The organism is Bacillus sp. RK1064, from assembly GCF_051488405.1.
Classification (GTDB): domain Bacteria; phylum Bacillota; class Bacilli; order Bacillales; family Bacillaceae; genus Bacillus.
Genome location: NZ_JBPSCZ010000001.1, coordinates 3,388,235 through 3,503,577, shown reverse-complemented (window position 1 = coordinate 3,503,577; position 115,343 = coordinate 3,388,235). Strand labels below are relative to the sequence as shown.

Sequence of the window (115,343 nt, the reverse complement as noted above, 5' to 3'; positions counted from 1 at the left end):
AATGTTTCTTTTCTATTCTCTGACTGAACCGTGACACCCGTCAAGACTTGATGTGTCTTTCCTGATAATAATTGAAGCATGAAAGCCGCTTCTTTCTTATCTTTTGGTTTCCCAAGACATTTGCCGTCAATTGCAACAATTGTATCTGCACCAATGATCACAGCTTTAGGATTTAATCTTTGAATATCATTTGCTTTTTGTTCTGCCAACCATTGGACGTTCTCAGCAGGAGAAAGGTTTCGATTTATTTCTTCTTTTAAATGACTTGCTTGAATATCATAAGAAAACCCTGCTAGATCAAGCAATTCTTTTCTTCTAGGTGATTGAGATGCGAGAATCAATTGGTTCATGTTTGTTCATCCTTTCAGGGTTTAGCCTAAGAAGTAAGATACCCATTCATCCTAGCAAATGTACATCTTACCGACAATCTACGAAAATTCATTTTTCATGTACCTTCATCATTATGTTGGATGTAAAAGAAAAAAACTAGTCATTTTTTGACTAGTTTCGTTTCTAAAAAAATGATTTTACGTATTTAATTGATCAAGCAGTGCCTGCTGAGATTTCCAGCCGTTTTCAGCAGTTGGGTCATTTAATAGCTGCACAGCTTTTAGCAAACTGCTTTTAGCCGATGCGTCCGCTGTTTTGGCACTTTCAAGCTCAGAAATCAGCTGCGTGACTTCCTTTTGATCCACTTCATCGCCGGCAATCACTTTAGAGGATAATACAGATGCCTTTTCTATTAAACTAGTCAGCTCATCCGGTACTTGAAATGAGAGCTCCTTTCCTCCCCACGCCTCAAAGTGCTGATCGATCAGCTTCTTCCCTACAGCGCTTGTCATTCCCTGCTCTGTCGCAAGCCCAGCAATGACATAATATCCATCATCCATTGAGACCTTTTTCCCCGCATATCCTGCATCTTTTAAGTTTCCAACTAAGTCATCTGCTCCTTTTTCAGAGGAAAATTTCCCAGCCTGTACAACAAAGGTTGACAAACTGCCAGAGGCACTTTTTTCATCGTTGTTCTCTTTTGATTCATCCGTAGTATCTGCTTTCGGCGCATCCCCGCCGGCTTTCATCGATGATTGATTTCCAGATCCAGATGCTGAGACACTGATATCTCCACCTGATGGACTTGGTGTACCATCTTGACTTAAACTAAGCGCAAACACCCCAAGGCCTGTCCCAAGCACCACCGCAAACACAATCGTTGTCATCACTCTCTTGAAGGGGCCGCGGTTTTTACCAAACTTCTGATCAAAGGAGCCTTTTTTCTTTTGATAAGGCGTGACGACCTTTGGATCAGAATGATAAATATGATCAGCTGCATCATCCCATTGGAAATCTTCTTCTTTCGGTTTAGACGAATCTTCCTGAGAAGCCGCTGTCTCCTGTTCCGACTGCCTCTTTTCCTCCCAATTCGAAAACGTCACTTGATCTTCTTGCTGTTTTGGCGGCTGATGATCATCTTCATGCAGTATTTCTTCCTTGCCATTAATATTGACCTTGAGCCCTTGTTTTTTTGCCTGCCTCTTTTTCACTGTCATTCCCCGCTTTCTGACATGTTTGTAAGAAAGACCTTTCTGTCCAATGAATCAGCGCGAATTTAACCCGTCCTTCTTTCTGTTTCACACTTTAACATAGCAGTAAAAAAAAAGAACAAGACTTTTGTCGGCAGGGAAAAAAAGTGTTCGCCAATTTTTTCACCCCTTCGACTAGCCAAATAGAAACAAGACAGGAGCACCAAAGAGATACAGCCAAAAAGAAAAAGCGATCGCAGGAACAAAGGGGAATGGCTCGTCTAATTGAAAGGAAAAGACCTTCGCATAGACCATTCCAGCGATACATGAGAGAAAAAGCATGAGAAGGAACGGCTTGAATCCAAAGCAAAACGCAAGCAAACTGAACAGCTTCATATCAGCTCCGCCCATGCTATTTGGCTTAAAATAATCTAGACTAGAAAACAAAAGAATGCAAAAAATCAGAGAAGCCGCTCCTTCCCACCAGATAAGAAGCGGTTCCAGCGTGCGGTATATGACGAAAAGAGGGAAAAAGAAGAGAAACAGCTCGTTTGGCACCTTCATATAGAGAAGATCACTCACGACAGCAATCACGAATAAACTACAAAGAATCACAAGGAAAAGACCTTCAAACGAAAAACCAGCGATTCTATAAATGAACAAAAAAAGACCGCCTGACAGCAGCTCAACCATTGGATATAACCTAGACAACCGAGTGCCGCAATGTTTACAGGCCCCCCTCAAGAAAGCATACGAAACTATCGGGATCATCTCGTATAGAGAAAGCGGCTGTTTACAGGCTATGCAGTGAGAGCGAGGGAAGAGAATAGACCGCTTCACCGGCAGCCTTTCGCCAACGAGATGAAAGAACGAACCCATCGTGATGCCTGCAATAAACAGAAAAATCTCAATCATATATGGTGCTCCTTCCGGGAATAAGATAGACCGGATTTTACCATGACCCTATCCACTAAAGCATCTAGTGAAAATATGATTTTCCCCCTTTACTACATATAAAAAGAAAAAGACGCAGGAGGCATCAAAGCCATTTGCGTCTTTTCGTTACCCGATCATACGATTTCGTATATCTGAAATAAAATAAAGAGAGCCTGTCACAAGGATCACCGCTGAAGGATCATCACTCTTTTTCTGAATCCATTCAAGCGCTGCACGAGGGTCATCATCATATGATTTTGCCTCTAACTGACTGCACGCATAAAGTTTCTCAGCTGATTCAGCTCTTGGAAAGTCAAACGAAACAAAATGAATAGATGAACTAACAGCTTCAAGCTTTTGAATCATTTGCTTGTACGGCTTATCTTTTAAAGCACTAAAACAGACATGCACTTGTTTACTAGAAAAATGGGCTTGTACGGTTTCAATTAAACGGTCGATTCCTTCTTCATTATGAGCGCCGTCTAAATAAACTGGTGGATGATCTTTGACCTTTTCAAATCTTCCAGCCCACACTGCCTGCCGAATGCCTTCATACATCTGCTCTTCTGTCACGCTGATATAGCCTTCTTGCTCCAGCCATTCAATGAGTAGAACGGCAAGAGAAGCATTTTGCCGTTGATGCGTTCCGATCAACCCTGTTTCAAGCTGCGGATACTGCCTTTTTGATGTGTGTAACGTAAACCGTTCGCCTGTTTCAGTTGGCTGCTGATGACTGAAGGTACAAGTATGCTGTAATGAGATGCATTCCGCATTCTTTTCTTTTGCGATGTTTTGAATGACCGCAAGTGCTTCCGGTTGATGAACAGCAGTGATCATCGGGATACCCTCTTTGATAATGCCCGCTTTTTCAGATGCAATCTGTTCAAGTTTGTCACCTAAAATTGCCATATGATCATGACCAATTGACGTAATCGCTGTTAAAATAGGTACGGCAACATTTGTTGAATCAAGTCTTCCGCCAAGCCCTGTCTCTAATAGGACAAAGTCTACTTGGTGCACATCGGCAAAATAAGCAAATGCACATGCGGTAATGATTTCAAATTCTGTTGCTGCTCCAAGCTCTGTTTGATCTAATTCATCAACAAAAGGCTTGACCTTATTCACCAAACTCAGCCATTCTTCATCCTGTATAGGCGCTCCGTTCACGCTGATTCGTTCATTGAACGTTAAAATAAACGGAGAGGTGAAGGTTCCGACCGAATAGCCTGCAGCCTGTAAAACGGAACGAGTAAACGCAATGGTTGAACCTTTTCCATTTGTACCAGCAACATGCACCGCTTTTATGCGTTGTTCCGGATGGCCTAGTCTGTTCATCAGCCACTTCATTCTTTCAAGACCTGGTTTTACACCAAAGGCAAGTCTACTGTGAATCCACTCAATGGCTTCATGATAGGTTGTAAACAATGTCATCTCTCATTTCATCCGAAATTTTCAAAAAAGACGACTCCATTTTGTTAGGAGCCGTCTTTTCAACCTTATGCTTTCAGCTCTTCAATCCGCTTTTGAACAGCTTCGCGTTTTGCGACATAGTCACGTTCTTTCGCACGCTCTTCTTCTACGACACTTTCAGGTGCTTTTTTCATAAAGCCTTCGTTGCCAAGCTTTTTCTGGACGCGTTCTACTTCTTTTGTCAGCTTATCAAGCTCTTTTTGCAGACGAGCAATTTCCTCATCTAAGTTAATTAAGCCTTCAAGCGGCAGAATGAGCTCTGCTCCAGAAATAACAGCCGTCATCGCTTTATCACTAGCTGGGACATCTGTGCCAATTTCAAGAACACTTGGGTTCGTGAAGCGCTCAATATATGAACGATTCTTCTCTAAACGTTCTTGTACATCAGATGTGGATGCTTTGATGTAAAGTTCGACTTGTTTGCTCATTGGTGTGTTTACTTCACTGCGGATGTTACGAACAGAGCGAATGAGTTCAACAAGCAGTTTCATATCAGCAGAAGCTTGATCATTTGAAAGCTCCGGCTTCACCTCAGGCCAAGCTGCTACAGTAATGGACTCACCTTCATGCGGAAGATGCTGCCAGATTTCTTCTGTTAAGAACGGCATAAACGGATGAAGAAGTCTCATCGTTTGATCTAATACGTACGCAAGGATCGAACGAGTTGTTTTCTTCGCTGCTTCATCTTCACCATAAAGTGGAAGCTTCGCCATCTCAATGTACCAATCACAGAAATCATCCCAAATGAAGTTGTATAAATGTCTGCCCACTTCACCGAATTCATACTTGTCAGCTAGCTGTGTGACACTTTCAATCGTTTCATTTAAGCGGGTTAAAATCCATTGGTCAGCGACTGATTTTTCTCCAGTCAAATCAAGTTCATCATACGTTAAGCCATCCATGTTCATTAAAGCAAAACGCGATGCGTTCCAAATTTTGTTCGCAAAGTTCCAAGTAGATTCAACCTTTTCAAAGCTAAAGCGAAGATCCTGACCTGGTGAGCTTCCAGTCGCTAAGAAATATCTTAATGAATCAGCACCGTATTGATCAATGACCTCCATTGGATCAATTCCGTTGCCGAGCGACTTACTCATTTTACGTCCTTGTTCGTCACGGATCAGCCCATGAATCAGAACGTCTTTGAACGGTTTTTCCCCTGTAAATTCAAGGCCTTGGAAGATCATGCGAGAGACCCAGAAGAAAATGATGTCATAGCCTGTGACCAGCAGGTTTGTTGGATAGTAGCGCTTGAAGTCTTCACTGTCTGCATCCGGCCAGCCCATTGTAGAGAAAGGCCAAAGCGCTGAACTAAACCATGTATCAAGCACATCGTTATCCTGTTCCCAGTTCTCCAGATCTTCTGGCGCTTCCAGTCCAACATATACTTCTTTCGTTTCTTTATGATACCAAGCCGGAATGCGGTGTCCCCACCATAGCTGACGAGAAATACACCAGTCACGGATATTTTCCATCCAGTGTAAATACGTCTTTTCAAAGCGGTCTGGAACAAATTGAACTTGGTCGTCCCCATTTTGAAGGTTGATGGCTTCGTCTGCCAGCGGCTGCATTTTTACAAACCATTGAGTAGATAAATAAGGCTCAACGACAGCTCCGCTTCGCTCACTATGACCAACTGAATGCATGTGGTCCTCAATTTTGAACAAAATACCCTCTTCTTGTAAATCTTTCACAAGCTGTTTACGGCATTCGAAGCGGTCCATTCCTTTGTATTGCAATGCATTTGCATTCATTGTGCCATCTTCATTCATGACAAGAATACGCTCTAGCTCATGGCGGTTTCCAAGCTCAAAGTCATTCGGGTCATGGGCAGGTGTAATTTTCACAGCTCCTGAACCAAACTCCATATCGACATAGTCATCACCAACGATTGGAATCTCTCGGCCTGTAATTGGTAAGACCACTGTTTTTCCAATCAAATGCTGATAGCGTTCGTCATCAGGGTGCACGGCAACGGCTGTATCCCCAAGCATGGTTTCAGGTCTTGTCGTCGCAATTTCAATTGAACCCGTGCCATCTGAAAGCGGGTACCTCAAGTGATAAAACGCACCTTGAACATCTTTATAAATGACTTCAATATCAGAAAGTGCCGTTTTCGTCGCTGGATCCCAGTTAATGATGTACTCTCCGCGATAGATAAGTCCTTTTTCATACAATTGGACAAACACTTGGCGTACCGCTTTATTTAGACCTTCATCTAATGTAAAACGTTCACGTGAATAATCAAGACCAAGTCCCATTTTCGCCCACTGGCTGCGAATAAAGTCCGCATATTCTTCTTTCCATTTCCACGTTTCTTCCACAAATTTCTCCCGGCCAAGGTCATAACGGCTCACGCCTTCTTCGCGAAGCTTTGCCTCTACCTTTGCTTGGGTAGCAATACCGGCATGGTCCATTCCTGGAAGCCATAGAACATCATAGCCCTGCATCCGTTTCATACGTGTCACGATGTCTTGAAGTGTAGAATCCCACGCATGCCCAAGGTGCAGTTTTCCTGTCACGTTTGGTGGAGGAATGACGACTGTATATGGATCTTTCGTTTTGTCATTTTGTGCTTCGAAGAATTTCCCTTCAAGCCAGTACGTATAGCGGTCTTTTTCAATCGCATTTGGATCGTACTTTGTTGGCATTTCTTGATTATTTGTTCCCATTTGTGTAACCTCCACATTTTTTCGGCTGATGAAACATAAAAAAAGCCTTTCCATCCTTATAAAAGGACGAAAAAGCTTTTTCGCGGTACCACCTTTTTTCATGGAACACATAGACGTGTCCCATACACTCTAAAGGATAACGGGGTTCTCCCGAATTTCTCTACTTGTTCATTCAAGAAATTAAGCTCACAGGCGACCTTCCAAACAAGTACATCCTAGGAAACCTTTCAGCTCATGGTCCCCCTCTCTTTAGGGTCTTGCTCGTACTCTTCCTGATCCACGCTTACGATATATCACGTTCATCAGCACATACTCATCTTTTATTTATATTACTAAATGCCTTTTGTTTTCGTCAATCATCTTTTCCGCTTTTCTTCTTCTTTATACAAATTGGGCAGGCACCCTTTGCCCTATTACCCATATGATAATAACAAAATGAAGAAGGAGGGCGTTTGCTTTGAAGAAAATCAATCCTTACACACTTCCCCCCTGGCTGAGACAAATTCGGGCAGTGGCCTCCCAAGTCGTTCTCCCGATTGCGATATTTCAAGGGTTTCGTACGATCATTTTCCCCACGACATTTGACGTCCTCATCCTAGGTATTTTGATTTTTCTCGCCTGCGCCTTTCACCTTGATTGGTTTTAAACTCGCGCTTATGTAACGGCCAATATGAACACAAAATAACCTCGTCATTCCGCTGATGACGAGGCACTTTGTTCTTCTTCAAGCCGTCTAGCCTGCTCAATCTCATGAATCTTCATGACGATCGGCTCTGAATTTTTCATCTGCCAATACGCTCTTAACAGCCGCTGACAGCTTTCCATTTCATCCTGTCCGCCTGCTTCATAGGCTTTTACTGTATCAAACAGACCTTGCGGATAAGCAAGGTAACTAAGAAACAAATGCAGCTCTTCCTCCCGAAGAGGATTTCCTTTTTGGTACGTATAAAACAAGGAAGTGCATTCAGGACAAGACGTGGGATAGGTTTTGAATGTCCGAAAGTAAAAGGTCAGAAGGTCATAAATGGGGGCGGCTTTTTTAGACCGCTCAAAATTGGTGAAATGTCCTGTGCCCACATCATTATACAAAAAGTGATGAATCGACAGCTGCCCATGATTTAACACAACACGTGTTGTCTCTTGATCTTTCATTTCTTCATGCCAATCTTCTAATCGTTCAAGCGCAAATTCGCTGGCAGACATCGCCTCTGAAAAATACATCGCAGCAGCCAGTTCAAATGGCGGCATATACCAAGTCTGCTCTGCCCGCTCTATGAATCGTTCATACATGTCTTTCTCTGTTTCCCATTTGGTCTTAATTTGTGTGTAGTGCGCTTCTATCTCTTGCTCTGTGATATCCATCATCACTTCAGTCCGCTTATGAAGTCTTGCAATCTCTTGAAATAAATATTCATGTTTATCGTCCTGCTCTTCTCTCTTTTCATTCGTCAGCCACGGCATGAGATAGTATGCGTACTGGCTTTCTCGATGACTTGAGAAAAAAGAACCGCTCTTCGTCCGATAAATCGGCACAAAAGAGCGATAGCCCTTTGATTCTAGTTCAAGCATTTGCTCTGTAAACTGCATATGTCGACTGGCTTTTACTCGCTTTAGGGCAAATACGCCCTGCTTTGTATATACTTTGACGACAGCAGGACTGACAGGTTCAATGTATTCCGCCTCAAGCCCGTATTCGTATAGGATAGACTGGATTTCATCCACGTTCACTCACCACATTTTCTCGGTCGGTCATCGCTTGTTATGCATTGCTTTTTTGATATTCAGGAATATAAAGAATCTGCCCTTCTTCAAGCTCCGCATCAACCGATAATGAGTTTGTGCGAAGGAGCTGCTGCACATTCAACTGATATCGCTCACAAATAAGATCGACCGTATCTTCTTGCTGAACTATACATATTTTCATGCGAGAAAAATCTTCCTCCTCCTGCTTAGCAAATAGCTTTGTTAAATAAAGAGAGTTCTCACTGCCAGACGTTTCTCTCTCGTCATATTCAGGCTCCTCTTCTTCTTGAGCTGACTCATATACTTTTGGTGCTTCTCGTTCATATAACCGTCCGAGCTGGTTTGTATCATCCTGTTCCTGTTCCTCTTGCTCCTCTTCTACGTGGTAAGTGGGTGATTCAAATATTGGATACGGCTGAACCGTTTCTTCCAGCTCTTCGGCTGCTTCCGGATCTTTTCTCACTTCCACCTCAAAGAACGTATCTTCCCGCTTCTCTTCTTCTAAGAGCTTAGGCGGTTCAAAAAATGGTGGTTCTTGCACCTGATCTTCAGGTAAGGAGCGATAACCAAGCGCCACTTCTTCTTGGCTCTCCGTTTCCTCCAGTTCTTCCGATTCTTCCGGTTCTTCGGTTTCTCCCTCTTCTTCCCTACTCACCAGCTCTATCTCAATTTCTTCTTCCTGTTCTTCTTGCTGTTCTTCTTTCTCGGCGCGTGTGTCATGCTGTAATACAGCCTGTTCCTCATATTCTTGGCTCTCCGTTTCCTCCAGTTCTTCCGATTCTTCCAGTTCTTCGGTTTCTCCCTCTTCTTCCCTACTCACCAGCTCTATCTCAATTTCTTCTTCCCGTTCTTCTTCCTGTTCTTCTTGCTCGGCGCGTGTATCATGCTGTAATACAGCCTGTTCCTCATAGACCTCACGTTCATTGCCTTGCAGCTCTTCTTGTTCCTCATGCTCTGGCTGCAGCTGATAATCGTAGGTCACATCGCCATATTCTTCTTCAGGACGATGGACAAATTCATACGGCTCCACTACAGGCGCTTGAGGCATTTTCTCGTCTAATAGACCCTCAATCGCCAGATCAGCTTGAATGGTGAGCAAACGATTTTCTGTCAGCTGGTAATCAAACGCATCAATAAACACAAACACATCATTTAAATGACTAATTTTGTTCTTAGGGATGGTGATATCGACCGGGAATTGATGCAGAAGCTCCGCTGTTCCGTCTTCTCTTACCTTCACCTCATCAGCTTCCCTGTATGATGCATAGGAACTCAATTCACCCAATAGCTCCTCTTGATTTATGTTGTATTCTCCTGTTAGCTCAAGTGAACCTCTAATCGAAACATAATCATTCACTTCTTGAACGAGAATGTCAGGATCGAGAGAAATTGACAGCAGCTCACTGACTTCCTGTCCGCTTTTGAAATAAATGGATTCTTCTACCGAAAACTGTAATCGATTGTTTTGAGACAAGTCGGTGTCCTCCTTTCATCTAATCCTTCAAAATAAAATTAGATGTCAATACAGATGTATGTGAGAGGCAGTGAAAATATGATTGGTTTTCAGCAACACAAAAAAGCCGATATGTCCCCATACCGGCTTTCGTTTATCGACGCAGTTTTTGAAATACCTTTTCCACTGTCTCAATCGTATATTCGATTTCTTCATCTGTATGAGCTGTTGACAGGAACAGTCCTTCGAATTGAGAAGGAGGAAGGAAGATGCCGTGATCCGCCATTTCCTTGTAAAATTCAGCGAATAAAGCGAGATCAGCGGTTTTTGCTTTGTCATAATTGACCACTTCTTCATTTGTAAAGAAGAATCCAATCATCGAACCCGCACGGTTAAACGTTAATGGAATTCCGTGTACTTTCGCCGCTTTTGAAATGCCTTCTTCAAGCCGGTCTCCTTTTCGTCTAAACTCTTCATAAGACTCAGGTGTCAGCTGTTTTAAGGTTTCTAACCCTGCTGTCATCGCAAGAGGGTTACCAGATAACGTTCCTGCTTGATAAATTGGACCGCTTGGTGCAATTTGTCTCATAATATCCGCTCTTCCGCCATAAGCACCGACTGGGAGACCGCCTCCGATCACTTTACCAAGGCACGTCAGATCAGGTGTGATGCCAAAATAGCCTTGCGCGCAGTGATAATCCACACGGAAGCCAGTCATGACCTCATCAAAAATGAGTAAAGCTCCGTATTGCTCCGTGATGTCTCTCAGCCCTTGTAAGAAACCTTCTTGCGGAGGAACAACTCCCATATTTCCTGCAACCGGCTCGACAATGACACCTGCAATATCGTCTCCAAACTCCTGAAAAGCAACTTGAATGCTCTCTAAATCATTGTACGGCACTGTGATCGTGTTGCTTGCAGTCCCTTCAGGTACACCTGGGCTATCTGGAAGCCCTAGCGTTGCGACACCTGAACCCGCTTTAATGAGCAAAGAATCGCCGTGGCCATGATAGCAGCCTTCAAATTTCACAATTTTATTTCTGCCTGTAAAGCCGCGAGCTAGACGAAGTGCACTCATGGTCGCCTCTGTACCAGAGCTGACCATACGAATGACTTCGATGGAAGGAACTCGCTCTGATACAAGCTTAGCTAATTCATTTTCAACTAACGTGGAAGCACCAAAGCTTGTCCCCTGTTCCGCAACTCGTTGAATACTTTCAACCACACGGTCATTCGTATGCCCTAAAATTAACGGTCCCCATGATAAGACATAATCGATGTATTCATTTCCATCAATATCATATATCTTGGCGCCTTTGCCTCGTTCCATAAAAATCGGGTCTGTGTTAACTGATTTAAATGCACGCACAGGGCTGTTGACACCACCAGGCATTAAATGCTGTGCTTCTTCAAATGCTTGCTTTGATTTTTCATAGCTACGTCCCATTTCAACGTCCTCCTGTCTATCCGTTCTTTATTCTGAGAGCCATTTGGCTGCATCTTTTGCATGATACGTAATGATGAGCTCTGCTCCTGCACGTTTCATGCTTGTCAGCATTTCAAGAACAAGCTCTTTTTCAGAAATCCAGCCATTTTGAGCAGCGGCTTTGACCATTGCATATTCTCCGCTCACATTGTAAGCAACAACAGGGAGTGTAAATTCATTTTTGACATCACGCATAATATCTAAATAAGAAAGGGATGGTTTGACAATGAGGAAATCAGCCCCCTCTTCTACATCAGACTGCGCTTCTCTGAGTGCCTCTAAACGGTTTGCAGGGTCCATTTGGTATGTTTTACGATCTCCAAACTGCGGTGTGCTATGCGCCGCGTCACGAAACGGGCCGTAAAAAGCACTTGCATATTTCACAGCATATGACATGACAGGTACATGAATAAAGCCAGCTTCATCAAGTGCCTCACGAATGGCCACAACAAATCCATCCATCATATTGGAAGGAGCAATGATATCTGCACCTGCGCGCGCTTGGCTAACAGCTGTTTTCGCTAAAAGCTGAAGAGATTCATCATTTAAAATTTCACCATCTTCAACGATGCCGCAATGTCCATGATCTGTATATTGGCATAAGCAAGTGTCTGCAATGACCACAAGTTCTGGGAAATGCTTTTTGATCTCAAGCGTCGCTCTTTGAACAATGCCATGGTCGTGATACGCCTCACTGCCCACATGGTCTTTATGATCTGGAACACCAAATACAATAATTGATTTGATGCCTAGGTCGACAAGTTCTTGGACTTCTTCTTTTACAAGGTCCACTGAAATGTGATAAACACCCGGCATTGAAGGGACTTCTTTTCGGACATTTTCTCCCTCTACAAAAAAGATCGGATAAATGAAATCAGATGGTCTTAAAAAGGTTTCTCTGACTAATTCTCTCATTCCTGCGCTTGTCCGCAGTCTGCGGTGTCTGTTAAATTTCATCATTGGTTCAACTTCCTTTCAGATAAACGGCACATCAATTCAAGCATTCCGTCTATCGTATAAGTATCTGGGGTTTCAGAAGAAATCCCGTATTGAAGCAGTGCCTCTTTTGTCAGAGGACCGATCGTCACAAAACAGGTGCCAGAAGCAGCCAGCTTCGCTGCATCTGCCTCCATGGCATGCATAAATGAATGGACAGTGGATGAGCTCGTAAATGTAATAAAATCAAATGATTGCTTCGTCATCGCCGTTTTGAGTGCGGCAATACCTTCCTCATCCTTGACAGTTTCATATAAAATCCATTCCTTTACTTCTATGCCAAGCGGAATGAGGGTTTTCTTCACGACATCTCGAGACAGGTGTCCTTTTGCTACAAACACACGCTCTCCTGGACGCACATGGTCAAGTAACGCATCTGCGAGCTCTTCCGCTATGAATCGTTCTGGTACCACATCCACCTTCAAGCCGTGCTGCTCAAGATAGGCAGAGGTTTTCTCACCTACAGCAGCCACTTTCAAATGCGATAAACTCTTATGTAAATGATGGTCCTTTATGTAGCTCAGAAAAAAAGACGCACCATTCACACTCGTGAAAACAAGCCATTGGCTATTTTCTAAGTCCTTTAAAAAGGCCTGCGCTTTTTCTTTTGTGAGCGTAGGCTCAAACCTAATAAGAGAGGTTAAAACAGCATGGCCGTTCAGCTCTTCAATCTTTTGCTGAAACACACCCGCTTGACGTTCATTTCGAGTGACAAGCACCGTCTGTCCGTGAAGCGATTTGCCTTTGGTCATTGGGAGGACAGATCCTTTTTCACCTTGTCGATTAAATCCTTTGCTCCCTTATCAGCCATCTGCTTCGCACATGCTGTCCCAATTGCCTCAGGGTCAGTGCCTGATACAGTTTCTCGAATAATCGTGTGTCCGTCAGCAGATGCCACAAGACCCGTCAGTTCAATTTCATCACGCTCATTCATCGTTGCATAGCCAGCGATCGGCACCTGACAGCTGCCATCCATTTGTTTGAGGAAGGCTCTTTCAGCGAGAACCGTTTTCTTCGTATATTCATTCGTAAATTGAGCGAGGAGCTGCAATAGCTCTTCATCATCCCCGCGGCACTCAATCGACAAAGCGCCTTGGCCAACGGCGGGCAGGCAAGTCTCAGGAGATAAAAATTCCGACACAACCTCTTTGCTCCATCCCATTCTGGACAGACCGGCAGCCGCTAGAATAATGGCATCATATTCTTCATTTTTCAGCTTTTCCAATCTTGTATCAATGTTTCCTCGAATCCATTTAATTTCAAGGTCTGGTCTTTCCTGAAGAAGCTGGGCACTGCGCCGTAAGCTGCTTGTTCCCACAACAGCACCCTTCGGCAGTTCATGAAGACGCAGATGATCCTTCGAAATAAGAGCGTCCCTTACATCTTCACGCTCAGGAATACAGCCAATGACTAAACCTTCAGGAAGAGCAGCCGGCATATCCTTCATACTGTGAACCGCCATATCGATGTCATGATTCAGCATCGCCTGTTCAATTTCTTTGACAAACAGTCCTTTTCCGCCAACCTTTGATAAGGTCACATCTAAAATTTGATCACCCTTTGTCACAATCTCTTTTATTTCAAAAGAATAAGAAGGGTTTAGTTCAGACAGCTTTTGAATAACCCATTTTGTTTGTGTAATTGCAAGCTTACTTCTTCTAGAACCTACTTTAATTGTACGCAATACGTCTTCCTCCCGACAATGCCCTTTAGACTCATCACTATTTATTGAAACCAATGAAAGGTTGATAAGCTACCAAGCAGAAAATAATTGATCATCAGCACAATGAATGAACCGACATTCCACAGTGCCACGATTTTGCCCTGCATATTTCTCACCAATCTGATATATAAGTAAAAGCCGTATAAAAACAGCATAATAAACGAACCAAGCACCTTTGCATCTGTCCAGTACAACGTATCATACGAAATATATGCCCAAATGATGCCAAGAATCAAACTAAGCAAGAGCATTGGCACACCAATAATGTTTAATACGTACGCCATATGATCAAGCTTCGATAAATCTTCAATTCTCAGAAGCCATTTTCCCCATTTTTTCTTTTTCAGCAAACGATATTGAAAGAGATAGAGAAGGGAGAAAGCAAATGAAAGTGAAAAAGCACCGTATGATAAAATCGCCATCGTAATATGAATCACAAGCAGTTCACTCGTCAGCTTCCCCGTTAGTTCTGCTGAGTGGAGATCAGATGGTGTAAAGGTGTGAATCGCCATCATGGAAAAACCGATGACATTTGTAAAAAAGACAATAAATTCAACACGCAATACTTTTGTGAGAACAAGTGAAAGTGTCACAAGCACCCACGTATAAAAATATAAACCCTCTGCTACATTCAACACAGGGAATCGGTCTGTTTCCATCATAATATAGAACATGTAGACTGTTTGCAGCAGCCAGACAATAGAAAGCAACCAGAAAGCCATTTTTCCAGCCTTCCGGTTGTGTTGAAGAAAATCTATGAAATAGAACAAGACACTTAGAGCATAGATCAAGGTCGTCGCTTCGCCTAGTCTCGCTACAATGGATTCCATCATCGCTTAATCACTCACTGGCAACTGTAGCAAAGCCTTGTGCCATATTTGGTTTGAACAGCTGAAATGACCCTTGCTCCACCTGTACAGGCTCCACCTTTTGCTCTTCATCTTCAACCTGTAAATCAAAGATTTCTTTGAAGAGTAAAAGTTTTTCCTCTGCATTCGGCTCCGCGGCAATTTCTTTTGCCTTTAAGATAGGATCTTTCAGCATTTGATTAATAATGCTTTTCGTATGTTTATTTAATAGCTTCATTTCACGGTGTGTGAGGTTCGGAAGCTTTCGTTCAATACTCTGCATCGTATCCGCTTGAATCGTCAGCGCCTTTTCTCTAAGTGCAGAAATGACAGGAACCACACCAAGCGTATTCAGCCATTGCTTAAATTCCACAATTTCTGCTTCAATGAGGAGCTCAACCTGCTCAGCCACCGCACGACGCTCTTTTAAGTTGGCTGCCACGATGCCCTCAAGGTCATCAATGTCATACAAAAAAGCACCTTCTACTTCAGAAATGGCTGGATCTAAATCACGGGGTACAGCAATATCCACCATAAATAGAGGTCTGCCCTTCCGCTTTTTATTCGCACTTTCGACCATTTCCTTTGTAATGACAAATTGTTTCGCACCAGTGGAGCTAATTAAAATGTCCGCTTCGGATAATGTTTTTTCCAATTGGTTTAAGCTTTTAGGCTCTCCTGAAAAACGACCCGCCAATTCTTTTGCTTTCTCATACGTTCGATTGATGACCGTTACTTGACCAATCCCTTGACCTTGAAGGTTTTGAGCCGCTAGTTCGCCCATTTTACCCGCACCAAGAATCAGGACATGTTTATCAGAAAGACGTCCAAAGATTTTTTTCGCAAGCTCGACAGCTGCATAGCTGACAGACACGGCATTAGACGCAATGTCTGTTTCCGCATGAGAGCGTTTTGCAACGGTGACCGCCTGTTTAAATAAATAATTGAAAACGGTACCAATGGTCTTCTCCTCTTGAGCTACTTTAAAGCTAGAGCGCACTTGACCAAGTATTTGTGTTTCGCCAATCACCATGGAATCAAGTCCACAGGCCACACGGAATAAATGCTCAACCGCTCCATCATTTTCATAGAACTTCAAATAAGGAGAGACATCTTCTTTTTCTAAACCGAACCAATCGGCTAAAAATCTTTTTATATAAAACCGTCCAGTATGAAGCTGATCTACCACTGCGTAGATCTCTGTTCGATTACATGTTGAGATGACGATATTCTCTAGAATGCTTTTTTCTTCTTTAAGCTTGGACATCGCTGTTCCGAGCTCGCTCGGTTCAAAGCTCAGCTGTTCCCGTATCTCAACAGGGGCTGTTTTATAATCTAAACCCACAACAAGAATATGCATAACTTCAGCTTGCACCCCCAACGCCCTGTCTAATTTATAATAATTACAATATAGAATTTATTATTTATAATGATTATAACATATATTCATTTTTAACTGGATGAAAATTGTGAACAGATTTCAAAAATGTTGTGATATAGTAGAAAAATGTTCGACACTAATTATGCCATATCATCACTTCAAGCAATTTACCAGATTTGGCGCGTGCGGACAAATGATCTGCTTAAAAGAAGGTGACATCTTTGAAGAAAAAATCCATTTTGCTGCCGCTCACTTTGCTGGCTGTAGCGCTATATGCCATTCTCTCAGGAGGTCAATTTGACATTTGGAAGGATCAAGAGAAATGGTATACACTCATACTGCTTTTTGGCCTCGCTTTCTTATATCAAGGAAAGAAGGAGCAAGAAAGCGCTCATGTGTTTATCGGTATGCTTATGACGGGCCTTTCGCTACACTTTATTCTTCAACCAAAATTAGACCACTGGCCAGACACATTTACAATGATCGTATTCATCGTTGGACTTGCACTCTTTATGAAATCATCTCAGAAAAAAGAATATCGTATTGAAAGTGTTGTTCTCATTGCACTCGATCTGTTCCTTTATTTCTTTCAGCAAATTACAAAACAGCTAAGTTCCCTTTCGATCCCTACTTCCGGTTTTGAATTGTACTGGCCTTATGTACTGATTGCTGTCAGTCTCCTCTTATTATTTTTAAAAAGGAAATAACTTATACAATAAAAAGGCATCTGTCCATGACAGATGCCTTTTCTTTTAGCTGTTAATCTTCGCAAGGATGGCATTCCAGGCTTCGTCTTTTCCCTTTTTCGTTTCAGAAGAGAACAGGACTAGTTCATCTGATGGGTCAATGTCGAGTGTCTGTTTGACGACTTTCGCATGTTTTTCCCATTTGCCTTTTGGAATTTTGTCCGCCTTTGTTGCGATGACGATTACGGGAACTCCGTAATATTTCAGAAATTCATACATGTTCACATCATCTACTGATGGCTTATGACGCAGGTCCACAATTTGGACGACTGCTTTTAATTCTTCACGCATTGTAATATACGTTTCGATCATTCTACCCCAGGCTTCGCGCTCTGTCTTTGATACTTTAGCAAAGCCGTAGCCTGGAACGTCCACAAAATGGAGCATATCATTGATGATGTAGAAATTAAGCGTTTGAGTCTTACCTGGTTTAGAAGACGTACGCGCTAAATTTTTACGATTAATCAATGAGTTGATGAACGAGGACTTCCCAACATTTGATCGTCCAGCAAGAGCGATTTCAGGCAGTCCCCCGCTCGGGTACTGCTCTGGTTTTACCGCACTAATGACGATATCTGATTTTGTTACTTTCATCTTCCCTCTCCTACCAACGCTTTCTCAAGCACCTCATCTAAATGTGAGACCGGAATAAAGGTTAGTCCTTCTCTCACACTTTCAGGAATATCATCAATATCCTTCTCATTGTCCTTTGGAAGAATAATGGTTTTCAGTCCTGCGCGATGTGCGCCTAATGCTTTTTCTTTTAGTCCGCCAATTGGAAGCACTCTTCCTCTTAACGTAATCTCTCCTGTCATACCAACCTCTTTTGACACAGGTCGTCCTGTGAGTGCTGATACAAGAGCCGTCGCAATGGTGATACCAGCTGATGGCCCGTCCTTTGGAACCGCACCCTCTGGAACATGGATATGAATATCATGCTTTTCATTAAAATTAGGATCAATGTTCAGTTCATCTGCTTTCGAACGAATATAACTGAATGCCGCCTGTGCAGATTCTCTCATGACATCACCAAGCTTACCTGTTAACAAGAGCTTGCCTTTACCGGGAGAAAGTGATACCTCAATCGACAAGGTGTCTCCGCCAACAGTGGTATACGCAAGTCCTGTGACAACCCCCACTTGGTCTGTCGTTTCAGCCTGGCCATAACGGTAAAGTCTTTTTCCGAGAAATTCAGATAAATTCTTTTCCGTCACCGTGATGCGTTTGCGGTCTCCAGCCACAATCGCTCTTGCCGCTTTACGGCATATTGCCGCAAGCTGACGCTCTAATCCACGAACACCCGCTTCTCTTGTGTAATAGCGAATCGTATCATAAATCGCTGCTTCACGAAGCTGCAAGTTCCCTTTCTTTAATCCGTGCTCCTTTAGCTGCTTCGGCAGAAGGTGATCTTTCACAATTTCTGCTTTTTCAACCTCTGTATACCCTGCAATCGTGATAATCTCCATTCTATCACGAAGTGGACCTGGAATGGTTGCTAAATTGTTGGCAGTGGCAATAAATAGCACCTGAGACAAATCAAATGTTTCTTCAATATAGTGATCGCTAAAGTTATGATTTTGCTCTGGGTCTAAGACTTCGAGCATCGCTGAAGATGGATCACCTCTAAAATCAGAGGACATCTTATCGATTTCATCTAAAAGGAACACCGGATTCATCGTTCCTGCCTTGCTCATTCCGCGAATGATACGGCCTGGCATCGCACCTACATACGTTCTTCTATGTCCACGAATCTCAGACTCATCGCGCACACCGCCAAGGGAGATCCGGATAAACTTTCGGTCAAGTGATTTGGCAATGGATTTGGCAAGTGACGTTTTCCCTACCCCAGGAGGTCCTGCTAAGCAAAGAATCGGTCCTTTTAATGAATTGGTCAGCTTCTGTACAGCAAGATATTCAAGCACTCGTTCTTTGACCTTTTCCAGCCCGTGATGCTCATCATCTAAAATTTCACTTGCAAGCTTTAAATCTAGACGATCTTCTGTATAGATGCCCCATGGAAGATTGATCAGCCAATCAATATAATTTCGAATCACAGAGCTCTCAGCAGAGCTTGAAGGAATTTTTTCATAACGATTCAATTCTTTGAGCGCCGTTTCACGAACAGAATCCGGCATGCTCGACTCTTCGATTTTAGACATTAAAGAACTGACTTCGCCAGTTTTTCCTTCTTTGTCTCCAAGCTCCTTTTGAATGGCTTTCATTTGTTCACGCAAATAATATTCTTTTTGCGTTCGTTCCATTGAACGTTTCACGCGCTGCCCGATTTTCTTTTCAATCTCGAGTACTTCTTTTTCATTGTGAATTAAGCTGATGACCCGGTTCAGCCGTTTTTTGACATCCACTGTTTCCAGTACTTCTTGTTTGTCCTTTAATTTGAGCGGCAGGTGAGAAGCGACGATATCTGCCATTCTCCCTGGTTCCTCAATATCCGTCACTGTTGCATATGTTTCAGCTGAGATTTTTTTTGAAATTTTTATGTATTGATCAAAGTGATCTAACAATGTGCGCATGAGTGCTTCTGCTTCTGCGTCCTTTAATTCTTCTTCTGCCAATTCTTTTATGTCGACGGACGTATAGTCCTCCAGCTCTACGTATGATTCGATCTGCGCTCGATTTAAGCCTTCAACGAGTACACGAATCGTTCCATTTGGCAGCTTCAGCATTTGTTTAATTTTTGTGTAGGTGCCGACTTTGAAAATTTCCTCTTCACCTGGTTCATCTATTGAAATTTCCCGCTGTGTTGCTAGAAAAATCATATGATCGTTCATCATCGCCTGTTCTAATGCTTGAACAGACTTCTCGCGTCCAACGTCCAAATGCAAGACCATTGTTGGATAAACAAGTAAACCTCGCAATGGAAGGAGCGGAACATTCTTTTTGATTTCATCTGCCATGTTGATTGACACCTCCGTCACTAGTATGAATCATTATAATATACCTGTTTCAGTCTTGTACAATGTAAAAGACTTGAGAAATGTTGATCTTACCGTAGTATACCCTTTCTTTTTATCATGAAAAAGAAAAAAAGATCTATTTCACTAAAAAATCCCCATATGTGATGGGGATTAAACAGATTTTCTTTTCATTTCGTCTTCTAGTCCATCTTTCTTCTCGTCTGGCGGGCTGACCAAACACTGATCCAGCACTTCTTGGAAGTGCTTCACAGGCACAATGGTGACCCCTTCAATCTCTTTTAAGATCGACTGCTGGTTGTCATAAGGAATAATGACGGTTGTGGCACCAGCTTGTTTCGCTGCCTTAATCTTCGGTATCACACCGCCGATCGGCTTCACCTGACCCTGCAATCCGATTTCACCCGTCATGGCTGTCAGATGATCGATCGGGATTTGATGTATGGCTGAGAAGATCGCGGTCGCCATGGCAATCCCAGCAGACGGTCCATCAATAGGGGCACCGCCTGGAAAATTAATATGGATGTCATATTCATTTGTCCGAATGCCTAAATTTCGAAGCACCGTTAATACATTTTCAACTGACCCTTTGGCCATACTTTTTCGTCTAATGGATTTCGACTGATTGCCAATGCTTTCTTCTTCTGCAATGCCTGTAATGTTGATACTGCCTTTTTCAAGCGCCTTACAAATGTTCACTTCAATCTCAAGCAGGGCGCCGCTGTTTGGTCCATAAACGGCCAGTCCATTGACTACCCCCACTTTTGGCTTTTCTGGTACTTTTTGTTCATATCTTGGTGTCAGCTGGCTTGAATGAATGACCCATTCTACATCTTCGATCGTGATGTCTTTTCGGTTTTCCGTGACAGCCATACCAGCGGCAATCTGCACCATGTTGACCGCTTCACGTCCATTTTTCACATAGGATGTTAAAAGGTTCAGCCCTTCATCACTTAATTCCTTTTGAATTTTTTGGACAGCCTTGGCAGCGACGATTTTCAGTTCATGCTGGTCAAGGTCCTTAAAGAAAATTTCGAGACACCTTGACCGGATCGCTGGTGGAATTTCGTCAGGTGTTCTAGTCGTGGCACCAATCAATCGAAAATCAGCCGGAAGCCCATTTTGGAAAATATCATGAATGTGATTTGGGATTTGGGTATTTTCTTCACTGTAGTAGGCACTGTCTAAAAAGACTTTCCGATCTTCAAGCACTTTGAGCATTTTGTTCATTTGGATCGGATGCAGCTCGCCAATTTCATCGATAAACAGAACCCCGCCATGCGCATGTGTGACGGCTCCTTGTTTTGGCTGCGGAATGCCTGCCTGTCCCATTGCTCCAGCCCCTTGGTAAATCGGGTCATGCACAGAACCAATGAGCGGGTCTGCGATGCCTCGTTCATCGAATCTCGCAGTTGTCGCATCGAGCTCTACAAAGACCGCATCTTTTTTAAACGGAGAATCAGCGTGATGCTTCGCTTCTTCCATCACAAGACGGGCAGCGGCTGTTTTACCGACTCCCGGTGGTCCGTAGACAATGACATGCTGAGGGTTCGGCCCGCATAGTGCCGCTTTTAGTGCACGAATGCCGTCTTCCTGCCCTACAATATCTTGAAACCCCTTTGGCCGGACTCTCTCTGATAAAGGTTCACTCAGCTTGATTGACCGCATCTTTCTGAGTGCTTCCATTTCTTTCTTTGACTCTTTGTCTATCGTCACCTTTTGTGTTCGCTGATTTCGCAGTAAGTTCCAAAAGTACAGCCCGATGACGATACCAAAGAACAGCTGTATGAATAATACGATTCCTGTCCAGCTCAATCGGTGCTCCCTCCTTCATCTATCGTATGTATTGGTTTCTGTCTGCTAGTATTTCCTAGAGCTGGACGGAATAAACACAACTTCCACGATAAATAAAAAACTCCTGAATCAAAAAGATTCAGGAGTGAGACTACTCTTATGCAGATGTTTTCGTATCTTTATTGACGACTGTGCCGTCCTTTAACACAAGACGCGGCGACTCGCCATCAGCAACCGTTGCACCAGTGATCACACATTTTTCAATATCATCACGTGATGGAAGGTCAAACATCACATCAAGCATGATGCCTTCAATGATTGAACGTAGACCACGAGCCCCTGTTTTACGCTCAATTGCTTTTTTCGCAATTTCGCTAAGAGCATCTTCTTCAAACTCAAGCTCTACATCATCAAGCTCAAGCATTTTTGTATACTGCTTAACGAGCGCATTTTTAGGCTTCGTCAAGATCTCTACAAGTGCTTTTTCATCTAACGGCTCTAGGCTTGCAATAACCGGTAGACGGCCGATGAATTCCGGGATTAAACCGAAGCGAAGCAAGTCTTCTGGGAGTACTTTTGATAGAAGAACTTCTTTTTCAAGATCTTCGATTTTATTTTCCGCACCGAATCCAATGACTTTTTGACCTAAGCGGCGTTTGATGATTTGCTCAATGCCGTCAAAGGCTCCACCACAAATAAAGAGGATATTTGTTGTATCAATTTGAATGAATTCTTGATGAGGATGCTTACGTCCACCTTGAGGCGGTACACTAGCGACAGTTCCTTCAAGAATTTTCAATAGTGCTTGCTGAACACCTTCCCCAGATACATCACGAGTGATAGAAGGGTTTTCTGATTTTCTTGCTACTTTATCGATTTCATCGATGTAGATAATGCCTTTTTCCGCTTTTTCTACATCATAATCGGCTGCTTGGATCAGCTTTAGTAAAATATTCTCTACGTCTTCACCAACATAACCTGCTTCAGTTAAAGATGTTGCATCTGCAATCGCAAATGGCACATTTAAAATACGAGCAAGCGTTTGAGCAAGTAAAGTTTTACCGCTTCCTGTTGGCCCAATCATAGAGATATTACTTTTCGAAAGCTCAACATCATCAATCTTGCTGTTGGAATTGATCCGTTTGTAGTGGTTATACACCGCTACAGCTAAGGATTTCTTCGCATTTTCTTGTCCGATGACATATTCATCAAGAATCTCCCGAATTTCATGAGGCTTCGGAACATCCTTGAATTCAACTTCTTCCTCAGTGCCGAGCTCTTCTTCAACTATTTCCGTGCAAAGCTCGATACATTCATCACATATATATACGCCAGGTCCTGCGACCAGTTTACGCACTTGATCTTGCGTTTTTCCGCAAAACGAGCATTTTAATTGACCTTTTTCCTCGTTGAATTTAAACATTCTTTCACCCCTTATTCTTCTTCACTTGCCTGTAGCTAACAGTCAGCTACCTTTCTGGGTCCAGTATGTATGCATTTTACCATACTTTCCTAAAAGACGGTAATGATGTGTTTCTAACACTGCACATTGAGATATGTATAACAGAAAGATGCGACTTACACTATCGTTTCCAAAAGAAGCGATGATAAGTCAAAAATTGTACAAAACAAGGCACGAGTCACTCGCGCCCTGTTTTATTATTATGCACCATATTAACGGTTTTCTACAAGAAAATCAATTGCTTTGCGAACTTTTAGATCTTCTTTCATTGCGTCAGTAGATCCGATCGCTTGTTTGATATTTTCAATTGGCATGTTGTATGCTTCAGCCATTTTTGAAAGTTCTTCTTCTACTTCTTCATCAGACACTTGTAAGTTTTCTGCAGCAGCAATTGCTTCAAGTGTTAGGTTAGATTTCACGCGTTTAGCAGCATCTTCTTTCATTTGCTCTTTCAGCGCATTTTCATCTTGTCCTGAGAATTGGAAGTAAAGCTCAAGGTTCATTCCTTGCATTTGAAGGCGTTGTTCGAATTCTTTCATCATACGGTCTAGCTCTGTGTCAACCATCGCTTGTGGGATGTCAACTTCCGCATTTTCAGAAGCTTTCTCCACTAGCTCTTCACGAAGTTTACCTTCTGCTTCGTTTTCTTTCGCTTCTTCAAGACGTTTCTTTGTTTTTTCAGTTAGTTCAGCAAGAGTTTCTACTTCTTCATCAGCATCTTTCGCGAACTCATCGTCAAGTGCTGGAAGTTCTTTTGCTTTGATTTCGTGAATTTTCACTTTGAATACAGCTGGTTTACCTGCAAGGTCTTCAGCATGATATTCTTCTGGGAAAGTGACTTCTACGTCTTTTTCAGCGCCTGCTTCAAGACCAACTAACTGCTCTTCGAAACCAGGGATGAATGAACCTGAACCTACTTCAAGAGAGTAGTTCTCAGCTTTTCCGCCTTCGAATGCTTCTCCATCAACGAATCCTTCGAAATCAAGAACAACTGTATCGCCGTTTTCGATTGCGCCTTCTTCTTTGACAACAAGCTCAGCTTGACGGTTTTGCATGCCTTTTAACTCTTCTTGTACATCTTCATCAGTGACAGTTGCGTCGTCTTTTTCTACGTTAAGACCTTTGTAGTCACCAAGTTTCACTTCAGGCTTCACTGTTACTTTTGCAGTGAAGATTAAGCTTTCGCCTTTTTCGATTTTCTCAACATCGATTTCAGGGCGGTCAACTGGCTCGATACCAGCTTCATCGATTGCTTTTGGATATTCAACTGGAAGAAGAATATCTAATGCATCTTGATAAAGAGATTCTACACCAAAACGCTGTTCGAAAAGACCACGTGGTACTTTCCCTTTACGGAATCCAGGGATCGATACTTGCTTGACAACCTTCTTAAACGCATCATCAAGTGCTTTGTTAAATGTTTCAGCATCAACTTCTACAGTTAGGACGCCTTCGTTACCTTCTTGTTTTTCCCATTTTACTGACATGTGTGTTTCCCTCCAAAAATCTATTCAGATTGTGCGTTGTTACATTCTAAAGCATCATAAAGACTTCGTCCAATCAAAAACCACGCACGCCGCTCAAGAAGCGGTATTATGTATACAACATTTGACTTGATTATACATATCGTCTTTCAACCGTTGGAATCTACAACTGCACGATATATGCACAAATACAACCATTATATTATAACATAACAAGTCCGTCTTTCAACTAAATCGACAAATTACAAATAAGAAATTTCTTCAATATCTTTCAGCATTGTGCAAGCTTCTCTCAGCTCTCGTTCATTAAATTCATACAATAGATGCAATTCTTCGAGGTCAATCTCAATCCCGTGCATTTCATAGCCGACTTTATGAAGTGCTGCTGCCCAAAGATTCGGATCTGTGTATTTAGGAAGAAATGGATAAAGCACAAATAAGTGCCGGCGCCATAACTCTTCCACGCCTTGGTAAAGGGTTGGGTTCTCATTGCCGAGTGTGTCATCGAGCTTACGAAGGACTTGCTGAAGCAGCGGCATCTGCTCTGGCTTAACAGCCTCAGAAGGAACAAGCGTTAAAGAATCACCGAATTTCGTCACATGAACCGGCTTTGCCACATCATGATCTGACAGAAGCTGCAGGATTAATGATTTGACCAAAGGGTTTCCATCAGGCTTTTGTAAGATCGTATTTAATAGACCCATGTGTGGTGTGATGTTCCGGTCTTTCAACGAATGGATGAACTGCACCTGCTCTTCTGGCCGCTCAAGCATATCATCTATATTGATTTCACCGGCGCCATCCTCATCTTCATCTAAAATCTTTTCAGGTGATTCGATCATTTTTCTGCTAAATTCGAGCAGCTTGTAAAAATGCTCCGCGCTTTCTGCTGGAAGGTGATTTTCCTCAAGTACTGCCTCAATTGTCTGCTTCACTTCTTCATATTCTTTCAGCTGAATTAAGATCGTCATATACACTTGAAGCACGGTGAAGTAATGACCATATCCCTCATGCAACATCTTTTCACAAACACGCTTTGCATCCTGCAGCTCGCCCAGCTCCAGAAAACAAATCGCCATGCCGAGGTGAATATCGGATTCTTCATCGTCATCATAAGATTTTGCTTCTGAAAACAAGTGAAGCGCCTCTTGATACTGTTTATCTTTTAATGCTGCCATTCCTTTTTCAATCAGTCTTTCTTTCAGACCAGGAAACAAAATGACATTATCTTTCTTCTTGTCATGTTTCATGCTTACGTTCCTTTCGGGCGCATATTTTTTATCAGTTTACCAACGAAGGTTAGTAAACACAAGTAACGAGAGGTTTTCATGCAAAAAAGAAGCCGTCACACCTCGGGCGGACGGCTTCTTGTAGTTTACGCACGCAGCCAGTTGCTGCGCTTTTCTTCAAATGCTTGAATGTCATCTTCTAGTAGTAAAGTTAATGAAATCTCATCATAGCCATTCAGGAGCATTTCTCTCCAGTGAGGATCCACATCAAAAGGAGTGATATTCCCTTCGTGATCTTCTATTTGCTGTTTTTCAAGATCAACCGTCATCTCATACCCTTTGTTCTCATATGACGCAGCGAATGTTTTCCACACATCATAATCAAGACGAATCGGAAGCATCCCATTTTTAAAGCAGTTTTGGTGAAAAATATCTGCGAATGATGGTGCGATGACAATTTTGAAACCATAATCATCAAGTGCCCAAGGGGCATGTTCCCTTGATGATCCGCAGCCAAAGTTTTCTCCTGCGATCAAAATGGATGCTCCTTCATAAATCGGCTGATTCAGTTCGAAATCAGGGTTTGGGCTGCCATCGGCTAAATACCGCCAGTCGAAAAAGGCAAACCGGCCATATCCTGTTCGTTCAATTCTTTTCAAAAATTGCTTCGGAATAATTTGATCTGTATCTACGTTGATACGGTTAAGCACAGCGGCTTTCCCTTTGTGTGTGACTAAAGGCTCCATCTATGACAACTCCTTACACGACTGTTTTCTCTTGATTAAACTTCCTGACATCGACAAATCGGCCATGTATTGCAGCCATTGCAGCCATTGCCGGGCTGACAAGATGCGTTCTCGCACCTTTTCCTTGACGTCCCTCAAAGTTACGGTTTGATGTGGATGCGCAGCGTTCGCCTTCTGGTACCACATCGTTATTCATGCTAAGACACATACTGCAGCCAGATTCTCTCCATTCAAATCCTGCTTCAAGGAAGATTTCATGAAGACCTTCTTCTTCTGCTTGCAATTTGACGCTTTGAGAGCCAGGCACGACAATCGCTCTGACATGATCAGCTACCTTTTGTCCTTCTATCATAGAAGCTGCTTGGCGTAAATCAGTCATTCTTGAGTTTGTACATGAGCCGATAAACACATGCTCAATCGTAATATCTTCAATACGCTGATGCGGATGAACACCCATGTATTCGTACGCACGAATCGCTTCTTTTTGATCATCCTCTTGTGCAAAATCCTCAGGCCCTGGGATCGACGCATCTACAGGCAGCACCATTCCTGGGTTAATTCCCCATGTGACCATTGGTGAAATCTCATTCCCATCTAAAACAATCGTTTTATCATAGGTTGCACCTGGATCTGTTTTAAGTTCTTCCCATTCTTTAATCGCTGCTTCGAAGTCTTCTCCCTGCGGTGCATATTTGCGGCCGCGGCAATATTCAAAGGTGACTTCATCAGGTGCAATCAATCCTGCTCTTGCACCTGCTTCAATCGACATATTACAAACCGTCATGCGTTCATCCATCGTCATGTTTCTGAATACTTCCCCAGTGTATTCAATCACATAACCTGATCCGAACTTCACGCCATGCGCACCAATGACTGCTAAAATGACATCTTTGGCCGTTACCCCTTTTTGCAGCTTTCCGTCTACTCTAATTTCTAATGTTTTCGGACGCTGCTGCCAAAGCGTTTGTGTGGAAAGTACATGTTCAACCTCACTTGTACCGATTCCAAAAGCAAGTGCACCAAACGCGCCATGAGTTGATGTATGACTATCTCCGCAAACGATTGTTTTCCCTGGAAGTGTCAACCCAAGCTCCGGTCCAACAACATGGACGATCCCTTGGTCTACACTGTGAAGGTCAGCTAGACGGACGCCAAATTCAGCACAGTTGCGCTCTAGAGCACTCACTTGTTTTTTAGCAATCTCATCTTTGATCACAAATCGATTCACAGTCGGGATGTTGTGATCCATGGTCGCAAACGTGTTTTGAGGTCTTCTCACCTTGCGCCCTTTTTGTCTTAATCCTTCAAATGCTTGAGGTGATGTCACTTCATGCACCAAATGCAGATCAATATATAAAAGGTCTGGTTTCCCCTCGCCGCTTTTGACAACGTGCTGATCCCATATTTTTTCGATGATTGTTCGAGGCATAACCCTTTTCCTCCCTCTACCTAATTCCACAAGATTCTATTTATACAATTGTTTTCACGCGCTGCTTGAGTGCGTCTACAACTGCATGAGTGATTTCTTCAGTTGTTTGATACGTTCCCTCTTTTGCCGATAAGTCCTTTGTTCGTTTGCCAGAGGCAAGAACAGCTTCCACAGCTTCTTCTATTGCAGCCCCTTCTTCTTCTAATGCAAAGGATGTTCTAAGCAAGCTAGCTGCCGACAAAATGGTTGCTAGAGGGTTTGCGACGTTTTGCCCCGCAATATCGGGTGCTGAACCATGAATCGGCTCATATAAATGGAGGCCAGTGCTTGATAGACTGGCAGATGGCAGCATACCGAGTGACCCAGTAATCATTGAAGCCTCGTCACTTAAAATGTCACCAAACATATTCTCTGTCACAATGACATCAAATTGAGCAGGCTTATAAATCAGCTGCATGGCGGCATTATCAACGAGCATGTGCTCATATTCGACGTCTGGATATTGAGAAGCCACTTCTTCTACCGCATCCCGCCATAGTTTACTAGAAGCAAGAACATTCGCTTTATCCACAGACGTTACTTTTTTCCGTCTCGTTAAGGCCATGTCGAATGCTTCTTTTAATACACGGACAATCTCTTCCTTTGTATAAAGAAGCGTATCAACCGCAGCTTCTTTTCCTTCTTCATCCGTGTAACGCTCGCTTGGTTCACCAAAATAGAGACCGCCTGTTAATTCACGAACGATGACAAAATCGACTCCGCTAATGTGATCCTGTTTTAACGGTGACGCCTCGCTTAAGCTATCGAACACTTTGACAGGACGGATGTTTGCAAATAAGTCCAGTTGTTTACGAATAGCGAGCAAGCCTTTTTCCGGACGAAGCTCTGGCGGGTTTTGATCCCATTTTGGTCCGCCGACTGCTCCTAATAAAATCGCATCAGCGCTCTTGCATACATCAACCGTTTCTTTTGGGAGCGGATTGTTTTTTTCATCTATTGCGATACCGCCAATGAGCGCCGTTTCGAATTCGAATTCGTGTTGAAATTGAGCCGCTGTCTCTTTGAGGACAGCGACCGCTGATGTCACAACTTCCGGTCCGATTCCATCGCCGGGCAAAAGTGCAATTTTCTTTTTCATGAGAACCTACCTCCTTTCCTATGAAATCGCGTGATGTTTCTCAATTTCAATGAGATTTGATTTAAAGATTAAATGCCTGTTTACTGCATTGACGTAGGCTTTCGCCGATGCTTCCAGCACATCTTGCGCCACACCGCGTCCAGCTGTTTCTTTTCCTTCTATTGAAACAGTGACATATACTTCCGCTAGTGCATCTCTGCCTTTTCCATTCGATTGAATACGGTAGTCTAGCAAATGAATTCTTTCCTCCATACAGCGCTCCAGCGTGTTGTACACAGCTTCTACACTACCTGCGCCTGTAGCTGCTTCTTGAATGACTTCCTGCGTTTCTTGATTTTTCAGAGAGACCGTTGCTGTTGGCATTTGTTCTGTCCCATAGTGCACTTGAAGACTTTCAAATTCGTAGCCAATTTTTCGATCTGCTACTTTTTCTTCTAATATAATAGAAATTAAATCATCATCAGTGATTTCTTTTTTCTTCTCCGTCAAGTTCTTGAAGGTTTCGAAGAACTTATTGATTTCTTCTTCCGTTAGTTTAAATCCTAGCGTTTTCATACGATCTTTAAACGCATGTCTTCCGGAGTGTTTCCCAAGAACTAGTACATCTGTTGTCACACCGACAAGCTCTGGAGAAATGATTTCATAGGTTGTTTTTTCTTTGAGGAAACCATCTTGGTGAATACCTGATTCATGTGCAAAAGCGTTGTTGCCAACGACTGCTTTATTGCGCGGTACAATCATTCCTGAGTATTTGCTCACTACATCACTTGTACGCTTAATTTCATTCAATTGAATCGTTGATTCGACCTGGTAGAAGTCTTTTCGAATATGAAGAGCGACTGCAATTTCTTCTAAAGCGGCATTTCCTGCACGTTCTCCAATTCCATTAACAGCCGTTTCAATTTGATTTGCTCCATTTTCAATGGCAGCAAGTGAGTTTGCTACAGCCATTCCTAGATCATCATGACAGTGAGCAGACAAGTTGACGCGGTCGATATTTGGAACGTGTTCCTTCATATATTTAAAGATATTGCCGTACTCTTTTGGCGCTAAGTATCCAACTGTATCTGGCAAGTTAATGACACTTGCCCCAGCGTCAATGACCTTCTCTACAATTTCTGCTAAGAAAGCTAGATCTGTACGACACGCATCTTCTGCGGACCACTGGACAACCGGAAAACGTTCTTTCGCGTATTTCACCATTGAGACAGCCTGTTCTACGACTTCTTCACGTGTTTTCTTTAGTTTATGCTTCAGATGAATATCAGAAGTAGCGATAAAGATATGAATTCTTGGTTCCACTCCATCTTTTAACGCTTCCCATGCAGCATCGATGTCACCTTTCACACATCGTGCAAGACCAGCAACTGAACAGTTTTTGATCGTTCTAGCAATTTCTTGTACGCCTAAGAAATCCCCTCGGGATGAAGCGGGAAAACCCGCTTCAATGATATTAACCCCAAGGCGCTCAAGCTGCTTTGCAATGATTAGCTTTTCTTGTGCATTTAAGTTCACTCCTGGTGATTGCTCTCCATCTCGAAGTGTTGTGTCAAAAAAATTAATTTTCCGCACCGACGCTCACCGCTTCCTTTTTCTTTCCTTGTTTGACGAAAGGCATCATTTCACGAAGCTTTCTTCCGACGATTTCAATTTGGTGCTCATTTTCATTTGCATTGATCGCATTGAAACGTGGACGATTCACTTGGTTTTCAACAATCCATTCTTTTGCAAATGTTCCGTTTTGGATATCAGTCAAGACGGCTTTCATAGATTCTTTTACGTTTGCATCCACAACACGCGGTCCTGATACGAAGTCACCCCATTGTGCTGTATCAGAGATTGAATATCTCATGCCTTCTAATCCTTCTTCATACATAAGGTCAACAATTAATTTCAGTTCATGCAGACACTCGAAGTATGCAAGCTCTGGCTGATAACCAGCTTCTGTTAACGTTTCGAAACCTGCTTTCACTAGTGAAGTAAGACCCCCGCAAAGGACCGCTTGCTCACCGAATAGATCCGTTTCCGTTTCTTCTTTAAATGTTGTTTCAAGGACGCCTGCTCTTGCTCCGCCGATTGCTTTTGCATAAGCAAGTGCTTTGTCTTTCGCTTGGCCAGATACATCTTGATAGATGGCAAATAGGGCAGGTACACCAGCGCCTTGCTCATATGTTCTTCTCACAAGATGTCCTGGACCTTTTGGAGCCACAAGATACACATCTACGTCACTTGGAGGAACAATTTGATGAAAGTGAACGTTGAATCCGTGTGCGAAAACAAGTGAGTTGCCTGCTTCTAATTGATCTTTGATTTCTTCGTCATATACTTTCTTTTGCTGCTCATCTGGTAGTAGTACCATGACGACATCTGCTTGTGCTGCCGCTTCTTTTACTGTGAATACTTGATGGCCGTCTTCTTGTGCTTTTGTATAAGATCCGCCTTTTCTCACGCCGACGATCACATCTACGCCGCTTTCTTTTAAGTTCAATGCATGTGCATGACCTTGTGATCCATACCCAATGATAGCAACCTTTTGACCATTTAATACGTTTTCTTGAATATCACCGTTATAATATACTTTTACCATTTGACTCTCTCCTTTTGTTTAGACAATTGAAATTGTTTTATTTGATTGCGGCTTTTGCTGATTATCTCTCGCAAAGGCCGTGGTGCCAGTTCTGGCGACTTCTTTAATGCCGTATGGCTTAAGTAATTCAATGAGTGCTTCAATTTTTGAAGACTCACCTGTCACCTGAATGACGACACTCTCTCTGCTTACATCTACAATAGAAGCTCTAAACGGTTCAATGACCCCTGTGATCTCCATTCTAGATGCCGGTGCAGAAACGACTTTTATCAAAGCCAGCTCTCGCTGAACGATTGATTGGTTTGTAATGTCTGTTACTTTGAGAACATCAATTTGCTTGTTCAGCTGTTTTGTCAGCTGTTCGATGTCTTTCTCTTGGTCTACATGGACGACGAACGTGATGCGTGATACATCTTGAATCTCAGAATGGCCGACCGTAATGCTTTCAATGTTGTAGTGTCTTTTGGTAAAAAGGCCAGTGATTCGGTTCAGTACGCCTGATCGATTTAATACAGTCAACACAATAATTCTTTTCAAGGTTTCACCCCCACCATCTCATGAAGTCCTTTCCCCGGTGCGACCATCGGGAATACTTTTTCATCTCTCGCTACATTGACATCGATGAAAACAGGCTCTCTAGAGGTTAACGCTTCTTCAAGCTTTTCTTTCGCCTCTTCGTCTGATGAGATTCTGATTCCTTTAATGCCATAAGCTTCAGATAATTTAACGAAGTCTGGCTGCTCTGAAAATTTAGAATATGAGTAGCGTTCTTCGTAGAAAATTTCTTGCCATTGTCTTACCATTCCAAGGCTGTGATTATTCAGAACAATCACTTTCACTGGAAGGTTCAGCTCACGGATAACGGCAAGTTCTTGCAAGGTCATTTGGAAACCTCCGTCTCCTAAAATCGCCACAACCGTTGCCTCTTGATCAGCCAGCTGAGCGCCAATGGCTGCCGGTAAACCGAAGCCCATCGTACCAAGGCCGCCAGATGTGACCCACTTATCTGCATTTTCAAATGGATAGAACTGCGCTGCCCACATTTGATGCTGTCCGACATCAGTTGCCACAATGGCTTCACCTTTTGTGAATTGATGAATGTATTCAATCAGCTTTTGAGGCTTAAAGCCCTCTGCTTCGTTTTCAACGTACCAGAGTGGATATTCTGCCTTCCACTCATCTAATTGGTTTTTCCATTCATTTGATTCCCCTTGCTTCCCGTCTTGCTTGATCAGCTCTTCAAGGACTAGCTTACTGTCTCCAACAACCGGGATATGGGTATGAATGTTCTTGCCAATTTCCGCTGGATCGATATCAATATGTGCTACCTTCGCATGTTTCGCAAAGTGATTGAGGTTGCCAGTTACCCTGTCATCAAATCTTGCACCGATTGAAATGAGCAGATCACATTGGTGAAGGGCCATATTCGCCGCATATGTGCCATGCATACCAGCCATCCCTAGAAATAGAGGATGCTTTGCTGGGAATCCGCCAAGTCCAAGCAGTGTATGAGCGACTGGGATTTGCTGCTGCTCTACATACTGCCTTAATTCTTCAGATGCTTTGCCATGAAGAACGCCAGCTCCTGCTAGAATGACTGGTTTCTTCGCTCTGCTTACAGCTTCTACTAATTTGCGAATTTGCAAATAGTTCGGCTCGACTTTTGGCTGATAACCAGGTAAATCAATTGGCTGATCGTATTCAAACGTTCCTTCAATGCCTGCCACATCTTTTGGAATATCAATCAAGACTGGACCAGGTCTGCCTGTTGTTGCGATGTGGAACGCCTCTTTAATGACACCCGGTAATTCCTCTGGATTTCTTACTTGGTAGCTGTGCTTTGTGATGGGCATTGTGATGCCGAGCACGTCTGCTTCCTGGAAAGCGTCTGATCCAATGACTGAGGTTGCCACCTGTCCTGTGAAGACAACAAGAGGAAGTGAATCAATCATTGCATCTGCAATTCCTGTGACAAGGTTTGTCGCTCCAGGTCCTGATGTTGCAATGACAACACCCGGTTTGCCAGATACTCTTGCGTATCCTTCTGCTGCGTGAATCGCTCCCTGCTCATGCCTTGGCAGGACATGAAATAAACCAGAATCATAAATTTTATCGTAGATCGGTAAAACCGCTCCGCCTGGATATCCGAAAATGACTTCTACTTTTTCTCTTTTGAGTGCTTCAATTAACATGAGTGCACCGTTCATCGTTTGTGGTGCTTTAGATGTTTCCGTCTCCACTTGTACATTTGTCCCCATTTGATTTCCTCCTCTTTGTCTTGCTTCAGTCAAGTCTTTTCACCCTTTTCTATTCAAGATCGAGATTTTAGACCATATAAAAAAGCCTTCTCACCCCACAATGACACTACTTTTCACTAGGTCAAAGGGGCGAAAAAGCTTTGTTTTTCGCGGTACCACCCTTGTTCACGGCAAAATCTGCTGCCGTCTCATGGACATCTTTCATCCATTTTGGTAACGAGTGAGCAATGTCACTCGGTCTGCCCTACTATCATTTCAAGCAGACACTCAGAGGTGAGTTCACTTTAGAAAGTAACACCGGTTTCCAGCTACCACCGGCTCTCTGTAGATACTGACTCTAAAGCTACTAGTCCTCTTCAACGTTTATCGATATCTATTTAGCTTGCGTGAATGTTTTCATCTGTAAATACGACTTTTTCTCCTTCTTCAACCACTCGCTTGCGGAATTGTTCAAGAAGTTTGTTTGTGTGGACCCCAGGTTTCCCTTCACCGATTGTACGGCCGTCAACCTTTACAACAGCGATCACTTCGGCTGCGGTTCCTGTCAGAAAAACTTCTTCTGCTGTATACACATCGTGCCTTGTGAATGGTTCTTCTTTCACTTCGTAGCCTAAGTCTTCTGCAATCTCCATGATGGCATTTCTTGTGATGCCTTCAAGAGCGCCGATATAACCTGGCGGTGTATAAAGCTTACCTTTTTTATAAATAAACACATTGTCTGCAGAACCTTCTGCCACGTACCCTTGATCATTCAGCATCAGCGCTTCACTCACACCGGCCATATGGGCTTCGATTCGGACAAGGATGTTATTCAAATAATTTAATGATTTCACTTTTGGGCTCAGTACATCGGGACGATTTCGTCTCGTCGGTACCGTTACAATATCAATACCCGTTTCATATAGGTGCTTTGGAAAGATGGCCAGCGGCTCTACAATGATCACTGTGTTGGCTCTCCCGCAGTTGTTTGGATCTAAGCCAAGATCACCAGCTCCTCTTGAGACAACAAGACGAATATAGGCATCCTTTAGGCCGTTCCTTTCAACTGTATGAATCATTTTTTCCGTGAGTTCCTCAAGTGAATATGGAATGTTCAGCATAATGGATCTGGCGGAATCATACAGGCGGTCTAAATGTTCTTTCATTCGAAAGATATTTCCGTTATACACGCGTATCCCTTCGAACACACCGTCACCATATAAGAAGCCATGATCATAAACTGAAATTTTCGCATCCTCTTTTTTCACGAGTTCATCGTTTAAAAAGATCCACTGTTCCTTTTGGTCTTCCATTATCAGTGCGCACCCTCTCTTTCAAACAAAAAGTAGTTGAATTTTCAGACACTTTTTATTGAAGCCTCTCACGCTTGCTCTGCGTGTTTGTTTAGCTTTTGTTGAACCCATCTTACGCCGCTTTCCATACAGTGTCAACAGCATTTTTAAAATTATTAGACAATTTAGACTAATCAAAATTAAATGTATACGCTTACACCTTTGCTAGACAAGGAATGAAAAAAACTTAAAATTTTTTGTATTTTTTCTTCAATTGATTTACTTTACCTGAACGCTTTTCTTTTGAGAAAACGTTTGTCATATTTTTTCACATCGTTTTTAATGAATACTGGTAGATTTCAACGCTTTTGATTTTCTTTCGGCATGCCTTTCTAAAGCGTTTTCCTATGAATTTATGATAGAATGAGAGCATCTTATAGAAGGAGGGCAATACATGGCTAACATCAGAGGTTATATCGGAACATATACAAAGGGAGACAGTAAAGGCATTTATACTTTTACATTAAATACGGACAAGCAGCAGATCGAACAAGTAAAAGTAGCTGCTGAACTTGAAAATCCTACATATTTAACCGTCTCAGATTCTCAAAAATTTGTGTATTCTGTTGTGAAAAAAGGATCACAGGGCGGCGTGGCTGCGTATCAAATTGATGCAGAAACCGGCACACTTCGTTTCATCAACCAAGAGCTTGCCGATGGCGCTTCTCCTTGCCACGTCAGCGTGGACAATCAAACAAAAACAGCTTTTACAGCAAACTATCATAAAGGAACAGCAGAGATGTATGAAATCGATGCTGAAAATGGCTCAGTCATCCGCACGCTGTCACAGGCGCAGCATGAAGGAACTGGACCAAACGAAGACCGCCAGGAAAAACCGCACACTCACTTTATGGGTCTGACACCAGATGAACAATTTGCAGTGGCTGTTGACCTTGGGACAGATGGCATTTATACGTATAAGAAAGAGGGCGACAAACTCGAGCTCGCTCATACATTTGAAACAAAACCAGGCACCGGTCCTCGCCATATCACATTCCATCCAACGAAACCTGTGGCATATGTGATGACAGAGCTAAGCTCAGAGGTGATTGTGCTTCGTTACTTTGAAGATGGTCATTTCGAAGAGATCCAAACGATCGCAACCATTCCAAGCGACTTTACAGAGAACAATCAAGGCAGTGCCATTCACGTGTCTTCAGACGGCCAATTTGTTTATGCAGGAAATCGCGGTCATGACAGCATTGCGATTTTTAAAGCAGACGCCGACGGCCAATTAAGTCTTGTCGAGATTGCTTCATCTGAAGGAAACTGGCCTAGGGACTTTGTGCTTGATCCAACTGAAGAATTCCTCGTCGGTTCAAACCAAGAATCTAGCAACCTAGTGTTATACAAACGCGACAAAGAAACAGGACGACTCACTGTCTTACAATCAGACATCGCCGTTCCTCATCCAGTTTGCGTGAAATTTTTAGGATAAAGAAAAAAGCCTCCGTTTTGGAGGCTTCAGCTTGTTGACAAAGGGCTAAAATGAACTTTTTTAGCCCTTTGTCTTCTTTTCAGCGTGCAGACGGCGTCCAGCCATCTTCAAGCTTTTGATCAATAAGAGACGTATCGGTTTTTTCACCGAACCATTTTGACAGCCTGTCCTTCGCTTTTCCTTTCACATCATCATCAATGTACATCGCTACTTGGAGCAGAGCAAATGTGATCGCTCCTAAATCATCTGTGTAGCCGACACCAATCAATGTATCAGGGATGAGGTCAATAGGAAGGATAAAGTATCCGAGTGCCCCAATAATAAGGGTTTTTGCTTTGACAGGCACTTCGGGTTTTTGCAATGTATAGTAAAGTAATAGCACAGCATAGACAAGAGAGACACCAGCCTTTTGTGCCGTCTTTTTTAACTTTTCCCAAAAGGCATGATCATTAAAATGCTTCTTCGAACGCTTTAATAGTTCTTTTTTCTCAGAACGGTTCATCATATCGCCTCCATCTACAGCATAGCCCTTTTCCCTTCGTTATACAAGATATCCGCCGATTCGACAAACAAAAAGCAGCAGAAAGCTGCTGCATTCTACTGCTCTTTGTAAAACTTTTCGATCGCCTTATCGATGTAGACCCATCCTTTATAAGACACATGAATTGTATCTTTAAAGAAGTAAGGATCGTATTCATGTTTAGTCAAATCTGCGACTTCATACCCGTTATCTCGAATTTGACGATTGATTTTCTCATAATACTCTGTACGCCCCTCTTTCGGGAAACCGGTATAATCATACCATTTTCCATTGACAGGAATCGTCACAAACAAAGGCTTCGCCCCTGCCTGTTTTAAAATATCCAGCATGATTTGAAAATCTTTGTATTCTGGTGATTCCGCATAAGAGTGGTCTTCACGAGAATCTTTCATCTTTTTCATGATCGGTTTCAGCTTGCGGTCAAATAGTTTTTGATTAATATAAAACGGGTTGTTCCCTGCTTTTTCCGCACCTAAGACACTCGCTTCTTTTTCAAGCTCAGTCCATGTTTTTCCTTTGACAGAAGGAGACGGATGAAGCTTACGCTCTTTCCCCGATCCAATTGTATAGTACATGTCTTTCTTTTGAAGCATGCCATAATACATTTTTGCAATAGGAGAAATCGCGCCATAAGCGAATTTGTTCCCAGAAAGCTCTGCTTTAAAAAGTTCTGTGATGACCATGTCGTTCTTTACAGCTTTAAACGTCATGATTCTCTTGATCAGCTCTTTTTTCACAGCTGGATCAATTTCTTTATTATAAGCGAGATTAAGCGCTTGAAGCGCTGAATAGTTCGGTGCAAAGTGATTCTCGTCTGATCCCCATTTCACAAACCACTGCGGGGACACGATAAACACAAGCTTCTTCCCTTTTAATTCATCCATATGCGCTGCGAAGTTCATCGCATGAATTAATGATTGTGACCCACCTTTTCCAATAAGATAAGGTGTAAACCCTTGAGGATTCTCATGAAAGAAATTCGAAGGGTGATATGGATCAAAACGTGATAGTTCAGAAGATCCATAGATCGGCAAATAAGTTGGATCTTTTAGCATTTCATCTTGTAAATAAAGCCCCTGGAACATCCCTGGATCTAATTCTGTGGCTGACTTTTGTAATTTGTCTTTTGGGATCAGATGTGAGAGCCATGCATTTGGTACAAGAAGAACACCAATGAATAGAACAGCCGCTAAAATAAGCGGCCCAAAAAAACGCTTTTTCATTACTTCATCTCTGCCAGCTGCTCAGCAATGTGATTCGGTGTATCCCACACATCACGATCGAACTCTGTAATCGGAACAGTAATTCCGAGCTGACTTTCAATTGCCATAAGCAGTTCTACTGTACCAAATGAATCTAGAAGACCTTCTTCAAAAATTGCAATCTCTGGATTTTCTTTCACAACGTCGTCCTGACAAACCTCTGCAATAATACCGTATACTTGATTTTTAAATTCCATAATTTTCTACTCCCTTAATGATTAATGATGAAATGGTTTTCCTGAAAAAATATAAAATCCGAAACAAATCACATGGAATGTAATAATGATCGACACAACCATTGTGACCTTATTATCCGGCCACCACTTGTGCTTTTTATTCCATTTCTCAAATAAATTGTAACCGGACATCACAACTGCGTGATATAGTCCGTAAATAATATATTGAAGTGCTAGACCATGCCAAGCACCCATCAATAGAAAGAGGACAAAGTACCCAATATTTGATACAGCCATACGGTTCTTGATCCACTTCTTTTTTGTCATAAAGAACACAAATCTCATAAACACGTAGTCTCTGAACCAGAAGGAGAGGGACATGTGCCAGCGATTCCAGAAGTCTTTAATGTTCCGGCTGATAAACGGTTTGTTAAAGTTTTCTGGTGATTTAATGCCCATCATATAACTCACACCAACAGCAAATGCTGTATACCCAGCGAAGTCAAAGAACAAATACATACTGTACGCATACATATACGTTAACTGTTGAACAAAGTGACTGCTGCTAATGTGATGAATATTCATGAGAATATACGTGTGAATCAGATAACCAATAATGAACTTATATAAGAAGCCGATAAAAATTTTATGAATACCAGCGTATAGAAGATCACTGTACGCTTCCTTTTCAGGCGGCGTATCCATATCCTTTTCAAACCGGCGGTAACGATCAATCGGACCTGATGAAATCGTCGGGAAAAAGACAATGAAATAGACCAAACGATGAATCGGAATTTTCTTCTTAATCAAGCCGTCTCTTGTCTCGATAATTAACTGGACACCTTTAAATGTTAGGTACGAGATTCCTAAAAAGCTCAGCCAGTTCATTGGCGGCGGTTGATGCGGCTGATGAGTTAAAAAGAACGGTAAAACCTTTGAGAGTACAAGCGGCAAAATAGATGCCACCACTGCCATATAGAAGACAGACGCTTGATTCGCCTTCAGCCGGTACGAAAGGTACAAGCGGATGATCAAGATTTGCCACACTGTAAACAAGAAGAGCAGCAATGCGCCATGTGCATCCTTTGAGAAAATAAGCGCGAGCGCCACAACCGTTGCAAACATGTTGTAGCCCTGCATTCTTTTGCCGCGAAGACCAAGAATGATCGTCGGCAAAAGAAGAACACCAATTAGAATGAAGAAAAAGAATGAACTAAACGGAATCATAGAAGAACCTCTTTCGCGATTCTTTTACGATCAACCTTCCCGTTTGGCGTCATGTACAGCTGCTCAAGATAGACAAACTTTCTTGGAATCATGTACGCAGGCAGTGAATCCGCCATTTCTTTCTTAATTGCACTTGTCAGCTGATATTCTTTTTCAAAAGAATGCGCTGCTGGAACAATGGCTGCAATTAAGTACTCCACATGACCGTTTGGCTGGAACGGCACAATCACACAAGCATTGACATAGGTTGTCTCGCTCACATGATATTCAATTTCTTCAAGCTCCATCCGGTATCCATGCAGCTTAATTTGATAGTCCAGACGGCCGTGGCACGTAATCAAACCATCCTGCGCCACACCTGCATCACCTGTACGGTAAGCAGGGCGTCCTTCGTATTCAAAGAACACTTTATCTGTTAAGGCTTGTTCACCTAAGTAGCCTCTCGTGACGCTTGGCCCTACGATGACAATTTCCCCTTTTTCACCATCAGGAAGGGTCTTGCCTTCTTCATCTAAAATGACGATATCTGTATCCGGTTTGGCGTAGCCGACTGGTAAAGAATCGTGCTGATCAAGAATCGCCTGCGTGACTTCAATCGATGTGATCGCAACAGTTGCTTCAGTCGGACCATACGTATTAAAGATCTGCGCTTTTGGAAAACGCTCAAGGAGTGCACTTGCTACAGATACAGGAAGTGCCTCTCCGCAGAACAAGAAAACTTTCAGCTCTGGTAAAAGCTCTCCTGTAAAGGAAGGGTCCATTAAGCACATTTGCACAAAGGAAGGTGTTGATGTCCACACTTCAACGTCAGATTGACCGAGTGCTGCAAACATATCCTTCGGCTTATTCACTAGATCTTTCACTAAACAGTAAAGCGTGCCGCCTGATTGAAGCGCTGGATACAAATCCATCACTGATAAGTCAAAAGAAAATGGTGCTTGATTTAAGAACGTGCGCCCCCCGCCAATTGGAAAGTCTCGGCACATCCACTCTGTAAAGCTTTCTAAATTATTGGCTGTTACCTGAACGCCTTTCGGTTTTCCGGTACTGCCAGACGTATAAATGATGTAAAAGACATCATCCTGTTGAACCCACTGCGAGGATGGCGGTGCTTCTTTTTCAAGAGCTAAAAGAGATGCCGCACTTTTCACTTCAATGTGTTCTTCTACATCTAATACATTCTGCTCATTTGCACAAATCAACAGACTGGCTTTTGAGCTTTCAATAATTGAGACGATACGCTCGGCAGGGATTGAGATGTCGACCGGAATATAAGGTCTGCCTGATTTCACACTGCCTAAGAAAGAAATCAGCATCTCTGGCTCCATATGACCGTATACAATGACAGGTGCACTGTCTGTTGCAACCGCATCGATCGCACCAGCCATTTGGTCTGATAGATGCCAAAGCTCATCATATGTGATCGAAGCATGTTGAGAAACAAATACTGGCTGTGTTGGTTTCGTTTGTTGGTATTCATGAATCGTGTGTAATAGTTTCATAGTCTAATCTCCAATTAAAAATCGTTGTAAATGAATGATCCCGTATTTGCTGTATGGAATCCGTAAATAAAGAACAATAATAGCAAAATAAGTAAGTAAAAACTTGTATATCCTATCCATTTTACAGACTTATTTTCTGATAGTTTTTTGAATAGCATATTGATAACCTCTTTTCTTTTGACACTTATAGAGACGCATGAATCATTAAAAGAGTTTCATATCAAAACATAAAAATTTTAAGAAATCATGAAAGAAAGATGTCTAATCGATAAACGTGTCTCTAGGCAAAGCTGTCTTATTGTAACAAAGATTTAATGTATTTGAAATGAAATTCCAGCTTAAATTTGCCTTAAAATTGGTGAAAGCTGTCGAATAAACACAAAAACCACCTAGTTTGCCTAGATGGCTTTGATTTCAATTACTTCTTATATTTATTGACTTCGAACATGAGAATGTTTTTGAACACCACATAATCCTTTTTACTTTCAAAGGGACCTTTGTTGTTGTCATGCTCATCAATTTCATAAAACCCTGGTCCTTCTCCGGCATCACGCTTTTTGTACCAAGATAGGAAGGCGTTGACTTCTTTCATGGAGAGGTCATACTCTTTTTGCAAACCATTGACCATTGTGATGATGAGAAGAGCATCTCCGTCTTCATCGATTGCATCGTCTTTAGGCGGTGTGGTTGGTTCTGGGTGTTTGTCGCCTGGATTTGTTGAATCATCTTTTGGTGGGGTTGCTGGATCCGGGTCTTTGTCACCGGGTGTTTCTGTGTTGTTTGGAAATTTTAGGTCTTTTAAAGATAAAGAGATAACAGATTTGTAGTTTTTGTCTGCAGTCTCTGTATAATTCAAATTATAATCTCGACCGCCTAAAAGGTATAACATATCCCCAACAACTACTGATGAAGCTCCTATACGCATATTGTGGTAAGGCACATCTATTCTAACTAATTCTTCTTGTTCAGTATCATATACAATTAAATTTCTTGGTGAACTAGCGGGAAACACCATGTTATTTTTATAAGATACACCATTCAAATAACCATTGACAAATCCTTTTTTCTTTGCAGTCCAAACTTCTTTTTTAGCGTCAAATTCAAAAACTTCATGGTTATCGTTTTGGCCAAAGATGTAAAACTTCTCATCTAATACTAGACCGATTGCTCCTTTGATTTTAACATTTAGAGGGGCTTCTTCTTTCCATGTTTGCTCAGAAAGGTCATAGCTAAAAAACTCTTTTCCACCAAATACATAAATTTTATTTCCAATAACACCCGCTTGAACGTTATATGAGCCTTTTGATTTGCTAACAAAGGGAATATCAGGTAGCGTTTCCCATTCATCATTTTTTGTATCATACACTTCGAACTTATCATAAGTAAAACCCGTATGTTTTCCAGCAAGGACATAAATTTTTGAACCTACTACTACTGATGCTGCTCCTCCTCTACCAGTAGGTATATCTTTCTTTTTAGTCCACTTATCGATAGAAGGATCATATTCTAACGTTTCATTAAACGCATTGAACCCACCAATCACATAAATTTTCCCATCCACAGCATTAGCTACAGCTCCCACTCTAGCTGTGGGCAAATCAGCTAATTGATTCCATTCATCCTTCGCCGCATGTACCATTTGAAATGACTGCGTGAATGAAAGGATTACTAGTAATATCATGACGATCCATTTTTTCAAAAATAACACTCCCTTTTCATTATCTTACTTCTTCATTATCGGAGTGTTTTTTAATTTTTATAGAATAATTGATCTTTTTAAGAGAAATTAATAGTAAAAAGGCATCAAAATTACTAAAGAAATCCGCTTAAAAAGATAAATTCTATTAAACATTGCCTGAGTCTATATACAAAGAACAATAAAAAGAACCCATGATTTCATGGGTTTCTCATCAATCCATTATTAGAAAATCCGTCACAAGGCAAGCAGGTTCTCCGTTTTCATCATCCAGCCCCCAAAAGCTTGGATACATCCCGTCACCGAAGCCTGTTGTAAACATAGCAATGTCCACCTTGTCATGCTATGTTATTAACTATTTCTTTTGAATATTTCTTAATCAATGTTTCGCTAATACTGCTTACGATATAGATCGCAATCGCTAAAATCAGCATCAACGGAAACATGCTCAACCGATCATCTGCAACATAAACAATGATAGCCACTACGATTGCCGTTAAAAAATGCTTCACCGCCTCCTCACCCCTTTGTATATATCATATACATTTTATTACACAAAAGATTCAATTGAAATAATTTCCACAAAATTAACAAGTTTCGTTTGTTCCGCTCTTAAAGTAGATTGCTATCCGACCTTATGTTGTTCGTACAATCTCTATATGCTAAAATTAACCAAAATATACATATAATGGATTAACCAGGAGGTCATTCAGTGACGCAGCAAATCAAGCCATCCAAAATGTTATTAATTACTTTACCCAGCGCTATTATTGCCCTTGTGATGATCTTAGGGAAAATTGATACACCTGTAACAAATGTTTTATTTTATATTGTGGCTTTCGGTGTTATGGGTTTAGTTGTTTCAAGCTTAATAAAGGACTACAGGAAAAAGAAAAATTAACTCCACGTTTAGGGAGCTATAGTTCCTAACTGATTGTAACCTCTCAATCCATTACTGTTGGAAGATAAATGGCCGTTAAAAATCCGCCCTCAACCCGCTCCCAAAAAACTAATTTTAAGCAAAAAACCGAACTTAAGTTTCAACAAACGAAAAAAGCTTGAAATCCTTTCATATCAAGGATTTCAAGCTTTTAATTTAGTACGTCCCAGGAGAGATTCGAACTCCCGACCGACGCCTTAGAAGGGCGTTGCTCTATCCAGCTGAGCTACTGGGACATGTTGTTATGTAGTGTTCTGTTGGTGAGTACCTCACCGACAAGATTTATTATATTACTATTGTTCTTTAAAGTCAACGGTTTTTCGAAAAGTTTTTTCATAAGGGGCAAATGCTGCACCCTTATGAAATACCTTCCATTGTGACAGTGTTTTCGAGGTCTTGTATGATCTGACCTTCGTCTGTGAAAAACTGTACGTTTGCTTCGCTTCCATCTAGTGTCAGTATCGCATAGCTGCGCTCTTTACGCACTCTTGGCAGGTGCACGCTGCCCGGGTTAATGAGCAGTTTTCCTCTTAGCAGTTCACTGCCTGGGATGTGTGAGTGGCCAAAGCAGATAATGTCAGCGCTTAGCTCTTCTGCACGGTAGTAGACTTGAAGCAAGGATTGTTTGATGCCATGCAGATGTCCGTGAGTGAGAAATAGTTTTCCGCCTCCATCAAGTGGGAGCAGGAGCTCTTCTTCAAAATCGCCCATAAAGTCACAATTTCCTTTGACGACTTTGTATCCTTCGAGTGCTGGGTGGTTCGTTTCGAGTTCTGAATCTCCGCAGTGAATCATCATGTCGACTTCAGCCGCGTGCCGTTTGGCAATGGTTTGAAGTTCGTCTGTGAGTCCATGACTGTCACTCATGATGAGTATCTTCATGGCTTCATTCCCCCTTATTCATTTGCGTCTAGCAGTGATGAAAGCTTTTGAAGCGCGACCGCTCGATGGCTGATCTTGTTTTTCTCCTCTGGTGATAACTCGGCCATCGTCTGGCCTTTGTCTTTGACGATGAAAATGGGGTCGTATCCGAAGCCGTTTTCGCCGATTGGTTCCTCTGCGATGAAGCCTTCTACTGATCCTTCTACCGTCTTTGTTTCTTTGCCCGGTATGCTGACAGCCAGGGCACATCTGAATCTGGCTGTGCGGTCTTCTTTTTCAATGCCTTGAAGTTCGCTCAGCACTTTTTCCACATTCTCAGCATCGTTTTTATGCTCACCAGCGTATCTCGCTGAATATACGCCAGGTTTTCCGCCAAGATAGTCAATCGACAAACCGGAATCGTCTGCAATGACCATTTCACCTGCTTTGGCTTGAATCGCCTCGGCTTTGATGATGGCATTTTCTTCGAAGGTTTGTCCTGTTTCTTCAATCTCTTCAGTAAATCCGATGTCTGCTAGTGTTTTGACCGTGAATCCTTTTGGCTCAAGAATGGCTTTGAATTCTTTCGCTTTGCCCGCATTGTGCGTTGCAATGATGGCTGTTTTCATCCTGATCAAACCCTTCTTTTTATTCGATGACTTCTCCTGTAACCGCTTTTTGCTTTTCGATTAATTCTTTGATGCCCTTTTCGGCTAAATCAAGCAGTCCGTTTAGCTGTTCTCTTGAGAATGTCGCTTCTTCGCCTGTCCCTTGAAGTTCAACAAAGCGTCCAGCGCCTGTCATGATGACATTCATATCCACTTCAGCTGAAGAATCTTCTTCATAATTTAAATCTAACAGAAGACCCTGCTGCGAATCAATTCCGACGGATATCGCCGCTAAATAATCAGTGATCGGGTTTTGTTTGATGACTCCTTCTGCTCGAAGCTTTTGAATCGCAAGTGTCATGGCGACAAAAGCACCGGTAATAGATGCTGTGCGTGTGCCGCCGTCTGCTTGAATGACATCACAGTCAATCCAAATCGTGCGTTCGCCAAGCTTTTCTAAGTCAACGACTGCGCGGAGTGCTCGTCCAATTAAGCGCTGAATCTCCATTGTACGTCCTGTGACTTTTCCTTTAGATGATTCTCTCATCGTTCTTTGTGCGGTTGCTCTTGGAAGCATGCTATATTCTGCTGTAATCCAGCCTTTTCCTTCTCCTCTTAAAAAAGGAGGTACACGGTCTTCGATAGATGCGTTACAAATCACCTTCGTATTGCCCGCTGAGATTAAGACAGAGCCTTCTGGATGCGTAATGTAGCCTGCCTGTATTTCAATTTTTCTTAATTCGTCATATTGTCTTTCATCTAATCTCATGATTTACCTCCGTTACGATATACATTCCGCGCGGGTGCCAGCGGGGTTCTCCTACTAACTTTGACAACCTCGGCTCGTTCTAATCGCTTGGAATAAAAAAGAGGCAGCGAATATGCATGCCTCTTTTTCTCCATTATATCAATGTGTGCCGTTAAAAACTACCTGTATTCACTTGTTCTGGTCTTGAAACCGGCTTTGTCAGCTCTGCTCCTTTTTCGTTCACAAGCTCAGCCTTGCCGTTTACCTTAACCGATACGCTTTTGACGTCCGGCAGCTCTGTTAATGTGAGCACAATGCTATCAAGAACTTTTTGTGAAATGACCTTTTTCTTTTCATCTGCACTGCCAAAAATGGATTCGTTGAAATCAAGTGTCACATGTCCGTCTTTTACTTTCGGGATATCATTCAGCTTTACATCTTGATCAAAGTCTGTGAGCAAATGGCTTTTTTTGCTTGGTCCAGAGACGAGCTCATCAATGGCTGCTGTAATCGGATCATCCTCGTCTTTTGGCGCTCTTTTGGTCACAGGAACATAGTACGTCTGTTCATCAGATTCAGCTAAGTAGTAAACCGTCACTGGCTTTGTCGATGTCATATCAGCGGCAGCCTCGTGCTGAATATTTATACCGTCTTCTCTGCTTAAATCATCGGAGATCGGTGTACCGTTCACAGGCATTTCTTTTAGTTCATGACCATTCATTTTCAATTTGACTTTGGCGACAGAATCAAACTGCGTTAACGTCCAAGTGACAGATTGCAGGATTCGCTGTTCGTCTTCTTTTTTATAGTTTTTAAATTCATTTGAAAAATCCACTACGGCCGTTCCGTCTTTAATGTCGACAGATACGCTCGTGTCGGCCGGCAAAACAGCTCGGAACCCATTTGGCATGAGGTTAGAAATCGGTCCTCCGTCCACGAGATATTCAAGGGTTTGTTTGGCACTTCCTTCGTTTTTCGGCAGCGGAATGGATTGAGAGACGACATACCCGTTTTTATCAATTAAATATAATTCTCTCATGACTGTATCTGCCTTCTTCTCTTCTTTTCCTTCTTTGGCTGTTTGTTTATCTTCTTTATTTTCTTTCACATATGTGACGTTTTGTGGCGGGTCAATCTCTGTTTTCGCTTGGTCTGTTTGAAACAATCCGCATCCTGACAAAAGCATGGCTGACGCGATACACGTCACAGCTGCTGTAGATCCTTTTTTCAGCATACTTCACCCTCCTCTAGTAGTTTGTACTACTATGTATACGAGCTCCTCATGTGGATTAGACCCTTTTCATAAAAAAATAACCCACCTCAAGAAGAAGCGGGTTATTGCTGATAGACGTGTTCGAGTGATACGGTTTCGACCTTCCCTGGGAGGTAGCCAAACCAGTCACGAGCGATGTTTTGAAAATTTTGCTGCTGCCCTGTTGTATAAAATGTATGAACAGGTGCTTCTTGAGAAGTATTTAACAGCCCTTTATATGAAAGAATCGTACTGGCTTCTCTAGCTGTCTCATCCCCTGATGAAATAATGCTCACATCACTGCCCATAAAGCGCTGAATCGGCTCTTTTAAAATCGGATAGTGTGTACAGCCAAGAATGAGTGTATCAATTCCTGTTTCTTTCATCGGTTCAAGGGAATCTTTCACCACTTCATCTGCTGTCTGATCTAAAAACGTACCGCTTTCCACAAATGGGACAAGCAGCGGACATGCCAGGCTTTGAACCGCTAGTCCTGCTTTTAGGGATAACAGTGCTTCTTTGTATGCCTCGCTTTTGATCGTATTAGCTGTGCCAATGACACCAATCTGCTGATTATTTGTCACCTTGATGGCTGTACGGGCGCCGGGCTGAATCACGCCAATGACCGGAATATCAAGCGTTGCTTTGATTTCATCAAGTGCGATCGCCGTCGCTGTGTTGCATGCGATGACGAGCATTTTAATATGATGATGTCTTAATAAGTAGTGCGCCATTTCCCAAGTATATTGAAGAACCTCTTCTTCTTTCCGCGGGCCATACGGGCACCGTTTTGTATCGCCTACGTAAATGATTTTTTCTTTTGGCAGTTGTCTCATGATTTCCTTTGCAACGGTTAAACCGCCGACGCCGGAATCAATGACGCCGATTGGTTGATCCAACAAAATCGCCTCATTTTCTTTTCATTTGCTGCTGTAGTTTCGTTAAGGATTGGTTGAAAACGATGGCTTCTTCTTCTGAGAAAGCCCCTAGAAGTTCACTGACGTATTCTTGGCGTTTGACAATCACTTCTTGAATGATCCGCTCGCCTTCAGGTAATAAATGAATGCGAACCACGCGGCGGTCAGAAGGATCTTTCACTCGTTCGACAAGTTCACTTTTTTCCATTCGATCAATTAAGTCGGTGGTTGTGCTGCAAGCCAAATACATCTTTTGTGATAGCTCACCTATTGTCATATCTCCGAATTCATAAAGCCACTGAAGCCCTACAAATTGAGGAGGTGTAATCGTATATTGATTCAGAATTTCTCTGCCTTTTTGCTTAATAATTGCAGCAATATGGCGCAATGATTTTTCAATCTCTGCTACATGGTCGAACTCATTCGTTTCCATTTCATTGATACCTCACTATAGCATCTCACTTTGATTAAAACGTACATTCCTATTTTCCTCGTTTTTCAGAGAAAATGCAAGAAGAGACTCATGGAAACCATATAGAAATAACCGGTTCCTCCCTGGTGCGGAAGGAAAACCGGCTGACTTTAGAGCTCTAGCTCACCCATACGCAGAAGCTCGACGACGGCCTGTGAACGACCTTTGACTCCTAGCTTTTGCATGGCATTCGAAATATGATTTCGAACAGTCTTTTCGCTAATAAAAAGCTCGCTTGCAATTTCTTTAGTTGTTTTATCTTGGACGAGCAATTCGAATACTTCTCTTTCTCTTTTGGTTAATAGCGGCTTGGATTGAAACTCTTTCTCCTTCAAGTATTGTAACCCTCCTTGCTAAGGTGAGAGCTCTAGTCTCTATAGAATGGGATTCTGTATAGTCGAGATATCATATGCCGGGTGCCCGAGGTAGGTGACGTTAAAATCGAGAATTCCCGCATATGAGCGTCCAATTTGTGCGCTTTTATCAGCACAAAAAAGGACGAGTCTCCTACCCGAGACATCGTCCTTTTCATACACGTATTTAAAAGATAGAAATGGCTCCTGTTAACAAAGCGATCAATGTTGTAAAAAGGGCTGTTAACACAGTCCACAGCAGTGCGTATTTTTGCAAATCGCCAATATCTTTGTTCAGCATACTGACAAGAAGCAGCGTTGAAGCCACAAGAGGGCTCAGCAGGTGAACAGGCTGTCCTATGATAGAAGCGCGCGCAATTTCCACCGGATCAATTCCGTAAGCTGCACCTGCTTCTGCCAAGATTGGCAGCACCCCGAAATAATAAGCATCATTAGAAAGAACAAATGTAAATGGCATACTCGTTAAAGCCACAATGAGCGGAAAAAATGAACTGTAAGAATCCGGAATTAAGTAAATCACCAAGTTGGCAATCGACTCCACCATTTTTGTCCCCGAAAAAATTCCTGTGAAAATTCCTGCTGCAAACACAAGGGTAATGACCGTTAAGGCATTTCCTGCATGCGATAAAATTCTCTCGCGCTGATCTTCAACCTTTGGATAGTTGATCATGAGAGCGATGACAAATCCAATTAAGAAGAGTACAGGTATTGGTATAATATCTAGGACTAGTGTGGCCATGACAGCAATTGTGAGGAAGAAGTTGATCCAAATGAGGTTTGGTCTCTTCATGTCTTCTACGCCATCCTCAATTGACGCAGCCAATTCAGGAGAAATGGACACCTCTTCTTTGTGCTGAATCTCTGCGATCCCAATCCGTTTTCTTTCTTTTTTCCCAAGTACATAAGCAGTAAAAAGTATAAAAAGACCGCCTCCAACCATCGTTGGGAGTAATGGAATGAAAAATTCGCCTGCATCCAAGCCAAGCGCCGCGATTGCACGAGTAGCTGGACCGCCCCATGGCGTCATTCCGCTCATAATTCCTAATGATAATAATGAAACTGTTCCTAAAATTAACGGGTTCATCCCAATTCTTAAGAAAAGTGGCAGCATAGCTGATACGGTAATCATGTACGTTGTTGTTCCATCACCATCTAATGCAACAAGCATAGACAAAATTGCTACCCCAAAAGCAATTTTGACAGGATCACCTTTCACAATACGTAAAATGAGTTTAATCAGTGGATCAAACAGCCCAGCATCCAGCATGACACCAAAGAATAAAATCGCAAATAACAATAAAGCAGCAGACGGCGCAACCGTTTTGAGTCCATCAAGCATCATATCCCCTAATCCACTGTAAAACCCACCGATCAATGCAAATACGATAGGTACAACGGTTAAAGCCACCACCGGATGCATACGTTTTGTCATAATGAGAAATGTAAATGTCAAGACCATCAAGATCCCTAAAATAGCTAGCACTTTATATCCCTCCATCCTCTTCTTTACGCGATCAGCAAGCGCCCCTTTGCACTTGCGATCTGAATGTTAGCGCTTTCTATTTCAAGGATATAATAGCTTTTTTTATAATGAAAATATTGATTTTTTCGTATATTCAATAAATTTCTTTTATAATTAACCTTGCTGATTTCTTAAAAACTCAATGAACGCTTTCACAACAGATAAATGAAGGGAGTCTGGCTGGTACATAAGCCATGTATCTCTTAAAACAGGCTGTCCATCTTTATACGAAAGACCTTTTACAAATAACTCATCACTTGGTCTGAGGCAAATTTCTGGGACAATGGCATAACCTAAACCATGCTTGACCATCTCTTTTGATGTATCCTGGCGGTCTGTCTCCATCGTCACAAGTGGAGGCATGGTGAACGTTTCCTGCCACCATCTGTTAATCAATCGTTTTAATGAACTATCTGTATGATAGTCAATGAGCGGCAGCTTTGGGAGGTCTTTCAGCTGGATTTCTGATTTTGAAATGATACAAAGCCGCTCTTTATCGAGCAAAAACCGCTCTCCATTCCAGTCGTAATCCCCTCTTAAAATCCCTAAATGGACACTTGATGTGCCTAATAAGTCCATGACTTTTGTGCTCCAGCCTGTATTCACCATAAATTGAACATGTGGATACTGCTTAGAAAATTCTTTTAAAATTTCTGGCAGTTTATACTGGGCAAAGTTACTTGAGACCCCTAACCGAATTGTTCCTTTGACCTTTTTTTGCATATTGAGCATGCCATCTTTCGTTTGCTGGAGCTGTTTGAGCATGTCATTTGCGTATTTAGCCAAGTACTCGCCCTCTGATGTAAATTCAATTCCTCGTTTTCTTTTAAAGAAAAGCTTCATATCAAACTCCTCTTCAAGCTGCTTCAATCGATAGCTTAAGGCAGGCTGAGAGACAAATAATTTTTCTGCCGCTTTTGTGATGTTCTTTTCTTCATAGAGCACCTTTAGAAACCGCCAATCTTTTTCATCCATTATATGCCCTCCTTTTTTACTAATTATAAAATATTTTTATTGATTATTCTCAAAATAATGTATTTAACTTATTTCTTATTATACTTTACCATTTTGATTAGATAAACAGTTCATTAAAAAATTGAGGGTGAGAGCAATGAGAAAAGTTCCAATCACAATCATGCGAGGCGGTACAAGCAAAGGGGTATTCATTCAAGCAAACAATGCACCATTTGAACACGATGAGCTCGAGGCATTTCTATTAGACATTATGGGCAGCCCTGACCGGCTGCAGGTCGATGGAATCGGCGGCGGTAATTCTTTAACAAGCAAAGTAGCCATTATTGATAAAGCCACACGCCCAGATGTGGATGTGAACTATACGTTTGCACAGGTCAGCATCAATGAGAGATATGTCGACTTTAAAGGAAACTGCGGGAATATCTCATCAGCGGTTGGACCATACGCCATCATTAAAGGACTTGTTCAAGCGGTTGAGCCCATTACGACTGTACGTATCCTCAATACCAACACAAATAAAGTGATTACAGCAGAGGTCGAAGTCGAAAATGGAGAAGTGAAATTTGAAGGACAGGCAGAAATTCCAGGAGTAAAAGGGACAGGTTCTCCCATTTATTTATCTTTTGAAAATCCTGAAGGCGCAGTCACAGGTAAAACTTTTCCGACTGGAAACAAAATTGATACGATTCAAACAAAGTTTGGTGAGATTCCCATCTCGATCGTTGACATTGCAAATCCAATTGCCTTTATTCGTGCCAAAGATATTCAATTAAAAGGAACTGAATTGCCTGAGGAGTTTACAGACGAATTACTGGATGATTTAGAAGAGATTCGTTCCATCGCTGCTGAAATGTGTCACTTTGCGCCAAAAGACATGGCGACATTACAGTCTCCAGCCGTTCCAAAGCTTGCGCTCATTAGCGAGCCTGCTGATTATGTAGATACAAATGGAATCTTGAGAAGAGCAGCCGATATGGACATCATCGTTCGTATGCTATCGATGCAAAGACCGCACCAAGCACTTGCCATTACCGGCTCTGTCTGCGTATCAGCCAGCTGTTTTATGGAACAAACGCTTCCTGCACAGCTTTATCATGGACAACATGATACGCTTCGAATTGGGCATCCTGCTGGGATTATGCAAACGGACATTGACGTGTCTCAAAATAGAGTCAAAGTCATTCGAACCGCGAGAGAAATTCTAGACGGGGTTGTCTTTACGAAACAAGACTATATCGTGCAGCCTCATATTAAAAGAGAAGCCTAAAGCAGACGAGAACATCGTCTGCTTTTTTTAATGTTGAAGCGGGGCATCAATATCTCCAGCAGAATGAGCTTTTATCTGCCCTTTCTCATCTTTTAACTGGAGATGACCGTAGCGGTTGACCCCGCAGCAAATGCCTTCTTCCCAAGTTTGTTTTTCACGATCTAACGAAATGCGAAGGGGCTTGTTGAGACGATATAACCGTTTGTTATAGAGGGCAGTGAGTGCTTCAAACCCTTCATTCTGCCAGCGTGAATGGTATTTTTCAAAAGCCGCTGCCAGTTCTTTCACTAGCTGATCGGCTTTCACCTCTGTCAGCTCTGATAAGCAAATGGTTTTGTACGGGACATGCTCCGGCTTTGTCTCTACATTGATGCCAACACCGATATAAATGGAACTGCGGTCTGCTTCAATTAATGTGCCGGATACCTTTGCTTCATTAATGAGAATATCATTAGGCCATTTGATCGCCAGCTGATCCTCTGCTCTCATGAGTGGTTTCAGCACATCATAGATTGCTAGTGCTGTCAGCGGGGCGATCGTTGACTGGGTGGAGAGTTCTGCTGGCGGTAAGACTGTCATGGTCACCGCCACATTCCCTAAAGGTGTTTCCCACGGCCTGCCGAGTCTGCCTCTTCCTGCTGTCTGCTGGCGTGCATAGACAGCAAATGAGGGCTTTTCTCCTTGCTGCATGAGCCTTTTCGCTTCATTATTTGTACTATCAATGGTGTCATATTGAAAAATCTTCATGTGTTCTCCTCTTGTTTCTTCTTGATATGATGCTTTTATTATAACAAAATGAAGCGTGCATGTTGATGAGCCAGCATGTTACTCATTTCGCTGCGCCTGAAACGTCTCTTTTTCTTCCTCTGTAAACGGGACAGATGCGCCTGTGTCTTTACTAATTTGCACCATGGTGACTGAGCCTGTAAAGCAAGGTTCCTGCTGCTCATTTTCTCCTAAATAATGAAGGATGAGTGAGCTTGATCCGACCTTTTCCGGCTTGACATACACACGAAGCCTCTCCCCAATCTCTACCTGCTTGATGTAATCACATTGCAGGTTTGCGACGACTGTCATGGTCTCCCTCACACGTTTCATCCGTTTATCAACAATTCCCGTCTTTTGAAAAAAGGCAATTCGTGCCTCTTCAAAATACACAAAAGGGGTGACATTGTTCATATGGCCAAACATATCCGTTTCTGAAAAACGAACGGTGGTTTCGACATAAAATCGAAAGGATGCCCTCCACTCTTCAAACGGTTCTTCAATATATGACGGCAATCTCACTTGATCATCTCCTTATTTGGAAACAAAACGCCTCTCCCGTATTGGAAGAGGCGTTTGTTTATATGTTGCATCCAGCCCCTTAAACACTCATCATGATTGGCAAAGAGGACTGAATGTGATGTTATTCTGCGTGATCGCTTCCGAAGAAGTTACGGAATGCTTGTAAAGTTGTATCTCGGTTAAGTGCTGCAATTGACGTTGTCAGCGGGATTCCTTTCGGACAAGCCTGCACACAGTTTTGGGAGTTCCCGCAGTTCGCAAGACCGCCGTCCCCCATAATTTCTTCTAGACGGTCAGACTTATTCATCGCACCTGTCGGATGTGCGTTAAATAAACGGACTTGTGAAAGCGGTGCAGGGCCCATAAAGGAAGACTTATCATTCACGTTTGGACAAGCTTCAAGGCAGACACCACATGTCATACATTTAGAAAGCTCATACGCCCATTGACGTTTTTTCTCAGGCATTCTTGGGCCAGGACCAAGATCATATGTGCCATCGATCGGTACCCATGCTTTCACCTTTTTCAAGGAATTGAACATCCGGCTTCTATCAACCTGCAAGTCTCTCACAACCGGGAATGTCTTCATCGGCTGAAGACGAATCGGCTGATCTAACTGATCGATGAGTGCTGTACATGACTGGCGCGGTTTTCCATTAATGACCATAGAACAAGCTCCGCACACCTCTTCAAGACAGTTCATATCCCAGTTGATCGCCGTTGTTTTTTCCCCTTGTTTATTGACCGGGTTCCGTCTAATTTCCATGAGTGCGGAAATGACGTTCATATTTGGACGGTAAGGGATTTCGAATTCCTCATCATAAGACTTTCCATCTGCTGTATCTTGACGTGTGATAATGAAATGAATCGTGTTTTTTTCACTCATCTTATTTCTCCACCTTTTTCTTCGAGTAATCTCGTTTACGAGGTGCAATTAACGATACATCGACGTCCTCATAGTGGAATGCAGGCTTTTGATTTTTTCCTTTGAACGTAGCCATCGTTGTTTTTAGGAATTCTTCATCGTTTCTCTCTGGGAATTCCGGTTTGTAGTGTGCGCCTCGGCTTTCATTCCGGTTGTATGCCCCAATCGTAATGACTCTTGCCAGCTGAAGCATGTTGTCAAGCTGACGTGTGAAGGCAGCGCCTTGGTTGCTCCATGAAGCTGTATCGTTGATGTTAATCTGCTTGTAGCGCTCCATTAATTCTTCGATCTTCTGATCTGTTTTTAAGAGTTTGTCATTGTAACGAACCACTGTGACGTTATCCGTCATCCATTCTCCAAGCTCTTTATGAAGCACGTATGCATTTTCTGTTCCGTCCATGCTGAGGATGTTGTCCCATTTCTCCTGCTCTTTCTTCACAGCGCTGTCAAATGTTGCAGAAGATAGGTCTTCCGCAGATTTTTCAAGGCCGTTAATGTACTTGACCGCATTTGGTCCAGCGACCATCCCGCCGTAAATCGCAGAAAGCAGTGAGTTTGCACCAAGTCTGTTTCCGCCGTGCATAGAGTAATCACATTCTCCGGCAGCGAATAGACCTTTGATATTCGTCATTTGATCATAATCAACCCATAATCCGCCCATTGAGTAATGAACAGCAGGGAAAATTTTCATTGGGAGCTTACGCGGGTCATCACCCATGAACTTTTCATAGATTTCAATGATGCCGCCAAGTTTAATATCAAGTTCTTTTGGATCTTTATGAGAAAGATCGAGGTATACCATGTTCTCTCCGTTGATGCCAAGCTTTTGTTCGACACATACGTCGAAGATTTCACGCGTTGCGATATCACGCGGTACAAGGTTCCCGTATGCTGGGTATTTCTCTTCAAGGAAGTACCAAGGCTTCCCGTCTTTATATGTCCAAACACGTCCGCCTTCACCACGAGCCGATTCACTCATGAGACGAAGCTTGTCATCTCCAGGGATCGCTGTTGGGTGAATTTGAATGAATTCTCCATTTGCGTAATGAGCACCTTGCTGATAGACGATGGATGCAGCAGATCCAGTGTTAATCATCGAGTTCGTTGATTTACCGAACACAATTCCAGGACCACCAGTTGCCATGATCACTGCATCTGAACGGAAGGATTCAATTTCCATTGTCGTCAAGTTCTGCGCGACAATGCCTCGGCATACTTCCTCGTCATCTAACACAGCGCCAAGGAATTCCCAGCCTTCATATTTCGTGACAAGCCCTGCTACTTCATAGCGGCGAACCTGCTCATCTAGTGCATATAATAGCTGCTGACCTGTTGTAGCTCCAGCAAATGCTGTACGGTGGTGCTGTGTTCCCCCGAAGCGGCGGAAGTCCAGTAATCCCTCTGGTGTTCTGTTAAACATGACACCCATCCGATCAAGTAAGTGGATAATGGACGGCGCTGCTTCACACATTGCCTTTACTGGCGGCTGGTTCGCTAAGAAATCTCCGCCATACACCGTGTCATCAAAATGCTCATAAGGTGAATCCCCTTCACCTTTTGTATTGACCGCTCCGTTGATTCCGCCCTGTGCACATACAGAATGCGAACGTTTCACAGGTACGATTGAAAATAGTTTAACAGCTGTTCCCGCTTCTGCTGCTTTAATAGTTGCCATGAGACCAGCTAAGCCGCCTCCGACAACGATGATGCTAGAATTACTCATTGTAGCCCCTCTCCCTCTTCTACTAATCTATTTCCTCTTAAACAAAAGCGAAAATTGCTCTTAGCCCTACATATGAAAGCGCTATAAATATACCTAATGTCACATATGTGGAGATTCTTTGTGAGCGTGGTGAAACAGTAATTCCCCAGCTGACAGCAAATGACCACAAGCCATTAGCAAAGTGGAAAATAGTAGATAAAACGCCGACAATATAGAAGCCTAGCATAAATGGAGAGCTTAAAATATTCGCCATCATGTCATAGTTCACTTCAGCTCCAAGCTGAGCTTGAATTCGTGTTTCCCATACGTGCCAAGTGACAAAAATTAATGTGATGATACCTGAAATCCTTTGCAGTTTGAACAACCAGTTTCTTAAGTAACTGAAGCGAGACGTGTTGTTTTGTGCCGTAAAGGCTATGTACACCCCATAAACAGCATGATAGATCAGTGGTAAGAAAATCACGAACAGCTCAAGTGCATATCTGAATGGAAGCTGTTCCATAAAGTGTGCAGCTTTGTTAAACGCCTCTGGTCCATTCGTCGCAAAGTGGTTAATCACTAAGTGCTGTACTAAAAATAGACCGACCGGAATGACGCCAAGCAAAGAATGCAATCTCCGATAAAAAAATTCTTTGTTCCCCGACATTACTTTACCCCCTAGTAAAAAGTGCAATTGCTGAAAATTGTCTTACCCCCGCTTCTTTCAATTGTAAGCACTTTATTCAAATTTATTGACAATTTCATTTTACTCCTATGTCAAAAAAGCGTCAAGAAACCGCGTACATAAATTAAAATTTTCCGAAATTTAAAAGTTTTAAATCAAAATTCGTTTTACTACAATAAGAATTTCTTAGACTTCAGGGAAAACTCTGTCATCATATGCTTACATAAGCTATAATAAATTGTTGAAAGAGGGGAGCCGTACAATGAATAAATTCGAATCTAACTTAGAACAGCTAAAAGAAATTGAAGTCAATGGATTTGCCTACGAGCTGATACGCGAAGTTCTGCTGCCTGATATTCTTGGTCAGGATCATTCATCTATGATGTATTTTGCGGGTAAACTGCTTGCTCGTAAATTTCCTCAAGAGTCATGGGAGAAGATCCCCGAATTTTTCCATGATGCCGGATGGGGAACGCTCACGATGGTCCATTCGAAAAAACAGGAAATTGAGTTTGAGCTCGAAGGTCCACTTGTATCAAATCGAATCACCTATCAAAAGGAGCCATGCTTTCAGATGGAAGCGGGTTTTATTGCTGAACAAATTCAGCTTCTCAACGAGCACGTGGCTGAATCTTATGAACAAGTGAAAAAGCGTGCTGATAAAGTCATTTTAACCGTTAAATGGGATTTAAGAGACCCTAGCTAACACTCTTTATGAAAGGCGCGGACTTTAGGTCACGCCTTTTTGTAGTCTTCTTCTATCATAGCATACTTAGTGAATGGGTTTACGCACGTTTTCCTTTCTGGTATGCGGCGCTTTCCATTAAAAAAGAGGTGCACTCTTTCATGAGATACACCTCCCTGCCTTTTTAAGAGTGAGCAGCTGCACTCACCTTTGATAAATCAAACGCATCATGCAGCGCTTCAACTGCTTTGACCATATCATCTCGGCCAACCACTGTTGAGACTTTGATTTCAGACGTACTGACCATTTTCACTTGTATGTCTTTTTCCGCTAACACAGCGAACATTTCAGCGGCTACGCCTGGATTTGAGACCATACCAGATCCAACGATAGATACTTTGGCTAATTTGCTTTCTGTCTCGATCTGCTCGTAGCCAAGCGCTCCTTTATATTCTTCTAATACTTCAACTGTTTTGGACAAATCATCCGTTTTCACAGAGAAAGAGATCGCCGTCTGATTGGTGCTTGTGACGGACTGAATGATGATATCGACATTGATATTTTGCTTCGCAAGCGTCGTAAAGATGGTCGACAATGTGGTGAGACCGCTTGAAAGACCGCACACCGTCACGCGTGTAATCTGATCCTCAAATGCAATGCCTCTGACGACTAAATTTTGTTCCATGGATGATTCCTCCTCAATTAACGTACCCGATTCATTTTCAATACTAGAACGGACTTCTAGTGGGACTTGATAATTTTTTGCAAATTCAACAGCTCTCGGATGCAAGACGCCAGCTCCTAAATTAGCCAGTTCGAGCATCTCATCGTATGAAATACCTGCAAGTTTCCGCGCGGATGGTACATAACGCGGATCTGTCGTAAACACTCCTGGTACATCTGTGTAAATATCACATTTATCAGCCTTTAATGCGGCAGCAAGTGCCACAGCCGTTGTATCTGATCCACCGCGTCCAAGTGTTGTGATATGTAAGTCATCTGCAATTCCTTGGAAGCCAGCTACAACAACGACTTTCCCCGCACTTAATTCCTCTTTTATTCTTGATTCATCAATATCCACGATTCTTGCGTTACCATGTACTTGCTCTGTTTTCATACCAGCCTGCCAGCCTGTAAAGGAAATGGCATCATAGCCTTTTGCTTGCAGCGCCATCGTTAATAAGGAAATGGTCACTTGCTCTCCAGTTGCGAGCAGCATATCCATTTCTCTTTTGCTTGGATGATCTGTGAGTTCTTTCGCTAGGTCTACTAGAACATCCGTAGATTTACCCATTGCCGACACAACCACAACCACATCATGTCCAGCCTCGCGTTCAGCGATGACTCTCTCTGCGGCATTGCGAATTTTTTCTGTTGATCCAACGGACGTTCCGCCAAATTTTTGTACAATTAGTCCCATGTCTACCACCCTTTTTCAAAAGATCACGTGTGAGAGAAGAGGCAAGAAGCGGCTTTGGAGACTGCCTGCTCACTGCAAATAAAAAAGCAATGAGAGAACAGATCTCCCATTGCTTTAAAATCATCATTAAACGATGCAAACAATGAGATAGCCCTCCAAGAAATATATTCTTGACAGCCCTACATTTCTTCAATGTACAGCCAGCGAATAAAATGAGTGGATTTTATTCACTTCGGCGACGCTCCCCTTTCAGCCCTCTTCCTAGATCCCATCGATCTCTGAAGGCTTACTCTTGAAGTTCGCACCTCTATCTTCAACAAACAACACGTTCATTTATTAAATTTAGTCACAATCTTAACAGACTTTTGGAAAAAGTACAATCTATTTTTTTAATGCTTCCATTAAAAGTTCGGCCGTCTGTTTCGGGATGCCAGCCTCCTGAAAGTCTTGGATAGAGGCTTCTTTCATCTTTTTCACAGAGCCAAAATGTTTAAGAAGCTGTTTTTTACGCTTTTCTCCGATACCTGGTACATCGTCTAAAATAGATTGAAATGCATTTTTTCCGCGCAGCTGCCGGTGAAAGCTAATAGCGAACCGGTGCACTTCATCTTGAATGCGCTGCAATAAATAGAAGGCCTGGCTATTCCGCTCCAGCGCAACAATTTCAAGTGTATCTCCCATCATGAGATTCGAAGTTCTGTGTTTTTCATCTTTCACAAGACCTGCCACTGGGACAGACAGATTCAATTCATTTTCAAGCACATCTATCGCTGCATTGATCTGTCCCTTTCCTCCGTCAATTAAAATTAAATCTGGCAGCGGCAGCTCATCCTTTAACACGCGGGTATATCGCCTTCTAATGACTTCACGCATAGATGCATAATCATCTGGCCCTGTGACGGTTTTAATTTTGTATTTTCGGTATTCCTTTTTATACGGCTTCCCGTCCTGAAAGACGACCATGGCAGAAACCGGGTCTGCACCTTGAATATTCGAGTTATCAAATGCTTCAATCCGGTACGGCATATAAATATTTAGTGCATCCCCAAGCTGCTTCACCGCACCAATGGACCGCTCTTCATCACGCTCAATGAGTGAAAATTTTTCTTTTAAGGCGATTTTGGCATTTTGATGGGCAAGTAAAAGCAAATCCTTTTTCTTTCCTTTTTTCGGCTGATGAACGTTCGTCTCGAGCAATTGTTCAATCATCTCTTGATCTACGCTGTCTGGCACCAAAATTTCCTTCGGCAGAAAGTGATTGTTCTTTGCATAAAATTGCCCCATAAACGTGAGGAACTCTTCCTCAGGATCTTGATACATAGGAAATAGGCTGACATCGCGTTCAATCAATTTCCCCTGCCTGATGAAGAAGACCTGGACACACATCCAGCCCTTGTCATAGGCATATGCAAAGACATCTCGATCTGATAAATCACTCATCGTCATTTTCTGTTTTTCCATCGTTGAGTCGATGTAAGCGATTTGGTCTCTCAGTTCTTTTGCCCGTTCAAACTCTAATTGTTCGGCGGCTTCCTGCATCTTTTCGTTTAGTTCTTTTTTGATTTGCTGATGCCCTCCGTTTAGAAACCTTGTGATTTCGTCCACGAGCTGCTTATTCGTTTCTTCAGAAATGTCATACACACACGGCGCGAGACATTGTCCAAGATGATAATATAGACAGACGCGATCAGGAAGGGTTGCACATTTTCTCAGTGGATATAAACGGTCGAGCAGCTTCTTCGTTTCTCTGGCTGCTTGTACGTTCGGGTATGGTCCGAAATATTTCCCTTTGTCCTTTTTCACATTGCGGGTGACGATCAGCTTAGGATGCCGTTCATTCGTAATTTTAATAAAAGGATACGTTTTGTCATCCTTAAGCATGACGTTGTATTTTGGGTCGTATTTTTTGATTAAGTTCAGCTCTAAAATGAGTGCCTCGATATTAGAAGAGGTGACAATGTATTCAAAGTCCTCAATTTCACTGACAAGCCGCTGCGTTTTGGCGTCATGAGATCCCGTGAAATAAGAGCGCACTCTATTTTTTAAGACCTTTGCCTTTCCCACATAAATGATTGTATTTTGTCGATCTTTCATTAAGTAGCAGCCTGGTTGATCTGGCAAGACCGATAGCTTTTCTTTGATCAGTTTGTTCATATTTTCATCCGTCCTTGTTTTCCTCTTTCACTCCTTCTAGTGTATCACGAACATTTGTTTTATACCATGTTGAAAGAAAAGCGGCTCTCGTCTTTACGAGAACCGCTTCATTGAGTATGCCGCTCAGGCATAGACAGGTTTATAGATGTTTGTTGACAAGTTCAGCAAGTGCTTCTTTTGGTTTGAAACCAACAGATGTTTCTACCACTTCACCGTCTTTTAAAACAAGAAGTGTTGGGATACTCATCACGCCGTATTTACCAGCAGTTTCTTGGTTATCGTCTACATCAATTTTTACAATTTTCATTTTGTCGCCCATTTCTTGATCAAGTTCTTCAAGAACTGGAGCAATCATTTTACATGGTCCGCACCATGGTGCCCAAAAGTCCGCAAGAACAACACCTTCTGCAGTTTCTTGTGAAAATGTTGCGTCAGTCGCTTTTACGATTGCCATTATTCATTCCTCCAATGTAAATTATGCTTTTTAGTATAGCATCTACCAATGTGACTTGCGAATGAAATGCTTACGAATCATTTTTTATGAAATGAATTAAAAAACAAACCGTACAATCGCACCAATGACAACAATTGCACCGATAATCATGAGAATCGTTCTAAGCATATAAATAACTCCCTTTCCGCTTCATTTACAATGTATGATGCCCCAACATCCTGCTCATCAAACATCTAAATATGCGATCAAGCCAGATCGACCGTGATCATCACCACCGACATTGGCGGCAGATCTATGGTTAATTCACCGGGTTTTACAGCAAATTGCTGAAACTCTGCTGGCTGGACAGCATGAGGATCATCAAATGTGTTGTGCGCATTCATGCGGTCCGCTGTCAGCACGCGGCCCGTGACTTTCGTTTGAGCATCCAAACCTTCAATGGCAAGGGATACTTCGTTTTGTTCATGCGGATTCAGGTGACAGAAGCTAATATGCATCTTATCTGACGAACGCGAAGCTGACACACTAACCTGAGGTATTTTTTCTCCTCTGCGTTCATAAGGCGTTGACACAAACTCCACTTCAAGTGCTTCTTCCTCTTGATGCACTTGAAACATGTGAAACACATGATACGTTGGCGTCAGGAGCATCTTTTCGTCTTCCGTTAACACCATTGCTTGCAGAACATTGACCGTCTGGGCAATATTCGCCATATGAATCCGCTGGCAATGACGATGAAATATATGAAAATGAAGGGCACAAACAAGGGCGTCTCTTAGTGTGTTTTGCTGATACAAAAACCCAGGATTTGTCCCTGGCTCTGGGTCATACCATGTTCCCCATTCATCAATAATCATCCCGATTCGCTTGTCTGGGTCATAACGATCCATGATCTCTCCATGATCCACGACAAGCCGTTCCATCTCATAGGCTTTTTTCAACGTGATAAACCATTCATCCTCATCAAATTCAGTCGCTGACCCTTTTTTCTCCCACGTACCAGGTACAGTGTAGTAATGCAAACTGAGTCCATCCATCCAAGGTGCGGCCCGCTCCATTAATATTTTTGTCCAATTCACGTCATTTGAATTTGCGCCGCACGCGATTTTGTATATCGTCTGACCCGCAAACTCTCTCACATACGTTTGATAACGTTTATATAAATCTGCATAGTATTCAGGCGTCATATTTCCGCCGCAGCCCCAGCTTTCGTTGCCTACACCAACATAGGTCAGCTTCCAAGGTTCTTGTTTTCCATTTTGAATACGCCAATCAGACATAGGTGTTCCCTTTGGAAATGTGATGTACTCGACCCATTCTGCTAATTCTTGAACAGACCCGCTTCCCACATTCCCGCAAATATAAGGCTCACATTCAAGCAGCTCACACAGCTTCATAAATTCATGCGTACCAAATGCATTGGATTCAACCGTGCCGCCCCAATGAGTGTTCACCATCGGCTTTCGTTCACTGAGATCACCTACACCATTTGCCCAATGATACTCGTCTGCGAAGCAGCCGCCTGGCCACCTAAGCACCGGAATATGTAATGCTTGAAGGGCCTTTAGCACATCGGTACGAATTCCCTCAATATGATCAATCGATGAATCTTTTCCTACCCAAATCCCGTCATAAATCCCTCTTCCTAAATGCTCTTGAAAGTGTCCATAGATGTGTTTAGAAATACGTCCGATCACGTCATTGACTTTTACTGTCCCCTTCACTTGTCAACCGCTCCTTTGTTTATTGATTACATACAAAAAAACCCAGAATACCTAGGCATTCTGAGTGTATGAGCGTTACGAGTGGATATTCATCTTTTTTAACTCTTCATTCAAAAGCGGTACCACTTCAAACAAATCACCGACGATTCCATAATCGGCAATTTTGAAGATCTCGGCTTCTGGGTCTTTGTTAATCGCAACAATGACTTTACTGTTAGACATTCCGGCTAAATGCTGAATCGCCCCTGATATCCCGCACGCAATATAGAGATCAGGTGTGACGACCTTGCCTGTTTGCCCAATTTGCAGGGCATAATCACAGTAGTCTGCATCACAGGCGCCACGCGAAGCACCGACTGCTGCGCCCAGCGTTTCGGCGAGTTCATTCAGTGGTTCAAACCCTTCCTTGCTCTTGACCCCGCGTCCCCCGGCGACGATGACCTTTGCTTCAGATAAATCTACACCTTCTGACGTTTTTTTAATGACTTCCTTCACAATCGTTCGCAGGTTCTGAATATCGACAGAAACCGGTGTTATTTCTCCGCTTCGTGAGGCATCCCGCTCAAGAGGTGCCACGTTGTTTGGCCGTATGGTCGCCAAAAGCAGACGATCTGTTGAAATCACTTTTTCGAAGGCTTTACCAGAGTAAATCGGTCTAGTGAAAACGAGGTGTTCTCCGGTAACGCTTACATCAATCGCATCTGAAATTAGGCCAGTCTGCAAGCGTGCAGCTATTTTCGGCGACAAGTCTTTTCCGATAGACGTATGGCCAAAGAGTACGGCATCTGGGTCAACCTGATCTAATATCGCTTGAAGCGCCTGCGCAAAACCATCTGACGTATAGTATGAAAGGTGCGGATGCTCCACAATCATGACATGATCCGCTCCATAGTAAAGCAGTTCATCCGCTTGGTCTTTGACGTCATCCCCTATTAACACGCCAATGACTTCACCGCCATCTGCCACTTGATGAGCGGCAGCAATGGCTTCAAATGTCACATTTCTTAATTTACCGTCACGACTTTCTCCAAGTACAACAACTTTTTTACTCATCTTTCAAGTTCCCCCTTGTTCTCGTGATATCGTAAAGTGGATAGTTAGATGACCTTTGCTTCGTTTCTTAGTAGATCTGTCAGTTCTTTGACTTGATCCTGAAGCTCACCGCTGAGCACCTTGCCCCCCTCTTTTTTCTCCGGTAAGAAACGTTCAATTGTTTTGATTTTATATGGCACATCGTCTTCATCAAGATCTAAATCATCCAGTTCCACTTCTTCTAAAGGCTTTTTCTTTGCCTTCATAATGCCTGGTAATGATGGATAGCGAGGCTCATTGAGTCCTTGCTGGGCAGTGACGACAAGCGGAAGCTCGGCAGAAATCACTTCCACATCACCTTCTGCATCTCGTTCAATCGAAGCAGAGCCGCCGTCAATTTGAATACTTGTAATCGTTGTGACATATGAAAAACCAAGTAATTCAGCAAGACGCGGGGCAACCTGTCCAGAGCCCCCGTCAATTGCCACATTCCCTGCTAAGATTAAGGAAGCCTCTTTGTCTTTTAAATAGTGGTAAAGAATCGTAGAAGCTGAATATTGATCCCACTCTTCTAAGTCGTCTTCCACATTTAATAAAACGGCTTGATCGCAGCCCATAGCGAGCGCTGTTCTCAGCTGCTTCTCCGCATCCTCACTGCCAACTGTCACAACGGTCACTTCTCCCCCGTGCTCGTCACGAAGCTGGATGGCTTCTTCTATGGCGTACTCGTCATAAGGATTAATAATGAACTCTGCTCCATCTTCTTGAATTGCACCAGACTGAATGGAAATCTTCTCTTCCGTGTCAAACGTACGCTTCATCAAAACAAATATATTCATCCATTTCTCCCCCTTGTTTCGTTTGAATCCCTTATTCCCCTTTAAAGTTCGGTTTGCGCTTTTCGATAAAGGCTTGGATGCCTTCTTTGGCGTCATTCGATTGGAAAATTTCACCGAACTTTTTGGCTTCCAGCTTCATTCCGCCATCATATGAATACAATTTTGTTGCGTTCAATAAATCCAGCACATACTCGAGTGATTTTGGGCTTTTCGTTGCAAATTTTGCCGCAAGTGTTTTGGCTTCTTCAAGCGCCTCTTCCTCTGTTTCTGCCAGCTTTGAAACAAGTCCGCAGGCGAATGCTTCTTCACCTGTAATCGGTTCAGCTGTACCCATCATTTCCAGAGCTTTAGCCGAACCAACATAGCGCGGCAGGCGCTGCGTGCCGCCGAATCCTGGAATGATGCCGAGGTTTAGTTCCGGCAGTCCAAGCTTCGCATCTTTTGTTGCGATTCGGATATCACAAGACATTGCAAGCTCAAGGCCCCCGCCTAATGCAGCTCCGTGAATCGAGGCAATGACTGGTTTTGGACATTGCTCAATCCGTTCAAAGACCTGCTGCCCTCTGTCTGCAAGGCTTGAATAGTCAGACTCTTCCTGTAACGTCGTAAATTCCTTAATATCAGCACCTGCTGAGAAAAATCTTCCTTCCCCGTGGATCACAATGGCTCTTACTTCTTCATTCTGTTCGAGCTGATCAAACATGTCATTAAGCTCGGTGAGAAGTTGAGAAGATAAGGCGTTTGCTGGTGGATGCTGAATCGTGATGAGCGCTGTTTGCCTTTCATGATGTAAGCTAAGTATCTTTTCCATGTCAATCATCCTTTTTCACATTGTCTTTAAGATTGATGAATTCCGTTTAAGAGTAGATCACGTACGTTTTCTGCGAGTGCAGGAAGATCATACTTTTGATCATTCATGACCCATGTTGTCGCGGTTTCATCAATCGTCCCAAATACCATTTGTCTCGCTAAGCGGACATCTAGATTTTGTCTGAATTCTCCTGTTTTCTTTCCTTCTGCTAAAATCGACTCGAGCATATTTAAATACCCTTTCAGCACCTCATTGATTTTTTGCCGCAGCTCAAGGTTTGACTGCCTAAGTTCAAGCTGTGTCACAAGAGCCAAATGATGATTTTGCGCAAGCATACGAAAATGCTCCTCAATCAGCAGTAAAAGCTTTTCTTTCGCCGACGGTTTCTTTTGAATATCTGTTTCCATTCGTTCGATGAATTGTCCCATTTTTTCTTTGAACAATGAGATCAAAATATCCTCTTTATTTTTGAAATAAAGATAAATGGTTCCGTCTGCTACCCCTGCTTGTTTCGCAATCTTTGAAACTTGTGATTGATGATAGCCGTTCTCTGCAATCACCACAACTGCTGCATCAATAATTTGCATGTACTTCGGTCTTTTCTGCTTCAATGTGCTTCGTCCCTTTCTAAATTGAATGAGTATTCATTCATAACTTTATGTTAAAAAGAAACGGGCGATTTGTCAAGTGATCTTCTTCTTTCTTTTCCACCTTTAGCATAACAGAGCAGGCGGTCAACATTCAAATCATCCGGCCGGTGGACCGGATGATGCAGACCGTTATGTTTTCGGTTGATCGGCAGGCGTTTCAGATGAAGAAGCGTGCTTTCTTTTTTCTTCTTCAATTAATACTCTGCGCAAAATCTTCCCGACGGCTGTTTTAGGCAGTGAATCTTTAAATTCATACACGCGCGGTACTTTAAATGAGGCAATTCTCGTTCTAACAAAGCGATCAAGTTCATCCTCTGTTAAGTAGGCACCCTTTTTCGGCACAACAAATGCTTTCACTGTTTCTCCTCTGTACGGATCTGGAATACCTGCGACGACGACTTCTTGTACAAGCTCATGCTCATAAAGGGCTTCTTCGACCTCTCTTGGGTAAATATTATAGCCGCTCGCTATGATGACATCTTTTTTCCGGTCGACGATATAGAAAAAACCGTCCTCATCCATATACCCTATATCTCCGGTGAAAAACCAGCCATCTCGTAATACAGCCGCTGTCTCGTCTGGCTGATTCCAGTATCCCTTCATGATCTGCGGCCCTTTGACAATGATTTCTCCATGCTCATATGGTTCTTTGAGGCCTCCAGTTTCCTCGCAATAAATACCGGCATCTGTATTAGGCCACGGACAGCCAATGCTGCCTGTTTTGTTCGCTCCCCATAAAAAGTTAGCATGGGTGACGGGTGAGGTTTCTGAAAGACCATACCCTTCCACTAAGCGTCCTCCTGTTAATTTTTCAAAGCTTTGTTTGACTTCTACAGGAAGTGCCGCTGAGCCGCTTAGACATGCAGTGATGGACGACAGGTCATACTTTTCAATGTTCGGATGATGCAGCAAGGCGATATACATTGTTGGTGCGCCTGGAAATAGCGTCGGTTTCTGTTTTTCAATGGTTTTGAGGGTATCTGCGACATCAAAGCGTGGAAGAAGAATCAATTGATGCCCTTCTTTGACAGCAAGGTTTAAGACGGTCGTCATTCCGTATACATGAAAAAACGGAATGATGCCAAGGATGCGTTCTTTCCCCCTGGTCGTTTTGTACATCCAGGAAGCGCACATTTCAGTATTCGCTAAAATATTTTCATGTGTGAGCATGACCCCTTTTGGTAAACCGGTCGTTCCGCCTGTATATTGCAAAACAGCGACATCCTCTTTCGGCTCAAAGGCAAGTGCGGGAATTTGCTGTTCACCTGCCGATTCTTTCGTGATCTGCGAGAAGTGATGAATGGTGTCATTTTTCTCCACTTGGATGACCATTTTATTTTTTCTTCTTTGCACAATAGGAAACAGTATGTTTTTCGGGAATGGTAAATAATCTTGTAGTTTGGTAATGATTAAGTGTTCTATACTTGTCAGCGCTTTCATTTTATAAGCCTTTGGATACAACAGATCTAGCGTGATCAGCACTTTGGCGCCGCTGTCCTCCATTTGATATTCCAGTTCTTTCTCCGTATAAAGCGGGTTTGTTTGAACAACGATGCCGCCTGCTATTAAAACAGCATAATAAGAAATGACCGATTGAGGGCAGTTCGGCAGCATGATCGCTACTCTGTCGCCTTTTTTTACGCCAATTTTCATCAGATGACTGGCTAGTTTCAATACGTCTTTTTGCAGCTGTTCATAGGTGATGTTCTTTCCTAGAAAATGAATGGCTGTATGCTCAGGTGCAGCCTCTGCGGAGCTGAATAAGTAAGATTGTAATGTTTCATTTGGGATGGTGAGTTCGTGGGGAATTTGATTCGGGTAATGCAGAAGCCAACGTTTATCTGACTGCATAAAAACCCTCCTTCCTGAACTTTCGTACTATTTTATTATAGCAAACTTTTCCTTAGGACAGTTTGCTTTTTTCTAATAGAGCTTGGTTCAATTGCACACGTTTACTTTTTCGCCGGTGTTTCTATAGAGGCTCTTTTTCCTTCATGATGCCACTGTTCACATAAACCGCTGATTGCACGAAATGACTCGTTGACTCTTTCCACGATCTGTTGATGGATACTAGGGTCATTCGGTAAATGCGTCTGGATGTTGTCGACTTGATGCTTCCTCATCATGTCAATGTAAACCGTGAGAAAAATGATGTCTTCTAAAATCCAGTAAATGACTTCATCCGCCACTTTTGTTCTTTTATGCAGCATTTTCATCCCTCGTTCATATTGAATGAGGATATAACCACTTGAATCGATCTGAATATAGGGACTCAAATCATCAAAAAATCCTGACGTTTGAAATGGACGTGCAATATACGGTTCATATATGTCTCTTGGAAGGGATGTCATTTGAAGACATGTATCAATACGCTTGATCAGTTCGTCTTTTTGCAGAATGTGCTTCATGTCATTCGCCGCCTTTGATGAGATAAAAGCTGCCAAGGGGTTCCCTGACAGCTTTCTAACGTTGTTTTTTTCATTTCACAGGAACAGATAAACGGCACCAATGACCGCAAAAGTGCAGGCAACTACGATTAATACTTTTGCTAGCTTTTCCATGTCGTCTCCTTAAATGCCGGCTGCTACTACGTAAGACAGCCCAACTGAAATGATGAGTGAAATAAACCCGACCGCTCTATTATCATTTTCAATCTCTTTGTCTACTTTAAATCGCGGTGTTAAAAATTCAAAAATGAAATAGCTGACAAGCAGCATCACAAAGCCGTATACGCCCCATCCAACCATTTGAAGAAGGGAATTGTGCTGTGCGATGGAATGCTGAAACACATTCGCAATCCCAAAGATCTTCCCGCCTGTTGCCATAGCAACAGCTAAGTTCCCCCGCTGGATCTCTTCCCAGTTTTTATAGGAGGTGACGAGTTCAAAAATGGTTAGAAATAAGACGAGACACAGGACGGCCACGCTGTAATAGGCGGCAATTTCCACAAGTTCATTTTCCCAAAAGGCTTTCATGCGTTTTCTCCTTTTTACTTTAATTCGACGATGGTGACGCCTGATCCTCCCTCACCTTGTTCGCCAAAACGAGCATTTTTCACACTTCGGTGCTGTTTCAGTAATTCCTGAACCCCTTTTCTGAGGGCGCCAGTTCCTTTTCCGTGAATAATCGACACGCGCGGATAACCAGCTAATACAGCATCATCTAAATATTTTTCGACTCTGCTTAAGGCATTTTCATAACGCTCTCCTCTTAAATCGAGCTCAAGCGAGACATGATAATCTTTCCCTTTGACTGCCGTGATGGCTTTTTCTTGCTTAAATTCAGGTGCTGATTTGATAAATTCCATGTCTTTTTCTTTTACTTTCATTTTCAGAATGCCCATTTGGACACTCCATTCTTTGTCACCTGTTTGTTCAAGCAGCGTTCCTTTTTGCCCGAAGGTGAGCACTTTGACTTCGTCGCCTGACTTCAGCTGTCTTACTGCTTTTTTCGCTGGCTCTGGCTTTTTCTTCCGGTCAAACTCAGGTACCGCTTCTTCAAGACGCTTTCTCGCATCGATGAGTTCATGCTCTTTGAATGAGCGGTGTTCACTTTTTATCGAACGGAGCTCTTGAATGATATCTTCTGCTTCTTTTGATGCTTGTTCAATTTTCTCTTTCGCTTTATGTTCAGCTTCTTCGAGCAGTTTGTCCTTTTGCTCATTCCATTCAAGAATTTGTCTTTGCAATTCTTTATGAAGCTTTTCTGCTTCTTTTCTATAGACTTCTGTCTCATGCAGTTCTTCTTCTGCTTGTTTCTTGCTATCTTCTAATGACGCAATCATTTGGTCTACTTCATTATGCTCTGCATGCATATCTGCTTTTGCCCGGTCTATGAGGTGGTCAGGCAAACCAAGACGTTTGGAAATTTCAAATGCGTTACTTCGTCCAGGCACACCGATGAGCAGGCGGTACGTTGGTGATAAAGTTTCAATGTCAAACTCCACGCTTGCATTCGTGACGCCTTCCCGGTTATACCCATATGCCTTCAGCTCGGGATAATGAGTCGTTGCGATGACGCGTGCATTAGTTTGATGCACTTCATCTAAAATGCTCATCGCAAGTGCCGCACCTTCAGCTGGGTCTGTTCCTGCCCCTAATTCATCAAATAACACGAGTGAGTTAGATGTCAAATGCTTTAAGATATCTACAATATTGACCATATGAGATGAGAACGTACTCAAGCTTTGTTCAATGGACTGTTCGTCTCCAATATCAGCAAAGACTTGGTCGAACACAGCCACTTCAGAGCCTTCTTCAACTGGAATATGGAGGCCCGCCTGTGTCATCAGCGTCAGAAGACCCAGCGTTTTTAAAGTAACTGTCTTCCCCCCTGTATTTGGTCCAGTGATCACGATCGTTGAAAAATCTTTGCCGAGCTCAATATCATTTGCGACAACTTGATCCCGAGGCAATAGAGGATGTCTTGCTCGTTTTAAATAGATCTCTCCTTGATCATTCACAGCAGGCTTTGTGGCTTTTTCTGCCTTTGCATATTTAGCTTTAGCAAAAATAAAATCTAGCGTCTGCAGCTCCTTTACATTGTGAAGCAGTTCCCCAATGTGCTCTGACACGCTCTCTGTCAGCATTTGGAGGATCTTTTCAACCTCTTGCTTCTCTTTTAAACGGGTTTGCTGCAAGGTGTTATTTACATCCACGACCACTTGCGGCTCAATAAAAAGTGTTGCCCCAGATGATGATTGGTCATGAACAATTCCGCCGTAATTCGAGCGGTACTCTTGTTTCACCGGAATAACAAACCGATCATTACGAATGGTGACAATTGTGTCTGACAGCATTTTCGAAGCCGATTGTGAACGAATCATCGATTCTAATTTATCACGAACCTTTGATTCTAGTGAGCGTAATTGAATGCGCAATGAACGAAGTGCAGGGGTTGCATGATCAAGCACTTCTCCATTATCACCAATACAGCTTTCGATTTCTTTTCTGATTTCAGGCAGTAATATCAGCGTCTCAGCATATGTATGAAGGCGCGGTATGTCTACTCCATCTTCATACATGGACGTGAGAAAGTGCTTCATATTTTTCACCGCATATAATAGTCCTGCGATTTCCATCAGCTCAGATGGGCTTAATGTACTGCCGATTTCTGCCCGTTTCACTGCGCGTCTAATATCCGTTAACCCGCCAAATGGCGCAGACCCCTTTAAGCGAATCACATCTTGTGCTTCTGCTACCTCTTCCAGCAAATGCTGAATGGTTTCTATATCCGTCAGAGGTGTTAAATCCTGCGCTCTTTCTTTTCCTAATGTGGATGCGGTATAGGACATCACTTTTTCTTTTACTTTATGAAATTCTAATGATGCTAACACTTTTTGTTGCAGCATGGTCCAGCCTCCTAACGACTACCTGTCACGCGTTAAAAACTTTTTGATCTCGTTTAGAGTAAAAGTATTCACGACATTTGCTTTTGGTGTCCAGCCTTTTCTTGCAGCTGTTACACCGACTTCCATATGTTCCAGCATGGCGATGTTGTGCGCATCTGTATTGATCATGATGTTCACACCCGCTTCATTTGCTTTCATTAAATGCTCTGTTTTCAAATCAAGTCTTGACGGATTACTGTTGAGCTCAAGTGCAGTGCCCGTTTTCTTCGCAAGCTCTATGAGCTGATCTATATTTAGGGCATAGCCATCCCGTCTGCCGATCAAACGGCCTGTTGGATGTGCAATTAAATCGACATGCTGATTTCGCAAGGCATTTTCAAGGCGTTCCATAATGACTTCCTCCGGCTGAGAGAAGCTAGAATGAATAGACCCAATGACAAAATCCATGTCTTTTAAAAAGTCATCATCATAATCTAACGATCCATCCGGCAGGATATCCATTTCGACCCCTTTGAAAATGTGAAAATGCTCGAATTCCTGATTAAGCTTGTCAATTTCTTTAGCTTGCAGACGCAAACGTTCTTTTGTTAAACCGTTGGCTACTTTTAAATATTGCGAGTGGTCTGTAATGGCCATGTATTCATAGCCTTTTGCGATACATGCTTCCGCCATTTCACGAATAGAGAATGCTCCGTCACTCCATGTCGAGTGCATATGAAGGTCGCCTTTGATATCTTTCAGTTCTACAAACTGCATACTTTCTTTATACGTATCAATCTCCGCTCCGGTTTCACGAATTTCTGGCGGAATGAGCGGAAGTTGAAAATGCGCATAAAAAGCGCTCTCGTCTTCAAACGTTTTCACTTCTCCAGTTTCAATCGTTTCCACACCATATTCGCTAATGCGCTCTCCGCGTTCCTTCGCAAGCTGACGCATTCGAATATTGTGATCTTTTGAGCCAGTGAAATGGTGCAGCGTAGTCGCGAATTGGTCTGATGTCACAAGCCGGAAGTCCACACTGATCTCAAAATCAAGGGCAAGAATGACAGATACCTTCGTATCACCGCTTGCGATGACATCTTTCACATCATCAAGTGCAACGAGCTGCTCTCTTACTTGCTCAGGATCATCTGTCGCAATGATATAATCTAAATCTTTCACAGTTTCACGTGCACGTCTTAAACTGCCAGCTCTTGAAAAACGGATGATACCTTTCGTCTCTTCAAGCGCATGATCAATCCGCTCTGCCACATCTAATGCAAAGCCAATTGGCAGTCGTTCCGGCTGCTTTCCCGCTTCCTCAAGAGCCGCGAGAATCTTTTCTTCTGTTTTTTTGCCAAAGCCAGCAAGTGCTTGTACCTTTTCCGCTTCGCATGCTTCTCTTAGCGACTGTGCATCGTGGACGCCAAGCTCTTGGTAAAGCTTAGCGATCTTCTTCCCGCCAAGTCCTGGTAATTTTAAGAGCGGGACAAGTCCTTCAGGCACTTCCTTTTTTAATTGTTCCAGTGTTTCTGATTGTCCTTTTTCGATATACTCAGTGATCACAGCAAAGGTTCCTTTACCAATGCCGGGTAATGCTAATAGATCATCTATTTGAGAAAGGCTGCGGTCATCTTGTTCCAGTGTCGCTGCTGCTTTACGAAAGGCAGAAATCTTAAAAGGATTATCTCCTTTCAGCTCCATATATACTGCAATTGTTTCAAGAAGTTTGATAATATCTTTTTTATTCATCTCTCATCCTCCAGCCGCTTTGGCATCTTCCTTTATAAATATACAAACTTTTCCTTCATCCTACAACTTTCTGTCATGGAATGAGAAAAAACTTCTCCAAGAAAGGAGAAGTTTTTAAACTCCATACGTCGTCCATAAGTCTTTGACAAGACTGGACAGATAAGGGGTGTTGCCTACGATCACATCTGCTAATATGGATTTGCTCATCATTGTTTGCAGTGCATCGACTGGAAGTAATGCAGCGACAAACAAGAGAATAAACACAAATAGATAGGTTTCAAGAAATCCTAAAACACCGCCAAGCAGTTTGTTGACCTGCTTAATCACAGGTATACTCGCAATGGTTGTGAGCAATCCGCCAATGATGGCGAGCAGGATTTTGGTCAAGATAAACAGAATGATAAACGCAATGGTATTATAATAAGCTGTTTCTAGATTCCCACTAAAGAAAGCGAGCTGCGCTTGACCGCCGCTAAAATTAGGCGCTGGAATCCACGTAAGCTGTGGTGCAAGTGACTGATAAAACATGGAAGCCACTAAGATAGAAACAACAAAGCTGATCAATTTAATCAATTGAAGAATAAACCCACGTTTTAGACCGACAAGCGTTCCCATAAGAAGCAAAAACAAAATGATGATATCGATCACGGTAATTTCATTCCTTTTCTTTAAGCTGAATCTCTAGTTTTTCGTATTGCTCTTTTAATTTCAAGTAGTCGTGGACGACATTGACTGCTGTCAGTACAGCTAATTTGTTTATATCAAGGTATGGATTTTTTTCATTTATTTCTCTCATTTTATCATCAACAATTGAAGCAACGTGTCGCATATGCATCTTCGTTTCTTGACCGATGATCGTATAGGACTGTCCGTAAATCTCAACTGTTGTTTTCGTTTTACCGCCGTCAGACAACGTTTCTCCTCCATTCCACGAGAATCCTAGTCTCTATCATAACATGTTTAGACATTGAATGGAAAGACGAGCCCTTCCCTGTTATGGTACACTTTAGAAATCAATGATATCAAGGTAAAAAGGAGTTAACCACTGTGCCCCAATCCGTCTTAAAAGCAACATCAGAAGACCTTAAAAAGATGAAGAGCGCGTATGCGCACCACTTAACTGATACTTTACCACCAGGCGCCCTTTTTCAAGCAAAGGTTCCTGGCTGTACGATTACAGCCTATCGATCTGGAAAAGTGCTGTTTCAAGGACAAAAGGCAGAAGCTGAAGCCAGTCAATTCAGCCATTTAAAAGCAGCTGATACGAAAAGTCAAAAAGCACCTGCTGTCACAAAATACAGTCCGCCGTCAGGAATTGCTTCTATGTCCGTCATCGGTTCAGATGAAGTAGGAACAGGTGATTATTTTGGACCGATGACGGTCTGTGCCGCCTATGTTGATGCCAGCCAGCTTGCTCTCATGAAAGAGCTTGGCGTAAAAGACTCAAAAGGTCTAAAGGACCCGCAGATTATCAATATTGCCAAAGATCTCATCAAAACCATTCCGTTCAGCCTTCTCGTGCTCCGAAATGAAAAGTACAATGCGATGCAGGAAAAGGGCATGAGTCAAGGAAAAATGAAGGCGCTGCTTCATAACCAAGTCATTACCTCTGTGCTAGAAAAACTAGACGGGAAGCAGCCCGAAGCCATTTTGATTGACCAATTTGCAGAACCGGGCATTTATTTCAAGCATCTTGCAGGGAAAAAAATCATTCGGGAGCGGACGTACTTTAGCACAAAAGCAGAAGGCATTCATTTGTCAGTTGCTGCGGCTTCCATTATTGCAAGGTACGCCTTTTTAATTGAAATGGATAAGTTGTCAAAAGCAGCAGGCTTTGACATTCCAAAAGGAGCCGGTCCTCATGTGGACAAGGCGGCAGCGAAGCTCATCAAGCTGCACGGCGAAGATGCTTTACGTCAATTTACAAAGCTGCATTTTGCCAACACACAAAAAGCGAAAAAATGGTTATAAAAAAGAGCTAAGGCCCATAAGGCCATAGCTCTTTTTTTCTTTAACCGCGCAAGACGGCTTGATACGTATCTTCTAATGCTTTCAATACTTTTGTATGAACAGCCGTCACTTCTTCCTCTGTCAATGTTTGCTCCGGATTTAAATATTGGAGAGAGAATGCAACGGATTTTTTGCCTTCTTCCATATGTTCACCCTCATACACATCAAAGACGGATAGGTCTGTCAATAAATCCCCGCCTGCCTCATAGATGACCCGCTCCAGCTGTCCGCTTGAGATATGCTGATCTACAACAAGTGCAATATCTCTTGTCACAGCAGGGAATCTCGGAATCGCTGTATATTTCATATCCTTCGATTCAGACGTCATCACATCTGTTAAATCAAGCTCGAAGACATATGTTTCTTTTAAATCTAATTCCTTTTCAATGACTGGATGCAGTGCAGCAACAAACCCAATGACTTTTCCATTTAAATGAACATCTGCTGTACGGCCTGGATGAAGATCCTCACGCTCTGCTTGAACATATGTGATTTGGTCTGATACACCAAGCTTTTCAAATAGACCTTCTGCAATTCCTTTCGCTACATAAAAATCGACGGCTTTTTTCTCGCCCTGCCAAAGATTTTTATGCCATAAGCCTGTCAGCGCACCAGCGACATGCTCTTTTTCCACTGGTTTTTCTCCTTCAGCTTCTGCTAAGAACACAGAACCCGTTTCATAAAAGCCAAAGGAATCAGCTTGTCTTGCCAAGTTATATGCAACAGAATCAAGTAAGTTTGGCAGTAGACTTTGTCTGAGCACACTTCGTTCTTCACTCATTGGCAGGGAAAGTCTCGTTTTATAAGCTGGATTCAGTGCAAAAGCTGTAGACTTATGCTGATTTGTCAATGAATACGTGATCGCTTGAGAAAGACCTGCGCCTTCTAAGAAACGTCTGACCTTCCTGCGCTTCACTTGGTACGGCGTGAGACCGCCAACTGTACCAGCTGTCGCAGGCAGTGTAGACGGAATATTATCATAGCCGTATAATCTGGCAACTTCTTCAATGAGGTCTTCTTCAATCGTGATATCCATTCTACGAGAAGGAACCGTTACGACAAGAACGTCATTTGATTCGCCCACTGTAAAACCAAGTTTGTTGAAAATTTGCATCATATCTTCTTTTGAAATGCTCATGCCAAGCACCTTATTCACACGCTCAGTTGATACGTGGATGACATTCATACTTGCTTCAAGGTGGTTTTCCTCCACAGTCCCGCTTAGCACTTCACCACCTGCATAGAGACTGATCAATTGCGCTGCTCTTTCGGCTGCAGGTTTTGTACGCTGCGGGTCAAGTCCTTTTTCAAATCGTGTGCTTGATTCACTGCGAAGCCCTAAGTCTCTAGATGCTTGACGGACCGTTTGACCGTTGAAATATGCCGCTTCTAAAAGAATCGTTGTCGTCTCATCACGCACCTCAGATTCAAGACCGCCCATGACGCCTGCTACAGCGTGCGCTTTCGTCCCATTAGTGATCACTAGATGCTTTGATGACAATGTACGTTCTTGTTCATCCAGTGTTTGAATGATTTCGCTATCAGACGCTTTACGTACGACCACCTGCTTTGAACCAAAGCGGTCATAATCAAATGCATGAAGCGGCTGACCGTATTCAAGCAGTACAAAGTTTGTAATATCGACGACGTTGTTAATTGGTCGAATGCCTGCATTCATCAATCTTGTTTGAATCCAAAGCGGTGCTGGTCCAACCTTTACATTTTTAATGATCTTCGCTGCATAAAGTGGATTTGCTTCTTGATCCTCAATTTTCACAGAGATATAGTCTGCTGCTTTTTCTGAAGAGGTGTCATGTGCTGTATCAGGAAGTTTGATGTCTCTCCCTAAAATGGCTGCAACCTCATAGGCCACACCGAGCATATTCAGGGCATCCGCACGGTTTGGTGTTAAACCAAGCTCAAGTACCGCATCGTCTAATTGAAGTGCCTGAAGAGCATCATCTCCGGGTTTGACGTCATTTGGGAAAACAAAAATGCCTTCTGCATATTCCTTTGGTACGAGTTTGCTTTCTACGCCTAATTCTTGCAGAGAACAAATCATGCCATGAGACTCTTCGCCACGCAGCTTTGCTTTTTTAATTTTAAAGTTCCCTGGAAGGACTGCGCCAACCGTTGCGACGGCCACATATTGTCCTTTATCCACATTCGGAGCCCCGCAAATAATTTGCACTGGAGCGTCTTCGCCGATATCAACAAGACATTTGTTTAATTTATCCGCATTTGGGTGCTGTTCACGCTCAATGACATGTCCAACGACAACCCCTTTGATGCCTTCTCCTTTATATTCAACGGCTTCCACTTCAATTCCGCTTCTTGTGATCTTTTCTGCTAATTCATCCGGCTGAATGCCTTCTAAATCGACATAGTCTTCTAACCATTTATATGAAACAAACATGTTGATTTCCTCCTCTTAGTCCTGCTTGAATTGCTTTGTGAATCTAATATCATTTGTGTAGAAATGGCGAATATCATCAATGCCGTATTTTAGCATCGCAATACGTTCAACACCCATTCCAAAAGCAAAGCCTTGGTAAGTTTCTGGATCAAATCCGCTCATTCTCAGGACATTTGGATGAACCATCCCTGCTCCTAAAATCTCAATCCAGCCTGTTCCTTTACATACTGAACAGCCCTTTCCGCCGCATTTAAAGCAAGACACATCCACTTCGACAGATGGTTCTGTGAATGGGAAAAAGCTTGGACGCAGTCTAATTTCACGATCTTCACCAAACATTTTTCTTGCGACTGTCTCAAGCGTTCCTTTTAGATCACTCATGCTAATATTGTGATCGACAACAAGCCCTTCAATCTGCATGAATTGATGTGAATGAGTTGCGTCATCACTGTCTCGTCTATATACTTTCCCAGGGCAGATGATCTTCACAGGACCTTGTCCTTTATATTTTTCGAGTGTACGTGCTTGAACTGGTGACGTTTGTGTTCTCATCAGTGTATCCTCGGTAATATAGAAGCTGTCCTGCATATCACGTGCTGGATGCTCCTTTGGAAGATTCAGCGCTTCAAAGTTATAATAATCCGTTTCCACCTCAGGACCTTCCTCAACGGTATAGCCCATACCAATAAATAAATCTTCAATATCTTCCACAACAATCGTTAATGGATGTCTTGCCCCCATTTTGATTGGACTTGCTGGCAATGTAACATCGATCGTTTGAGACGCAAGTTTCTTCTTCACTTCTTCTTTTTCCAGCTGCTCATTTTTTTCAGCAATAGCACCAGCAATCTGCTCTCTTACTTCGTTTGCGAGTGCGCCCATTTTCGGTCTTTCTTCTGCGGAGAGCTTGCCCATTCCACGAAGCACCTCTGTGATCGGGCCTTTTTTCCCTAAATATTGAACACGAATATCATTAACTTCTTTGAGCGAGCTAGCTGCTTCAACCTTCGCTATCGCCTCTGTTTCAAGCTGTTTTAACGTTTCTTGCATGAGTGTAATCCTCCTTTTGATATACAAAACCGCCTGGATAAACGGCTGTTTGATCGTTTGAAGACAATAAAAAAACCCGTCCCTCTAAAAAAGAAGGGACGAGTTGTGGTCGCGGTACCACCCTTGTTGAGCACAAATGCATGTGCGAATAAGCTTCATTGACATAACGGAATCAAACGAATCCGGTTCACCTTTACGCAAAGCTTGCGGTCCCGGTGACAACTCCAGAGGTGAATTCCTGTTTCAGCATTCCTTAAATGCACTTTCAGTCTACGATGCATTCTCCCTTTAAGGCCGCTTCTTGAAACAATCTTCCTCTATCATGGTTTTTAAAATATTATTTTCATTATAGTGAAAATAAGCGCATGTTGCAACACTATCCACGCAAATGATAGACGAGAACTGCCGCTGCAACAGCCACATTTAATGATTCTGCCTGACCATACATCGGCACATATAAATTCTGGTCTGTCATTTGCAGAATCTCTTGGTCAATACCTGCTCCTTCATTGCCAACAATTAATGCAAAAGGACCTTCTGCCGTTACGCTTCTATACGCTTTCGCATTTTTCAAGGCGCTTCCGTATACAGGTATGCCTTGCTCCTTACATGCTTGTATTGCCTGCTGAAGGGTTTGCTTTAAAATTGGCAGGTGGAAATGCGATCCTTGTGCTGAACGGAGCGTTTTTCCGTTAAACGCATCGACTGTTCCATCACCTAAGATCACAGCATCAAGACCAGCGGCATCTGCTGTCCGAATGAGTGTGCCTAAATTTCCTGGATCCTGTACTGCATCTAACAGAAGAAGTCGTTCATACTTCTTTTCTTCAAATACAGGAACTGTACAAACCGCCGCGATGTGCTGAGGCGTTTCCGTTTCGGTCATGGCAGAAAAGGCTTCTTCGCTCAGTTCATAAAGTTCAATGTCAGGATCGATATGAGAAGGAAGCTTATCAGGCGATGTGACCATTAATTCTTTCACAACTCCGCTCTTCAATGCTTCTTCGACTAAGTGTATTCCCTCAACGAGAAACAGCCCCGTTTTCGTACGTTCTTTTTTCGCATGGAGCTTTTTCCACTGTTTAATGTTTGTGTTTTTAGCTGATTCTATATATTTCAAGTGATTTTAACTCCTTTAAATATCATGAATTTATTATATCTCATGCACACTACATAATAAACCTGTCTTTGAGACAGAATAGGGCTATTACCATCAAAAAAGGAGTGTGGGCAATGGATTTTAATTTAAGAGGCGCAGTCATTCAAAACATCACTGGCCATAATCAAGAGCAGCTTGAACATACGATTTTAGATGCCATTCAAAGCGGCGAGGAAAAAATGCTGCCAGGCCTTGGCGTGTTGTTCGAGGTGCTATGGCAAGAAGCATCAGAAAACGAGAAGAACGAGATCCTCGAGACACTAGAGCAAGGCTTAAAGCCTCATCAGCAGCAATAAAAGAAGCCGGTTTGCTTATCATAGCAAACCGGCTTTTTCATTTAGCCAGTGATCGGTGTTTCCATCCGAAGCGCTGGATCACGCCAAATTTCGACCCATTTTTTAATCGCAAACACAATGATCACAAATCCTAAGATCAGCATGATAATTGACAGCACCGCATTCAGCACGCTGTAACCTGATGCCTCAGGATTAAGATATACATTTGCTACCATCCAATAGCCTGCATAATTCACTGTCACATATAAGTAAGCAAGTGGAATTAAACAAGTCAGCATATACCGCCTTTTATCTGCAATTTTTAATACAACGGTTGCTCCGATGATTAAGCCGACTGATGCCATTAACTGGTTCGATACACCAAACAATGCCCAAATAGACCCGATGTCTCCAGAGTAAAGCAAGTATCCCCACATAAAACAAGCAAGCGCACTTGCAAACACCGACCCAGGTACCCAGTCATTTCGTTTAAGCGGTTTATATGCTTCGCCAAAGAAGTCTTGAATCAAATATCGCGCCACACGCGTTCCAGCATCAATAGCGGTTAAAATAAAGACAGCTTCAAACATAATGACGAATTGGAAAAAATAAGACGCTAAATGACTAAAGAACGGAATTCCCGTAAAGATATACGCCATCCCTACAGCTAATGTCACAGCTCCACCCGTTCTTCCTTCTAAATCAAGACCAATTTCCTTACTCAGCTGCGGAAGGTTCTCGACACTCACCCCGAGCGTTCGGAACACTTCTGGCGTACTGTTAATCGCAAAATAATCTCCTGGATGAAGAGCCGTAGCGGCAATTAACGCCATAATGCCAACTAGACATTCTACTAGCATTGCGCCAAACGCGACAGGCTTCATATCGCTCCAGCGGTCAAGCATCTTAGGCGTAGTCCCTGACCCAACAAATGCGTGGAAACCAGAAATGGCCCCGCAAGCAATGGTAATCGAAATAAAAGGCCAGACAGGACCAGCTAAAACCGGGCCTCCTCCATTCACAAACTCCGTAAAGGCTGGGAATTGAATCGTTGGATTGACGACAAAGATTCCGGCAATCAATGCGATAAAAACACCTATTTTCATAAAGCTGCTTAAATAGTCCCTCGGTGCGAGCAGCAGCCAAACCGGCAATGCCGCAGCAAAAAAAGCATAGATCGGCAGGGCAAGAGCAAGCGTTTTTGTATCAAGTGTTAAAAGATCACCAAGTGCCGTTCCTTGAATATTCGGCCCAAGGAATACACCAACCATCAGCAAAATAAATCCCGCAGTTGTGGCAAGTTTTAAATTGCCTGTCTTTTTATAATAAAGACCAACCCCCATCGCAATTGGAATCGTGATTCCGACTGCAAATGTTCCCCAAGGGTTACGTTCTAATGCATGAAGCACAACCATAGACAGCCCTGCCATTGTGATCGTAATAATAAACAGCATCGAAAGCCCTGTACAAAATCCTGCTACAGGTCCTAGCTCTTCCTTTGCTACCTCTGATAATGATTTCCCCTTTTTTCGCATCGACGCAAATAAGACGACAAGATCATGTACAGCTCCGCCAATCACTGCGCCAATTAACAGCCAAAGGAGACCCGGTAAATACCCAAATTGTGCGGCTAAAATCGGACCCACTAACGGACCGGCCGCTGCAATCGCAGCAAAGTGATGCCCAAATGTGACCCATTTATTGGTTGGCACATAATCTTTCCCGTCCTCTAATGTGTGAGCCGGTGTAGGATGATCGTCTGTCACCTTTAATACCTTGACCATCATAAATGTGCCATAAAGACGATAGGCAATCGCTAAAATACACATAGATCCTATGACAATTGTAACCGCATTCATTTAACCATCCCCTTCGCACAAACAATTTGTTACAAATATAACATAAATTGATTGATTTTTCTTTCTTTTAAAACCAAGTTGACAAATAAGAATAATATGTTTATTCTTAAGTTAGCTTCACCTACTTCCATAAACTCTCTTTTGACAGGGCGTTCTTTAGGCTCTGTCCTTTTTATTGCTTTCATCTTACAAAAATAAAAGCCAGATCACATGTGCCTTATTCACTAGAATATTTTTTCTTCTTCTGTTAAAAACAGTTCTTTTGACGTAATCAAAAAACAACGTTCATTTCCTGGGAAATTCAATGGAATAAAAAAGCCTTTCCCCTATACTGAGGAAAGGCTTACCTATTAAGAACCGTACGTGATCTGCTCAACCGTTTTTTGATCAAGTCTTTTGATCACTTCTGTTAAAAGCTTCACTGCATTTTCATAATCATCCCGGTGAATCATCGCTGCATGGGTATGAATATATCTGCTTGGTATACCGATAGATAGTGATGGCACGCCATGACCTGTTAAATGGATACCGCCAGCATCTGTCCCACCGCCAGGCATTGAGTCATATTGATAAGGAATGTTCAATTCATCCGCTGTTTGGACAACAAAATCCCGAAGCCCTTTATGGGATACCATCGAAGCATCAAATACAACAATCGTTGGTCCTTTGCCAAGCTTGCTTGTTGCTTCTTTTTCAGTGATGCCTGGCGTGTCTCCTGCTACACCAACATCAATGGCAAATCCAATATCAGGCTGGATCGTAGCCGCTGCTGTTTTGGCACCACGCAGGCCAACCTCCTCTTGTACAGTTGCAACACTGTAAGCAATATTCTCATGCTGAGCATTGTGTAAGTTCTTCATGACATCAATCGCTACTGCACAGCCGATACGGTTGTCCCATGCTTTTGCAAGGAGCATTTTTTCATCATTCATCACTGTAAACTCAAAATAAGGAACGATTTGATCTCCAGGCAGCACGCCCCATTCCATTGCCTGTTCTTTGCTTGATGCACCAATATCAATAAACATATCTGTAATCTCAATCGATTTTTTTCGAGCTTCAGGTGACAAGACGTGCGGCGGCTTTGAGCCAATCACACCTGTGATGTCTCCCTTTTTCGTTACAATGGTGACACGCTGCGCGAGCATGACCTGTGACCACCAGCCGCCGACTGTTTGGAAGCGAATGTAGCCTTTGTCATCAATTTTTGTCACCATGAATCCTACTTCATCTAAGTGACCAGCGAGCATAATTTTAGGTCCGTTTGCGTTTCCTTCCTTCTTAGCGATTAAGCTGCCAAGGCGGTCACTAGAGACTTCATCTGCATATGATTCTATGTATGTCTGCATGACTTTTTTGACATCACGTTCATTTCCTGGAATCCCTTTTGCATCCGTTAGGTCTTTCAGCATAGTTAATGTTTGATCTAGCTTTGTCATTCCATTTATCCTCCTTTATCTTCATGGTGCATTCTTATTATACAAAACCTCTTTCGTTCAATACGATCTTTTTATGAATATTTTTTCGTTTAACGAAATATTTTTTTAAAAAAAGTTGAAACCTTTTGGGCTTTTCATTCGTAGTACATCAGATAACGGTATATTGGAGGTGCATCCTGTCATGTTTGTAATCCTCATTAGACTTGCTCTTGTTGCACTGCTTGTCTACATCTTCTACATGGCGGTAAAATTCTTCTCAAATCCGAGAAGAAAGCTGAAACAAGCACAATTAAAAGAAGGCTTTTATTTTATGGACGAACAGCAAAATGCGCGCAAAAATTTTAATTTCGTCTATAAAGGTGTCTTGTTTGAAGGGGAGAAGCATGTTCCTTCTAAGGATCATCCTCTGTTTGTCCACTCCATTTACGTTTGGACGGAGTCACCCGAGAAGCTAAGTGAATTTACATTAGAAGACTTTGAAAAATTGGAGGAAAACATTATCGAACGTTATCCTCAAACAAAAATTGATTGGGATCAGCCCATTAAAAAAATCAAACAAAAAAAAGGAGCAGACACGCCGTCTTGATGGCGTCTGCTCCTTTTTCAGATGAACTTTATATATCCTAATATGATCAACTGCACCATGATTAACACCGGCATGCCCATTTGAAAGGCAGGATGCTTTGTTTTATGACGGAAATACTGCATCCCTAGATACGATCCAGCAGCCCCAAAAAGCACGGCAGCACTCCATAAGTGCGCCTCTGAAATTCTCCATTTATGCGCTTTTGCCCGGCGCTTGTCCTCTCCCATGAGAAAAAAACCATAGCCATTTACCAAGATCAGCAGTAGAATCAGCGCGATATTCATTCATTTCACCTCACATGATGAGCAAAAAAGATCACCCCTCGACGGAATGATCTTTTATATGACTTACTTGTCTAGTTGTGCTTTTGCAGCATCAGCAAGCTGATTGAATGCACTTAGGTCATTCACAGCAAGGTCAGCAAGCATTTTGCGGTTTACTTCGATACCAGAAAGCTTTAGGCCATGCATTAAACGGCTGTAAGAAAGACCGTTCATACGAGCTGCAGCATTGATACGAGTGATCCATAGTTTACGGAAGTCACGTTTTTTCTGACGACGGTCACGGAAAGCGTAGTTTCCAGATTTCATCACCTGTTGGTTTGCTACTTTGTATAATCTATGTTTTGAACCGAAATAACCTTTTGCTAATTTAAGAACCTTTTTACGACGCTGACGCGACACAGTTCCGCCTTTTACTCTTGGCATTGTAATTCCCTCCTATGATTCCTATTCCAAATTACTTGATGTTTGCAAGTTGTTGTTTGATACGTTTGAAATCTCCAGCACTTACGATTGCGCTCTTACGCAATTTACGTTTTTGCTTTGTAGATTTGTTAGCGAACAAGTGACTTGTGTACGCATGAGAACGTTTAAGTTTACCAGAACCTGTTTTTTTGAAACGTTTAGCAGATCCGCGGTGAGTTTTCATTTTTGGCATTGGATGTTTCCTCCCTCTGTTACTTTACTTTTCGACTTTTGGTGCAAGCATGAGGAACATGCTGCGTCCGTCCATCTTAGGTTTTGTTTCTACTGTTGCTACTTCAGCGCAAGCTTCAGAGAAACGGTCTAACACGCGCTGTCCGATTTCTTTATGCGTAATCGCACGGCCTTTAAAGCGGATAGAAGCTTTCACTTTATCGCCCTTTTCAAGGAATTTGATTGCATTACGGAGCTTCGTGTTAAAATCATGTTCATCGATTGTCGGGCTCAACCGAACTTCTTTTAAGCTAATGATTTTTTGATTCTTACGTGCCTCTTTTTCCTTCTTCTGCTGTTCGAATCGGAACTTACCGTAGTCCATGATTCGGCAAACAGGTGGTTTTGCATTTGCAGCAACTAACACAAGGTCAAGATTGGCTTTCGCAGCAATTTCCAGAGCTTCCTGGCGGGTTTTAATCCCCAGCTGATCGCCATTTTGTCCGATCAAACGAACTTCACGCGCACGAATACCTTCATTAACTAATTGATCTTTGCTAATAGTGAGCCACCTCCATGAGATTTTGAATTGAGTTCACAATTCATTTTGACCATTTCGTTGTATGTTTTACAGGCAAACAAAAAGTGTGGGCATATAAAACACCCACACTGCGAACATTTGCATGAAAAAATAAATGTACGGTCAACCTGTCAACTACAAACACGTGTCAATCAGGTGAGAAGCGGGTGCTTCTGCTTGTGATATCTATTCAATTCGTTAATTATTCTACACAATTTTCATTTGTCCGTCAAGTAACCGAACTCTTGAAACAACTTTTTCATTTTAGCACGATAAAACGAATTGGGCAAGGCTTTTTCAAACAATGACACCATCAAAGTATGAATTGCATAAAGATTGGGATGACAATGACGGTCACAACTCCTACGACCACAACGGCGATACTTGCCATGGCCGCTTCCACTTCTCCCATCTCAATCCCAACAGAGACGCCAAGCGCATGTCCTGATGTACCGAGTGCAAGCCCTTTTGCCACTGGATTTTTAATTCGAAACCATTTTAAGAAGAAAGCACCTAGTGCATACACAATGACTGCATTAAATATGACCGCAAAGGCTGTGATATCTGCGATTCCGCCAATATCCTTTGCAATCGGAAGAGCAATCGCTGTCGTCGCTGCTTGCGGAAGCATACTTTTCATCACAGCCATATCAAGATGAATCCCTTTTGCTACGACATACACGATCGTAATGGAACAAAGTGACCCTACAAAAATAGCGGATAAAATCTGCCACCAATATTTTTTAAGCAATGCGCGCTGCTTATAAAGCGGAATGGCGAAAGCAATGGTCGCAGGCTCTAAGAAAAACTTGATAATCTTGCCGCCCTCATTATAATCTGCATAGGAAAAACCGCCAATTTTTAAAAATAAAATGCCTAACACCATCGCCACAAAAAGTGGTGTGAATAAGAAGAAGCCTTTTGATTTTTTAAATAAGAATGTACCGATTCCAAAGGCGACTAATGAGACGACTATAGCAAAATAAGGACTCATCGTACTTGTACCCATCCTGCATACCTCCTTTAATGCGTACTTGAAGCTGGTTTATTTGAATGAGAAGGAGTCGATTTGCTCTCCTTTGTCTCTTTACGTTTCTGTGGTTTTTCTGATAATTGCATGAGAAGCTGCGTGAATAGCCCTGTCGCTGCAAGTAACATAATGGTTGCAATGATAATGACACCGACAACTTGCACACCTACTTCTTGCATGACACCTAGTGATTGAATAACCGAGATACCAGAGGGAACAAATAGAAAGCTAATGAGCCCTGTCAATGATGTACCTAATTGCTCCACCTGCTCCAGTTTGACGATTTTCGTTGTCAGCAAAACAAATAATAGAACCAGACCAATCACAGATGCGGGCATCGGAATTGGTAAATACATTGAAATGAGATTAGAAACGAACATTACGGTTGCAAAGATAAATGCTTGAGATAGAAATCCATATACTTTAGTGGCACTCATGCCCCTTCACCTCTTTCTTCGACTGCCCTCAGTATACGGCATGAAATAAACGAATGAAGCGTTTACAATCAAACTCGCCGGATTCAATGAATGAAATGCAGAAAACGAGTATTGAAATACAAACAAAAAAAGCCGTCCTACTCTAGCAGGAGCGACTTCTTAAGTTCTTTGGCATATGTACGGCTGACAGGAATGATCGACCCGTCTGTCATATGCAGGTTATACGTCGAATTAAACCATGGCTGTACTTCTTTCATATGAGAGGTGTTCACGATATAGCTTCGATGAACCCTCATAAAGTAAGCCTCAGGCAGTTTCTTTTCAATGACCACAAGCGGTTCTGTGACCTCATACATGTGATCCTTTGTTTTCACGACCTTTTTCCCCTCACTGAGCCCTACATACATGATCTCTTCAACTTGCAGGATGACAATTGAGTCATCGACTGAGATGGCTAATTTTTGCTGATGGGGTATTTTCTCATCTGACAGCTGATGGTCATGCATCTCAACAGATTTCCACTTTTTAAACTTTTGGATCGTTTGCAAAAGCCGCTCTTCATCAAATGGTTTCGTTAAGTAATCAAGCGCACTTACCTCAAACGCCTTCAGCGCATATTGATCAAAGGCTGTCGCAAATACGATCGCTGGTGGATCAGACATCCGGTTGAGCCTTTTGGCAATATCAAATCCATTTTCACCTGATAAATCAATGTCTAAAAAGAGCAGGTCCGGCTTATGATCCACCATCCGGTCAAAAGCAGATTCTATATTTTCTGCTTCCTCTATTTGAACATCCTCTTTCGTTCTGCGTAATAAATATTTTAATTCGTCTCTTGCTAACACTTCATCATCTACGATTAATACGTTTATCAACGAAAATCATCCTTTTTTACATAGTCCATTGGAATGCGAAATGAGATGTCAGTGCCTTGGCCGCTATGAATGGCTAGAGCGGCTTGTCTGCCAAAAATCCCTCTTAACCGCTGATCTAAATTAAAAAGAGCCGTACCTGTTCCTTCTTTGGATTCAACAGGCGCTTTTAATAGCTGAGCCATCTTGTCATTCTCGATTCCTTGTCCATTATCCGTCACTTTCATATAAACATGCCCATCTTTCATCAAAGCAGAAACGACGACTTCACAACTCGTTTGATGTTTAGGAAAAGCGTGTCTCACTGCGTTTTCAACAAGCACCTGAAGCACAAATGGAGGAATCATCACCTGCTCCAGCTCCTTTTCAATTTGAAAGGCCACATGGTATTTATTTGGAAACCTCGCTTGTTCAAGCGACAAATATGCTTCTACATGCTGAATTTCTTTATGCAGCGGAATCAGCAGCTGGCGGGCGCCTTGCAAATTAGACCGGAAATAAATACTCAGCTGCAGCAGCAGCTTCCTTGCCATCTCTACATTCGTTCTGCACAAAACAGAGATGGTATTAATGGCGTTAAATAAAAAGTGCGGATTCACTTGCGCTTGAAGCGCTTTGATCTCTGCATCTTTTAGCAGGCGGCTTTGGGTTTCTGCCTCTCCAAGTTCAAGCTGTGTGGAGAACAGCATCGCCAAGCCTTCTGCAAGCTCCTCTTCCACCCTGCTTAATCCGACCGGAGAATTGAAATACATTTTTAACGTTCCGATCGTTTGACCATTGGAGGTGAGGGGCAGCACAATCGCTGCTTGAAGCGGGCAATGAGTGACTGAACAATTGATTTCGTCTTTCGAATGCGCCTTCATAATTTTGCCGCTCAACAATACTTGTTTCGACAGTCCTGTAATCAGGCTTTTCGATGGAATATGATGATCCGTCCCGTCTCCGACATGAGCTAAAATCTTTTCTGTATCTGTTAAGGAAACCGCATCTGTTTCTGTTAGTCGATGAATGATCTCCGCCACACTTTTACAGGACTGTTCATTTAAGCCTTGCCGGAAAAAAGGCAGCGTTTGATCGGCGATCGAAAATACACGGTGTGTCTGCATCGCCTTTGCCTGCTCTTCTTGCCGAATGACTGACTGTAAAATCGATAAAAAGATAAAGCTGCCAATTCCATTCACAAAAATCATCGGCAAGGCAATGATACTCACAAGCCCCCAAGCATCAGCCAATGGCCTTGCAAACAGAAGAATAATGATCATCTGTAATGATTCCATCGCCACACCAAAAAGTGCTGCTTGGCGAGGTGTCACCATTCGATTCTTCCGTTTAAATCTGCTGCCGACATAGCCTGCAATCACACCGGCTAAAATCGAAGAAATCGCACAGCTGAGTGCCGTGCTTCCTCCGAGTGAATAGCGATGAATTCCAGCTAAAAGCCCTGCACCAATGCCAACAAACGGCCCTCCTATCAATCCGCCCATTTCGATCCCCATGATTCTCGTATTGGCGATCGAGCTTGATGAGCCAAGATGATAGGAAAACTCATGATTCATGACCATCTGCTGCTGGATTTCAATTCCTGTGTAATTGCTGATAATACTAAAAGAAGCAAAAATAAAGACAAGGACTGCCTTTTTTCGAAACCCTTCATTATGAAGCAATAGATTGCGAAAGCCCTTCACATGGGCAAGCACAAACCCTAAAATAACGATGATCCCCACACGCTCGATCATCATAATAATTAAATGAAGCAAACCGGCCACCTCAATTGATGTATGTTATATCTACTGTCTTTCTATTCTATCATGTGCGGTCAATGATCCAAGATCTCTCAAATCTTTTCTTTATTGCCCTCATCTTCTATTGTAAAATGAACATGAGCCGTCACTTGCAATTGAAGGTAACACATACATAACAAGGGAGAAGATCATGAAAGCCGTATTTTTCGATTTAGATGATACTTTGCTTTGGGATGAAAAAAGCATTCACACAACTTTTCAGGAAACATGCCGCGAAGCGGAAAAGAAATATGGACTGAATCCAGCAACATTTGAACAGATTGTACGTGAAGAAGCAAGAAAGCTGTACTCTTCCTATGAAACATATGATTATACTGTCATGATCGGAATTAATCCTTTCGAAGGACTGTGGTCAAATTTTAGTGAACCGATTAGCGAAGGCTTTCAAAAGCTGAATGCCCTTGCACCAGAGTATCGCAAGAACGCTTGGACAAATGGCTTAAAAGAAGCAGGAATTGACGATGAGGCATTTGGACAATATTTGGCTGATTTCTTTGCAGCAGAGCGGAGAAAACGTCCATTTGTTTATGAAGAAACGTATCCTGTTTTAGACCGCCTGAAAGGCAGCTATGAATTGCTCCTTTTAACAAACGGAGATCCTAGTCTTCAAAAGGAAAAACTGGCAGGTGTTCCTGAGCTTGCACCTTATTTTAATGAAATTGTGATTTCAGGAGATTACGGGAAAGGCAAACCTGACCCTGGCATCTTTGAGCACTGCCTTCAGCTGTTAAATCTAACAAAAGACGATGTGATCATGGTTGGAGACAATCCAAAAACAGATATTCTTGGGGCATCTCGCGTTGGTATTCAAACCGTTTGGATCAATCGACATGGCAAGAAAAATGAAACAGATGTAACGCCAGATTATGAAATCAAAGACTTACATGAATTGTTTGATATATTAAAATAGAACAAAAGAGAAAACACCCTTCTCCTGACGAGTTTGGGTGTTTTTGTGTTTTCAAACTACACAATGGCGGCTAGACTTTGCGCTTGCTTGTCTAAGCTGCGGGCTGCTTCTCCTAACTACATTCATAAATTCCTCGCTTGCCTGCTTTACAAGATCGCGATTTGTAAACACCGTTGTCTTGGCCCGGCTCGTTCCGCTGCTGACCATACTTTCGTACTTTCCAAACGTATCATTCAAGAAACTGGATCACCAGTGGAAAATTTTTCCCATAAGAAAAAGCCAGTGATCTCAAGAGAAAGATCACTGACTGCTTCATTGGAAGTATTATTTTTTTGCTTCTGCTACTGCATGTTTCACAAAGGCTTCAAGATCCATTGTTTCTGAATCTTGCTCTCCGTATTTTCTTACATTGACAGCGCCATTTTCTGCTTCTTGATCTCCGACGACTAGCATGTACGGGATCTTTTGCATTTGCGCTTCTCTAATTTTGTATCCAATCTTTTCATCACGGCTGTCAAGCTCTACACGAAGGCCTTCAAGCTGCAAACGTTCTTGCACTTTTTTCGCGTAGTCTAAATGGACAGACGGTGAAACCGGGATGACTTGGAATTGTACAGGTGCCAGCCATGTTGGAAGGGCTCCTTTGTATTCTTCAATTAAGAAGGCAACAAAGCGCTCCATTGTAGAGACAACACCTCTATGAATCACGACCGGACGATGATGCTTGCCATCTTCTCCGATATAGGTGAGATCGAAACGCTCTGGTAGTAAGAAGTCAAGCTGTACAGTAGACAATGTCTCTTCTTTTCCAAGAGCTGTCTTGACCTGTACATCAAGCTTCGGACCATAAAATGCCGCTTCTCCTTCTGCTTCATAATAATCATGACCAAGCTCGTCCATTGCATCCTTTAGCATCGATTGTGCTTTATTCCACATTGCATCATCGTCGAAATACTTCTCAGTATCTTCTGGATCACGGTAAGATAAGCGGAATGTGTAGTCATTCAAGCCAAAGTCTTGATACACTTCTTCAATTAAGCGAACTGTACGAATGAATTCGTCTTTGATTTGATCTGGACGAACAAAGATATGGGCATCGTTTAATGTCATCCCGCGAACACGCTGAAGACCGGATAAAGCACCTGACATTTCATAACGGTGCATTGTACCAAGCTCTGCAATACGAATTGGCAATTCGCGATAGCTATGCGGCTCGTTTTTGTAAATCATCATATGGTGCGGACAGTTCATTGGACGAAGAACAAGATCTTCGTTGTCCATTTCCATCACAGGGAACATGTCTTCTTGATAATGCGCCCAGTGCCCTGAAGTTTTATACAATTCGACATTCGCAAGAACTGGTGTATACACATGCTCATAACCAAGGCGTACTTCTTTATCGACAATGTAACGCTCGATGACGCGGCGGATCGTTGCGCCTTTTGGCAGCCAAAGCGGTAGACCTTGACCTACCTTTTGAGAGTTCGCAAACAGTTTCAGCTCTTTTCCTAGTTTACGGTGATCGCGTTCTTTCGCTTCTTCAAGCAGGCGTAAGTGCTCATTTAAATCTTCTTTGCTGAAGAAAGCTGTACCGTAAATACGCTGAAGCATTTGATTGTTGCTGTCACCTCTCCAGTATGCACCTGCAAGGCTTAACAGCTTAAACTCTTTGATTTTCCCTGTTGATGGCAAGTGAATGCCGCGGCAGAGGTCAAAGAATTCACCCTGCTCATAAATCGTCACGGCTTCACCTTCTGGAATCGCCTCTAACAGCTCAAGCTTCAATTGATCACCAATCGCTTCAAAGCGTTTTTTCGCTTCTTCTCTTGTTACTTCAATTCGCTCAATTGGCAAATTGCTGTTAATGATTTTTTTCATTTCTTTTTCAATCTTAGGTAAGTCTTCAGGTGTGATGGCAACATCGATGTCCACATCGTAGTAGAAGCCATTTTCAATCACAGGACCTACGCCAAACTGAACGTGATGCTCTTTTCCATACAGGCGTTTGATTGCCTGTGCTAGCAAATGAGCTGTGCTGTGGCGCATAATGTCGAGTGCTTCATCACTTTTATCTGTAATGATCTCAATTGTTCCACTTTCTAATAGCGGCGTACGCAGATCTATTTCTTTGCCGTTCAATTTACCGGCAAGCGCTTTTTTCTTTAGGCCCGGGCTAATTGATGCCGCGATGTCTTCTGTTGTAGCTGTTTTGTCAAACTCCTTGACTGCTCCATCTGGAAATGTAAGTTGAATTTGTTCTGACATCTCTGGTCACTCCTTTTTTTGGCAATATAAAAACCCCGCCCCCTGGAAAGGGACGAGGTTGAATAAACGGAATCGTGGTTCCACCCTTTTTCCCGTATTTGCAGCTTACGTTTTCATAAGCAAACACGGCTTGTGGTTCGATAACGGGAATTCCCGTCAGCCATTACTAAAAAGTTCACAGCTGATGTTCAAAGGTGGTAAAGCAAATGGTCCTCTGCTAGGAAGCTTTCAGCCGCGGCTTCCCTCTCTTTAAGCGGGTGTTCATTTGTTCATGTCCTTATCAATACGGTCTCTGTATGAAGTTACACCGTATTATAAAACGTTTTTTCGTGAAAATCAAGAAAGCTTTTCACTTTTCTGTTCCAAATGGTCATGTACAAATTGAACATTCTGTTCTTGAAATGAATGAGCCGGGAATACCTCGACCCTTTCTTGAAAAATATTTTGAATGGTCTGCACCATCGAGTGACCCGTATCATTTGTAAATAGGTCAATCTTTTGCGGCGCTATGGATACGAGTGGTGCAATCAGCTGCGAATCAATATACATTGGATGCTCTCTTACAAACTGTCTGTCTATGTATTGTTTTTGATCACGCTCAGAAGCGTACCGAAATTCCCAAATCATCAGGCGGTCCTGATGCACAACATGTACTTTTTCGAGCTTAGGTTCTCTTGCCATCACATAGTCTCGAAGGGATTGAATGAAGTTTTGATATTCTTGTTCCATTTTGTATTCTTCAATGGAGACTTCAACATAGTTCTTCAGCCTCCTGTCATACTCTGACAGTCTAAATGTCATAAATGAACCAATTGAAAAAATACCTTGCTGTAAAGAAATGGTCTCAAGCTCCTTTGTTAACAGGGCTTCTCTTGACGGTTCTTGATGAATGCCGGGAATATCATCTAAATCCCCGTTCATAATACTGTGGGCGATTGAAAGAATTTGGTGCTGCTCTTCAGGATCTTTAAATAAATAGGTGTTTTCAAGGATGCTGCGCATGCGCTCATTTTCTTTGCATTCCAAAAAAAAGTGAACCAGTAATGGCCGCACAATGGGCTCAAGTCCTTCTTCTGATTCCTTCGCCTCTATGAGAAGCCGGTCTTTCCCTTGTTGAATTGACATGTGATGCCGACTGTCCAAGTGTTCAGCAAGATGTAAAAAAGCGGCGGTATCATATTCATCTTCAAAGATTATTTCAAGCATGTTTGTCCCCCCTAACGACATCTGTTACATATATATGGGGAAAACATAAAAAATAGACGCCTAAAATAAATCAGGCATCTTTCTTTTTAAAATGAGCGGAACGGAGATAAAGATCAGATAAATCAAACAAACGATCACTAAGGCGGCATAATTGCCGCTGACAAAGCTTGAGCCAAGGACATTTAATGCAACTGTACCCGGTATTAAGCCTAAAAAAGTAGCTGCCGTGAATGCACGATAATTCGCACGTGAAACTGCTGCCGCATAGCTGACAAAGTCAAAATGGATCGGGGCAATACGCAATAACAAAATATAAAGAAACCCATGCTCCTGAATGCGGGATGTCACCGCTCTCAGCTTCCGGCTGCTTGATTCTCTGCCTTTCTTTTTTGCACGAAAGGTTGTGGCAAGCAGGAAGGAGCCTGTTGCTCCGGCGGTAGCACCAACGAGGGCATAAATCGTCCCAAGAACACTGCCGAATGCTAAACCTGCTGCCAGCGAAAAGACCGTAAGTGGGACGAGAACAAACGGGCGAAAAAGAGATAAGAACAGAAAAACAAAGGGAGCCAGCAGCCCAAATTGAAGCACCCAATTCTTCACATCTTTCGGCGCCAGCTGAAGGTGCTGTTTGTTCAGCCACCAAAGTAAAGCAGCGAGACCTGCAATCACGAGAAAAAGCAGCCATTTTCTTTTGTTCATTTCATTTGCTCCTCCTTCAGGTGATAGACGCTTTTATAAATGACGGCGGTTTTCTCCTTCGAGCAAGACTGCCTCTGCTAAATAAAGAATCCGTTCCATTAAACGAGCGGCTTTGACCTCTTCTTTTTCCCCGCGCTGTGAGTACGTAAAGTGATGTTTCAGTTCACTTGGTGAGAAATTAGAAGAGAAGAAAGTCGGCAGCTGCTCTGCCATACGGTATTGTAAGATCGTTCCGAGCAGTTCATCTCGAACCCAGCTTGTCATCGACTCTGCCCCAATATCATCAAGCATTAAAATAGGGGTGGATTTGACCATGTTCAGCTTTGCTTCCAGTGTATGATCGGCTAACGAATTTTTTAACTCTCTCACAAATTCAGGCACGTACACTAGGAGAGATGGGTATTCCTTCTCCGCTAGCTGCTGCGCAATGGCTGCCAGAATATACGTTTTTCCTACTCCAAACTTTCCGTGTAAATATAAGCCCTTCCCTTTGCCCGTCTCATCATAGCTTTGCAGGAATTGACCTACTTTTTGAATGACTTCCTGTCTTCCCACAACGTTCAGATCAGTGAACGTCGCTTGAAGAACATTTTGCGGAATGTACATGCTTTTCATAAGCTCTTGCTGTTTTTTCTGTCTATCGAGCCGCAGCTTGACTGGGCAGGGGGAATATTCAATATCAATACTCTGACCTTTGATCACAAGCTTCGGGTGATACCCGTCTAAAATCGCATTGACGTTCTCTTCATCTAAGCAATATGAACAGCCCTTCGACTGCTGCACATATTCAAAAAGCCGGTTCAAGCTACGATTGATCATGTCTTCGTGTATTTCTTCTTGATGCTCCTGTAAAAAGGCCCTTACATCTTCATCAGATAACACACTCTCTTTAATCTGATTGTATCTCACACGAAAATCTACTCGTCCTTTTAACTGTTCAAATGAACGACCGATCGGTTTCATCCCCATCTCACCTCACCTTAATGTGCATTGTACTTTTTCATATTTTTAAACTGATCTAACAGTTTTTCTTTTTCTCGTTCGAGGTCTTCTGTCGACAGACTGTCTAATTGTTCTTTTGCCGGCTGTTCTTTCGTTTCAGTTTCTTTCATCCAGTCAGGAAGCTTCTCTTCTCGGACAACTTTCCCTGATCCATATGTGCTGCGCTGCTTTTTCTGCTGCGCCCACTCTGTCATTTGCTTGTTCTCTTCTTTGGCAATTTTCATGGCTGCCGCTACGGTTTTAATTTTCTTTCTCACCCAATGAGCGGCGATTTTTTGCATATATGTTTTCGACAGCTTCATATCTGTTTTCAGTAATGTATAGTAGATCAAAACGTTCATGACACCTGGCTCTAGCTGCTGCTCGAGCATAATATCTTCGACAATTCTTAAGTCGGCATACGTTGGCTCAATGCCGTCAGCCATATCTTTTAGCAGCTCCCTAGGCGAAATATGATCGAGCTTTTCAATCAATTTCGCATCTGGCGTATCTGCCACTGGCGCCTTTGAAGCATCTTGACGCAAGTGTCTCGGCTGTTTTTGATCAATGAGTTTTGGCTGCTCGCCTCTGTATTCAATTTGGTACCAGTCTCTTGCGGCTTTTCTCAGCTCTTCTGTTGAGATCATTTGATCCGAACCGCAGGCACCTGCTACAATATTTTGCATTTGAAGCGGGGTGATGCCGTATACAACGGCTAACTTCTTAATGGTTTCTTTCACCTGCTTTGTCAAAGCCTTTCTTGGAATCATCATATCAGACATGCCCGCTAACAATAGATCGAAATCAAAGGATTCGTCTGAAAGCGGAGCCGGCTGACTCGATCCAACGGTCACATATTCATAGCCCTGATCAAGTGATGACGCCCGATTGATTTCTTCTGTCATCCTGCGTTCACCTGGCTGCAATACGTGAAAGACTTCTTCAAACGACCGCGAGATGTTCTTTGCCTCTGCAGGAACACCTGGATAAGAAAAATAATCACGAAGCTGCATATATTTTGCTTTCTCTACACGATGGTACAGCAGGACATTCAGCATACCATCCTGGAAAAACTCATCTGGTCTTAGCGGCGGCACAAGCTCATATGTAAACAGTCTGCCTTCTTCCGTTTCCTGTTCATATGTGCGGAGTAAACCAATCGCTTCAAGCTTTAAACGTTCCTCAAAAATATCATTTAAATTCGTTTGCAGCATGACCATGAGCTGCCGATGAGGTGCGGGTTTCCCCCACATACGATTTTGTTCCAGCTCTCCCCACAGCGTCATATATAAGCTGAAAGCGGACATGCCTATAAGCGGCTGATATAAAAGAGTAATGAGCTGTCTATCGATGTCACCGAGCAATGAAGCGCTTTTGACGACATACGGATCGACGGCTAGCACTTCCTTCCAATGCTCTGTCATATGCTGATCCTCCCCATGAATTGCAATTGTTTCTATTGTACACCCTTTTTGCGTTTTACGCTTTACGCAGGAAAAAGAGCGTGAAGAATCTTCAGCTCTTTTTTAGCGTTCTTTCTTTAATAAATCTTTTAATTCATCAATAAAGACGTTGATATCTTTAAACTGCCGGTAAACTGAGGCAAACCTGACGTAAGACACTTCATCAATTTTTGCCAGCTCGTCCATCACCATTTCACCTACAAGCTCGCTTTTCACTTCTGACATGCCTTGATTACGCAGTTCTTTTTCGATATTAAAGCAGACATCCTCCAGCTGCTTTAAAGCAACAGGACGCTTTTCACACGCTTTAATGAGTCCTCTCAGCATCTTTTCGCGGCTGAATTCTTCTCGAATCCCTTCTTTTTTCACCACAATCAGCGGTAATTCTTCTAATTTCTCAAACGTCGTAAAGCGATACTGGCAGCTTTCGCACTCTCTTCTACGACGGATGGATTTCCCTTCATCTACTGGTCTTGAATCAAGCACCCTTGTGCCAAGGTGCTGACATGTGGGACATTTCATTTCATCAGCTCCGATCTATTCTTGGAAGTTGTTTGTCTAGTTCATCATAAAGAGGCAAAACGGCCTTCTGACTATAACCAAAATCTGTTGGCAGGACCGTTTCTGTTGTCACATTAAAATCGACAGCTGTTTCAAAAGGACGAATTGAAATGACAGTCGCTACGAGAAAGGCTTTTTTCGGCATTCTGATGTTTGCGCTGATTTCACCTCGTTCTGCTGAAACAGATGTCACTTGATAGGAATCGTTTCGGGAAAGCATGGCTTCCACCGCTTGAAAAACTTGTGCATTCGTCGTTTTGTAGTAATGGCTTTTCAGTTCTGACACTGGATGCTCGTCAGATGTTTCTGTATGGTTTGACATGAACCGTTTGAACTTTTGTCCTAAAGTCATATACGTATCCCCTTTGCCATAATGCCTCTTCTTTATTTTATAAAAAAAACCTTTGTTTTCCTAGAACAAAAGTATAGACAAGTTGGGGAATGTTGGATTTTGTATATCAAACAAATATAAAAAGGAGCATAACACAAAGGCATTTCAATGCTTTTGGCCAGCTCCCATTGCAATCTTTTTTATGTTTACAGTGCTTTGGCTTGTGCCTGTTTCACTTGTACAGGTCCCATGCCTCGAGGAATTTCGATGTTTTCTCTTGTTTCGGCACCTAATTCATCTCCGATATGATCTGCTGCGATATTCGGATCTAGGTCGCCGCAAGTATAAACATCTATGCTCGCATAACCATGTTCAGGAAAGCTGTGAATTGTCAGATGAGATTCAGAAATAATGACAACTCCACTTACTCCTTGAGGTGCAAATTTGTGAAAAGCAACCTCTCTTACTTCAGCTCCTGATTTCAAAGCTGCGTTTACAAACGTTTTTTCAATAAAATCCATGTCGTTCAGTTTATCACAGTCGCATCCCCATAGCTCGGAGATAACGTGACGTCCGATTGTTTCCATCATGGACCCCCCTTAAACAAGAATGAAAGAGTGAAGTTCTAAGCAGCCGGACCGGACATATACCACGGGGGAAAGTTAGTCCAAAGAGGTCCTAACCCTTTAAGTATACCCGAATGAGTCTGCGAACAAGAAGTTCACGAAAAATAGTATACTTTGTTTAGACCCATTTTGCAAGCTGTGTTTTTAGTGGGATTTTCTCTCATTTCTTGAAAAGGGACGTTCGTCTTCTTCATTTCAAACAGCAGAAAGCTCTTTCATCTGCGAACCGACAAACTTCACAAGATCCACCACTCTGCATGAATAACCCCATTCATTGTCATACCATGCAAGAACTTTTACTTTTCTATCCTCCATCACCATCGTTGTCAGTCCATCCACGACAGCTGAATAAGGATTCGTGTTAAAGTCTGTAGAAACAAGCGGCTCATCCGTGTAGTCTAAAATACCGGATAGAGAAGTTTTTGATGCATTTGAGAAGGCTGCATTTACTTCTTCTGCTGTGACATCTTTTTTCAAGTCGACGACAAGATCAACCATCGATACATTGGAAACTGGCACGCGCAGTGCAAGTCCATGCAATTTCCCTTTCATGTGCGGCAGCACTAAAGAAAGCGCTTTAGCGGCACCCGTCGTAGTTGGAATGATGGACTGAGCACACGCTCTTGCCCGGCGCAAATCCTTATGCGGGTTGTCGATATTTTTTTGATCATTTGTATACGCATGAACCGTTGTCATTAAGCCGTTGTCGATGCCGAATTCATCATCTAACAATTTAACAACTGGTGCTAAACAGTTTGTTGTACAAGATGCGTTTGAAATAATGACGTGCTTTTCAGGATCAAGATCATCTTCATTGACACCCATCACAATTGTAATGTCTTCATTTTTACCTGGAGCTGTGAGTATGACCTTTTTCGCTCCGGCATCTATATGGCCCATCGCTTGTTCTTTTGAATTGAATTTCCCAGTTGCTTCTATGACGATATCAATCCCAAGCTCTCCCCATGGAAGCTGCTTTGGGTCTCTGTCATTGAGCAAAAGCACTCTTTTCCCATTTACAATCAGTGCGTCATCTTCTGCTGTCACATCGCATTCGTAACGTCCATGATTTGTGTCATATTTAATTAAATGTGCTAGCGTTTCGGCAGGATAGCTTGCGTTCACCGCTACAATTTGAATTTGATCATCAAGCATTGCTTTTCTGAAGACCATGCGTCCAATTCTGCCAAACCCATTGATCGCTGCTTTTACCTTCATGAACAGGTCACTCCTCTATTATGTGTTATACTCAATAAATTTATTTATGAAATTAGTATATCACATTAGAATGTAATTGCCAGTATATAAACGTATATTTTCTAAAAAGGGCTGTTCTTTTCAAAGGAAATAAGAATAAAGCATAAAAAAAGAAGAGTACGTGTATGTACTCTTACTTATCTGTATGTTCCCATTCATTTAATATGTTCTGCAATTGCTTTCTGATAAAAGCGAGATCTTGTGTGTTTTCTATCACGCGGTCTGCTTTTTTACATTTCTCTTCAAGGGGCTGCTGAGAGTGAATCCGATTCAGCGCTTCTTCCTCACTGAGGTCGTTTCGATTCATGAGTCGTGATAGCTGCAATTCAGGTGTTGTATACACCACAATGATCCGGTCGACAAGACTTTCCAGCTGACTTTCAAATAAAAGCGGGATATCAAGGACAACGAATGTTTCTTGGCTGTTGATCCCTTCATCTCGCTGCCTGAGCATTTCCTTTCGCACTTCTGGATGAACGATCGCATTCAGCTGCTTTCGTTTCTCTTCATTAGAAAAAATAATGGCTCCCAGCTCCTGCCGGTTCAGCTCTCCATTTGGCAGGAGGACACCCTCACCAAAGGTTTGAACGATATGATGAAGGGCGGATGTTCCTTTGGAGACCGCTTCTTTTGCAATCACATCTGCGTCCACAACCCGAATGCCCTGCTCTTTTATCATCTGCGAGACTGTGCTTTTTCCGCTAGCAATCCCGCCTGTTAATCCAATGACAAGCGTCAATTGATTTCCTCCTTTTACAGCTTCCAAACCCCAATTAATATGAGCAGAAGCCCTGGTAAGCATGCGAGTTTATTGATCCAGCGCCAATTTGCCAAGTAATGACCGGCACGCAGCCCGATACACACAAAAAGTGAGCTCATCACTGCCACCGTGATACTCATAACAATTGGAGAAAAGCCAAGAATCGCTGCGCCAATCCCTGCGCCAAATGCATCAATGGATAAAGCAATTCCAAGAAGTACCGCTTCCATTCCATTAATCGTCCCAGATCGGTCAATATCTGCACTTGTCGGCTTTCTTAAAATGTGAATGACAAGCCCAAGCGATTGTACTTCCACATTGAGCAATGTCTTTTCATGAAGAAGCAAATCACGCTCTTTCGCTGGTTTGTAAAATTGATACAGGACCCAAAGGCCAATGGCAATTAAAATGCCTCCCCCCAGTTTATCGGTCACTGAGACAGGGAGAAATGTCGTCAGCAGGCTGCCAATCAGCATAGAAATGAGCAGCACAATCCCTGAGCAGCATGCAATAATGACGATGGCTTTAAATGGGATCCTCATTTTGCGAAGCCCATACGTAAAGCCTACAGAAAAGCTGTCGATGCTGACTGCAATAGCTAAAAACAGGAGCGAAATCGAAATCATACCTGAACTCTTCCTTTCTGTTCATGCAACGATGATCAAGAGTCTCTAGGCGTCCTTAGACTCTTCTTCACTATATGAAGAGCAGGTGGGCTGTGTGTCAGTCTACACCTTGCTGAAAAATGAATGTTTTTTATCGTATGCATAGCAAAAAGGAAGCATGCTCATGGCTAAACTTTATTGAGGACGTTTTTGGCAGGTCACACAAAAGTGCGTGCCGCGCCCTCCGACCACTGTTTTCTCGATGATGCTTCCGCATGTTTGGCAAGGCTCTCCCCGCCGGTCATATACAAGAAGCTGCAGCTGAAATGTTCCAATATCTCCTTGTGAGTTGATATAAGAACGAATCGTGCTTCCTCCCGCATCTACCGCCACTTGAAGCGTATCAATGATCTGCTTGTGAAGCACTTTGCAGGATTTCAGGCTGAGGTGATTCGCTTTCGTTTCTGGATGAATACCTGATTTAAACAGGACCTCATCTACGTAAATGTTACCAAGACCTACGACAATCTTTTGATCAAGCAGTGCTGTTTTAACCACGCGGGTTGTTTTTTTCAATTGCTCCCATAAATACTCAGGAGTGAACTGTTCATCAAATGGTTCATATCCCAGCTGAGAAAGCGGGAGTTCCTTTTCCTCTTCACCCGGCTGAAATAAATGCATCGTGCCAAATTTACGCACATCATGGTACCGAAGCTCAGTACCATCTGTAAACGTAAAGACGACGTGTACGTGTTTATCATAAGGCTCATGCGCTTCATGTACACGGTATTTCCCTTCCATCCTTAAATGGGAGACCATCACATAATGGTCTAAATGAAAGAGGAGGAACTTTCCTCTTCTTTCAATGGTTTGTATGGTTTCTCCTACCATTCTTCTTGCGAACTCTTCCGGCTTCCCAGGACGTTTGATGATGTTTGGCCATTTGATATCGACCGTTTCAATCGTTTTTCCTTCGACTAACCGCTTGAGAGTGCGCCGGACGGTTTCAACTTCTGGTAATTCCGGCATGCTCCTCGCTCCTTTTTCTCTCTATTATTTATTTCGCATCGTACCAAGATGGACCTGAAGCAAAATCAACTTTTAGCGGCACATCAAGCTGAAGTGCGTTTTCCATGACTTCAGGAACAATCTTTTCAAGGATGGCGATTTCTTCTTTCGGCGCTTCGAAGATCAATTCATCGTGCACCTGTAATAAAAGATTTGCCTGCAGGTTTTCTTCTTTGAGCCTTCGCGCCATATCAATCATCGCTTTTTTAATAATATCAGCTGCACTGCCTTGGATCGGTGTGTTCATGGCTGTTCGTTCTGCAAAGCTTTTGATATTAAAATTACGGCTTGTGATATCCGGGATATACCGTCTGCGTTTGAGAAGCGTCGTGACGTAGCCTTTTTGTTTCGCTTCTTGGACGATTTCTTCCATATAGGTTTTCACGCCTTTAAAGCTTGTTAAATAGCGTTCGATAAAAGCGGCTGCTTCTTTTCTTGTGATCCCAAGGTTTTGAGAAAGTCCATAATCGCTGATTCCATATACAATACCGAAGTTTACAGCCTTGGCTTGTCTTCTCATAGCGGAAGTCACTTCTTCTTCTGAGACATGGAACACGTCCATCGCTGTTTTCGTGTGAATGTCCATGTCTTGCGTAAACGCTTCGATCAAATTCTCATCTTGTGAAATATGAGCGAGCACACGCAGCTCGATTTGTGAATAGTCTGCTGCAAACATGAGCCAGCCTTCTTTTGAAGGAACGAATGCTTGACGAATTTTCCGTCCTTCTTCTAAACGAATCGGGATGTTTTGAAGATTCGGATCTGTTGAGCTTAATCTTCCTGTTTGCGTGAGTGCTTGATTAAATCTTGTATGCACTTTATGTGTATCCTTGCGCGTAACTTTCATTAACCCTTCTACATAGGTCGATTGCAGCTTTCCAATTTGTCTGTAGTGCAGAATGGACCGAATGATTTCATGCTTATCTTCAAGCTTTTCAAGCACATCTGCAGACGTCGAGTAGCCTGTTTTTGTCTTCTTGATAATCGGCAGACCTAATTTTTCAAATAGGATGACGCCAAGCTGTTTAGGAGAATTGATGTTAAACGTTTCTCCTGCTAAGCGGTGAATGGTTTCTTCATATTCTTTGAGTTTTTTCGTTAATTCTTCACCCATTTTCTCTAGGCGCTCTATATCTACCTTTACTCCAAGAGATTCCATTTCACCTAAGATGAGAGCAAGTGGCAGCTCTAAATCTTCATACAGTTCGTGCTGATCATTTTTTTCTAATGCTTCAAGTGTTAAATCATGCAAGGCTGAGATCGCCGCTGCTTTTCGTCCAAGATGTTCTTTCAGTTCATCTTCAGGTGGAATCGCCTGCTTTGCTCCTTTTCCGTATACTTTTTCATCAGAAAGAGCGATATTCAGACCATATTCCTTCGCTACACTCGCGACGTCCTCATATGATTTCTGCGGGTTGACGACATAGGAAGCTAGCAGAACATCATTATCGACACCTTTTAGATCGACATCATGCCATCTCAGGGCGACAACTGCTCTTTTTGAATCAAAGACCCATTTTTTCTTTGTTTCATCCTGTACCCATTCTTTAAATGCTTCTGATTGAAGCGCATCTTCTTTCGTGATAAAAAACGCACCATTTTCATTATGGATCGCAAAACCGATCAAATCCGCTTCGTGATAATTATCTCCAAGCTGTTCTACCACAAGGGCTGCATGATCTGTCAGCATGTCGTCCCCTGCAGCTGTCATTTTTTTCACTTCTAATGCATCTACTTCGACCTGTTCATCTGTTTCTGGTGCTTCTCCTAGACGCTCTAGCAGCGTTTGAAAGCCCAGTTCTTTATAAAGAGAGATCACTTGATCCATGTGAGGGCCTTCATATGCCAAATCTTTGCTTGACACATCAATAGGTGCTTCTACAAGAATCGTCGCCAGCTCTTTACTCATGACTGCTTGTTCTTTATATTCTTCAAGTTTTTCTTTTAGCTTTTTCCCGCTCACTTCATCAATATGTTCAAGCAGGTTCTCAACTGTTTCAAACTGCTTTAACAATTTAATCGCTGTTTTTTCGCCTACACCTGGGACGCCTGGGATATTATCTGAGGAATCTCCCATCAGCCCTTTCATATCAATGATTTGATCTGGTCGCAGGCCATATTTTTCTTCAATATGAGCAGGTGTGTAATATTCTACTTCTGTGATGCCTTTTTTCGTAATAGCCACTGTCGTATGATCTGTTGAGAGCTGTGTTAAGTCCTTATCTCCTGAGAAGATTTTGACTTCAAAGCCGTCTTTTTCTGCCTCGACAGCCAATGTACCGATAATATCATCTGCTTCATATTGAGGAAGCTCGTACCTTTTCACCTGATAGGCATCTAATAGTTCACGGATGAACGGCATTTGTTCTGATAGCTCTGGCGGAGTTTTTTGTCTTCCGCCTTTATATTCTTTAAATGTCTCGTGGCGGAACGTTGTTTTTCCCGCATCAAATGCGACGAGCATATGGGTAGGCTTCTCGTCCTCCAGCATCTTCATTAAGATCATCGCAAATCCATAAATAGCATTTGTATGTACGCCTTTATCATTTGATAATAGCGGCAAAGCAAAGAAGGCTCGATATGCGAGGCTGTTTCCATCCACTAACACTAATTTCTTTTTGTCTGTCATGTTTTAATCCTCCATCGGCTGAGCCATCTCAGCCGTCTCTTTCACACATTGTATCTTCATTTTATCAAAGTTTATTTTGAAAAGAAAATAGTCGAGCCTGCATAAAAAAGGGACGAAAACAACAAGTGTTTTCGTCCTTCCAAAATTGGCTCCTTGGATGAAGGGGTTCCTATTCATCCTATCAATGAATGTTTAACAAAACATGAATTCATTGTAAAGATCATGTAAATTTTAACGTGACTTTCCTTTTTTTCTCTAAGTCGATTTCAGACTCACTGTAAAAGTCGTCCCTTTACCTTGTTTGCTGTGGACAGAAATCGTTCCTTCATGCGCTTCCACAAGGTGTTTGACAATGGCAAGACCAAGACCTGTACCGCCTGAATTCCTGCTTCTATCTTTATCAATTCGATAAAATCTCTCAAATATTCTTGGAATCTCGCTTTTCTTCATGCCGATTCCTGTATCTGCTACATCAAATTCATAGGCACCTTTCCGCGGTCTTGCTGAGATGGTAACACTTCCTCCCTCTGGTGTATAGGTCAGGGCATTATTGACGAGATTGAGGAAGATTTGCTTTAACCTTAGCGGGTCTGCCATGACATAGACCGGTTCTTTTGGGACACGCACATGTAGTTGAATGCCTTTTTCTGTAGCCTTTTGACTTAACAGCACTTGAATCTCTTGGATGATTTCTGTCGCATTGGCTTCTTGAATATTCAGCTTGAATTGCTGCTGCTCAATTTTAGAAAGATCAAGTAAGTCTTGAATCAATGTTTCTAGACGGACACTCTCTTTTAAAATGATAGAAAGGAATTCTGTCAGTGCTTCTTTGTCATCAATTGCGCCATCAAGAAGGGTTTCAGAAAATCCTTTAATCGATGTAATCGGTGTTTTTAACTCATGAGACACATTGGCAACAAAGTCTTTTCGCATCTGCTCCAGCTGCTTCGTTTCTGTCACGTCATGAAACACGAGGACAATTCCTTTCCATTCATCGTCTGTACTTAAAATGGGTACACCATCCACTTGGAAGTAGCGGCGTTCAATGTCAACGGCTAGACGTAAAAACTTCCGCACCTTCGTTTCTGTCATGAAAATTTCGTCAATTAATTCGATAATCTCTTCATGTGTAAACGCTTCGTGATACAGCTTGTGCATGTAAATGTGCTTTTGTACCTTAAACTGCTTGCGGAAGGTTCGATTGACTAGGTGGATATAACCCATCTTATCAATCAAAATAATCCCCGCTCCAATATTTTCAATGACCGTTTGCAGCCGGTCTCTCTGCATTTCACCGGCACTTGTCATTTCTTGAAGACTTCCTGCCAAACGCTTCATGGAAGTATTCAGTTCACTTGTTTCAATCATCAACTCTTCATAGTTATTCGTATCATAGTTCCCGCGTTCCAGCTGTTTGGCTACCTTTGTAGCATAATCAATTGGTTTCACATATTTCATCGACATGCGGTACCCAAAGAAAACGATGATGATAATCGCCGAGCCAAGACAAAAGGCTAATGCAAGCCAGAGCTGGCCGTCAATTTCATTTAAAGGCTCGTATGACGCATGGAGAAATAAATAACCCGCTGGTTCGTTTTGTTTCAGGATCGGGACAGCATAATGAAACAGCGCATCCTTCTCATCGTCAATGACGACCCCTTTTGTTTGGAGACGTTCATTGTTCAGCGTGTTTCGAATGATGGCCCTTTGTTCTGCTTGACCCGTTGTATGTATGATATTCCCCTTCAGGTCCACAATCGACGCATTCATATCAAAATGCTGCTTTGCCTGATGGAGGACCTCCTTGTTTTGCTTCGCCTTCAGATCGTCACCATTCATGGAAGACAGGAGGAAGCTCGATTCCTTTTCCATTCGTTCCGTTAATTTGGTTTCATAGAAAACATGGAACATGTGGTCCAAGAAAAGACCAAGTGCCACAAACACAATAAAAAGGAGAAAAATGAGTCCCGAAAACAGACGGGTTCTAATTTTACTCATTTGACTTTGGCTCCTCCAATTTGTAGCCTAAGCCGCGAATCGTTTTAATGTATGTTGGTTTTTTCGTGTTCTTTTCAATTTTGTCCCGCAAGTGGCTAATATGGACATCCACAATACGAGTGTCACCTGCAAAGTCATAATTCCAAACGGCACTTAACAATAAATCACGCGTGAGGACACGTCCTTTATGCTTCGCCAAATAAAGCAGCAGTTCAAATTCTTTTGGCGTGAGCTCTAGACGTTCTTCCTGGAAATAGACTTCGTAGTGTTCTGGTAAAATGCGCAGTTCACCAATTTTGATTTGGTCTGCAATGTTCTCTTCCTTCTCCTCTTGCGTGGGGGCAGGCTGAGATTGCTGTGCTCTTCTCAAGATGGCTTTTACCCGAGCACCCACTTCTCTAGGACTGAATGGCTTTGTCATGTAATCATCGGCTCCAAGCTCAAGGCCTAGCACCTTATCAAATTCATCGTCCTTTGCTGTCAGCATTAAAATAGGGAACATCATTTTTTGAATTCTCAGTTGTTTGCACACTTCAATGCCGTCCATCTTCGGAAGCATTAAATCTAATACAATGAGATCAGGCTGTTCACTTGCTGCTTTTTCAAGCGCTTCTTCCCCGTCTCTTGCTGTGACGACATCATAGCCCGCTCTTTCAAGGTTATAGCTTAGAAGTGTTACAATCGATTCTTCATCATCCACAACTAATATTTTTTTATTCATGTTGTGCCTCCAATTAGTGATTTCCCCTGCATCCGTTTTTTGTATCTTATGTGAAAAGCGAGAAGTCATGCTTTCTCTTTCATTTTAACGAAAGCTTAACAAGAGGACAATTTAAAATTTCGACAAGATATGTTTTGTAAACAAAAAGAAGACTCCTCATGAGAGAAGCCTTCTTTTTTATTCATATTAAGACAATACTTTCATGACATTCTTAACAGATTCAACAGAACGGTCAAGCTGACTTCTTTCTTCTTCTGTCAGCTCAAGCTCGATGATCTTCTCAAGACCGTTGCCACCTACGATTGTTGGTACACCTAGGTAAATGCCTTCGTAGCCATATTCACCTTCAAGGTAAGCAATCGTCGGCATGACGCGGCGCTGATCTTTAAGGATCGCCTCAACCATTTCGACTAGTGAAGCAGCAGGAGCATAATATGCACTACCGTTACCTAATAGGTTCACGATTTCGCCGCCGCCTTTTCTTGTTCTTTCAACAATTGCATCAATTCGATCTTTTGGAATCAATGTTTCAAGCGGGATACCGCCTGCATAAGAGTAACGAACAAGAGGAACCATGTCATCGCCATGTCCACCAAGTACAAAGCCCGTCACATCTTTAACAGATAGGTTTAATTCTTGAGCTACGAACGTACGGAAACGTGCTGTATCAAGAATGCCCGATTGTCCAATGACTTTTTCTTTTGGTAATCCTGATTCTTTATAAACTGCATACGTCATTGCATCAACAGGGTTTGTTAACACAACAATGATGGCTTCTGGAGAATATTTAACGATTTCGCGTGTCACACTGCGCATGATTTTTTCATTTGTTGACACGAGATCGTCACGGCTCATTCCCGGCTTTCTTGCAATTCCCGCCGTAATGACCACGACATCAGAACCGGCTGTATCTTCGTAGTTAGAAGTTCCTGTAATGTTTGCATCGAAGCCTTGAACAGGACTTGCTTCCAGCATATCAAGTGCTTTCCCTTTTGTTGGGTTCTCAAGCTGCGGGATATCGACTAATACGACGTCCGCTAATTCTTTTTGAGCCGTTAGAAATGCTGTAGTTGCTCCAGTAAAGCCTGCTCCGATGACAGATACTTTTTTACGCTTGTTTGCCATTTCCTTTTTCCCCTTTAACTTTAAAGTTTAAGAATCAAGACAAGTTTTTGATGAGCTCGTCAGCAAACTCAGAACATTTCACTTCTGTTGCGCCATCCATTAATCTAGCAAAATCGTAAGTGACGACTTTTGATGCAATTGTTTTTTCAACAGATTGAATCACTAGATCAGCTGCTTCCTGCCAGCCAAGGTGCTCAAGTAAAAGCACGCCTGATAGAAGAACAGAAGATGGATTCACTTTATCAAGACCAGCATATTTAGGTGCTGTTCCGTGAGTCGCTTCAAAAATAGCGTGTCCTGTTTCGTAGTTGATGTTCGCACCTGGTGCGATACCAATTCCACCAACTTGTGCTGCAAGAGCATCAGAGATGTAATCTCCGTTTAAGTTCATTGTTGCCACAACATCGAACTCAGCTGGACGAGTTAGGATTTGTTGAAGGAAAATATCTGCAATGCTGTCTTTGACAATAATTTTGCCAGCAGCTTCTGCTTCACTTTGCGCTTTGTTTGCCGCATCTTTTCCATCTTGTTCTACAATACGATCATATTGTGCCCATGTAAAGACCTTGTCGCCAAACTCTTTTTCAGCCACTTCGTAGCCCCAGTTTTTGAAGGCACCTTCTGTAAATTTCATGATGTTTCCTTTGTGAACAAGCGTCACAGACTTACGGCCTTGGTCGATTGCATATTGGATAGCCGCTCTGACAAGGCGAGAAGTTCCTTCTTCAGAAACTGGCTTGATTCCGATACCTGACGTTTCTGGGAAACGGATTTTGTTTACACCTAATTCATTTTTCAAGAAGTCAATTAACTTCTTCACTTCGTCTGATCCTTTTGCATACTCGATGCCAGCATAGATATCTTCTGTGTTCTCACGGAAGATGACCATATCTGTGTCTTCTGGACGTTTCACAGGAGACGGTACGCCTTGGAACCAGCGAACTGGACGTAAGCATGTGAATAGATCAAGCTCTTGTCTAAGTGCCACGTTTAATGAACGGATTCCTCCGCCGATTGGTGTTGTCAGTGGTCCTTTGATCGCGATTAAGTATTCACGAATGTCTTCAAGTGTTTGCTCAGGAAGCCATTCTCCAGTTTTATTGTAAGCTTTCTCACCTGCATATACTTCTTTCCAAGTGATTTGCTTTTCACCTTTATATGCTTTTTCTACAGCTGCTTCAAGTACTCTTGATGCTGCTTTCCAAATGTCAGGACCGATTCCGTCCCCTTCGATAAACGGGATAATTGGATTATTTGGTACATTCAATACGCCGCCAGTAACTGTAATTTTTTCGCCTTGTGACAATGATATTACCTCCCAGGTTATGTAGTGAATATTTGAAACTTCTTGGCTTGATGTCTGCAAGCGAAGAAGTTTTTCACGTGATTCGTTTTTTGTTGATATAGAGGCTGATTGGCCTTCCTGAGGATCAGCCCCCGCTTATTCTATAAACATTAGTCTCTTTCACTGATCGGAACAAAGGTTTGAAGATCAGGTCCAATGTAGTCAGCTCTTGGACGGATGAGACGGTTGTTGTCATACTGCTCTAGAATGTGAGCAATCCATCCAGAGAATCGGCTGATCACGAAAATTGGTGTAAATAAGTCATGATCAATCCCAAGACTGTGATATACAGATGCAGAATAAAAATCAACATTTGGTGGAAGATTTTTCTCTGATGTCACGATTTCCTCTGCGCGAACAGACATTTCATACCATTTCGGCTCGCCAGTGAGGTTTGTTAAACGCTGGCTCATTTCTTTTAGATGCTTTGCACGCGGGTCACCTTGACGGTATACGCGGTGGCCAAAGCCCATAATTTTTTCTTTCTTCTCTAGCTTACCATGAATATAGGAATCTACGTTTTCAACTTCGCCAATTTCTGAAAGCATCTTCATCACGCCTTCGTTGGCTCCGCCATGAAGTGGCCCTTTCAGCGCACCGATAGCCGCTGTTACACCAGAGTAGATATCTGATAGTGTAGCAACACATACACGTGCTGTAAATGTCGATGCGTTTAATTCATGATCCGCATGTAGAATGAGTGCCTTATCAATTGCCTCAATTTCTACTGGTGACGGCTCTTCGCCATTTAGCATATACAAGAAGTTCGCAGCATAGCTGTATTCTTCTTTTGGCTGTACAGGCTCAAGTCCCTTTCGAATGCGTGAAAACGTAGCGACTAGTCCAGAAATTTTCGCCTGTAAACGAATGGCTTTTCTGTAATTCGCTTCTTTGTCCATAATCTCTGATTCGTCATCGAGTAAACCTAGTAAGGATACCGCTGTACGAATCGCAGACATTGGATGAACCCCGTCCAGCGAATACGATTTAAAGTGCTCAATGATTTCTTGCGGAATGTGAGCATTTTCATTGAGCTGCTGTTTTAACTCACTCAGCTCTTGCTCATTCGGCAGCTTTAAGTGCCATAACAGGTAGACAATTTCTTCGAATGTAGCTTTTTCAGTTAAATCATCGATATTGTACCCTACATAAGTAAGAGTATCATCAATAATTGAGCTTACGGATGAAGTTGTTGCCACAATACCTTCAAGACCTCTTGTTGCTGTCATGTTCAATCTCCCCTTTTTAAAAAGATTCCCCTTCGTTGCAGAATTCTCGCTTTTTGAAAGCGCTATCCAATCCGAATAAGACGGCAGGTTCAGAAAAGAAAATGCTTACATTTACCTATACGGTTAGAGCGCTTTTAGCCTCATATCTCTTGTGTGATCAATGAGTTCAAAATTAAGCCTATTCCCATTATAAACAATAATCAGACATTTGTTAAATGTTTAACTATAATTTTTTTTGATATTTTTTTTTCCAGTCTTCCATATAAGGCATGGAATAAAGGGATTTTGCTTCTTTTATTATATTTAATTATGTTTTTTTGCAAAAGCTCACGCAAGAAAAAAATAAAAAAGAAAGTGGCATGAACCACTCTCTTTTCAACCGCTGAAAAATTTCACAGCCTGCATCGCCAAATAAGCAATTCCTGCTCCGATCAGCGGACCGACAGCTACACCTTTAAATAAGCTGACTGCCAAAATTGTCCCGAACACAAGCGCTGCCGTGATATGCGGATCATTTTCGAGTAGCACAATACCGTTTTTTGCGATTAATGCTACTAATATACCCGCCCCAAGTGCAATCCAAGCATAAGAAGATTTCATGGCTTCTCCAAGCTGCTTAAATCCAATGTCACCTGTTGCAATAGGAACAAGCACAGCAATTGTAATGACGGTGACACCCCAATTGATGCCTTTTGATTGGAGAACCGGGAAAATTTTTTGATCCAAACCAATCAGCTTAATCGCAATCAGCACAGAAACCGCTAAAATTAATGAATTGTTCTTTGCAATAAGTGCAATAACGAGTAAAAGAACCAAAAATAAATTTGCTTGAGTAAACATACGCCGCCCCTTCCTTTCTTTTTATTGCGACCTTTTCATATTACTAATCTTTTTGAATAAAATGAAGTATCGGACATGCTTGTTTTTTGGAGGGGATTGTGTGAATCACACCTATATGGCCATTTTTCTGCGAAGTTTGATGATGATCAGCATTGCTGTATTTGCGGTTGTCTTTTTATATCAGTCTTTTCCTTTTTTATATCCTTTTTGGATTGCACTTATTGTATCCTGCCTGATTCATCCTGCCGTATGCAAAATAGAAGAGATCACCGGAATGCCGAGAGGAATTGTAGTAGTCATTGTACTATTGCTCTTTTTAGTGGCAGCAGCCGGTTTCATCACACTCTTAGTAGCAGAAATTATTTCAGGAAGTGCTTATTTAGCAAAGGTTCTGCCTGGACACCTTGATCAAATGATTGGTATTGTCGAACGGTTTTTTACAGATAAGATTCTGCCTTTGTACCATGATGTCACCGCCCAATTTAATACGCTTCAAGCAGGTCAAAAGGAATCGATTTTAGGACAAATCCAAGCGCTAGGCGATGAAGCTGCCGCAAAAATAGGGACTTTTCTTTCAAAAACGCTCGAGCTTATCCCGGCTTTTTTAGGTCTTTTGCCTGATGCAGCCGCAACCCTTTTGTTTTCTGCACTGGCGACTTTTTTTATCACGAAAGATTGGTTTACGTTAAAAAAATATGGCTCTCGTATCTTTCCCGCAAAATGGAGGCAGCATACACGCGCCATTTTATCTGAAATCAAAAAAGCCATTACCGGTTTTATGAAGGCGCAGCTTCTGCTTGTTGCTATGACCATCGGCCTCGTCGTCATTGGGCTGATCATCTTAAAAGTCGAGCATGCCTTTGTCATTGCTTTATGTATTGGGTTTGTCGATTTACTTCCTTATATCGGGAGCGGTACTGTTTTTCTGCCTTGGATCATTTACTCCGCTATGACAGGAAACCTTTCACTCGCTATCGGGCTCGGCATTTTGTATATTGTCGTGCTCATTCAAAGACAAATTTCAGAGCCAAAAGTCTTAAGCAAGTCCATTGGGCTTAATCCTTTAGCAACGCTTGTGGCATTATTTGTCGGGTTAAAATGCTTTGGTTTTCTTGGACTTGTCATTGGTCCTGCTTCCCTTGTCGTGTGGCAGGCATTTCGTAATGCAGGTGTTTTTAGAGATATCTATCAATACATTCGGTACGGCATGCAAAAGTAAAAGAGACCTTGAGCTCAAGGTCTCTTTAGCGAATAATCGTATAGCGATTGCGATTAGACATGTTTCTAAGCCAGCGTTCAAAGAGCGGCTTGATTTGCTTTCTCGTCATCGGAATGAGTAGCAGCGCACCAATGATATCCGATAAGAAGCCGGGAATGAGCAGCAGCAGACCGCCAATCAGAATGCAAAAACCATCGACAATCGTTACCCCTGGCATTTTGCCATATTGTAAATCTCTCTGCACTTTTTGAAAAGCTTCGATTCCTTGCTTTCTTGCAAAATAAGCACCTAGTGCACTCGTGAGCACGATCATCAGCATCGTTGGCAAAATGCCAATGATTTTACTTGATATTAAAAATAAACTGATTTCCAATGCAGGGAACAGAATCAATAATAGTAGCAAATATTTTTTCAACCATATCACCTCATGGGGTATCTTTCATCGAAAGCTGTTTTACTTTTTTTAGTGTAACATAAAAAAAGA

The 115,343-nt window shown here is 42.5% G+C and carries 109 protein-coding genes, 1 tRNA gene, 1 pseudogene, 1 riboswitch and 4 other annotated features (1 of these 116 cut by a window edge); of the genes and pseudogenes, 11 read left to right on the top strand and 100 right to left on the bottom strand.

Translation table 11 applies throughout. The annotated features are described in order from the left end of the window. The 5 genes from ACSSTM_RS17975 to ACSSTM_RS17955 form a co-directional block, all read right to left on the bottom strand. Positions 1-350: the 5' portion of a Maf family protein gene (locus tag ACSSTM_RS17975; protein WP_034661651.1), read on the bottom strand. 220 nt of this gene lie to the left of the window's left edge; 350 of the gene's 570 nt are visible here — the first part of the coding sequence; its start codon is at positions 348-350; the stop codon falls past the left edge of the window. 177 nt (positions 351-527) lie between these two features. Next, the gene (locus tag ACSSTM_RS17970; protein WP_095285522.1) at positions 528-1,547 is read right to left on the bottom strand and encodes an SPOR domain-containing protein; all 1,020 of its coding nucleotides are present in this window, start codon (positions 1,545-1,547) and stop codon (positions 528-530) included. A gap of 168 nt (positions 1,548-1,715) precedes the next feature. Beyond that, on the bottom strand, positions 1,716-2,435 hold the full coding sequence (locus tag ACSSTM_RS17965) for a prepilin peptidase (protein ID WP_437404271.1): 720 nt from the start codon (positions 2,433-2,435) through the stop codon (positions 1,716-1,718). A gap of 147 nt (positions 2,436-2,582) precedes the next feature. Then, on the bottom strand, positions 2,583-3,887 hold the full coding sequence (locus tag ACSSTM_RS17960) for a bifunctional folylpolyglutamate synthase/dihydrofolate synthase (protein ID WP_437404270.1): 1,305 nt from the start codon (positions 3,885-3,887) through the stop codon (positions 2,583-2,585). A 65-nt stretch (positions 3,888-3,952) separates the two neighbouring features. Beyond that, positions 3,953-6,595, bottom strand: coding sequence for a valine--tRNA ligase (locus ACSSTM_RS17955; RefSeq protein WP_106039617.1), 2,643 nt, complete (start codon positions 6,593-6,595; stop codon positions 3,953-3,955). A 59-nt stretch (positions 6,596-6,654) separates the two neighbouring features. After that, positions 6,655-6,884 (bottom strand) — a binding site (T-box leader). A 168-nt stretch (positions 6,885-7,052) separates the two neighbouring features. Here ACSSTM_RS17955 and ACSSTM_RS17950 point away from each other — a divergent pair. Next, on the top strand, positions 7,053-7,241 hold the full coding sequence (locus ACSSTM_RS17950; protein ID WP_003216497.1) for a hypothetical protein: 189 nt from the start codon (positions 7,053-7,055) through the stop codon (positions 7,239-7,241). A gap of 44 nt (positions 7,242-7,285) precedes the next feature. Here ACSSTM_RS17950 and ysxE read toward each other — a convergent pair whose 3' ends face one another. The 8 genes from ysxE to hemA all read right to left on the bottom strand — a co-directional run bounded on the left by ysxE (position 7,286) and on the right by hemA (position 16,204). After that, a complete protein-coding gene (gene ysxE / locus ACSSTM_RS17945; protein ID WP_420735153.1) occupies positions 7,286-8,317 on the bottom strand; it encodes a spore coat protein YsxE in 1,032 nt (343 codons plus the stop codon). 37 nt (positions 8,318-8,354) lie between these two features. Then, the gene (locus ACSSTM_RS17940) at positions 8,355-9,812 is read right to left on the bottom strand and encodes a LysM peptidoglycan-binding domain-containing protein (protein WP_420735152.1); all 1,458 of its coding nucleotides are present in this window, start codon (positions 9,810-9,812) and stop codon (positions 8,355-8,357) included. Between the two features lie 133 nt (positions 9,813-9,945). Next, on the bottom strand, positions 9,946-11,238 hold the full coding sequence (gene hemL, locus ACSSTM_RS17935; RefSeq protein ID WP_420735151.1) for a glutamate-1-semialdehyde 2,1-aminomutase: 1,293 nt from the start codon (positions 11,236-11,238) through the stop codon (positions 9,946-9,948). A gap of 27 nt (positions 11,239-11,265) precedes the next feature. Further along, complete coding sequence (gene hemB, locus ACSSTM_RS17930; protein ID WP_034661673.1) at positions 11,266-12,237, bottom strand: porphobilinogen synthase; 972 nt, start codon at positions 12,235-12,237, stop codon at positions 11,266-11,268. After that, the gene (locus tag ACSSTM_RS17925) at positions 12,234-13,025 is read right to left on the bottom strand and encodes a uroporphyrinogen-III synthase (RefSeq protein ID WP_095285528.1); all 792 of its coding nucleotides are present in this window, start codon (positions 13,023-13,025) and stop codon (positions 12,234-12,236) included. Before ACSSTM_RS17925 ends, hemB begins: the two co-directional genes overlap by 4 nt. Continuing rightward, positions 13,022-13,957 (bottom strand): hydroxymethylbilane synthase, encoded by a 936-nt coding sequence (gene hemC, locus ACSSTM_RS17920; protein WP_034661679.1) that lies wholly within the window; start codon positions 13,955-13,957, stop codon positions 13,022-13,024. The genes ACSSTM_RS17925 and hemC overlap by 4 nt, the downstream gene beginning before the upstream one ends. Positions 13,958-13,998: 41 nt before the next feature. Then, entirely contained in the window at positions 13,999-14,829 is an 831-nt protein-coding gene (locus ACSSTM_RS17915; protein WP_034661681.1) for a cytochrome c biogenesis protein, read from the bottom strand. A gap of 7 nt (positions 14,830-14,836) precedes the next feature. After that, a complete protein-coding gene (hemA, locus tag ACSSTM_RS17910; RefSeq protein WP_012010780.1) occupies positions 14,837-16,204 on the bottom strand; it encodes a glutamyl-tRNA reductase in 1,368 nt (455 codons plus the stop codon). Between the two features lie 242 nt (positions 16,205-16,446). On the opposite strand from hemA, the gene ACSSTM_RS17905 reads away from it, so the two are divergent. Next, on the top strand, positions 16,447-16,932 hold the full coding sequence (locus ACSSTM_RS17905; protein WP_437404269.1) for a hypothetical protein: 486 nt from the start codon (positions 16,447-16,449) through the stop codon (positions 16,930-16,932). A 45-nt stretch (positions 16,933-16,977) separates the two neighbouring features. On the opposite strand, the gene yihA is transcribed toward ACSSTM_RS17905, so the two are convergent. From yihA to ilvE, 14 genes are all read right to left on the bottom strand, one after another. Next, the gene (yihA, locus tag ACSSTM_RS17900) at positions 16,978-17,565 is read right to left on the bottom strand and encodes a ribosome biogenesis GTP-binding protein YihA/YsxC (protein ID WP_034661689.1); all 588 of its coding nucleotides are present in this window, start codon (positions 17,563-17,565) and stop codon (positions 16,978-16,980) included. Next, entirely contained in the window at positions 17,562-19,886 is a 2,325-nt protein-coding gene (gene lon, locus ACSSTM_RS17895) for an endopeptidase La (RefSeq protein WP_420735150.1), read from the bottom strand. The genes yihA and lon overlap by 4 nt, the downstream gene beginning before the upstream one ends. Positions 19,887-20,057: 171 nt before the next feature. Further along, a complete protein-coding gene (lonB, locus tag ACSSTM_RS17890) occupies positions 20,058-21,719 on the bottom strand; it encodes an ATP-dependent protease LonB (RefSeq protein WP_420735149.1) in 1,662 nt (553 codons plus the stop codon). Positions 21,720-21,855: 136 nt separating this feature from the next. Then, entirely contained in the window at positions 21,856-23,121 is a 1,266-nt protein-coding gene (clpX, locus tag ACSSTM_RS17885; RefSeq protein ID WP_012010785.1) for an ATP-dependent protease ATP-binding subunit ClpX, read from the bottom strand. 251 nt (positions 23,122-23,372) lie between these two features. Then, positions 23,373-24,647 carry a trigger factor gene (gene tig, locus ACSSTM_RS17880; protein WP_060596897.1) on the bottom strand — a complete coding sequence of 425 codons (1,275 nt, stop codon included), beginning with the start codon at positions 24,645-24,647 and terminating at the stop codon, positions 23,373-23,375. A 239-nt stretch (positions 24,648-24,886) separates the two neighbouring features. Then, a complete protein-coding gene (gene ddcA / locus ACSSTM_RS17875) occupies positions 24,887-25,894 on the bottom strand; it encodes a DNA damage checkpoint antagonist DdcA (RefSeq protein ID WP_034661697.1) in 1,008 nt (335 codons plus the stop codon). A gap of 125 nt (positions 25,895-26,019) precedes the next feature. Beyond that, positions 26,020-26,619: a 3-isopropylmalate dehydratase small subunit gene (gene leuD / locus ACSSTM_RS17870; RefSeq protein ID WP_034661698.1), complete on the bottom strand. Its 600-nt coding sequence runs from the start codon at positions 26,617-26,619 to the stop codon at positions 26,020-26,022. A gap of 13 nt (positions 26,620-26,632) precedes the next feature. After that, complete coding sequence (leuC, locus tag ACSSTM_RS17865) at positions 26,633-28,048, bottom strand: 3-isopropylmalate dehydratase large subunit (protein WP_034661700.1); 1,416 nt, start codon at positions 28,046-28,048, stop codon at positions 26,633-26,635. Positions 28,049-28,088: 40 nt separating this feature from the next. Beyond that, a complete protein-coding gene (gene leuB / locus ACSSTM_RS17860; protein WP_095285533.1) occupies positions 28,089-29,186 on the bottom strand; it encodes a 3-isopropylmalate dehydrogenase in 1,098 nt (365 codons plus the stop codon). Between the two features lie 18 nt (positions 29,187-29,204). After that, positions 29,205-30,758: a 2-isopropylmalate synthase gene (locus ACSSTM_RS17855; RefSeq protein ID WP_034661703.1), complete on the bottom strand. Its 1,554-nt coding sequence runs from the start codon at positions 30,756-30,758 to the stop codon at positions 29,205-29,207. After that, the gene (gene ilvC, locus ACSSTM_RS17850) at positions 30,745-31,773 is read right to left on the bottom strand and encodes a ketol-acid reductoisomerase (protein ID WP_034661704.1); all 1,029 of its coding nucleotides are present in this window, start codon (positions 31,771-31,773) and stop codon (positions 30,745-30,747) included. The genes ACSSTM_RS17855 and ilvC overlap by 14 nt, the downstream gene beginning before the upstream one ends. A gap of 18 nt (positions 31,774-31,791) precedes the next feature. Then, positions 31,792-32,310: an acetolactate synthase small subunit gene (ilvN, locus tag ACSSTM_RS17845; protein ID WP_034661705.1), complete on the bottom strand. Its 519-nt coding sequence runs from the start codon at positions 32,308-32,310 to the stop codon at positions 31,792-31,794. Further along, on the bottom strand, positions 32,307-34,031 hold the full coding sequence (gene ilvB, locus ACSSTM_RS17840; protein WP_106038033.1) for an acetolactate synthase large subunit: 1,725 nt from the start codon (positions 34,029-34,031) through the stop codon (positions 32,307-32,309). Before ilvB ends, ilvN begins: the two co-directional genes overlap by 4 nt. Before the next feature lie 122 nt (positions 34,032-34,153). Continuing rightward, positions 34,154-34,400 (bottom strand) — a binding site (T-box leader). Between the two features lie 8 nt (positions 34,401-34,408). Beyond that, positions 34,409-35,323, bottom strand: a complete 915-nt coding sequence (gene ilvE / locus ACSSTM_RS17835) for a branched-chain-amino-acid transaminase (protein WP_003216381.1) — start codon at positions 35,321-35,323, stop codon at positions 34,409-34,411. A 433-nt stretch (positions 35,324-35,756) separates the two neighbouring features. On the opposite strand from ilvE, the gene ACSSTM_RS17830 reads away from it, so the two are divergent. Continuing rightward, positions 35,757-36,800, top strand: coding sequence for a lactonase family protein (locus ACSSTM_RS17830; RefSeq protein WP_420735148.1), 1,044 nt, complete (start codon positions 35,757-35,759; stop codon positions 36,798-36,800). Positions 36,801-36,879: 79 nt separating this feature from the next. Here ACSSTM_RS17830 and ACSSTM_RS17825 read toward each other — a convergent pair whose 3' ends face one another. The 9 genes from ACSSTM_RS17825 to ACSSTM_RS17785 all read right to left on the bottom strand — a co-directional run bounded on the left by ACSSTM_RS17825 (position 36,880) and on the right by ACSSTM_RS17785 (position 43,716). After that, positions 36,880-37,302: a YkvA family protein gene (locus tag ACSSTM_RS17825; RefSeq protein WP_106038034.1), complete on the bottom strand. Its 423-nt coding sequence runs from the start codon at positions 37,300-37,302 to the stop codon at positions 36,880-36,882. Positions 37,303-37,397: 95 nt separating this feature from the next. Further along, the gene (dltD, locus tag ACSSTM_RS17820) at positions 37,398-38,564 is read right to left on the bottom strand and encodes a D-alanyl-lipoteichoic acid biosynthesis protein DltD (RefSeq protein WP_034661713.1); all 1,167 of its coding nucleotides are present in this window, start codon (positions 38,562-38,564) and stop codon (positions 37,398-37,400) included. Next, the gene (gene dltC, locus ACSSTM_RS17815; protein ID WP_024423191.1) at positions 38,564-38,800 is read right to left on the bottom strand and encodes a D-alanine--poly(phosphoribitol) ligase subunit 2; all 237 of its coding nucleotides are present in this window, start codon (positions 38,798-38,800) and stop codon (positions 38,564-38,566) included. The genes dltD and dltC overlap by 1 nt, the downstream gene beginning before the upstream one ends. A gap of 21 nt (positions 38,801-38,821) precedes the next feature. Further along, positions 38,822-40,006, bottom strand: coding sequence for a D-alanyl-lipoteichoic acid biosynthesis protein DltB (gene dltB, locus ACSSTM_RS17810; RefSeq protein WP_106031219.1), 1,185 nt, complete (start codon positions 40,004-40,006; stop codon positions 38,822-38,824). Further along, positions 40,003-41,508 (bottom strand): D-alanine--poly(phosphoribitol) ligase subunit DltA, encoded by a 1,506-nt coding sequence (gene dltA, locus ACSSTM_RS17805; protein WP_106042588.1) that lies wholly within the window; start codon positions 41,506-41,508, stop codon positions 40,003-40,005. The genes dltB and dltA overlap by 4 nt, the downstream gene beginning before the upstream one ends. A 14-nt stretch (positions 41,509-41,522) precedes the next feature. Next, positions 41,523-41,672, bottom strand: coding sequence for a teichoic acid D-Ala incorporation-associated protein DltX (locus ACSSTM_RS17800; RefSeq protein ID WP_024427820.1), 150 nt, complete (start codon positions 41,670-41,672; stop codon positions 41,523-41,525). A gap of 254 nt (positions 41,673-41,926) precedes the next feature. Next, on the bottom strand, positions 41,927-43,216 hold the full coding sequence (locus ACSSTM_RS17795; protein ID WP_420735147.1) for a Kelch repeat-containing protein: 1,290 nt from the start codon (positions 43,214-43,216) through the stop codon (positions 41,927-41,929). A gap of 202 nt (positions 43,217-43,418) precedes the next feature. Further along, on the bottom strand, positions 43,419-43,538 hold the full coding sequence (locus ACSSTM_RS17790) for a DUF4241 domain-containing protein (protein WP_316250398.1): 120 nt from the start codon (positions 43,536-43,538) through the stop codon (positions 43,419-43,421). Positions 43,539-43,542: 4 nt separating this feature from the next. Continuing rightward, positions 43,543-43,716 carry a hypothetical protein gene (locus ACSSTM_RS17785; RefSeq protein ID WP_223251544.1) on the bottom strand — a complete coding sequence of 58 codons (174 nt, stop codon included), beginning with the start codon at positions 43,714-43,716 and terminating at the stop codon, positions 43,543-43,545. A 200-nt stretch (positions 43,717-43,916) separates the two neighbouring features. Between ACSSTM_RS17785 and ACSSTM_RS17780 the strand changes: the two genes are divergently transcribed. Then, on the top strand, positions 43,917-44,105 hold the full coding sequence (locus ACSSTM_RS17780) for a hypothetical protein (RefSeq protein ID WP_106042595.1): 189 nt from the start codon (positions 43,917-43,919) through the stop codon (positions 44,103-44,105). Between the two features lie 201 nt (positions 44,106-44,306). Here ACSSTM_RS17780 and ACSSTM_RS17775 read toward each other — a convergent pair. The 10 genes from ACSSTM_RS17775 to ACSSTM_RS17730 form a co-directional block, all read right to left on the bottom strand. Next, positions 44,307-44,380, bottom strand: a tRNA-Arg gene (locus tag ACSSTM_RS17775). Between the two features lie 121 nt (positions 44,381-44,501). Next, complete coding sequence (locus ACSSTM_RS17770) at positions 44,502-45,026, bottom strand: YfcE family phosphodiesterase (protein WP_187704001.1); 525 nt, start codon at positions 45,024-45,026, stop codon at positions 44,502-44,504. A 14-nt stretch (positions 45,027-45,040) separates the two neighbouring features. Continuing rightward, the gene (locus ACSSTM_RS17765) at positions 45,041-45,643 is read right to left on the bottom strand and encodes an XTP/dITP diphosphatase (RefSeq protein ID WP_170938409.1); all 603 of its coding nucleotides are present in this window, start codon (positions 45,641-45,643) and stop codon (positions 45,041-45,043) included. A 10-nt stretch (positions 45,644-45,653) separates the two neighbouring features. After that, positions 45,654-46,382, bottom strand: coding sequence for a ribonuclease PH (rph, locus tag ACSSTM_RS17760; protein WP_095285541.1), 729 nt, complete (start codon positions 46,380-46,382; stop codon positions 45,654-45,656). A gap of 151 nt (positions 46,383-46,533) precedes the next feature. Continuing rightward, positions 46,534-47,595, bottom strand: a complete 1,062-nt coding sequence (locus ACSSTM_RS17755) for a GerMN domain-containing protein (protein WP_095285542.1) — start codon at positions 47,593-47,595, stop codon at positions 46,534-46,536. Between the two features lie 101 nt (positions 47,596-47,696). After that, positions 47,697-48,515 carry a glutamate racemase gene (gene racE / locus ACSSTM_RS17750; RefSeq protein WP_095285543.1) on the bottom strand — a complete coding sequence of 273 codons (819 nt, stop codon included), beginning with the start codon at positions 48,513-48,515 and terminating at the stop codon, positions 47,697-47,699. Positions 48,516-48,522: 7 nt separating this feature from the next. Next, entirely contained in the window at positions 48,523-48,963 is a 441-nt protein-coding gene (locus tag ACSSTM_RS17745; protein WP_003216546.1) for a MarR family winged helix-turn-helix transcriptional regulator, read from the bottom strand. Positions 48,964-49,112: 149 nt separating this feature from the next. Further along, entirely contained in the window at positions 49,113-49,337 is a 225-nt protein-coding gene (gene gerE / locus ACSSTM_RS17740; protein WP_003184172.1) for a spore germination transcription factor GerE, read from the bottom strand. 205 nt (positions 49,338-49,542) lie between these two features. Next, positions 49,543-50,859, bottom strand: coding sequence for a CitMHS family transporter (locus ACSSTM_RS17735; RefSeq protein ID WP_095285544.1), 1,317 nt, complete (start codon positions 50,857-50,859; stop codon positions 49,543-49,545). A 153-nt stretch (positions 50,860-51,012) separates the two neighbouring features. Next, positions 51,013-51,873 (bottom strand): LysR family transcriptional regulator, encoded by an 861-nt coding sequence (locus tag ACSSTM_RS17730; protein WP_095285545.1) that lies wholly within the window; start codon positions 51,871-51,873, stop codon positions 51,013-51,015. A 136-nt stretch (positions 51,874-52,009) separates the two neighbouring features. Here ACSSTM_RS17730 and ACSSTM_RS17725 point away from each other — a divergent pair, with 136 nt between their 5' ends. Beyond that, positions 52,010-53,140, top strand: a complete 1,131-nt coding sequence (locus ACSSTM_RS17725) for a 2-methylaconitate cis-trans isomerase PrpF family protein (RefSeq protein WP_095285546.1) — start codon at positions 52,010-52,012, stop codon at positions 53,138-53,140. A gap of 27 nt (positions 53,141-53,167) precedes the next feature. Here ACSSTM_RS17725 and ACSSTM_RS17720 read toward each other — a convergent pair whose 3' ends face one another. The 5 genes from ACSSTM_RS17720 to ACSSTM_RS17700 all read right to left on the bottom strand — a co-directional run bounded on the left by ACSSTM_RS17720 (position 53,168) and on the right by ACSSTM_RS17700 (position 57,721). After that, on the bottom strand, positions 53,168-53,887 hold the full coding sequence (locus ACSSTM_RS17720; RefSeq protein ID WP_034661753.1) for a biotin--[acetyl-CoA-carboxylase] ligase: 720 nt from the start codon (positions 53,885-53,887) through the stop codon (positions 53,168-53,170). A 78-nt stretch (positions 53,888-53,965) separates the two neighbouring features. Next, a complete protein-coding gene (locus ACSSTM_RS17715; protein ID WP_034661755.1) occupies positions 53,966-54,427 on the bottom strand; it encodes an acyl-CoA thioesterase in 462 nt (153 codons plus the stop codon). 121 nt (positions 54,428-54,548) lie between these two features. Beyond that, entirely contained in the window at positions 54,549-55,313 is a 765-nt protein-coding gene (sdhB, locus tag ACSSTM_RS17710; protein WP_024427169.1) for a succinate dehydrogenase iron-sulfur subunit, read from the bottom strand. Position 55,314: 1 nt separating this feature from the next. Then, positions 55,315-57,075, bottom strand: a complete 1,761-nt coding sequence (sdhA, locus tag ACSSTM_RS17705; RefSeq protein ID WP_034661758.1) for a succinate dehydrogenase flavoprotein subunit — start codon at positions 57,073-57,075, stop codon at positions 55,315-55,317. A gap of 37 nt (positions 57,076-57,112) precedes the next feature. Next, entirely contained in the window at positions 57,113-57,721 is a 609-nt protein-coding gene (locus ACSSTM_RS17700; protein ID WP_034661761.1) for a succinate dehydrogenase cytochrome b558 subunit, read from the bottom strand. A 280-nt stretch (positions 57,722-58,001) separates the two neighbouring features. On the opposite strand from ACSSTM_RS17700, the gene ACSSTM_RS17695 reads away from it, so the two are divergent. Then, positions 58,002-58,445, top strand: a complete 444-nt coding sequence (locus ACSSTM_RS17695; RefSeq protein ID WP_034661763.1) for a YslB family protein — start codon at positions 58,002-58,004, stop codon at positions 58,443-58,445. Between the two features lie 163 nt (positions 58,446-58,608). On the opposite strand, the gene ACSSTM_RS17690 is transcribed toward ACSSTM_RS17695, so the two are convergent. The 15 genes from ACSSTM_RS17690 to zapA all read right to left on the bottom strand — a co-directional run bounded on the left by ACSSTM_RS17690 (position 58,609) and on the right by zapA (position 75,502). Continuing rightward, the gene (locus tag ACSSTM_RS17690) at positions 58,609-59,844 is read right to left on the bottom strand and encodes an aspartate kinase (RefSeq protein ID WP_034661766.1); all 1,236 of its coding nucleotides are present in this window, start codon (positions 59,842-59,844) and stop codon (positions 58,609-58,611) included. A gap of 140 nt (positions 59,845-59,984) precedes the next feature. After that, positions 59,985-60,162, bottom strand: a riboswitch (Lysine riboswitch). Positions 60,163-60,225: 63 nt separating this feature from the next. Continuing rightward, complete coding sequence (uvrC, locus tag ACSSTM_RS17685; protein WP_106038047.1) at positions 60,226-61,998, bottom strand: excinuclease ABC subunit UvrC; 1,773 nt, start codon at positions 61,996-61,998, stop codon at positions 60,226-60,228. A gap of 139 nt (positions 61,999-62,137) precedes the next feature. Then, positions 62,138-62,452 carry a thioredoxin gene (gene trxA / locus ACSSTM_RS17680; RefSeq protein WP_007501629.1) on the bottom strand — a complete coding sequence of 105 codons (315 nt, stop codon included), beginning with the start codon at positions 62,450-62,452 and terminating at the stop codon, positions 62,138-62,140. Between the two features lie 245 nt (positions 62,453-62,697). After that, a complete protein-coding gene (locus ACSSTM_RS17675) occupies positions 62,698-64,176 on the bottom strand; it encodes an alpha-N-arabinofuranosidase (protein WP_034661770.1) in 1,479 nt (492 codons plus the stop codon). A 75-nt stretch (positions 64,177-64,251) separates the two neighbouring features. Further along, complete coding sequence (locus tag ACSSTM_RS17670; RefSeq protein ID WP_034661772.1) at positions 64,252-65,229, bottom strand: electron transfer flavoprotein subunit alpha/FixB family protein; 978 nt, start codon at positions 65,227-65,229, stop codon at positions 64,252-64,254. Positions 65,230-65,273: 44 nt separating this feature from the next. Continuing rightward, on the bottom strand, positions 65,274-66,047 hold the full coding sequence (locus tag ACSSTM_RS17665) for an electron transfer flavoprotein subunit beta/FixA family protein (protein WP_060596961.1): 774 nt from the start codon (positions 66,045-66,047) through the stop codon (positions 65,274-65,276). A gap of 31 nt (positions 66,048-66,078) precedes the next feature. Further along, the gene (locus tag ACSSTM_RS17660; RefSeq protein WP_034661776.1) at positions 66,079-66,858 is read right to left on the bottom strand and encodes an enoyl-CoA hydratase; all 780 of its coding nucleotides are present in this window, start codon (positions 66,856-66,858) and stop codon (positions 66,079-66,081) included. Between the two features lie 26 nt (positions 66,859-66,884). Beyond that, positions 66,885-67,469 (bottom strand): TetR/AcrR family transcriptional regulator, encoded by a 585-nt coding sequence (locus ACSSTM_RS17655; RefSeq protein ID WP_003216590.1) that lies wholly within the window; start codon positions 67,467-67,469, stop codon positions 66,885-66,887. A 168-nt stretch (positions 67,470-67,637) separates the two neighbouring features. Beyond that, on the bottom strand, positions 67,638-69,359 hold the full coding sequence (locus tag ACSSTM_RS17650; RefSeq protein WP_106038050.1) for an AMP-binding protein: 1,722 nt from the start codon (positions 69,357-69,359) through the stop codon (positions 67,638-67,640). Between the two features lie 101 nt (positions 69,360-69,460). Continuing rightward, positions 69,461-69,916, bottom strand: coding sequence for an immunity 63 family protein (locus ACSSTM_RS17645; protein ID WP_034661782.1), 456 nt, complete (start codon positions 69,914-69,916; stop codon positions 69,461-69,463). Between the two features lie 162 nt (positions 69,917-70,078). After that, complete coding sequence (locus ACSSTM_RS17640) at positions 70,079-70,483, bottom strand: DUF350 domain-containing protein (protein ID WP_007501637.1); 405 nt, start codon at positions 70,481-70,483, stop codon at positions 70,079-70,081. A 14-nt stretch (positions 70,484-70,497) separates the two neighbouring features. After that, the gene (locus ACSSTM_RS17635) at positions 70,498-72,855 is read right to left on the bottom strand and encodes an endonuclease MutS2 (protein ID WP_034662047.1); all 2,358 of its coding nucleotides are present in this window, start codon (positions 72,853-72,855) and stop codon (positions 70,498-70,500) included. A 21-nt stretch (positions 72,856-72,876) separates the two neighbouring features. Next, positions 72,877-74,589, bottom strand: coding sequence for a DNA polymerase/3'-5' exonuclease PolX (polX, locus tag ACSSTM_RS17630; protein WP_437404268.1), 1,713 nt, complete (start codon positions 74,587-74,589; stop codon positions 72,877-72,879). 114 nt (positions 74,590-74,703) lie between these two features. After that, complete coding sequence (locus tag ACSSTM_RS17625) at positions 74,704-75,237, bottom strand: CvpA family protein (protein ID WP_034661786.1); 534 nt, start codon at positions 75,235-75,237, stop codon at positions 74,704-74,706. Between the two features lie 7 nt (positions 75,238-75,244). Further along, complete coding sequence (zapA, locus tag ACSSTM_RS17620; protein WP_012010831.1) at positions 75,245-75,502, bottom strand: cell division protein ZapA; 258 nt, start codon at positions 75,500-75,502, stop codon at positions 75,245-75,247. Between the two features lie 179 nt (positions 75,503-75,681). On the opposite strand from zapA, the gene rnhC reads away from it, so the two are divergent. Continuing rightward, positions 75,682-76,560, top strand: coding sequence for a ribonuclease HIII (rnhC, locus tag ACSSTM_RS17615; RefSeq protein WP_045210067.1), 879 nt, complete (start codon positions 75,682-75,684; stop codon positions 76,558-76,560). A gap of 40 nt (positions 76,561-76,600) precedes the next feature. Here the strand turns inward: rnhC and pheT are convergent, their stop codons facing one another. The 3 genes from pheT to ACSSTM_RS17600 all read right to left on the bottom strand — a co-directional run bounded on the left by pheT (position 76,601) and on the right by ACSSTM_RS17600 (position 81,185). Further along, complete coding sequence (pheT, locus tag ACSSTM_RS17610) at positions 76,601-79,015, bottom strand: phenylalanine--tRNA ligase subunit beta (RefSeq protein ID WP_034661791.1); 2,415 nt, start codon at positions 79,013-79,015, stop codon at positions 76,601-76,603. A 15-nt stretch (positions 79,016-79,030) separates the two neighbouring features. Beyond that, positions 79,031-80,065 (bottom strand): phenylalanine--tRNA ligase subunit alpha, encoded by a 1,035-nt coding sequence (pheS, locus tag ACSSTM_RS17605; protein ID WP_095285552.1) that lies wholly within the window; start codon positions 80,063-80,065, stop codon positions 79,031-79,033. Between the two features lie 376 nt (positions 80,066-80,441). Next, complete coding sequence (locus ACSSTM_RS17600; RefSeq protein WP_095285553.1) at positions 80,442-81,185, bottom strand: TrmH family RNA methyltransferase; 744 nt, start codon at positions 81,183-81,185, stop codon at positions 80,442-80,444. A 113-nt stretch (positions 81,186-81,298) separates the two neighbouring features. Between ACSSTM_RS17600 and sspI the strand changes: the two genes are divergently transcribed. Beyond that, the gene (gene sspI, locus ACSSTM_RS17595; protein ID WP_003216243.1) at positions 81,299-81,520 is read left to right on the top strand and encodes a small acid-soluble spore protein SspI; all 222 of its coding nucleotides are present in this window, start codon (positions 81,299-81,301) and stop codon (positions 81,518-81,520) included. 41 nt (positions 81,521-81,561) lie between these two features. Here sspI and cstA read toward each other — a convergent pair whose 3' ends face one another. Both cstA and ACSSTM_RS17585 read right to left on the bottom strand, forming a co-directional pair. Then, positions 81,562-83,358, bottom strand: a complete 1,797-nt coding sequence (gene cstA / locus ACSSTM_RS17590; protein WP_437404267.1) for a carbon starvation protein CstA — start codon at positions 83,356-83,358, stop codon at positions 81,562-81,564. A gap of 350 nt (positions 83,359-83,708) precedes the next feature. Beyond that, complete coding sequence (locus ACSSTM_RS17585; RefSeq protein ID WP_034661800.1) at positions 83,709-84,797, bottom strand: M42 family metallopeptidase; 1,089 nt, start codon at positions 84,795-84,797, stop codon at positions 83,709-83,711. Positions 84,798-84,978: 181 nt separating this feature from the next. Here ACSSTM_RS17585 and ACSSTM_RS17580 point away from each other — a divergent pair, with 181 nt between their 5' ends. Further along, positions 84,979-85,383, top strand: a complete 405-nt coding sequence (locus ACSSTM_RS17580; RefSeq protein ID WP_003216690.1) for a hypothetical protein — start codon at positions 84,979-84,981, stop codon at positions 85,381-85,383. Between the two features lie 17 nt (positions 85,384-85,400). Here ACSSTM_RS17580 and ACSSTM_RS17575 read toward each other — a convergent pair whose 3' ends face one another. The 8 genes from ACSSTM_RS17575 to ACSSTM_RS17540 form a co-directional block, all read right to left on the bottom strand. Next, entirely contained in the window at positions 85,401-85,667 is a 267-nt protein-coding gene (locus ACSSTM_RS17575) for a DUF1294 domain-containing protein (RefSeq protein WP_034661803.1), read from the bottom strand. A 63-nt stretch (positions 85,668-85,730) separates the two neighbouring features. Next, positions 85,731-86,090 (bottom strand): 50S ribosomal protein L20, encoded by a 360-nt coding sequence (rplT, locus tag ACSSTM_RS17570; protein ID WP_003216409.1) that lies wholly within the window; start codon positions 86,088-86,090, stop codon positions 85,731-85,733. A gap of 31 nt (positions 86,091-86,121) precedes the next feature. Next, complete coding sequence (gene rpmI / locus ACSSTM_RS17565) at positions 86,122-86,322, bottom strand: 50S ribosomal protein L35 (protein WP_003216324.1); 201 nt, start codon at positions 86,320-86,322, stop codon at positions 86,122-86,124. Between the two features lie 24 nt (positions 86,323-86,346). Further along, positions 86,347-86,862, bottom strand: a complete 516-nt coding sequence (gene infC, locus ACSSTM_RS17560; RefSeq protein WP_024425720.1) for a translation initiation factor IF-3 — start codon at positions 86,860-86,862, stop codon at positions 86,347-86,349. A gap of 71 nt (positions 86,863-86,933) precedes the next feature. Continuing rightward, positions 86,934-87,065, bottom strand: a sequence feature (ribosomal protein L20 leader region). Between the two features lie 128 nt (positions 87,066-87,193). Continuing rightward, positions 87,194-87,889, bottom strand: coding sequence for an antiholin-like protein LrgB (gene lrgB, locus ACSSTM_RS17555; RefSeq protein WP_437404266.1), 696 nt, complete (start codon positions 87,887-87,889; stop codon positions 87,194-87,196). A 14-nt stretch (positions 87,890-87,903) separates the two neighbouring features. After that, positions 87,904-88,347, bottom strand: a complete 444-nt coding sequence (gene lrgA / locus ACSSTM_RS17550; RefSeq protein WP_034661806.1) for an antiholin-like murein hydrolase modulator LrgA — start codon at positions 88,345-88,347, stop codon at positions 87,904-87,906. A 137-nt stretch (positions 88,348-88,484) separates the two neighbouring features. After that, a complete protein-coding gene (locus tag ACSSTM_RS17545; RefSeq protein ID WP_095285554.1) occupies positions 88,485-89,222 on the bottom strand; it encodes a LytR/AlgR family response regulator transcription factor in 738 nt (245 codons plus the stop codon). Then, positions 89,219-90,976 carry a sensor histidine kinase gene (locus ACSSTM_RS17540; RefSeq protein ID WP_095285555.1) on the bottom strand — a complete coding sequence of 586 codons (1,758 nt, stop codon included), beginning with the start codon at positions 90,974-90,976 and terminating at the stop codon, positions 89,219-89,221. The genes ACSSTM_RS17545 and ACSSTM_RS17540 overlap by 4 nt, the downstream gene beginning before the upstream one ends. 175 nt (positions 90,977-91,151) lie before the next feature. On the opposite strand from ACSSTM_RS17540, the gene ACSSTM_RS17535 reads away from it, so the two are divergent. Then, positions 91,152-91,931: an HAD family hydrolase gene (locus ACSSTM_RS17535; RefSeq protein ID WP_034661814.1), complete on the top strand. Its 780-nt coding sequence runs from the start codon at positions 91,152-91,154 to the stop codon at positions 91,929-91,931. A gap of 56 nt (positions 91,932-91,987) precedes the next feature. Here the strand turns inward: ACSSTM_RS17535 and ACSSTM_RS17530 are convergent. The 20 genes and pseudogenes from ACSSTM_RS17530 to ACSSTM_RS17435 all read right to left on the bottom strand — a co-directional run. Continuing rightward, positions 91,988-92,135: pseudogene (locus ACSSTM_RS17530) on the bottom strand (methyl-accepting chemotaxis protein); the annotation flags it as partial. 120 nt (positions 92,136-92,255) lie between these two features. Then, on the bottom strand, positions 92,256-94,196 hold the full coding sequence (gene thrS, locus ACSSTM_RS17525; protein WP_095285556.1) for a threonine--tRNA ligase: 1,941 nt from the start codon (positions 94,194-94,196) through the stop codon (positions 92,256-92,258). 45 nt (positions 94,197-94,241) lie between these two features. Continuing rightward, positions 94,242-94,489: a binding site (T-box leader), on the bottom strand. A gap of 43 nt (positions 94,490-94,532) precedes the next feature. Continuing rightward, complete coding sequence (ytxC, locus tag ACSSTM_RS17520; RefSeq protein WP_034661819.1) at positions 94,533-95,402, bottom strand: putative sporulation protein YtxC; 870 nt, start codon at positions 95,400-95,402, stop codon at positions 94,533-94,535. Positions 95,403-95,462: 60 nt separating this feature from the next. Beyond that, a complete protein-coding gene (locus ACSSTM_RS17515) occupies positions 95,463-96,101 on the bottom strand; it encodes a TVP38/TMEM64 family protein (RefSeq protein WP_034661822.1) in 639 nt (212 codons plus the stop codon). 33 nt (positions 96,102-96,134) lie between these two features. Then, on the bottom strand, positions 96,135-97,064 hold the full coding sequence (gene dnaI / locus ACSSTM_RS17510; RefSeq protein ID WP_034662053.1) for a primosomal protein DnaI: 930 nt from the start codon (positions 97,062-97,064) through the stop codon (positions 96,135-96,137). 17 nt (positions 97,065-97,081) lie between these two features. Beyond that, entirely contained in the window at positions 97,082-98,506 is a 1,425-nt protein-coding gene (locus tag ACSSTM_RS17505) for a replication initiation and membrane attachment family protein (protein WP_095285557.1), read from the bottom strand. A 102-nt stretch (positions 98,507-98,608) separates the two neighbouring features. Then, positions 98,609-99,067 carry a transcriptional regulator NrdR gene (nrdR, locus tag ACSSTM_RS17500; protein ID WP_003216720.1) on the bottom strand — a complete coding sequence of 153 codons (459 nt, stop codon included), beginning with the start codon at positions 99,065-99,067 and terminating at the stop codon, positions 98,609-98,611. 4 nt (positions 99,068-99,071) lie between these two features. Next, positions 99,072-99,458, bottom strand: coding sequence for a cytosolic protein (locus ACSSTM_RS17495; RefSeq protein ID WP_095285558.1), 387 nt, complete (start codon positions 99,456-99,458; stop codon positions 99,072-99,074). 185 nt (positions 99,459-99,643) lie between these two features. Then, positions 99,644-100,024: an adenosylmethionine decarboxylase gene (gene speD / locus ACSSTM_RS17490; RefSeq protein ID WP_003216492.1), complete on the bottom strand. Its 381-nt coding sequence runs from the start codon at positions 100,022-100,024 to the stop codon at positions 99,644-99,646. A gap of 234 nt (positions 100,025-100,258) precedes the next feature. Next, positions 100,259-101,281, bottom strand: coding sequence for a glyceraldehyde-3-phosphate dehydrogenase (locus ACSSTM_RS17485; RefSeq protein WP_034661831.1), 1,023 nt, complete (start codon positions 101,279-101,281; stop codon positions 100,259-100,261). Between the two features lie 172 nt (positions 101,282-101,453). Then, positions 101,454-102,059: a dephospho-CoA kinase gene (gene coaE, locus ACSSTM_RS17480; RefSeq protein WP_034661832.1), complete on the bottom strand. Its 606-nt coding sequence runs from the start codon at positions 102,057-102,059 to the stop codon at positions 101,454-101,456. 14 nt (positions 102,060-102,073) lie between these two features. Next, complete coding sequence (ytaF, locus tag ACSSTM_RS17475; RefSeq protein ID WP_034661833.1) at positions 102,074-102,706, bottom strand: sporulation membrane protein YtaF; 633 nt, start codon at positions 102,704-102,706, stop codon at positions 102,074-102,076. A gap of 174 nt (positions 102,707-102,880) precedes the next feature. Beyond that, a complete protein-coding gene (gene mutM, locus ACSSTM_RS17470; RefSeq protein ID WP_437404265.1) occupies positions 102,881-103,714 on the bottom strand; it encodes a DNA-formamidopyrimidine glycosylase in 834 nt (277 codons plus the stop codon). 28 nt (positions 103,715-103,742) lie between these two features. Beyond that, positions 103,743-106,382, bottom strand: coding sequence for a DNA polymerase I (gene polA / locus ACSSTM_RS17465; RefSeq protein ID WP_095285560.1), 2,640 nt, complete (start codon positions 106,380-106,382; stop codon positions 103,743-103,745). Positions 106,383-106,637: 255 nt separating this feature from the next. Further along, positions 106,638-108,380, bottom strand: coding sequence for a two-component system histidine kinase PnpS (gene pnpS, locus ACSSTM_RS17460; protein WP_268495815.1), 1,743 nt, complete (start codon positions 108,378-108,380; stop codon positions 106,638-106,640). After that, positions 108,373-109,101 (bottom strand): response regulator transcription factor, encoded by a 729-nt coding sequence (locus ACSSTM_RS17455; RefSeq protein ID WP_034661841.1) that lies wholly within the window; start codon positions 109,099-109,101, stop codon positions 108,373-108,375. The genes pnpS and ACSSTM_RS17455 overlap by 8 nt, the downstream gene beginning before the upstream one ends. A gap of 186 nt (positions 109,102-109,287) precedes the next feature. Continuing rightward, a complete protein-coding gene (gene mdh, locus ACSSTM_RS17450) occupies positions 109,288-110,226 on the bottom strand; it encodes a malate dehydrogenase (RefSeq protein WP_034661844.1) in 939 nt (312 codons plus the stop codon). A 34-nt stretch (positions 110,227-110,260) separates the two neighbouring features. After that, positions 110,261-111,532: an NADP-dependent isocitrate dehydrogenase gene (icd, locus tag ACSSTM_RS17445; protein WP_008346060.1), complete on the bottom strand. Its 1,272-nt coding sequence runs from the start codon at positions 111,530-111,532 to the stop codon at positions 110,261-110,263. Positions 111,533-111,681: 149 nt separating this feature from the next. Continuing rightward, a complete protein-coding gene (gene citZ / locus ACSSTM_RS17440) occupies positions 111,682-112,800 on the bottom strand; it encodes a citrate synthase (RefSeq protein ID WP_034661848.1) in 1,119 nt (372 codons plus the stop codon). Between the two features lie 375 nt (positions 112,801-113,175). After that, positions 113,176-113,640, bottom strand: a complete 465-nt coding sequence (locus tag ACSSTM_RS17435) for a DUF441 domain-containing protein (protein WP_007501699.1) — start codon at positions 113,638-113,640, stop codon at positions 113,176-113,178. Between the two features lie 100 nt (positions 113,641-113,740). On the opposite strand from ACSSTM_RS17435, the gene ytvI reads away from it, so the two are divergent. After that, on the top strand, positions 113,741-114,859 hold the full coding sequence (gene ytvI, locus ACSSTM_RS17430) for a sporulation integral membrane protein YtvI (RefSeq protein WP_034661849.1): 1,119 nt from the start codon (positions 113,741-113,743) through the stop codon (positions 114,857-114,859). A 25-nt stretch (positions 114,860-114,884) separates the two neighbouring features. Here ytvI and ACSSTM_RS17425 read toward each other — a convergent pair whose 3' ends face one another. Further along, on the bottom strand, positions 114,885-115,274 hold the full coding sequence (locus ACSSTM_RS17425; RefSeq protein WP_034661850.1) for an FxsA family protein: 390 nt from the start codon (positions 115,272-115,274) through the stop codon (positions 114,885-114,887). Positions 115,275-115,343 lie beyond the last annotated feature (69 nt).

What these genes read in the sequence shown, in the direction of transcription:
- ytaF (WP_034661833.1), bottom strand. Translation starts at nt 102,706, where the DNA reads ATGATTTCGATTTCGCTCCTGTTTTTAGCTATTGCAGTCAGCATCGAC.
- hemA (WP_012010780.1), bottom strand. Translation starts at nt 16,204, where the DNA reads ATGCATATTCTTGTTGTGGGTTTAGATTATAAAACAGCCCCTGTTGAG.
- dltC (WP_024423191.1), bottom strand. Translation starts at nt 38,800, where the DNA reads ATGGAATTTAAAAATCAAGTATACGGTATTATTGCAGAGGTTTGTCAG.
- rplT (WP_003216409.1), bottom strand. Translation starts at nt 86,090, where the DNA reads ATGCCAAGAGTAAAAGGCGGAACTGTGTCGCGTCAGCGTCGTAAAAAG.
- ACSSTM_RS17435 (WP_007501699.1), bottom strand. Translation starts at nt 113,640, where the DNA reads ATGTTTACTCAAGCAAATTTATTTTTGGTTCTTTTACTCGTTATTGCA.
- leuB (WP_095285533.1), bottom strand. Translation starts at nt 29,186, where the DNA reads ATGAAAAAGAAAATTGCACTTTTGCCCGGCGATGGAATCGGACCGGAA.
- dltD (WP_034661713.1), bottom strand. Translation starts at nt 38,564, where the DNA reads ATGAAAAAGCGTTTTTTTGGGCCGCTTATTTTAGCGGCTGTTCTATTC.
- ACSSTM_RS17925 (WP_095285528.1), bottom strand. Translation starts at nt 13,025, where the DNA reads ATGACCAAAGGCAAATCGCTTCACGGACAGACGGTGCTTGTCACTCGA.
- leuC (WP_034661700.1), bottom strand. Translation starts at nt 28,048, where the DNA reads ATGCCTCGAACAATCATCGAAAAAATATGGGATCAGCACGTTGTCAAA.
- pheS (WP_095285552.1), bottom strand. Translation starts at nt 80,065, where the DNA reads ATGCAAGAAACGTTAAAACAGCTTGAAACAGAGGCGATAGCGAAGGTT.
- mdh (WP_034661844.1), bottom strand. Translation starts at nt 110,226, where the DNA reads ATGGCAAACAAGCGTAAAAAAGTATCTGTCATCGGAGCAGGCTTTACT.
- leuD (WP_034661698.1), bottom strand. Translation starts at nt 26,619, where the DNA reads ATGGAGCCTTTAGTCACACACAAAGGGAAAGCCGCTGTGCTTAACCGT.
- lrgA (WP_034661806.1), bottom strand. Translation starts at nt 88,347, where the DNA reads ATGAGTGCCACTAAAGTATATGGATTTCTATCTCAAGCATTTATCTTT.
- ilvE (WP_003216381.1), bottom strand. Translation starts at nt 35,323, where the DNA reads ATGGAAGACCAAAAGGAACAGTGGATCTTTTTAAACGATGAACTCGTG.
- ilvC (WP_034661704.1), bottom strand. Translation starts at nt 31,773, where the DNA reads ATGGTAAAAGTATATTATAACGGTGATATTCAAGAAAACGTATTAAAT.
- sdhA (WP_034661758.1), bottom strand. Translation starts at nt 57,075, where the DNA reads ATGAGTAATTCTAGCATCATCGTTGTCGGAGGCGGCTTAGCTGGTCTC.
- sdhB (WP_024427169.1), bottom strand. Translation starts at nt 55,313, where the DNA reads ATGAGTGAAAAAAACACGATTCATTTCATTATCACACGTCAAGATACA.
- ACSSTM_RS17690 (WP_034661766.1), bottom strand. Translation starts at nt 59,844, where the DNA reads ATGGGACTAATTGTACAAAAATTTGGCGGAACGTCCGTTGGATCAACA.
- hemL (WP_420735151.1), bottom strand. Translation starts at nt 11,238, where the DNA reads ATGGGACGTAGCTATGAAAAATCAAAGCAAGCATTTGAAGAAGCACAG.
- ACSSTM_RS17695 (WP_034661763.1), top strand. Translation starts at nt 58,002, where the DNA reads ATGAATAAATTCGAATCTAACTTAGAACAGCTAAAAGAAATTGAAGTC.
- ACSSTM_RS17505 (WP_095285557.1), bottom strand. Translation starts at nt 98,506, where the DNA reads ATGACAGAGCATTGGAAGGAAGTGCTAGCCGTCGATCCGTATGTCGTC.
- trxA (WP_007501629.1), bottom strand. Translation starts at nt 62,452, where the DNA reads ATGGCAATCGTAAAAGCGACTGACGCAACATTTTCACAAGAAACTGCA.
- ACSSTM_RS17770 (WP_187704001.1), bottom strand. Translation starts at nt 45,026, where the DNA reads ATGAAGATACTCATCATGAGTGACAGTCATGGACTCACAGACGAACTT.
- rnhC (WP_045210067.1), top strand. Translation starts at nt 75,682, where the DNA reads ATGAAGAGCGCGTATGCGCACCACTTAACTGATACTTTACCACCAGGC.
- polA (WP_095285560.1), bottom strand. Translation starts at nt 106,382, where the DNA reads ATGACAGACAAAAAGAAATTAGTGTTAGTGGATGGAAACAGCCTCGCA.
- clpX (WP_012010785.1), bottom strand. Translation starts at nt 23,121, where the DNA reads ATGTTTAAATTCAACGAGGAAAAAGGTCAATTAAAATGCTCGTTTTGC.
- ACSSTM_RS17755 (WP_095285542.1), bottom strand. Translation starts at nt 47,595, where the DNA reads ATGCTGAAAAAAGGATCTACAGCAGCTGTGACGTGTATCGCGTCAGCC.
- ACSSTM_RS17640 (WP_007501637.1), bottom strand. Translation starts at nt 70,483, where the DNA reads ATGAAAGCCTTTTGGGAAAATGAACTTGTGGAAATTGCCGCCTATTAC.
- pheT (WP_034661791.1), bottom strand. Translation starts at nt 79,015, where the DNA reads ATGTTTGTTTCATATAAATGGTTAGAAGACTATGTCGATTTAGAAGGC.
- ilvB (WP_106038033.1), bottom strand. Translation starts at nt 34,031, where the DNA reads ATGGGGACAAATGTACAAGTGGAGACGGAAACATCTAAAGCACCACAA.
- dltB (WP_106031219.1), bottom strand. Translation starts at nt 40,006, where the DNA reads ATGATTCCGTTTAGTTCATTCTTTTTCTTCATTCTAATTGGTGTTCTT.
- ACSSTM_RS17645 (WP_034661782.1), bottom strand. Translation starts at nt 69,916, where the DNA reads ATGAAGCACATTCTGCAAAAAGACGAACTGATCAAGCGTATTGATACA.
- ACSSTM_RS17720 (WP_034661753.1), bottom strand. Translation starts at nt 53,887, where the DNA reads ATGAAGATTTTTCAATATGACACCATTGATAGTACAAATAATGAAGCG.
- ACSSTM_RS17455 (WP_034661841.1), bottom strand. Translation starts at nt 109,101, where the DNA reads ATGAATAAAAAAATATTAGTTGTGGATGATGAAGAATCGATTGTAACA.
- ACSSTM_RS17960 (WP_437404270.1), bottom strand. Translation starts at nt 3,887, where the DNA reads ATGACATTGTTTACAACCTATCATGAAGCCATTGAGTGGATTCACAGT.
- hemB (WP_034661673.1), bottom strand. Translation starts at nt 12,237, where the DNA reads ATGATGAAATTTAACAGACACCGCAGACTGCGGACAAGCGCAGGAATG.
- ACSSTM_RS17965 (WP_437404271.1), bottom strand. Translation starts at nt 2,435, where the DNA reads ATGATTGAGATTTTTCTGTTTATTGCAGGCATCACGATGGGTTCGTTC.
- ytxC (WP_034661819.1), bottom strand. Translation starts at nt 95,402, where the DNA reads ATGCTTGAAATAATCTTTGAAGATGAATATGATACCGCCGCTTTTTTA.
- polX (WP_437404268.1), bottom strand. Translation starts at nt 74,589, where the DNA reads ATGAATAAAAAAGATATTATCAAACTTCTTGAAACAATTGCAGTATAT.
- dltA (WP_106042588.1), bottom strand. Translation starts at nt 41,508, where the DNA reads ATGAAACTATTACACACGATTCATGAATACCAACAAACGAAACCAACA.
- ACSSTM_RS17580 (WP_003216690.1), top strand. Translation starts at nt 84,979, where the DNA reads ATGTTTGTAATCCTCATTAGACTTGCTCTTGTTGCACTGCTTGTCTAC.
- citZ (WP_034661848.1), bottom strand. Translation starts at nt 112,800, where the DNA reads ATGACAGCAACAAGAGGTCTTGAAGGTATTGTGGCAACAACTTCATCC.
- ACSSTM_RS17665 (WP_060596961.1), bottom strand. Translation starts at nt 66,047, where the DNA reads ATGAATATATTTGTTTTGATGAAGCGTACGTTTGACACGGAAGAGAAG.
- tig (WP_060596897.1), bottom strand. Translation starts at nt 24,647, where the DNA reads ATGTCAGTAAAATGGGAAAAACAAGAAGGTAACGAAGGCGTCCTAACT.
- ACSSTM_RS17670 (WP_034661772.1), bottom strand. Translation starts at nt 65,229, where the DNA reads ATGAGTAAAAAAGTTGTTGTACTTGGAGAAAGTCGTGACGGTAAATTA.
- rph (WP_095285541.1), bottom strand. Translation starts at nt 46,382, where the DNA reads ATGAGATTAGATGAAAGACAATATGACGAATTAAGAAAAATTGAAATA.
- cstA (WP_437404267.1), bottom strand. Translation starts at nt 83,358, where the DNA reads ATGAATGCGGTTACAATTGTCATAGGATCTATGTGTATTTTAGCGATT.
- pnpS (WP_268495815.1), bottom strand. Translation starts at nt 108,380, where the DNA reads ATGAGTAAAATTAGAACCCGTCTGTTTTCGGGACTCATTTTTCTCCTT.
- ACSSTM_RS17955 (WP_106039617.1), bottom strand. Translation starts at nt 6,595, where the DNA reads ATGGGAACAAATAATCAAGAAATGCCAACAAAGTACGATCCAAATGCG.
- dnaI (WP_034662053.1), bottom strand. Translation starts at nt 97,064, where the DNA reads ATGAAACCGATCGGTCGTTCATTTGAACAGTTAAAAGGACGAGTAGAT.
- thrS (WP_095285556.1), bottom strand. Translation starts at nt 94,196, where the DNA reads ATGTCAGAACAAATTCAACTTACATTTCCAGATGGAGCAGTCAAGGAG.
- ACSSTM_RS17660 (WP_034661776.1), bottom strand. Translation starts at nt 66,858, where the DNA reads ATGGAAAAGATACTTAGCTTACATCATGAAAGGCAAACAGCGCTCATC.
- ACSSTM_RS17915 (WP_034661681.1), bottom strand. Translation starts at nt 14,829, where the DNA reads ATGATGGAATCCATTGTAGCGAGACTAGGCGAAGCGACGACCTTGATC.
- uvrC (WP_106038047.1), bottom strand. Translation starts at nt 61,998, where the DNA reads ATGAACAAACTGATCAAAGAAAAGCTATCGGTCTTGCCAGATCAACCA.
- ACSSTM_RS17700 (WP_034661761.1), bottom strand. Translation starts at nt 57,721, where the DNA reads ATGTCGGGGAACAAAGAATTTTTTTATCGGAGATTGCATTCTTTGCTT.
- ACSSTM_RS17495 (WP_095285558.1), bottom strand. Translation starts at nt 99,458, where the DNA reads ATGACTTTAGGACAAAAGTTCAAACGGTTCATGTCAAACCATACAGAA.
- ACSSTM_RS17485 (WP_034661831.1), bottom strand. Translation starts at nt 101,281, where the DNA reads ATGAAGGTAAAAGCAGCGATCAATGGGTTTGGCAGAATTGGACGCATG.
- sspI (WP_003216243.1), top strand. Translation starts at nt 81,299, where the DNA reads ATGGATTTTAATTTAAGAGGCGCAGTCATTCAAAACATCACTGGCCAT.
- yihA (WP_034661689.1), bottom strand. Translation starts at nt 17,565, where the DNA reads ATGAAAGTAACAAAATCAGATATCGTCATTAGTGCGGTAAAACCAGAG.
- rpmI (WP_003216324.1), bottom strand. Translation starts at nt 86,322, where the DNA reads ATGCCAAAAATGAAAACTCACCGCGGATCTGCTAAACGTTTCAAAAAA.
- ACSSTM_RS17650 (WP_106038050.1), bottom strand. Translation starts at nt 69,359, where the DNA reads ATGCAGTCAGATAAACGTTGGCTTCTGCATTACCCGAATCAAATTCCC.
- speD (WP_003216492.1), bottom strand. Translation starts at nt 100,024, where the DNA reads ATGGAAACAATCGGACGTCACGTTATCTCCGAGCTATGGGGATGCGAC.
- ACSSTM_RS17745 (WP_003216546.1), bottom strand. Translation starts at nt 48,963, where the DNA reads ATGGAAACGAATGAGTTCGACCATGTAGCAGAGATTGAAAAATCATTG.
- ACSSTM_RS17730 (WP_095285545.1), bottom strand. Translation starts at nt 51,873, where the DNA reads ATGGATGAAAAAGATTGGCGGTTTCTAAAGGTGCTCTATGAAGAAAAG.
- mutM (WP_437404265.1), bottom strand. Translation starts at nt 103,714, where the DNA reads ATGCCGGAATTACCAGAAGTTGAAACCGTCCGGCGCACTCTCAAGCGG.
- ACSSTM_RS17585 (WP_034661800.1), bottom strand. Translation starts at nt 84,797, where the DNA reads ATGACAAAGCTAGATCAAACATTAACTATGCTGAAAGACCTAACGGAT.
- lon (WP_420735150.1), bottom strand. Translation starts at nt 19,886, where the DNA reads ATGGCAGATGAAATCAAAAAGAATGTTCCGCTCCTTCCATTGCGAGGT.
- lrgB (WP_437404266.1), bottom strand. Translation starts at nt 87,889, where the DNA reads ATGGGTACAAGTACGATGAGTCCTTATTTTGCTATAGTCGTCTCATTA.
- nrdR (WP_003216720.1), bottom strand. Translation starts at nt 99,067, where the DNA reads ATGAAATGTCCCACATGTCAGCACCTTGGCACAAGGGTGCTTGATTCA.
- ddcA (WP_034661697.1), bottom strand. Translation starts at nt 25,894, where the DNA reads ATGAAACATGACAAGAAGAAAGATAATGTCATTTTGTTTCCTGGTCTG.
- ACSSTM_RS17575 (WP_034661803.1), bottom strand. Translation starts at nt 85,667, where the DNA reads ATGAATATCGCGCTGATTCTACTGCTGATCTTGGTAAATGGCTATGGT.
- ACSSTM_RS17535 (WP_034661814.1), top strand. Translation starts at nt 91,152, where the DNA reads ATGAAAGCCGTATTTTTCGATTTAGATGATACTTTGCTTTGGGATGAA.
- ACSSTM_RS17825 (WP_106038034.1), bottom strand. Translation starts at nt 37,302, where the DNA reads ATGAACCGTTCTGAGAAAAAAGAACTATTAAAGCGTTCGAAGAAGCAT.
- ACSSTM_RS17725 (WP_095285546.1), top strand. Translation starts at nt 52,010, where the DNA reads ATGAGAAAAGTTCCAATCACAATCATGCGAGGCGGTACAAGCAAAGGG.
- ACSSTM_RS17515 (WP_034661822.1), bottom strand. Translation starts at nt 96,101, where the DNA reads ATGAACAAAAGAAAATGGCTGCTTTTTCTCGTGATTGCAGGTCTCGCT.
- ACSSTM_RS17830 (WP_420735148.1), top strand. Translation starts at nt 35,757, where the DNA reads ATGGCTAACATCAGAGGTTATATCGGAACATATACAAAGGGAGACAGT.
- ACSSTM_RS17970 (WP_095285522.1), bottom strand. Translation starts at nt 1,547, where the DNA reads ATGACAGTGAAAAAGAGGCAGGCAAAAAAACAAGGGCTCAAGGTCAAT.